The 115,343-nt window shown below is 66.8% G+C and carries 104 protein-coding genes and 3 pseudogenes (2 of these 107 only partly in view); 55 read left to right on the top strand and 52 right to left on the bottom strand.

Going from position 1 to position 115,343, the window contains the following annotated elements; translation table 11 throughout:
- Window positions 1-834: the 5' portion of a pirin family protein gene (locus tag MFM001_RS02475; RefSeq protein ID WP_116373169.1), read on the bottom strand. The gene continues 156 nt to the left of window position 1, outside the view; the window shows 834 of its 990 coding nt (coding positions 1-834); it begins with the start codon at window positions 832-834; its stop codon lies off the left edge, out of view.
- 113 nt (window positions 835-947) lie between these two features.
- Between MFM001_RS02475 and MFM001_RS02480 the strand changes: the two genes are divergently transcribed.
- From MFM001_RS02480 to MFM001_RS02490, 3 genes are read left to right on the top strand one after another with little or no spacing between them, the layout of a single operon-like run.
- The gene (locus MFM001_RS02480) at window positions 948-1,748 is read left to right on the top strand and encodes a type VII secretion target (RefSeq protein ID WP_116373171.1); all 801 of its coding nucleotides are present in this window, start codon (window positions 948-950) and stop codon (window positions 1,746-1,748) included.
- Window positions 1,749-1,794: 46 nt separating this feature from the next.
- Window positions 1,795-2,412, top strand: a complete 618-nt coding sequence (locus tag MFM001_RS02485; RefSeq protein ID WP_142760664.1) for a hypothetical protein — start codon at window positions 1,795-1,797, stop codon at window positions 2,410-2,412.
- A 12-nt stretch (window positions 2,413-2,424) separates the two neighbouring features.
- Entirely contained in the window at window positions 2,425-2,958 is a 534-nt protein-coding gene (locus tag MFM001_RS02490) for a WXG100 family type VII secretion target (protein WP_116373175.1), read from the top strand.
- 8 nt (window positions 2,959-2,966) lie between these two features.
- On the opposite strand, the gene MFM001_RS02495 is transcribed toward MFM001_RS02490, so the two are convergent.
- Window positions 2,967-4,346, bottom strand: a complete 1,380-nt coding sequence (locus tag MFM001_RS02495; RefSeq protein ID WP_116373177.1) for an acyl-CoA dehydrogenase family protein — start codon at window positions 4,344-4,346, stop codon at window positions 2,967-2,969.
- A gap of 71 nt (window positions 4,347-4,417) precedes the next feature.
- Entirely contained in the window at window positions 4,418-4,831 is a 414-nt protein-coding gene (locus MFM001_RS02500) for a WhiB family transcriptional regulator (protein WP_116373179.1), read from the bottom strand.
- A 145-nt stretch (window positions 4,832-4,976) separates the two neighbouring features.
- Between MFM001_RS02500 and MFM001_RS02505 the strand changes: the two genes are divergently transcribed.
- The 5 genes from MFM001_RS02505 to MFM001_RS02525 all read left to right on the top strand — a co-directional run bounded on the left by MFM001_RS02505 (window position 4,977) and on the right by MFM001_RS02525 (window position 8,409).
- Entirely contained in the window at window positions 4,977-5,732 is a 756-nt protein-coding gene (locus MFM001_RS02505) for a helix-turn-helix domain-containing protein (RefSeq protein ID WP_116373181.1), read from the top strand.
- A gap of 53 nt (window positions 5,733-5,785) precedes the next feature.
- Window positions 5,786-6,535, top strand: a complete 750-nt coding sequence (locus MFM001_RS02510) for a C40 family peptidase (protein ID WP_371685124.1) — start codon at window positions 5,786-5,788, stop codon at window positions 6,533-6,535.
- A gap of 62 nt (window positions 6,536-6,597) precedes the next feature.
- The gene (locus MFM001_RS02515; RefSeq protein ID WP_116373185.1) at window positions 6,598-7,764 is read left to right on the top strand and encodes a DUF4226 domain-containing protein; all 1,167 of its coding nucleotides are present in this window, start codon (window positions 6,598-6,600) and stop codon (window positions 7,762-7,764) included.
- Between the two features lie 13 nt (window positions 7,765-7,777).
- Window positions 7,778-8,095 (top strand): ESX-1 secretion-associated protein, encoded by a 318-nt coding sequence (locus tag MFM001_RS02520; protein WP_116373187.1) that lies wholly within the window; start codon window positions 7,778-7,780, stop codon window positions 8,093-8,095.
- A complete protein-coding gene (locus MFM001_RS02525; protein WP_116373189.1) occupies window positions 8,092-8,409 on the top strand; it encodes a DUF2694 family protein in 318 nt (105 codons plus the stop codon). The genes MFM001_RS02520 and MFM001_RS02525 overlap by 4 nt, the downstream gene beginning before the upstream one ends.
- Here MFM001_RS02525 and MFM001_RS02530 read toward each other — a convergent pair.
- A complete protein-coding gene (locus MFM001_RS02530) occupies window positions 8,362-8,544 on the bottom strand; it encodes a hypothetical protein (RefSeq protein ID WP_116373191.1) in 183 nt (60 codons plus the stop codon). The two genes, MFM001_RS02525 and MFM001_RS02530, sit on opposite strands and share 48 nt — an antisense overlap.
- Window positions 8,545-8,832: 288 nt before the next feature.
- On the opposite strand from MFM001_RS02530, the gene MFM001_RS02535 reads away from it, so the two are divergent.
- The 14 genes from MFM001_RS02535 to eccA all read left to right on the top strand — a co-directional run bounded on the left by MFM001_RS02535 (window position 8,833) and on the right by eccA (window position 26,057).
- On the top strand, window positions 8,833-9,780 hold the full coding sequence (locus tag MFM001_RS02535) for a DUF5631 domain-containing protein (RefSeq protein ID WP_371685056.1): 948 nt from the start codon (window positions 8,833-8,835) through the stop codon (window positions 9,778-9,780).
- A gap of 36 nt (window positions 9,781-9,816) precedes the next feature.
- On the top strand, window positions 9,817-10,134 hold the full coding sequence (locus MFM001_RS02540; RefSeq protein WP_116373195.1) for a DUF2710 family protein: 318 nt from the start codon (window positions 9,817-9,819) through the stop codon (window positions 10,132-10,134).
- A 260-nt stretch (window positions 10,135-10,394) separates the two neighbouring features.
- Complete coding sequence (locus MFM001_RS02545; RefSeq protein ID WP_160117986.1) at window positions 10,395-11,048, top strand: transglycosylase SLT domain-containing protein; 654 nt, start codon at window positions 10,395-10,397, stop codon at window positions 11,046-11,048.
- Window positions 11,049-11,050: 2 nt separating this feature from the next.
- Window positions 11,051-12,541 carry a type VII secretion protein EccB gene (eccB, locus tag MFM001_RS02550; protein WP_116373199.1) on the top strand — a complete coding sequence of 497 codons (1,491 nt, stop codon included), beginning with the start codon at window positions 11,051-11,053 and terminating at the stop codon, window positions 12,539-12,541.
- 2 nt (window positions 12,542-12,543) lie between these two features.
- On the top strand, window positions 12,544-16,617 hold the full coding sequence (eccCa, locus tag MFM001_RS02555; protein WP_116373201.1) for a type VII secretion protein EccCa: 4,074 nt from the start codon (window positions 12,544-12,546) through the stop codon (window positions 16,615-16,617).
- 12 nt (window positions 16,618-16,629) lie between these two features.
- Window positions 16,630-16,929: a PE family protein gene (locus MFM001_RS02560; protein ID WP_371685059.1), complete on the top strand. Its 300-nt coding sequence runs from the start codon at window positions 16,630-16,632 to the stop codon at window positions 16,927-16,929.
- An 8-nt stretch (window positions 16,930-16,937) separates the two neighbouring features.
- Window positions 16,938-18,119, top strand: coding sequence for a PPE domain-containing protein (locus MFM001_RS02565; protein ID WP_116373203.1), 1,182 nt, complete (start codon window positions 16,938-16,940; stop codon window positions 18,117-18,119).
- A gap of 189 nt (window positions 18,120-18,308) precedes the next feature.
- A complete protein-coding gene (locus tag MFM001_RS02570; RefSeq protein ID WP_192886823.1) occupies window positions 18,309-18,605 on the top strand; it encodes a type VII secretion protein EsxD in 297 nt (98 codons plus the stop codon).
- A gap of 21 nt (window positions 18,606-18,626) precedes the next feature.
- Window positions 18,627-18,917 carry a WXG100 family type VII secretion target gene (locus MFM001_RS02575; RefSeq protein ID WP_116373205.1) on the top strand — a complete coding sequence of 97 codons (291 nt, stop codon included), beginning with the start codon at window positions 18,627-18,629 and terminating at the stop codon, window positions 18,915-18,917.
- 59 nt (window positions 18,918-18,976) lie between these two features.
- Window positions 18,977-19,786 carry an ESX secretion-associated protein EspG gene (locus MFM001_RS02580; RefSeq protein WP_238158863.1) on the top strand — a complete coding sequence of 270 codons (810 nt, stop codon included), beginning with the start codon at window positions 18,977-18,979 and terminating at the stop codon, window positions 19,784-19,786.
- 4 nt (window positions 19,787-19,790) lie between these two features.
- Complete coding sequence (eccD, locus tag MFM001_RS02585; protein WP_116373209.1) at window positions 19,791-21,272, top strand: type VII secretion integral membrane protein EccD; 1,482 nt, start codon at window positions 19,791-19,793, stop codon at window positions 21,270-21,272.
- Window positions 21,269-22,777: a type VII secretion-associated serine protease mycosin gene (mycP, locus tag MFM001_RS02590; protein ID WP_116373211.1), complete on the top strand. Its 1,509-nt coding sequence runs from the start codon at window positions 21,269-21,271 to the stop codon at window positions 22,775-22,777. Before eccD ends, mycP begins: the two co-directional genes overlap by 4 nt.
- Window positions 22,774-24,282: a type VII secretion protein EccE gene (eccE, locus tag MFM001_RS02595; protein ID WP_116373213.1), complete on the top strand. Its 1,509-nt coding sequence runs from the start codon at window positions 22,774-22,776 to the stop codon at window positions 24,280-24,282. The genes mycP and eccE overlap by 4 nt, the downstream gene beginning before the upstream one ends.
- A gap of 8 nt (window positions 24,283-24,290) precedes the next feature.
- Window positions 24,291-26,057 (top strand): type VII secretion AAA-ATPase EccA, encoded by a 1,767-nt coding sequence (eccA, locus tag MFM001_RS02600; RefSeq protein ID WP_116373215.1) that lies wholly within the window; start codon window positions 24,291-24,293, stop codon window positions 26,055-26,057.
- 72 nt (window positions 26,058-26,129) lie between these two features.
- Here the strand turns inward: eccA and MFM001_RS02605 are convergent.
- A pseudogene (locus MFM001_RS02605) lies at window positions 26,130-26,380 on the bottom strand (deazaflavin-dependent nitroreductase); the annotation flags it as partial.
- Window positions 26,280-27,428 carry an ATPase gene (locus MFM001_RS02610; protein WP_116373217.1) on the bottom strand — a complete coding sequence of 383 codons (1,149 nt, stop codon included), beginning with the start codon at window positions 27,426-27,428 and terminating at the stop codon, window positions 26,280-26,282. The pseudogene MFM001_RS02605 and the gene MFM001_RS02610, both read right to left, overlap by 101 nt.
- 609 nt (window positions 27,429-28,037) lie before the next feature.
- Between MFM001_RS02610 and gltB the strand changes: the two genes are divergently transcribed.
- On the top strand, window positions 28,038-32,621 hold the full coding sequence (gltB, locus tag MFM001_RS02615; RefSeq protein WP_116373218.1) for a glutamate synthase large subunit: 4,584 nt from the start codon (window positions 28,038-28,040) through the stop codon (window positions 32,619-32,621).
- On the top strand, window positions 32,614-34,080 hold the full coding sequence (locus MFM001_RS02620) for a glutamate synthase subunit beta (RefSeq protein ID WP_116373219.1): 1,467 nt from the start codon (window positions 32,614-32,616) through the stop codon (window positions 34,078-34,080). The genes gltB and MFM001_RS02620 overlap by 8 nt, the downstream gene beginning before the upstream one ends.
- Before the next feature lie 373 nt (window positions 34,081-34,453).
- Here MFM001_RS02620 and MFM001_RS02625 read toward each other — a convergent pair whose 3' ends face one another.
- Entirely contained in the window at window positions 34,454-35,302 is an 849-nt protein-coding gene (locus MFM001_RS02625) for an LLM class F420-dependent oxidoreductase (protein WP_116373221.1), read from the bottom strand.
- Window positions 35,303-35,360: 58 nt separating this feature from the next.
- Between MFM001_RS02625 and MFM001_RS02630 the strand changes: the two genes are divergently transcribed.
- Both MFM001_RS02630 and MFM001_RS02635 read left to right on the top strand, forming a co-directional pair.
- On the top strand, window positions 35,361-35,795 hold the full coding sequence (locus tag MFM001_RS02630) for a hypothetical protein (RefSeq protein ID WP_116373223.1): 435 nt from the start codon (window positions 35,361-35,363) through the stop codon (window positions 35,793-35,795).
- Between the two features lie 15 nt (window positions 35,796-35,810).
- The gene (locus MFM001_RS02635) at window positions 35,811-36,821 is read left to right on the top strand and encodes a PHP domain-containing protein (protein WP_116373225.1); all 1,011 of its coding nucleotides are present in this window, start codon (window positions 35,811-35,813) and stop codon (window positions 36,819-36,821) included.
- On the opposite strand, the gene dinB is transcribed toward MFM001_RS02635, so the two are convergent.
- The 5 genes from dinB to MFM001_RS02660 all read right to left on the bottom strand — a co-directional run bounded on the left by dinB (window position 36,810) and on the right by MFM001_RS02660 (window position 41,449).
- Window positions 36,810-38,012 carry a DNA polymerase IV gene (dinB, locus tag MFM001_RS02640; RefSeq protein ID WP_116373227.1) on the bottom strand — a complete coding sequence of 401 codons (1,203 nt, stop codon included), beginning with the start codon at window positions 38,010-38,012 and terminating at the stop codon, window positions 36,810-36,812. The two genes, MFM001_RS02635 and dinB, sit on opposite strands and share 12 nt — an antisense overlap.
- Window positions 38,013-38,123: 111 nt before the next feature.
- Window positions 38,124-39,509, bottom strand: coding sequence for a hypothetical protein (locus MFM001_RS02645; protein WP_116373229.1), 1,386 nt, complete (start codon window positions 39,507-39,509; stop codon window positions 38,124-38,126).
- Window positions 39,510-39,608: 99 nt separating this feature from the next.
- Window positions 39,609-40,130, bottom strand: a complete 522-nt coding sequence (locus MFM001_RS24725; protein WP_238158865.1) for a hypothetical protein — start codon at window positions 40,128-40,130, stop codon at window positions 39,609-39,611.
- Between the two features lie 19 nt (window positions 40,131-40,149).
- Window positions 40,150-40,470: an ESX-1 secretion-associated protein gene (locus MFM001_RS02655; protein ID WP_116373231.1), complete on the bottom strand. Its 321-nt coding sequence runs from the start codon at window positions 40,468-40,470 to the stop codon at window positions 40,150-40,152.
- 28 nt (window positions 40,471-40,498) lie between these two features.
- Window positions 40,499-41,449: an EspA/EspE family type VII secretion system effector gene (locus MFM001_RS02660; protein ID WP_116373233.1), complete on the bottom strand. Its 951-nt coding sequence runs from the start codon at window positions 41,447-41,449 to the stop codon at window positions 40,499-40,501.
- A 229-nt stretch (window positions 41,450-41,678) separates the two neighbouring features.
- Between MFM001_RS02660 and MFM001_RS02665 the strand changes: the two genes are divergently transcribed.
- Complete coding sequence (locus MFM001_RS02665) at window positions 41,679-42,293, top strand: hypothetical protein (RefSeq protein ID WP_116373235.1); 615 nt, start codon at window positions 41,679-41,681, stop codon at window positions 42,291-42,293.
- A gap of 2 nt (window positions 42,294-42,295) precedes the next feature.
- Here the strand turns inward: MFM001_RS02665 and MFM001_RS02670 are convergent, their stop codons facing one another.
- A complete protein-coding gene (locus MFM001_RS02670) occupies window positions 42,296-42,934 on the bottom strand; it encodes a TetR/AcrR family transcriptional regulator (protein WP_116373237.1) in 639 nt (212 codons plus the stop codon).
- Between the two features lie 77 nt (window positions 42,935-43,011).
- Between MFM001_RS02670 and MFM001_RS02675 the strand changes: the two genes are divergently transcribed.
- On the top strand, window positions 43,012-44,481 hold the full coding sequence (locus tag MFM001_RS02675) for an NAD(P)/FAD-dependent oxidoreductase (protein WP_116373239.1): 1,470 nt from the start codon (window positions 43,012-43,014) through the stop codon (window positions 44,479-44,481).
- Here the strand turns inward: MFM001_RS02675 and rraA are convergent.
- The 10 genes from rraA to MFM001_RS24575 form a co-directional block, all read right to left on the bottom strand.
- Window positions 44,478-44,960: a ribonuclease E activity regulator RraA gene (gene rraA / locus MFM001_RS02680; protein WP_116373241.1), complete on the bottom strand. Its 483-nt coding sequence runs from the start codon at window positions 44,958-44,960 to the stop codon at window positions 44,478-44,480. The genes MFM001_RS02675 and rraA overlap by 4 nt on opposite strands.
- Window position 44,961: 1 nt before the next feature.
- Window positions 44,962-45,489, bottom strand: a complete 528-nt coding sequence (locus MFM001_RS02685; RefSeq protein ID WP_116373606.1) for a nucleoid-structuring protein H-NS — start codon at window positions 45,487-45,489, stop codon at window positions 44,962-44,964.
- A 73-nt stretch (window positions 45,490-45,562) separates the two neighbouring features.
- A complete protein-coding gene (locus MFM001_RS02690; RefSeq protein WP_116373243.1) occupies window positions 45,563-46,078 on the bottom strand; it encodes a copper resistance CopC family protein in 516 nt (171 codons plus the stop codon).
- Window positions 46,075-46,746, bottom strand: coding sequence for a YcnI family protein (locus MFM001_RS02695; RefSeq protein WP_371685068.1), 672 nt, complete (start codon window positions 46,744-46,746; stop codon window positions 46,075-46,077). Before MFM001_RS02695 ends, MFM001_RS02690 begins: the two co-directional genes overlap by 4 nt.
- A gap of 2 nt (window positions 46,747-46,748) precedes the next feature.
- Complete coding sequence (locus MFM001_RS02700) at window positions 46,749-47,405, bottom strand: DUF6474 family protein (RefSeq protein ID WP_116373247.1); 657 nt, start codon at window positions 47,403-47,405, stop codon at window positions 46,749-46,751.
- A gap of 101 nt (window positions 47,406-47,506) precedes the next feature.
- Complete coding sequence (locus MFM001_RS02705) at window positions 47,507-47,905, bottom strand: helix-turn-helix transcriptional regulator (protein WP_116373249.1); 399 nt, start codon at window positions 47,903-47,905, stop codon at window positions 47,507-47,509.
- 326 nt (window positions 47,906-48,231) lie between these two features.
- Window positions 48,232-48,930 (bottom strand): TMEM165/GDT1 family protein, encoded by a 699-nt coding sequence (locus MFM001_RS02710; RefSeq protein WP_116373251.1) that lies wholly within the window; start codon window positions 48,928-48,930, stop codon window positions 48,232-48,234.
- Between the two features lie 278 nt (window positions 48,931-49,208).
- Entirely contained in the window at window positions 49,209-49,745 is a 537-nt protein-coding gene (locus MFM001_RS02715; protein ID WP_116373253.1) for a peptidase, read from the bottom strand.
- A 162-nt stretch (window positions 49,746-49,907) separates the two neighbouring features.
- Window positions 49,908-50,531, bottom strand: a complete 624-nt coding sequence (locus MFM001_RS02720) for a superoxide dismutase (protein ID WP_116373255.1) — start codon at window positions 50,529-50,531, stop codon at window positions 49,908-49,910.
- Between the two features lie 157 nt (window positions 50,532-50,688).
- Entirely contained in the window at window positions 50,689-50,844 is a 156-nt protein-coding gene (locus tag MFM001_RS24575) for a hypothetical protein (RefSeq protein WP_192886824.1), read from the bottom strand.
- 382 nt (window positions 50,845-51,226) lie between these two features.
- On the opposite strand from MFM001_RS24575, the gene MFM001_RS02725 reads away from it, so the two are divergent.
- The 3 genes from MFM001_RS02725 (at window position 51,227) to MFM001_RS02735 (ending at window position 53,543) form a co-directional block, all read left to right on the top strand.
- A complete protein-coding gene (locus MFM001_RS02725; RefSeq protein WP_116373257.1) occupies window positions 51,227-51,571 on the top strand; it encodes a rhodanese-like domain-containing protein in 345 nt (114 codons plus the stop codon).
- A 117-nt stretch (window positions 51,572-51,688) separates the two neighbouring features.
- The gene (locus tag MFM001_RS02730) at window positions 51,689-52,714 is read left to right on the top strand and encodes a DUF4328 domain-containing protein (protein WP_116373259.1); all 1,026 of its coding nucleotides are present in this window, start codon (window positions 51,689-51,691) and stop codon (window positions 52,712-52,714) included.
- Window positions 52,715-52,718: 4 nt separating this feature from the next.
- Window positions 52,719-53,543 carry a glycerophosphodiester phosphodiesterase gene (locus MFM001_RS02735; protein WP_116373261.1) on the top strand — a complete coding sequence of 275 codons (825 nt, stop codon included), beginning with the start codon at window positions 52,719-52,721 and terminating at the stop codon, window positions 53,541-53,543.
- Between the two features lie 6 nt (window positions 53,544-53,549).
- On the opposite strand, the gene MFM001_RS02740 is transcribed toward MFM001_RS02735, so the two are convergent.
- The 3 genes from MFM001_RS02740 to MFM001_RS02750 are packed head-to-tail and all read right to left on the bottom strand — an operon-like array spanning window position 53,550 to window position 56,221.
- Entirely contained in the window at window positions 53,550-54,650 is a 1,101-nt protein-coding gene (locus MFM001_RS02740; protein WP_116373608.1) for an LCP family protein, read from the bottom strand.
- Window positions 54,650-55,411 carry a CPBP family intramembrane glutamic endopeptidase gene (locus MFM001_RS02745; protein ID WP_116373263.1) on the bottom strand — a complete coding sequence of 254 codons (762 nt, stop codon included), beginning with the start codon at window positions 55,409-55,411 and terminating at the stop codon, window positions 54,650-54,652. The genes MFM001_RS02740 and MFM001_RS02745 overlap by 1 nt, the downstream gene beginning before the upstream one ends.
- A gap of 30 nt (window positions 55,412-55,441) precedes the next feature.
- Window positions 55,442-56,221 (bottom strand): DUF2470 domain-containing protein, encoded by a 780-nt coding sequence (locus MFM001_RS02750; RefSeq protein WP_116373265.1) that lies wholly within the window; start codon window positions 56,219-56,221, stop codon window positions 55,442-55,444.
- Window positions 56,222-56,308: 87 nt separating this feature from the next.
- On the opposite strand from MFM001_RS02750, the gene pheA reads away from it, so the two are divergent.
- Window positions 56,309-57,232 (top strand): prephenate dehydratase, encoded by a 924-nt coding sequence (gene pheA, locus MFM001_RS02755; RefSeq protein WP_116373267.1) that lies wholly within the window; start codon window positions 56,309-56,311, stop codon window positions 57,230-57,232.
- Window positions 57,229-57,918 carry a histidine phosphatase family protein gene (locus MFM001_RS02760; RefSeq protein WP_116373269.1) on the top strand — a complete coding sequence of 230 codons (690 nt, stop codon included), beginning with the start codon at window positions 57,229-57,231 and terminating at the stop codon, window positions 57,916-57,918. The genes pheA and MFM001_RS02760 overlap by 4 nt, the downstream gene beginning before the upstream one ends.
- 3 nt (window positions 57,919-57,921) lie before the next feature.
- Here the strand turns inward: MFM001_RS02760 and MFM001_RS02765 are convergent, their stop codons facing one another.
- The 3 genes and pseudogenes from MFM001_RS02765 to MFM001_RS02775 all read right to left on the bottom strand — a co-directional run bounded on the left by MFM001_RS02765 (window position 57,922) and on the right by MFM001_RS02775 (window position 59,909).
- Window positions 57,922-58,113 (bottom strand): hypothetical protein, encoded by a 192-nt coding sequence (locus MFM001_RS02765; RefSeq protein WP_116373271.1) that lies wholly within the window; start codon window positions 58,111-58,113, stop codon window positions 57,922-57,924.
- Window positions 58,113-58,528, bottom strand: a pseudogene (locus MFM001_RS02770) (metallopeptidase family protein); the annotation flags it as partial. The pseudogene MFM001_RS02770 and the gene MFM001_RS02765, both read right to left, overlap by 1 nt.
- A gap of 4 nt (window positions 58,529-58,532) precedes the next feature.
- A complete protein-coding gene (locus MFM001_RS02775) occupies window positions 58,533-59,909 on the bottom strand; it encodes a septum formation family protein (RefSeq protein WP_116373275.1) in 1,377 nt (458 codons plus the stop codon).
- A gap of 98 nt (window positions 59,910-60,007) precedes the next feature.
- Here MFM001_RS02775 and serS point away from each other — a divergent pair, with 98 nt between their 5' ends.
- Window positions 60,008-61,267, top strand: a complete 1,260-nt coding sequence (gene serS / locus MFM001_RS02780; protein ID WP_116373277.1) for a serine--tRNA ligase — start codon at window positions 60,008-60,010, stop codon at window positions 61,265-61,267.
- Here the strand turns inward: serS and MFM001_RS02785 are convergent.
- Window positions 61,264-62,001: a helix-turn-helix transcriptional regulator gene (locus MFM001_RS02785; protein WP_116373279.1), complete on the bottom strand. Its 738-nt coding sequence runs from the start codon at window positions 61,999-62,001 to the stop codon at window positions 61,264-61,266. The two genes, serS and MFM001_RS02785, sit on opposite strands and share 4 nt — an antisense overlap.
- Before the next feature lie 55 nt (window positions 62,002-62,056).
- On the opposite strand from MFM001_RS02785, the gene MFM001_RS02790 reads away from it, so the two are divergent.
- Window positions 62,057-62,626: a class I SAM-dependent methyltransferase gene (locus MFM001_RS02790; RefSeq protein WP_116373281.1), complete on the top strand. Its 570-nt coding sequence runs from the start codon at window positions 62,057-62,059 to the stop codon at window positions 62,624-62,626.
- On the opposite strand, the gene MFM001_RS02795 is transcribed toward MFM001_RS02790, so the two are convergent.
- Complete coding sequence (locus MFM001_RS02795; RefSeq protein WP_116373283.1) at window positions 62,623-63,105, bottom strand: DUF2834 domain-containing protein; 483 nt, start codon at window positions 63,103-63,105, stop codon at window positions 62,623-62,625. The genes MFM001_RS02790 and MFM001_RS02795 overlap by 4 nt on opposite strands.
- 68 nt (window positions 63,106-63,173) lie before the next feature.
- Here MFM001_RS02795 and MFM001_RS02800 point away from each other — a divergent pair, with 68 nt between their 5' ends.
- Both MFM001_RS02800 and MFM001_RS02805 read left to right on the top strand, forming a co-directional pair.
- Complete coding sequence (locus MFM001_RS02800) at window positions 63,174-63,770, top strand: TetR/AcrR family transcriptional regulator (RefSeq protein ID WP_116373285.1); 597 nt, start codon at window positions 63,174-63,176, stop codon at window positions 63,768-63,770.
- 74 nt (window positions 63,771-63,844) lie between these two features.
- Complete coding sequence (locus MFM001_RS02805; protein ID WP_116373287.1) at window positions 63,845-65,401, top strand: NAD(P)/FAD-dependent oxidoreductase; 1,557 nt, start codon at window positions 63,845-63,847, stop codon at window positions 65,399-65,401.
- A 66-nt stretch (window positions 65,402-65,467) separates the two neighbouring features.
- Here the strand turns inward: MFM001_RS02805 and MFM001_RS02810 are convergent, their stop codons facing one another.
- On the bottom strand, window positions 65,468-65,806 hold the full coding sequence (locus MFM001_RS02810) for a hypothetical protein (protein ID WP_192886825.1): 339 nt from the start codon (window positions 65,804-65,806) through the stop codon (window positions 65,468-65,470).
- Window positions 65,803-67,353: an MBL fold metallo-hydrolase gene (locus MFM001_RS02815; RefSeq protein ID WP_116373291.1), complete on the bottom strand. Its 1,551-nt coding sequence runs from the start codon at window positions 67,351-67,353 to the stop codon at window positions 65,803-65,805. Before MFM001_RS02815 ends, MFM001_RS02810 begins: the two co-directional genes overlap by 4 nt.
- A gap of 157 nt (window positions 67,354-67,510) precedes the next feature.
- Here MFM001_RS02815 and MFM001_RS02820 point away from each other — a divergent pair, with 157 nt between their 5' ends.
- From MFM001_RS02820 to MFM001_RS02835, 4 genes and pseudogenes are all read left to right on the top strand, one after another.
- Complete coding sequence (locus MFM001_RS02820; RefSeq protein ID WP_116373293.1) at window positions 67,511-68,293, top strand: 1-acyl-sn-glycerol-3-phosphate acyltransferase; 783 nt, start codon at window positions 67,511-67,513, stop codon at window positions 68,291-68,293.
- A 4-nt stretch (window positions 68,294-68,297) separates the two neighbouring features.
- Window positions 68,298-68,738: pseudogene (locus MFM001_RS02825) on the top strand (lysophospholipid acyltransferase family protein); the annotation flags it as partial.
- On the top strand, window positions 68,737-69,489 hold the full coding sequence (locus MFM001_RS02830; RefSeq protein WP_116373295.1) for a 1-acyl-sn-glycerol-3-phosphate acyltransferase: 753 nt from the start codon (window positions 68,737-68,739) through the stop codon (window positions 69,487-69,489). The pseudogene MFM001_RS02825 and the gene MFM001_RS02830, both read left to right, overlap by 2 nt.
- Window positions 69,490-69,499: 10 nt before the next feature.
- Window positions 69,500-70,315 carry an HAD family hydrolase gene (locus MFM001_RS02835; RefSeq protein WP_116373297.1) on the top strand — a complete coding sequence of 272 codons (816 nt, stop codon included), beginning with the start codon at window positions 69,500-69,502 and terminating at the stop codon, window positions 70,313-70,315.
- 4 nt (window positions 70,316-70,319) lie between these two features.
- Here MFM001_RS02835 and MFM001_RS02840 read toward each other — a convergent pair whose 3' ends face one another.
- Window positions 70,320-71,930 (bottom strand): N-acetylmuramoyl-L-alanine amidase, encoded by a 1,611-nt coding sequence (locus tag MFM001_RS02840; protein WP_116373610.1) that lies wholly within the window; start codon window positions 71,928-71,930, stop codon window positions 70,320-70,322.
- Between the two features lie 161 nt (window positions 71,931-72,091).
- Window positions 72,092-73,024 carry a hypothetical protein gene (locus MFM001_RS02845; RefSeq protein WP_192886826.1) on the bottom strand — a complete coding sequence of 311 codons (933 nt, stop codon included), beginning with the start codon at window positions 73,022-73,024 and terminating at the stop codon, window positions 72,092-72,094.
- Window positions 73,025-73,281: 257 nt separating this feature from the next.
- Between MFM001_RS02845 and glf the strand changes: the two genes are divergently transcribed.
- The 11 genes from glf to MFM001_RS02905 all read left to right on the top strand — a co-directional run bounded on the left by glf (window position 73,282) and on the right by MFM001_RS02905 (window position 92,603).
- Window positions 73,282-74,487 carry a UDP-galactopyranose mutase gene (glf, locus tag MFM001_RS02850; RefSeq protein ID WP_116373611.1) on the top strand — a complete coding sequence of 402 codons (1,206 nt, stop codon included), beginning with the start codon at window positions 73,282-73,284 and terminating at the stop codon, window positions 74,485-74,487.
- Window positions 74,480-76,363, top strand: coding sequence for a glycosyltransferase (locus MFM001_RS02855; protein ID WP_116373301.1), 1,884 nt, complete (start codon window positions 74,480-74,482; stop codon window positions 76,361-76,363). The genes glf and MFM001_RS02855 overlap by 8 nt, the downstream gene beginning before the upstream one ends.
- Window positions 76,356-76,889: a phosphatase PAP2 family protein gene (locus MFM001_RS02860; protein WP_116373303.1), complete on the top strand. Its 534-nt coding sequence runs from the start codon at window positions 76,356-76,358 to the stop codon at window positions 76,887-76,889. The genes MFM001_RS02855 and MFM001_RS02860 overlap by 8 nt, the downstream gene beginning before the upstream one ends.
- A complete protein-coding gene (locus MFM001_RS02865) occupies window positions 76,882-77,796 on the top strand; it encodes a decaprenyl-phosphate phosphoribosyltransferase (protein ID WP_116373613.1) in 915 nt (304 codons plus the stop codon). Before MFM001_RS02860 ends, MFM001_RS02865 begins: the two co-directional genes overlap by 8 nt.
- A complete protein-coding gene (gene zomB, locus MFM001_RS02870) occupies window positions 77,783-79,759 on the top strand; it encodes a flagellar motor control protein ZomB (protein WP_304481764.1) in 1,977 nt (658 codons plus the stop codon). Before MFM001_RS02865 ends, zomB begins: the two co-directional genes overlap by 14 nt.
- Window positions 79,760-80,142: 383 nt before the next feature.
- Complete coding sequence (locus MFM001_RS02875) at window positions 80,143-81,318, top strand: esterase family protein (RefSeq protein ID WP_192886827.1); 1,176 nt, start codon at window positions 80,143-80,145, stop codon at window positions 81,316-81,318.
- Between the two features lie 202 nt (window positions 81,319-81,520).
- A complete protein-coding gene (locus MFM001_RS02885; protein WP_116373305.1) occupies window positions 81,521-82,402 on the top strand; it encodes an alpha/beta hydrolase-fold protein in 882 nt (293 codons plus the stop codon).
- 126 nt (window positions 82,403-82,528) lie between these two features.
- Complete coding sequence (locus MFM001_RS02890) at window positions 82,529-83,548, top strand: cutinase family protein (protein WP_116373307.1); 1,020 nt, start codon at window positions 82,529-82,531, stop codon at window positions 83,546-83,548.
- Between the two features lie 315 nt (window positions 83,549-83,863).
- Window positions 83,864-85,765, top strand: coding sequence for a long-chain-fatty-acid--AMP ligase FadD32 (gene fadD32, locus MFM001_RS02895; protein ID WP_116373309.1), 1,902 nt, complete (start codon window positions 83,864-83,866; stop codon window positions 85,763-85,765).
- Window positions 85,762-91,053 (top strand): polyketide synthase Pks13, encoded by a 5,292-nt coding sequence (gene pks13, locus MFM001_RS02900; RefSeq protein WP_116373311.1) that lies wholly within the window; start codon window positions 85,762-85,764, stop codon window positions 91,051-91,053. Before fadD32 ends, pks13 begins: the two co-directional genes overlap by 4 nt.
- Window positions 91,050-92,603, top strand: coding sequence for an acyl-CoA carboxylase subunit beta (locus MFM001_RS02905; RefSeq protein WP_116373313.1), 1,554 nt, complete (start codon window positions 91,050-91,052; stop codon window positions 92,601-92,603). Before pks13 ends, MFM001_RS02905 begins: the two co-directional genes overlap by 4 nt.
- Here the strand turns inward: MFM001_RS02905 and MFM001_RS02910 are convergent.
- The 4 genes from MFM001_RS02910 to MFM001_RS02920 all read right to left on the bottom strand — a co-directional run bounded on the left by MFM001_RS02910 (window position 92,600) and on the right by MFM001_RS02920 (window position 100,143).
- On the bottom strand, window positions 92,600-93,463 hold the full coding sequence (locus MFM001_RS02910) for an SGNH/GDSL hydrolase family protein (protein ID WP_142760665.1): 864 nt from the start codon (window positions 93,461-93,463) through the stop codon (window positions 92,600-92,602). The genes MFM001_RS02905 and MFM001_RS02910 overlap by 4 nt on opposite strands.
- Window positions 93,460-93,597 (bottom strand): hypothetical protein, encoded by a 138-nt coding sequence (locus MFM001_RS24435; RefSeq protein WP_160117987.1) that lies wholly within the window; start codon window positions 93,595-93,597, stop codon window positions 93,460-93,462. The genes MFM001_RS02910 and MFM001_RS24435 overlap by 4 nt, the downstream gene beginning before the upstream one ends.
- A 91-nt stretch (window positions 93,598-93,688) precedes the next feature.
- Window positions 93,689-96,871 carry an arabinosyltransferase domain-containing protein gene (locus tag MFM001_RS02915; RefSeq protein ID WP_192886828.1) on the bottom strand — a complete coding sequence of 1,061 codons (3,183 nt, stop codon included), beginning with the start codon at window positions 96,869-96,871 and terminating at the stop codon, window positions 93,689-93,691.
- Window positions 96,868-100,143: an arabinosyltransferase domain-containing protein gene (locus MFM001_RS02920; protein WP_116373318.1), complete on the bottom strand. Its 3,276-nt coding sequence runs from the start codon at window positions 100,141-100,143 to the stop codon at window positions 96,868-96,870. The genes MFM001_RS02915 and MFM001_RS02920 overlap by 4 nt, the downstream gene beginning before the upstream one ends.
- Before the next feature lie 74 nt (window positions 100,144-100,217).
- Between MFM001_RS02920 and MFM001_RS24295 the strand changes: the two genes are divergently transcribed.
- The 3 genes from MFM001_RS24295 to MFM001_RS02935 all read left to right on the top strand — a co-directional run bounded on the left by MFM001_RS24295 (window position 100,218) and on the right by MFM001_RS02935 (window position 102,221).
- A complete protein-coding gene (locus MFM001_RS24295; protein ID WP_142760666.1) occupies window positions 100,218-101,048 on the top strand; it encodes a hypothetical protein in 831 nt (276 codons plus the stop codon).
- A 97-nt stretch (window positions 101,049-101,145) separates the two neighbouring features.
- Entirely contained in the window at window positions 101,146-101,880 is a 735-nt protein-coding gene (locus MFM001_RS02930; protein WP_116373322.1) for an EspA/EspE family type VII secretion system effector, read from the top strand.
- A gap of 23 nt (window positions 101,881-101,903) precedes the next feature.
- Window positions 101,904-102,221, top strand: a complete 318-nt coding sequence (locus MFM001_RS02935; RefSeq protein ID WP_116373324.1) for an ESX-1 secretion-associated protein — start codon at window positions 101,904-101,906, stop codon at window positions 102,219-102,221.
- Between the two features lie 13 nt (window positions 102,222-102,234).
- Here MFM001_RS02935 and MFM001_RS02940 read toward each other — a convergent pair whose 3' ends face one another.
- From MFM001_RS02940 to MFM001_RS03000, 13 genes are all read right to left on the bottom strand, one after another.
- Window positions 102,235-102,462 carry a deoxyribodipyrimidine photolyase gene (locus tag MFM001_RS02940; protein WP_116373326.1) on the bottom strand — a complete coding sequence of 76 codons (228 nt, stop codon included), beginning with the start codon at window positions 102,460-102,462 and terminating at the stop codon, window positions 102,235-102,237.
- A gap of 30 nt (window positions 102,463-102,492) precedes the next feature.
- Window positions 102,493-102,771 (bottom strand): hypothetical protein, encoded by a 279-nt coding sequence (locus MFM001_RS02945; RefSeq protein WP_116373328.1) that lies wholly within the window; start codon window positions 102,769-102,771, stop codon window positions 102,493-102,495.
- The gene (gene glgX, locus MFM001_RS02950) at window positions 102,768-104,966 is read right to left on the bottom strand and encodes a glycogen debranching protein GlgX (protein ID WP_116373330.1); all 2,199 of its coding nucleotides are present in this window, start codon (window positions 104,964-104,966) and stop codon (window positions 102,768-102,770) included. The genes MFM001_RS02945 and glgX overlap by 4 nt, the downstream gene beginning before the upstream one ends.
- Before the next feature lie 107 nt (window positions 104,967-105,073).
- Complete coding sequence (locus MFM001_RS02955; RefSeq protein WP_238158867.1) at window positions 105,074-105,430, bottom strand: anti-sigma factor antagonist; 357 nt, start codon at window positions 105,428-105,430, stop codon at window positions 105,074-105,076.
- Between the two features lie 429 nt (window positions 105,431-105,859).
- Complete coding sequence (locus MFM001_RS02960) at window positions 105,860-109,078, bottom strand: arabinosyltransferase domain-containing protein (RefSeq protein ID WP_116373334.1); 3,219 nt, start codon at window positions 109,076-109,078, stop codon at window positions 105,860-105,862.
- Window positions 109,078-110,970 (bottom strand): galactan 5-O-arabinofuranosyltransferase, encoded by a 1,893-nt coding sequence (locus tag MFM001_RS02965; RefSeq protein WP_116373336.1) that lies wholly within the window; start codon window positions 110,968-110,970, stop codon window positions 109,078-109,080. Before MFM001_RS02965 ends, MFM001_RS02960 begins: the two co-directional genes overlap by 1 nt.
- A gap of 2 nt (window positions 110,971-110,972) precedes the next feature.
- Entirely contained in the window at window positions 110,973-111,737 is a 765-nt protein-coding gene (locus MFM001_RS02970) for a decaprenylphospho-beta-D-erythro-pentofuranosid-2-ulose 2-reductase (RefSeq protein ID WP_116373338.1), read from the bottom strand.
- Window positions 111,738-113,093, bottom strand: a complete 1,356-nt coding sequence (locus MFM001_RS02975) for an FAD-binding oxidoreductase (protein ID WP_116373340.1) — start codon at window positions 113,091-113,093, stop codon at window positions 111,738-111,740.
- Window positions 113,094-113,125: 32 nt separating this feature from the next.
- Complete coding sequence (locus tag MFM001_RS02980) at window positions 113,126-113,548, bottom strand: GtrA family protein (RefSeq protein WP_116373342.1); 423 nt, start codon at window positions 113,546-113,548, stop codon at window positions 113,126-113,128.
- Window positions 113,549-113,574: 26 nt separating this feature from the next.
- Window positions 113,575-114,060, bottom strand: coding sequence for a GreA/GreB family elongation factor (locus MFM001_RS02985; RefSeq protein ID WP_116373344.1), 486 nt, complete (start codon window positions 114,058-114,060; stop codon window positions 113,575-113,577).
- A gap of 108 nt (window positions 114,061-114,168) precedes the next feature.
- Window positions 114,169-114,363 carry a CsbD family protein gene (locus MFM001_RS02990; RefSeq protein WP_116373346.1) on the bottom strand — a complete coding sequence of 65 codons (195 nt, stop codon included), beginning with the start codon at window positions 114,361-114,363 and terminating at the stop codon, window positions 114,169-114,171.
- A gap of 97 nt (window positions 114,364-114,460) precedes the next feature.
- A complete protein-coding gene (locus tag MFM001_RS02995; protein ID WP_116373348.1) occupies window positions 114,461-115,291 on the bottom strand; it encodes an ABC transporter permease in 831 nt (276 codons plus the stop codon).
- Window positions 115,288-115,343 carry the 3' portion of a glycosyltransferase gene (locus MFM001_RS03000; RefSeq protein WP_116373350.1) on the bottom strand. 832 nt of this gene lie beyond the right edge of the window, so only the last 56 of its 888 coding nucleotides appear in the window; its start codon lies beyond the right edge, outside the window; its stop codon occupies window positions 115,288-115,290. The genes MFM001_RS02995 and MFM001_RS03000 overlap by 4 nt, the downstream gene beginning before the upstream one ends.

Here is a 115,343-nt window from a genome sequence, read left to right on the forward strand (position 1 = left end):
GTCGTGGCTGCGACCGACGAAGTTCCACCACATCACCAACGATTCGGTGAACGGGGCGCCACCCAACAACAGGGCGCGGGCGGGTCGGTCGCCGTCGTTGCGCAGCCGCAGCGACGAGCCGCCCGGGCCCTGATAGCCCACGTCGCCAATACCCAAACCCCTTCCGTGGATGCTGAGCGTGCCTTGATCGCACAGCACACCGTGTTCGAATGCCGGGTCGACGTCCAGCGTGACGTCTGCACCGGCGTCCAGGTCGAGTTGCGCTCCGAGCAGGGGAGTGAAGGTGTGTACCGGTGAGTGGCTGGCGGCCAGCCGGCCGAGGAAGACCCGCGCGACGCCGCCGCGCAGCGAAACAGGCTCGGGCACATAGTGGCTGAAGTCGCGGGCCGTGTCGCGGTGGGCGTCCGGCAGCGCCACCCACAGCTGCGCGCCGTGCAGCACCGGCGCCGCATCTCGGTTGACCGACACTTCGGAGTGGCAGATTCCCGCGCCTGCGGTCATCAAATTCAATTCGCCCGGCCGAACCAGCGCATGTACGCCCGCGCTGTCGCGGTGCTCGATTTCGCCGCTGAACAACCAGCTGACGGTCTGCAGCCTGGTGTGGGGATGCGGCGGTACAACCATGCCCGCGGAATGGCGCAGGTCATGCGGTCCATAGTGGTCGGCGAAGCACCATGCGCCGATCAGTGAGCGTTGCCGCTGCGGCAGCGTGCGCCGTACCCGGATCGCTCGCGGCCCACCCAGCGGCACGTCACGGGGATGCAACACCTCGATATCCGCTACTTGAGCAGTGGCACAGTCTATTTCAGCCGGCGAGGTCTCCAGGTTGCTCATCGTCTACCGTTCTGCGGCTGATAGGGCCGATACCGCGACACTACCCGCGGAACGCATTTGACCACTGAATTTGTGTCCGGCCGGAGCATCTGGGTGCCCTACGATTCATCGATATGGCGCAAAACTTGCGAGTCGATCCGGCGGTTCTGAGATCGGCCGCAACGGCGATCGCACAAGTCGGAAACGAGCTATCCGGAATGGCTTTGGGGGAGCCGCTGAGCGGCTTGGCCGGTGTCATGGGTGGTTTTCAATCCGGCGCCGTCATTCAGGAGTCCGGTACGGCGCTGGACAGCGCATCCAAACGGGTGGGCAGCGACTTATCGGAGCTTGCCGCCAAACTGCACACGGCGGCCGAGAAATACGAGCGGACCGACCACCAGCTGGGCAGTGAGCTGGATAAAGCCCTGCAGAATATAGACCGCAAGGATCATGAAGCGCCACCTCGGACGGCGCCCATCCCGCTCGACAAGGTGACGTACGAGCAGGGCAACTTCGCGACCGGGCCGGACGCCACTCGCGACTACATCAACCAGACGCTCGATCAACTCGGTATTACCGAGCCGGCGGCCCGGCAGCGCTGGATGGACGGCTATATGACCATGGCACTTCGCGAATCGAGCTACGACCCGAATGCGATCAACGATTGGGACATCAACTCCAAACCGCCGAATTCCACGTACAGCGTCGCCGACGGCTACGGGAATGGGTGTTCGCGGGGTCTTGTGCAATGTGTCCCTGGGACATTCGCGCAGTATCACCAGCCGGGTACCTCGAACGACATCTACGACCCGGTCGCCAACATCGCTGCATCGATGAATTACGTGATGGGGCACTACGGCGTTTCCCGTGATGCGTCCAACCTGGCTGCCCTGGTTCCGCAGGCCGATCCCAACGCCAACCCGGAGGGCTATTGAGATGCTGCGACGTGCAGCAGTGCTGGCGGCGGTTCTCATGATCGATATGACCTGGGTGACAGCCGCGGCCGCGACCACGGTTCCCGCCGCGGCCTGGATCAGCGCGAGCCAGCTGCCGATGGCTGACAGCCAGCATTGGCCGGATCTGGCCGGTATCGCAGAAGCGCCGGGCGACAACGCTTTTCAGACCGAGGCGCTGTGCCGGGCCGACGCTCCCGACAAGCGACTGGTGGACGCGGTGGGCGTCGATGCTGCGCGGGCGCGGGTGGACATGGGCCATGACGAATGGTCGTTGCAGCAGCAGATCGTTCATTACCCCGGCGACCCGTGGCGAATGGGGCAAACGGCGGATCAGTTGTTCACCTCGTTGCAGAACACTCTGACCAACTGCGGATCCACCGCGCCGGGCGCACAGGTGACGGTGACGACGCCGCGCTCACATTGCCCAAGCATCCAACGAGGCGGCTGTAGCGAAATGGCTGCCGTCGTCGACGTGCCGTCGACCCAGACCAGCGCGCATATCTATCTGGCGAGTGTCGGCAGTTCGGTCACCGAGTTGGCCGTCTGGTCGACGGGAAGCCCCGGTGTGGCGTGGTCGGCGCCCGGCGACGCGAACGTGTTCTCCACGATGAATCCGCAACTGTGCACAGTGTGGGAATGCTGACTAGGGGCGAAGATGTCGTTCCCGTTCACGATTGCCGAGGTCGAGAAGGCGAATTTTGACGCCTTGACGCAGGCCGCGGGCCGGGTGGGCTCGCATCTGCGGGCCGTGCAGGAACAGCTGAAGGCCGGACAAGAAGCCCTCGAGCGGCTCCGCGGCGGCTGGGAGGGGCAGGCATCAGACGCGGCCGTCGCCAAAGTCGGGCGCACGCTCGAGAAACAGCAGCGGATCATCGACGTGCTACAGCGGGTCCAAAAGACGTTGTCCGAGAGCGGATCCCAATTGTCGGCGGCGCGGGCCGGCATCCTGCGGGGCGTCGAGCAATCCGGGCAGCAGGGCTGGCAGGTGACCAAGGACGGCGGACTGTCGGTGCAGGAGGGCAAAGGCTTGGATCGGCTGGCCAAGATGAGCCCGGTGACGTCGATGAAACTGCAGCAGCTGGCCGCGACCAAGTCCCTGAACATCAAGCGGCAGTTGGCCGATATAGACAAATACGACCGGCAGCTCGCACAGCAGTTGCGCGAGGCGATCCGCGACTTGGAGGACTAGCGCTCTGTTCAGCGCGGCGGGCGCAGCACCTTCATCGCGATTCGCTTGACCGGCTCGGGAATCCGGTCCTGCACCGAGAGCGCGGCCTCGGCCGCCCGGGACCGCAGCGGCGCGCCGCGGCCGAACATCCGGTTCAGCGGTCCGCCGGACGGTTCGATCTCGAAATGCAGCGGTAGGGCGCCCTCCGAGGCACCCAGTGCCTGGGAGATGACGATCCGTTGGATTTCGCTGGTGCCCTCAAAGATGGTGTACAGCTTGGCATCTCGATACCACTTCTCCACTGGATGGTCGGTGATGTAACCCCAGCCGCCCATCGTCTGGATAGCCCGCTCGGTTGCCCGGACGGCGACTTCGCTGGCAGCCATTTTCGACATCGAGCCCTCGCCGCGGTCGAACGCAATGTTATTGGCCGCCATCCAGGAGGCCCGCCAGGTCAGCAGCCGGGCGGCATCGATCTGGGTGGCCAACTCCGCCAGCGGAAACGCGATGCCCTGATTGTCGATGATCGGGCCGCCGAATGCTTCGCGCTGGGTGGCGTAAGTGGTGGCGTATTCCAGTGCGGCGCGGGCGATGCCGATCGCCTGCGCGGCAACCATCGGCCGTGTCTGCTCGAAGGTCCCGAGTGTCGCCGAGCCCGACTTTTGCCCGCCGGCGACCACTTCGCGGGCCTTGGCCAGCTTGTGTTCCAGTTTCTCTTGCCCGCCAAGCAGATTGGCTTCGGGAACCCGGACTCCGTTGAAGCGCAACTCGGCGGTGTGCGACGCCCGGCAGCCCAGCTTGTCGAGTTTGCGCACCAACTCCAGCCCCGGTGTGCCGCCCGGGACGACGAAGAGCGCCTGGCCGCGGTGACCGAGTTCCTGGTCGACGACGGCGTTGACCACATGCACGTTGGCGATGCCGCCGTTGCCGATCCACATCTTGTGGCCGTCGATGATCCAGTCGCTGCCGTCGCGGCGGGCGGTAGTGCGCAGATTACGCACGTCGCTGCCGCCCTCGGGTTCGGAGATTGCCAGCGCGGCGAGTTTGAGGTCGCCGGGGGTTCCGAAACATTCCGGTGCCCACTCCAGCATCTGCTCGGGCGATGCGGCCTGACCGATCGCCGACAATGCCAACGCCGGCATGACGATCGCCAAACCGATTCCGGCGCAACCCCAGAAGAGTTCTTCCATGAACATCGGCAGTGAGAGCCCGGTCGGGTCGCCGATCAGGTCGCGGTAGAACAGCGGGCTGTAGAAGCCCTGCTGGGCAGCCTCTTCGAGCACCGGCCAGGGGAATTCCTGGCGCTGGTCGTACTCGAGCGCGACGGGACGGATCACCGATTCGGCGAACTCGTGGGTGCGCTTGGCCAGGTCGTGCTGAGCTGCCGTCGGTGTCAAGTCGAAGGTCATGAATGCGGCCCCTGCCGTCGCGTCGTCCGAACGGACTGTTGCCGGTTTGGCCGTCGATCAAACCCGACCGGTCAGGCGGCCGATTGCGGGCCGAGCGCGGTCGGCAGATGAAACACCGTGGTAGGCACCGGCATGGCGTCGTTCTCACGGCGCGCGAGCAGCGCGGCGTTTTCGGGTAGCTGCCTGGAGTTGATGTCGCCGGCGGCGATGCGGCGCAACGTGTTGTGGGCCTGGGCAAGTTGTTCACGCTTGCGGTACTGCCCGCCCGGGAGTTTCACGCCCGCCCACACGCCGTATTCCTCCTGGTGCTCGACGGCGTAATGGGCACATTTGCGCTGTTGAGCAAGTGGGCAGCGGCGCAGGCACAGCAGCCGCGCCTCGGTGGCCGACCGCTCATACGCGCGCGCCTTGGCGGCGCCGTCGCCGCCGTCGTCATCGGCGTAGCCGAACCATAATTCCGGATTGGCTGAACACGGGTACCCCATTCTGTCGTCCTCCCCCATGCGACTGAAACGTAGGCGGGAGCGTATACACGTTTACTAGTATCCCGCAAGGAAACGCGACGAACTCGTATATCCGCATGGTAGGCAGCGACGCTGTGTACTATCCGGATATGGCCGGAGCGCTACGGTGAGCCGCGAATCGGCGGGCGCGGCTATCCGAGCGCTCCGCGAGGCGCGAGACTGGTCGCTAGCCGATCTGGCGGCCGTCACCGGTGTCAGCATCATGGGGCTGAGCTATCTGGAGCGAGGCGCTCGTAAGCCGCACAAAAGCACCGTTCAGAAGGTAGAAAATGGTCTGGGTCTGCCGCCCGGCACCTACTCTCAGCTACTGACCGCCGCCGATCCGGAAGGCGAACTGGGCCGGTTGCTGGCTACCGCGCCGGCTGAGACGACGTCGACCCGCCCCGCCGCCGCGATCGTCGTGGACCGGCACAGCGACACGGAAGTCCTGGAGAGATACGCGGAAGCTCAGCTCGAGGCGCTCCACACGGTGATCGAGCGTTTACCTGCGAAGACATCAAACGAATATGAGACGTATATTCTGTCTGTGATCGGACAGTGCGCAAAGGCCGAACTGTTGGCCGCCAACTCCTGGCGGGTCGCGGTCAACGCCGACGCCGACTCGGCGGGCCGGATCATGGAGCACCTGCAGGCAATCGACGCCACCCGCAGAGCGCTCCTGGCGCGAATGCCGGTAAGCCTGAGCGCGCGATTCGACCAGGCGTGCGCGCAGTCGCCGCTGCCCGAGCCAGTCATCGCGGCACTACTCGGGGTCACCGGCGACGAGATGTGGGATATCCGGAACCGCGGCGTCATCCCCCCGGGAGCGCTTGCGCGCGTGCGGGCTTTCGTCGAGGTTGCCAGCGGCCAGGGAAACACGTGAGTCACGGCGAGCTGGAGGTACTGCGCCGCGCTCATGAACTGTTCGCAGGCAGCATCCCTCCGGTGAACATCACCGCGGTGGAGCCGGAAGTACCAGGCACTGTTCATGGAGCACTGCGATACCACCTCGCGCTAGATGACAGCCGAGAAGCTTTACGCTCGGCTGCTCGCACCGACGCCGCAGCGGCGGCCGTTATCACCGGGGCGCATCGAGACCACGTCGCCGCTCGTGGGCAGACCAAGAACGTGCTCGATGAGGCTCGCGCCGACACCGCCGTCGCACCGGATACCCCGATCGCACACCGCGAGGCCATCCGGCGTCGGGTGGCGCGGCTGCGCGCACAGCGCGTACATGTGGTGTCCGCCCGCGAGCGGGCGCACCGGCACCGGGCAGCGATGCGGCTGCTGCGTTACCGCGCATCACGACGCCGGGCCATCGGACTATCGCGGCTACCGTCACCCAACGGCCGCACTGGGATCGCGGTGCGCGCAGCACTGTCGCGGCTGGGCCGGCCCTATGTCTGGGGCGCAACCGGACCGGACCGGTTCGATTGTTCCGGGCTGATGCAATGGTCCTATGCGCAGGCTGGAATCCCGTTGAGCCGCACCACCTATCAGCAAATTCATGACGGGATCCCGGTGCCGCGTGGGCAAGTTCGTCCGGGTGACCTGGTGTTCCCGCATGCCGGGCACGTTCAGATGGCCATCGGAAACAACCTTGTCGTGGAAGCTCCCTACTCGGGTGCCACGGTTCGGATCAGCCCGCTGGGCAACAACGTGCAAATCAGGCGCCCACTGCCGTAGGCCGACCGAGGGTTGTTAGTCACTGAATTGTCGGTGGGTAGTGGCCTGGGTACCGTCGCCCTATGGAGGGGCCGCTCTTGCAACGTCAGCTCGGCGACGCCGCCGACGCCATACGGTGCGCTGAATCCCGTCTGGCCCACCAGAATTCGGCGGCAGCCCAGATCGACCTGCAAGTGGTCAGCGCGATATTGAATGCGCATTTGACGACGTTAGACGGCCGGGGTGCGCTCGACACGCTGCAGCACGAGGTTCAAGCGGCCGTGCGGACCCGAACCGATCTGGACACCCCGTCCGGAGCGCGCGACTTCCAACGCTTCCTCATCACCAAGCTCAGGGATATCCGCACGGTGGTGGCGGACACCGGCCTGGACGACACGTCGAAGTCAGCGCTGATGGCGGCGTGGACGTCGCTGTACGACGTCTCGAAGACGGGAGGCGGTGAGCAGAGCGATACCCGGCCAGATAGTCCAGCGCCGCCGCCGGACGACACGTCGTTTTTGTCGGACGACGAGACGGATCCCTACCTCGATTCGCTCCTGGCCGACGACCCCGGCCTCGTCCCCGCCGAAACGCCACCACAAAGTGCCGCCGCGCCGACGCCACCGGCGATGCCGGGCGTGCCGAATCTCGGCGGGGGAGGGATGCCCAGTTGGGGGATGCCGGGCGGGTTGCCGTTGCCCGCGATGCCGCCGGATATGGATCGGGAACGGCCGACCGAGCACGACGACGAGGTGCAGACGGAAGACCCACTGCCGCAAGAAGAACCAGCATCGAACGAGGGGACGGACAGTGGACCCGGCGACGATGCGGCGGCGTCGACAACCACGCAGGAGCCGCCGCCCGAAGGGCCGACCACAGTCACTCTTCCCAACGGTGAGAGTGTCACCGCGGCCAGCCCCCAGCTCGCCGCCGCGATCAAGGCCGCCGCCGGCGGCACCCCCATCCCGGATGCGTTCCGGCAGCAGGGAATCACGATTCCACCCCCCGGCACCGCGGTCGCCCAGCCGGTCGACCCGTCGCGCGTTGCGCCGGGGGATATCGGCATGTTCACCAATCGGCACGCTCTTGCGCTCGGCAACAGCAAGGCCCTTCTCAGCGGCCAGATCCAGCACATCTCCACCGTCAAAGGACCAAGTTTCCTCGGCTGGGAGCACCCGCCCGCGCCGGCAGGTGTCGCCGCATCGACCGAAGCGCCGGCACCCACCAGGCCAGCCGCGCCACCGAATTGAAAGAAGAAACCGGATGTCAGAAAGAATCCTTGTGGTGCCGGCGGAGCTGCGCGCCGCGGCCGACCAGCACCAACAGATGTCGGACTATCTGCGAACGATCCCGTCGTCACATCCCGCGATTCAAGACAGCCTCGACTCGCTGGGACCGATCTTCTGCGATCTGCGCGAGGCCGGACGTGAGCTGCTCGAGCAGCGGCGGCGCTGCTATCAACAGCAAGCCGACGACCACGCCGACATCGCGCACAAGCTGCGTACCGCGGCCGCCATGTGGGAACAGCACGAGGACGACGCCGCCCACGCCCTCGGCGACGTTGTTGACGACGCTCGATGAGCGACCCGAATCCCGATTTCGACACCGTTCACCCGAGTGGTCACATCCTGGTCCGCTCCTGCCGCGGCGGCTATTTGCACAGCCTCAAACTGAGCGACGCGGCAATGGACAGCGACGCCGAGGCGCTGGCCCACGGCATCTTGCTGGCCGCGAACGTGTCCTACCTCAAGGCGGCGCTGGAAGTGCGCAGTGAGATCGTGGCGGCCGGGCACACCCCATCTGCGGAAGTCCCCACCGTCCACGACCTCGACGTAGCGATCGAGAGGCTACGGGCGCACCGACTGCATCGCCCGGCCCGCTCCCGCCTCGCGTAGCCGTGTCGCGGAGGCGTCCACGCTGGGTGCGATATCGGTGGGAGGCTCGATGGGGTTGGCGCCGAACAACTCTCGCGCACGTACCAGCAGCAGCTGTACTTCGTCGAGTTGCTGCTGTAGCGCAGAATCAGCCATGGCCCTACGCTAGTCAGCTCGCACGATGCCCACAATTCACCGCTGCCCGCGCACCGGTACGCTTAGCCGGTGGCGATCTTCGGTCGGAACACGGCGCGTCAGCGCCTCCGGAGAGCGGCTCAGGAATCCCTCGCGATTCCGCCCTTCGGCTCCGAAGTTGGCTGCACCCCCTGGGTGGTGGGTGAGCTCTGGCCTGCTGAACTGTCCACAATTACGCCTGAAAATGCCTCCGTCGCAAGGTATCTGCGAGCCGAGCTGGATCGGATAGCCCGGTCAGCCAACGATCAGGTGCGCACGATCCGGCGATCGGGACCGACGGGGCCGGCCCAGCAAGCAGAAGAGGCGCGCGTCGTCAACGGTGCCCGGGCGTTTGCCGCCGAACGGGTCGAGGCAGCGCTGCGCCAACTGGGTAAGCAGCTAGAAGACCTTCCCACCGACAACCTGCCGCCGATCTCCCCCGGCCCCGGTGACGGACCAAGCGCCGAAGATACGCAGCGGCTTCCGATCATCACGGCGGCGCCGGAGCATCGGGCCGATGAGCAGCCGGAGGCTGCGATTCAGGACGCGGAGGCCGCCGCCGAACCTGAATCGGACCAGGAACGGCTGCATCGGCTGGTCGAGTTCATGGCCCGTCAAGAACCGGGCTTGCGCTGGGCAGCGGGAGACCGGGAGACCGGCATAACCGTTGTGGCTACGGACATTGCCGAAGGCTGGATACCTCCCGGTATCGCGGTGCCGCCCGACGTGCGGCTGCTGTCGCCGCAGCGTCGTACCGGGGACGCAGCGGCGCTACTCGGCCCCACGACGGTCTCGGTGACGTACGCTCCCGGCGATCCACTGGGTTGGTCGTTCGGCTGGGCAACCGAATTAGACCCCGCCGCGTATTCGGTGCGGGCACGGCGGTTGCCGCCCATCGACGATCTCGGCTGGCTGCTGGCCGGGGCCACGCATATGCGCGACGGATTGCCGCGGATGGTGCATACCCTGGCCAAGGCGGGCGCGGCGAGAACGCCGGTCCTTGAAACCGAAATAGATGAGCTACGCGCCCACCTGGAAACTGTGTGGCTGCAACTGGTGGCGCAGTACCCGGAGGTGGACCACGCGGTCCTGCTCAACTGCCTGCTATTGGCAGCCACCGAAGGCATCGCCACCGGAGACCGGTTGACGGCGAATTACCACTTCGCCTGGTATCAAGCTCTCAATACGCCACCGCCCAACAAGCGGGCCAGCCGGTGAATTGACGCTGATTGCGGTGGTGGAAATACTGCCACGATGTCGGGGGTGGGCAGTCGCGCGGAGTTGAGCGACAGCGGTCTGGTTGAAGCGGTTCTGCGGGATTTGAGCGAGGCGGCCGACCGGTGGGCCGCGGTGGTCGCCGAGGCGGAAACCGTCAGCTACAGCGTCGACTTGGGCGATCTTCATGTGGTGACCAATGCGGACGGCAGGCTGATCGAGTTGACGTTGCATCCGGACGTCATGACCCGTTACACCCATTTCGAGTTGGCCGATCGGTTGAACTTGGTCATTGCGGCGCTGCGCGCAGAGGCCGAAGCCGACAATCAGGCTCGATACGGCGGCAGTCTGCGATGACGCCGGATCCATTGACCCTACGGGCTTTTGAGCTGCTTGAGCGAGCCCACAGTCTTTACGGCGCCCGATCGTCCGCCGGACCGGTCGAGCTGTCGGGCCAGGGGAAGCAGCCCAACCTGTTCACCGAAACGGAGTACACGGCACCGGCGACCCGGCGCGCGAGAGAGGCGTTGCGCTATGCCGCATCGGCCGACACCGAATTGGCCACCGCGCTGGCCGGCGCCGGCGCGGACCGTATCCGCGGACGACACGCGAGCAGCATGATCCTGGCCGACGCGCATGGCGACCCGATGCCGGCCAGCGATACCGTCTTGGGTCGGCGGGAAGCCATGCGCCGCATGGCCGCTCGGTTACACAGGCAGCGTCATAGCATTCAGCGCTCGCGCCGACATTCGCGGCTGCTGGCCCGACGGCTCAGGCGGCTCGACTATGGACACCGGCGCCGCGGCGCGGGTCCATCCGGTGTGGGCCAGATCCCGCTCAGCGCGGTGGGATACGAACGACACCTTTACTCGAGCAAACGAAGCACGGAATACATCTGCGCCGCACTGGATCATCTCGGTATCACCGATCCGGTGGCCCGGCGCAATTGGCTCCACGGATACCAGACGCTGATAGCGCGGGAATCGGGAGGTCGGCCATCTGCGGTTGCCTCCGAGCCGGCCACAGAACCGGGGCCATTGCAAGCCGACGGCCACCGGCTGGGCTACGCACGCGGCATCACGCAGACGATCCCGACCACGTTCGCCCGCTACCACCAACCAGGCACGTCGAGCAGTATCTACGATCCGGTCGCCAATATTTGCGCGTCGATGAACTATGTGATGCACCGGTACGGCGTTAGAGCCAACGGCGACAACCTCATTGCGCTCGTGCAGCAAGCGGATGCGCGACGGCCGCCGAAAGGATATTGATCGTGCCGCTCAATTTGTCGAACCGCGACCAGAATTCGGGCCACCTGTTCTACAACCGGCGCCTGCGCGCCGCCATCACCCGATATTCGGTCCGGATGAAACACGACGACCGCAAACAACAGGCCGCCTTGGCATTGTCGGTGGTGTTCGCCCTGCTCGGCACAGGCTGGATGACGTTGCTGCACTTCATGAAGCCGGCGGGCCTGGTGGGGCAGTCGGCACTCATCGGAGACCGTGACAGCGGGGCGGTCTACGCAAAAATCGACGGTCGGCTCTATCCCGCCCTCAACCTGACCTCGGCGCGGCTGGCCGTGGGAAACGCCGGCGCTCCGACCTGGGTGAGGGCCAGCGAGATCGAGAAGTATCCGACGGGTCCTTTGATTGGCATCCCCGGCATACCCGACATCCTCACTGTCAGATCAGCGCAGACGTCGGCTTGGTCGGTGTGCGACACCGCGGCGGTCGGGGGCAGCGGGTCACCAGTGGTGACCTCGATCGCCGGAGATCTAGCCGGCTTGGCCGGCGCAGCGCCGATGAGACCCGACCAGGCCATCCTGGCGACCCATCACGACTCGACCTACGTGATCTGGGGCGGGCACCGGTCACGGATTGACCCTGCCGATCGATCGGTGACGTTCAACCTCGGCCTGGACCCGGGCGTAACGCGCCCGGTCGGCATCTCCAACGCTCTGTTCGACGCCATGCCGGCGACGGAACCGATTGTGGTGCCGCTGATTCCCGACGCGGGGACGCCGTCGAGATGGTTAGCCGACGCCACAGTCGGCAGCGTGCTGGAAACGCGGGACGCCCACGGCGCGGTCAGCGGCCTCTATGTGCTGCTGCCCGACGGCGTGCAGAAAATCAGCAGCTTTGCCGCCGATTTGCTGCGAACCGCGGATGCGCAGGGCGTCGTCGCACCCAAGCTGGTTTCGCCCGGAAAGCTGGTCAACATCCCAGCCATCGACCAACTCACTGTCGACTACTACCCGTCGGAGAAGCTGACTTTCGTCGACACCTCGGCTAACCCGGTCACGTGCCTTACCTGGTCGAAACAGCCCGGTGACCGTCAGGCCGGCATCGGGATCTTCAGCGGTCGACGCTTGCCGGTGCCGCTCGGCATGGACACGCACGTGGTCCCACTGGTGCGCGACGACCGTCGCCCCGACTCCGTGGAAGCAGACCAGACATTGGTGCTGCCGGGCGCAGCGAATCTTGTTGCGACAACCAGCGGTGTCGTCACGTCCGATACCCGCGAAAGCCTCTACTGGCTCTCACCGCAGGGTGTGCGGTACGGAATCCAGTGGGACAAAACAACCTTGCAGGCGCTTGCCCTGGATCCCCGCAACGCGCCGCAAGCGCCGTGGCCGATCGTGCGCACCTTTGCGGCCGGCCCGGCGATCAGTCGCGACAACGCGCTGGTGGCTCGCGACACCATTGGCGGTGGCGCCGTCGCGCCTGTTCCGGCAGCGAATCACCGCGTGGCGGAGAGCTAGCGATGTCGAAACGAGGTTTCGCGCCGGGTGCCCGGACACCACCGCCAATCATTCCGCCCACTCGGGTGGCGGTTGTTCCGCCCCTCGCGCTACCCGAGCATGAACCGCGAAACATCCTGCTGATGATCGCCCTGCCCGCTGTGTTGGTCGGGATTCTGGGAACGCTGGTGGTGATGTACACGTCTGGCGTCCGCTCCCTGCAGTCAGGGTTCTTCCCGATGATGGGGCTGGCCGGGTTCGGCGCTCTCATGATCAGCGGACGTTTCGGCCGCGGACGCCGGATCACGTGGGGTGAACAAGAAAAGCAGCGCCGCGTCTACTTGCGTCAACTCGACGAGCACCGCGACGAGGTGCAGCGCGCCGCGCAGGATCACCGACGCAGCCAACTGTTCGTGCATGCCGACCCGCAGCGGTTGAATACCGTGATCGGCGGCCCGCGGATGTGGGAGCGCAGGCCCGCCGACCCAGATTTTCTCGACGTCCGGCTGGGTATCGGGGTTCAGCAAACCGGTGACTCCGCGGTGTCCCTGCAATGGCCGGACGTCCCAATAGGCGAAGAACTCGAGCCCGTAACCGGCACCGCGCTAAGGGATTTCATCCTGGCACACAGCAAGATCCGTGGCATCGGGAAGGTGCTGAGCCTGCGGTCGAAGCCTGGCTTCAGTTTCATCGGTGATCCGAGCGAACTGCACGGCTTGATCCGTTCGGTCCTGTGCTCGCTCGCGGTTTACCACAGCCCCGACGATCTCAAATTCTTGGTCGTCACCCGCAGCCCGCAGCACTGGTCTTGGCTGGTGTGGCTGCCGCACAACCAGCACGACGAGATGTTCGACGCCTGTGGCCCGCGGCGTTTGGTGTTCGCCTCGCCGACCGAACTCGAGGACGCGCTTGATGCCGAGCTGCACTGCAAAGGCCGGGGGCCGTGGACGCCGCCAACCGGCTCCAGCCCGACGCTGACCCCGTCGCCCACGGCGATGCGACCGGGCCTGACCTTGGGCCCGCACTGGCTGATCGTCGACGATTCGGCCGGCACGCCCGAGTCATGGGAGGGCGTCACCGGCCAGAAGGGCATGGCCGGGATCACGGTGCTGCGGTTGGTGACCAGCCCAACAGTGGGGGTGGGCTTCACCGACGACGAGCGGTTTACCCTGCGCGACGGACAGCTCTGGTACCGCGACGCGTTCTACGCCGTCGCTGATGCGCTCACGGACAGCAGCGCCAACCGTTATGCGCGAAAGTTGGCGCGGTGGTCATTGTCCAGCTCCGGCGAATCGCGCGAAACCGACAGCCAGGGAAGCGAACTGCTGCGGGCGCTGGGCATCAGTGATCCGCGTCGACTCGACGTCGACCGGCTTTGGGCGGACAGCCGCGGCCGCGGTGACCCGAATTGGGCAATGGTGCCGGTCGGAGTGAAGCCGAGCGGCGGATTGCAGCACATCATCCTGCGCGCCAAGGATTTCGGCGGCTTCGGTTTCCATTCGGTGGTGATCGGCACATCCGGTTCCGGCAAGTCGGAGTACTTCTTGTCGCTGTGCAACGGGATAGCGCTGACGCATTCACCAGAAGCGTTCGTAGTGATTTTCGTCGACATGAAGTTCGAATCCGCCGCCCAAGACCTGCAGGGATTTCCTCATGTTGTCGGCTCCCTGTCCAATCTGGGAAAGGACGAGCGGCACCTCGCCGAGCGGATGCGCAAGGCCATCAACGGAGAAATCGCCAGACGTTACCGCCTCTTCAAGGATGCCGGCGCCCGCGACGCCAACGAGTACGAGGAGATGCGCCTAGCCGGTCGCGACCTGGAGCCTGTGCCGATTCTGCTCGTCATCATTGACGAGTACCTGGAATTGTTCGTTCACCATCCCAATTGGGTCGACCTGGTCATCCACATCGGACAAGAAGGCCGCGGCTGCAACGTGTTCTTCACGCTGGGCGGCCAGCGATTGGACTTATCGTCGCTGAGCAAAGTCAAGAGCAACATCGCTTTTCGGGTAGCACTGCGCGCCGAGACCGCCGAGGATTCCCGCGACGTGATCGGCAGCGATGCGGCGCTGCACCTGCCGTCGAAGGAGAACGGCTACGCACTGCTCAAGGTGGGTCCGCGGGACCTGGAGCAATTCCGCTGCTTCTACGTGTCAGCGCCGTTTGTGCTGCCCCGGAAAACCGACCGCATGAGCCGGACCGTCGATGTCAGCTTCTCCAAGCCCCGCCTACTCACCTGGGAGTACCAGCCGCTGAGCGCCGAGGACAGCGCCGCTCTCGTTTCCGACGAGCCGGAACAGGCGGATGAGTTTCTTTTCGACTCCGACGGGTTCCGGAAGAAGAAGCTCGTCGACGTTGTCCGCGAGTCGCTGATCTCTCACCCGGCGCGTCCACCGCACGAAATCTGGCTTGCCCCTTTGGACGTGAGCGAACCGATCGATGCGCTGGTGTCACGCTGGCGCGGGAAGCCGTGGACCGTCGACTACGGGCAGAACACGGGGCTGGTCGTGCCCGTCGGAGTGGTCGACATTCCCGAGGATCATGCCCAGCGAGTCCACGTGATCGACGCTGAGACGGACAACGTGATGGTGGTCGCCACGGCTCAGCGCGGGAAGTCGACGACTTTGATGACGCTGATCGTTTCCGCGGCGCTGATGTATCGGCCCGAACGGGTCACCTTCTTCTGCATCGGTGCGTCACTCTATCCGGTCGACGACGTCCCGCACGTGGCCTCGGTGGTGAGCCTGACTGACAGCGAAGGAGTTTCGCGCACGATAGCCGCCATCGAGGCACTGATCACTGGGCGAGAGGCGTCGTTCAAACACCACCAAATCGACATCTGCGAATTTCGTGAACGACGCTTCGGCGGCGGTGGCGTCGATGTCGGGGACAAATTCGGCGATGTGTTCCTTGTCGTCGACAATTTCGCGGACTTGTACGAGAAGGAGCCCGGCATCGGTGATCGTGTGATCGCCATCGCCCGACAGGGACTGTCCTATGGCGTGCACGTAATGAGCAGTGCCAACGCGTGGCTCGTCGGGCAGAAGCAAGGGCTGCTCAATGTGTCGAACGCGCGGATCCAGTTGCGACTCAGCAATCCCGAGGAGTCGCAGATGGGTACTAGTTTCGAGCAGCGCAAGGCCGCGCGAAATACTTTGGACCGTCCTGGGTTCGGGCTTACCAGGCACGGGCATGAGCTGCTGGTCGCAATGCCCGAGCTCGTCGGCGCCGACGGCTCACGAGTCGTCACCCGCGAGGTCGGACCCCGACTCGCCGCCCTGACCGGCGCACACAAACTGGAGAGCCTCGCTCGGCTGCCCGGGTCTACTCCGCTCCGTCAGGTGGTAGAGAGGTTCGCCGCCACAACTGAGGCCGCCGAGAATCTGAACGTCCCCTTCGCGATCGGTGAAAGCGCCCTGCAGCCGGTATGGCTGCCGACACGACGGTTGCCCAACCTGCTCGTGGTCGGTCGCCAACTATGCGGGAAAACCACGACTTTGGCCGCGATCGGCCAGGCGATCACCAGCCGGCTCGGACCGGCAGAGGCACAGATCACGATCATCGATCCAAAGACGTCGCTGATCGGCAAGATCCGCGGCCCGCACGTGCGTACCTACGCGTACACACCTGAACACATCGACGAGGTGATCGCGGAGCTGGCGCAGATCATGCGCGACCGCCTGCCGCCTCTCGGGCTGAGTCAAGACGAACTACTCAACAGGCGCGGCTGGAACGGTCCACATCACTTCGTTCTGATCGACGACGAGCAGGAGCTGCGGCCGCACGGCGAGATCGGAAAGCCCGCCGCCACTGCACCACTCTGGGGATTGATCGAGCGCGGGCGCGAAATCGGCCTGCATGTCATCGCCTCACGTCTGCCCGGCAACTGGGCAGGAGTGTCCGTGATGAATCCGTTCTTGCAGAAGATGACCGACTCGCGGGCACCCACGCTGTTCATGGATAACGATCCGGCCGTAGTGAAGGTGTTCGGCCGGATAAGTGCCCAGCAGCTGCCTCCGGGCCGCGGGTTGTTGGTGACGACCGACGGCGCCATCGAGGGAGTGCTGGTTGGCGCTCCTGAAACAGGTAATCAATGAAAAGGAGATATCGTGTTGCCACTCAACGTAATACCGGGCGCGGTGGGTGCATCAGCGGCGGCCGAGGCGGCTATCAGTGCCGAGTCGGCCGCCACTACGGCGACTGCTGCGGCCGCGCTGACGGCCGTAGCGCCGATGGCCGCGGATCAGGATTCGGTCGAATTCGCGGTTGCACTGAACGCGGCGGGTGCGGCGTACCTTGCGGCCGCTGCCGAGCACGTCGGCCAGCGTGCTGGCTATGCCGGTAGCCAAGCGCTCGCGTCGGGCACCTATGTCGCCACCGAGGCGATCCGTGCGACCAACCTGGCTTAGCCGAGACCATGCCCGACCCCAGGTGGACCGGCCCGCCGGAGGCCATCGCGGTCATCTTCGAGACCGGCTGCCCGGCCTCGGTGGTCGCAAATAATGCGGCATGGGCAGCCGAATCCGCGTGCCACGAAACGTCGGTAGGCCTTTCGGCGGTCAACATGGCGGCTACCGCCGCGTCGTGGCAAGGCATGGGTGCGAGCGCCTCGGCGGCGGCCGGACTGGGCCTCAACGCCGGGTTACAGTTGCTGGTCGGCTGGATCGCGGAAAAGATCGCGGTCACGCAAGCCGCCGTGGATGCTTTCACCAGCGCGCGGTCTGCCGTGATTCCGTCGGCGGTGTGTCAGGCCAATCGCGATGACTGGGCCAGCGCCAACGCCACGAACTTCTTCGGAATGCGGACACCGGAAATCGTGGCGCTGGACACCGAGTACTTCGGAGAACACTGGCCGCACAATTCGAGTGTGGGATGGGGGTATTCGGGTGCGCTGAGCGCCCTGGTGGCCGCGTTGACCGTCCCGCCGCCCGTCGCCCCGATGGGCGCGTCGCCGGCAGCGCCGGCAGCAGCGGGCGAAGCGGTCGCGCAAGCGGCCGCCCAAACCGGCATGAGCGATGCCATGCACGCTTCCAGCCAAGCAACGCAGACAGTAAGCGGGCCAGCTGACGCGACCGGCGAGTTTGGTTCGTTGACGCAACCGCTGCAGCAAGGCCTAACAAGTGCGGTGCAGCCGTTGACGTCGTTGGCGCAGTCACCGATGCAAGCGGCGCAAGGAGCCGCAAGCATGCCCCAGACCGTGATGCAATCGTTCAGCGGGATGTTCCCGGCGGCGTTCCCCGCGGCGCCCGAAGCCGTCGTCGAACCAACGGCTGCCGGAAATGGGACTGCAGGCGGGTTAGGAACCGGAACACCAAGCACCACCGGCGGTGTGGGCGCCTACCCGGGCGCCGGGTTGACCAGTTATACCCGTCCCACCAACGGTTTCGAGCCGCCTACCGGCGGGAGACCTGCGGGATTGCGCGCCGATACGCTCGGCGCCTTGCGTGAACTGCACGGCCCGACGACCTCGCCGGTGGCGGGCGGCGCACCGATGCCGCTTTCGGCCGGTGTGCCCGCACGGGAAGGGGGCGGGTCGGAAAAGAAAACGGTGACGCGTGCGCGCCTCTCTGCAGACGACGCGGAAGGCAAACCGACCTGAGGTGGCAAGAGTGCGGTTTGCTGCGATCCTGAAACCTACTAGCAATGTGCGTTGTATCGACGACTAACAGTTCGCCAGCGAGTGAAGTGACACTTCGTCGGACGCGCTTAGACTTCGAGCCAACCTCCGTTGCGGGGGGTTCCGGAGGGGATGAGAAATCTAGGAGTAGGCATGCCAAACGCTACCGTCGTGACACCGGAATTGCTGCGAAGCACCCAGCAAGCAATCGAATCGGCGTTGCAGTATGCAACCGCCGTGGCCAACGAATACTTGAGCGGTCACGAAAACGTCATCAACGTGTCGACCTGGCATGGTCAGGCGGGTTTCACGTCGCTGGCCACCGCAGGGCAAATCAACCACGATCTGCAGCAAACGGTGGCCGGCGGTCAACGCCTGGCCCACGGCCTGGGCCGGGCCGCTGTGCTTATGGAAAACCACGAAGCCGATGCCTCCCACGGCTTTACCGGTCTATTCGGCGCACGTTAACCAAGAAAAGGAATCAGGGCTATGTCAGACCAGATCACCTATAACTACGGAGCAGTAAGCGGCTTCGCATCAGACGTCGCCTCCCGGGCAGCTCAGCTAATGGAAATCCACGACGACATCCAGCACCGTACCCAGGCGCTGGCTGACTTCTTCCAAGGTGCCGGTGCCACAGCATTTTTCGACGCTCAGCATCAGATGCTGCACGGCCTGGAAAGTCTGATCCAAACCGTCAGCCAACACGGGCACGTTGTGAACAACACCGCCGAAAGCGCTCAGGCAACCGACCAAGCGATCAGCCAGGCTTTCATCTGAGACGCCGGCAGACGCGTGCTTCGTCGGGGGACACGGTGTTAACCACCACCATAGACGGCTTGTGGGCACTTCAGGTTCTCGCCGGTATAGAGGTAATCGCGCCGGAGCTGGGACTGCGGCCACATCTGCCCAGCATCGAGAACAGGCAGCTGGCGCTGGCTCATCCCGTGATCGCCGAGTTGCGGGAGCAGGGCGCCGTCGACGAGTCAGGGGAAGTCGATCCTCCTGTCGTGGAATGGCTTACGGTACTGTCGCGCCGGGACGCCGCACTGTTTGTCCAATGCCAACCACCGAGCGCGCCGACGTCGGCGAGGGCACTTCTGGCCAGATACGCCCATTGGTGGGTTGTGATGGAACGGTCTGCGGATCTGGTCCGGATTCGCGGTGCGGGAGCTGCCGTCACTGAGGACGCCGCGAACGCAGTGTTGGGTACCCAACTTGAGTGGCTATGCGGGGCGGCGGCACCGGCGCCGTTACGGCCGGTGACCACTGAGCTCGCAGCAATGCGCACCGCGGCTGTCTGCCCAAAGACGTTGCGCCGGTTCTTGCTTCAACAAGGCCTTGAAGCCGACCAGTTGCAGCTATTGATGTCGGCCGTCGACGCACGGCTTACCGTCCAGACGTCTGTGGTGGCGATCCAATCCGGGCTGGACACCGGCCGGCCCACCCGGGCGCACATCGAGGGTGGCGCGGTGACGGTCATCGACACTCCGGCCGGCCGGCTGGTTGCCGAGCAGGTGGCATCCGCCGGCAGAACCTGGATGATCATCTCGCCCGGAACGGCGAACAGCATTGCGTCGGCGGTGACCCGCATGGTCCGGCGCCTCCCCGCGCAAGACCAGTGGCATTCCTATCGAAAAGCCGTCTAGCCCAGTGGCCAAGGTTTCGTTTCCGGCACGCTGCGCGGTTGCGGTGGTGTGCGGCGAGCACCTGATTTCGCAGGTATACCCGGCGTCCGTGCCGATCGAGGTGTTCATCGACAGCGCCGTCGAGCTGCTCGCCGACGAGCTCAAACGTCGGGGCCAGCGCGCACTAACGACCGGCGTGGCCTATGAATTGCACAGAGCCGACGGCACCCGGCTGGACGGCCACAAAACCCTCGACGAACTCGGTATCGAAGACGGCGCCACTCTGGTGCTCGCCCCCAGTACGCGCGGCGAATCCTTTGAGCCGCACTACGAGTCGTTATCGACCGGGTTGGCGCGGATCGGCAAGAAATTGTTCGAGCCGGTCACGGCCAAGACCGCCTCCAACACCGCCGTAGTGATTGTCGCGATGGCAGCCGCGACAATTTTTGCCCTCGCTGTCCGGGTGCGGGCCAGCACCGCCTCCTTGGTGCCCAGCATTGTCACCGCAGTGTTCGGTCTGCTGGTTGCCGCCGGCGTGGTCGCCGCCTGGCTGTGGTGGCCACATCGCACCGACCTCGTCGACGGATTCGCATGGATCGCAATGCCGCTGCTGGCGGTGAGCTTCGCCGCAGCCGCGCCCGGGCCGGTCGGAGCCGCGCACCTTTTCATCGCAAGCCTCGGGCTCGCGGCGATGAGCTGGGGCATCGCCGCGGCGACGCGGCGTCATATCGCTGTGACGGCAACTGTGGTGACTCTGTGCGTGACGGGGGGAGCAGTCGCCGCGGTCCGGATGTGGCGACCCGTTCCCGCGCAGTGGCTCGGCATGTGCGCGCTTGTCGGGTTGCTGGCGGTGTTGACGCTGGCGCCGACGATTACGCTGTGGGCCGCCCGGATCCGGCCGCCGCATTTCGGGTCGATTACCGGGCGAGATTTGTTTCGTCGCAGCGACGGTCTGCCGGCAGACACTGTGTCACCCGTGGACACCGCAGGCGAGGAAGAGACGAACCTCGACTCCACGCCGACCGGGGCACAGATCACGGCTGCAGCGGTACGCGCCAACAGAGTACTCACCGGGGTTTGTGTGGGCGTGGCGGCGGCGCTTCCGGTAGGGGTGTGGGCAACGCTGATGCCGGGGCATGGCCGCAGCCTTGCGGCCGCGATCCTTGCCGGGCTGTTCGTCGTGATTTTCATCAGTCGTGGACGGGCATTCGCCGACAGACGGCAAGCCGTCGGGCTGGTGTGCGGCGCCGCGGCGGCAATGTGTGCCGGCGCCGTGAAATACGTTGTGCACCAACCCGCGCAAGCTATCGAACCGATGGTCTGGGCCACGCTCGCCCTGGCCGGCTTCGGCGGCGCAGGACTGGCTGCCGCGCTGCTGGTGCCGATCACCCGATTCACGCCGCTGGTCCGGATGGCGGCCGAATGGCTCGAACTGGCGGCGATCACCGCGGTCGTGCCGTTGGCCGCTTGGGTCGGCGGGTTGTTCACTTGGGTGCGCATGCGATGACGCGGCTGACGCGCCTGGTCTGGTCGGTGGCCACAGTGGTGATCCTGTTCGCGCTGCCCACAAACCTCACTGCGGCGCAGGCAATTCCGGCGCCGAGCGTCGACCCTGGCCGGGTACCGGCGGATGACAAGCCGGGCCCGGATCAGCCGATGCGACAAAGCAATGTGTGCGCCCGGCCGATAACCGTCTCCGACCCGAACGTGTCGGTCACCGCGCCCGGGTTCACCATGCTCAATGTCAGCAAGGCATGGCAGTACTCGACCGGCAACGGTGTGCCGGTGGCCGTGATCGACACCGGGATCAGTCCCACCCGCCGATTGCCCGTCGTCGCCGGCGGCGATTACATCATGGGCGGCGACGGGCTGCTCGACTGCGACGCACACGGCACCATCGTCGCCTCGGTGATAAGGGCTGCGCCCCAGGGAATTCCGATGCCCGCTCCGATGCCACCCGCCCCGGTGTATCCGGCACCGGCCGGAGAACCGGCCAACGGTCCGGGGGCGCCGGAGCCCGGCCAGCCGGAGGACCCCGAGGTGGCGGCGCTGCCGCAAGACACACCCGACGGTGTCGTCGGGGTTGCGCCGCATGCTGTGCTCATTTCTATCCGGCAATCCTCCCGGGCCTACGAGGCGGTCAACCCGCAGCCCGGCGACATCGATACCCGCAGAAAGGCCGGTACCGTCGCCACGCTCGCGAAGGCGATCGTGCATGCGGCCAACATGGGCGCCAAGGTGATCAACATCAGCGTGACATCGTGTGTGTCAGCGGCCGATCCCCTCGACCAGAGTGCTGTCGGGGCAGCAGTCTGGTACGCGGCCACTGTGAAAGACGCCGTCATCGTCGCCGCCGCGGGAAACGACGGCGAGGAGTCGTGTGCGCAAAATCCCGTCTTCGACCCGTTGGATCCGTCCGACCCGCGTGACTGGCACCAAGTCAAGACCGTGTCGTCGCCGTCCTGGTTCGCCGACTACGTGCTGGCGGTCGGCGCAGTGGATAACGCCGGCATGCCGATCGCTAAAAGCCTCGCCGGGCCGTGGGTAGCGGCCGCGGCGCCCGGTGTCGGAATCATGGGCCTCTCGCCGCAAACCGCCGGCGCGGTCAACGCATATCCCCCGAACCGACCGGGCGAACAAGCCATGCCGTTTTGGGGAACCAGTTTCTCAGCCGCCTACGTGAGCGGAGTTGCCGCACTTGTCCGTGCCAAATACCCGCAGCTGTCGGCCCATCAGGTCATCAACCGGATTGTGCAGACGGCGCATAACCCGCCGCGCGGCGTCGACAATCAGGTCGGCTACGGCGTGGTGGACCCGGTGGCAGCGCTGACGTTCGATGTGCCGCCGGGAGATCTGGTTGCGCCCGGAGCGCAGAGCCGGGTGATCGTGCCCGTCGCTCCGCCGCCAGCGCCAGACCACCGGGCCCGCGGCATGGCACTGGTATTCGCCGGCGCGGTACTGGCCGCCGTCATGTTGTCCGCGATCATCAAACGGGCTCGACGGGCACGATGAACGCGGCGACCACGCTGATCACCGCCGTCGGCGTCCCGCTCGGCGGCCTCACCGGATGGGCGGTGAGCGGATACTGGGGCACGGCAATCGGTTTGGCGCTGAGCGCTCTCGTCGGCGTGGGTCGGTGGCGCCGCCGGACCGTGTGGTCGTGGGTGACCCTGTGGCTTCGGCATCGCCGACCCATGCCGTGGATCGCACCCACGACAGTGGCCAACGACCGCACGGGCGGCGGCATTCGATACCAAGACGGCGTCGCGGTCGCCGCAGTGCAGGTGCTCGGGAAGTCGCACACACCAACGCTGCTCACCGCCTCGACGTCGGCATATACCGAGAACACGCTCGACGTCAGCGAGCTGCAGGCACAGCTGCGCCAGAGCCTGGGATTGACCATCGATTCGCTGAGCGTGGTCAGCGCTGGGGCGCGGCGTCGTGGTGGCGGCGACTATCCGCGGGTATACGACGCGGTGATCGGCACTGCTCCCTATGCCGGACGACGCGAAACCTGGATAGTCGTGCGCGTACGGGAGATGCCCAACGCCGAGGCACTGCGGTGGCGAAGGTCGCTCGGCACCGCGACCCTGGGGGCCGCACAGCGAATGAGCAACACCCTGCGCCAGAAGGGAATTCGAGCCAAGGTCGCGACCGCTACCGAAATTGTCGAACTGGAGCGACGACTCGGGCGGTCAGCGCTGGACTCGCGCACTCGGCGCTGGAGGACGGTGCGCAGTGACGTCGGCTGGATGACGACCTACTGCTATCGACCACGTGACATGAGTGCCGATATCCTGGCGCAGGTCTGGGCAACGCCCGCCGAGGGAATCATCCAGAACATCACGCTTTTCGGCGACGGGACTGCCACGATCACCGTCACGGTCCTCAGTGCGCAGCTGCCGAGGGCATCGCTCACTCCGACAGTCCGGAAGCTGCCCGGAGAGCAGCTGGCCGCTGTCGCGGCCAACCTGTGCGGTCCAAGACCGGACGTCCGTGGAGTGCGCCGGGGACAACTGCATCGCCCGTTCCTTGTCCCAATCGGGCCGACGGGTGTGCTGCTCGGAAAGGTGGCGGGTGGCAGCCGGATCGCCGTGCCGTTCGACGACCCGAGCGAATTCAGCCGCGTGCACATCGCAGCCGAGGACGACGTGGCGAAGCGGATCGTGATCCGGATGGCCGGGACCGGCGAGCGCATCACGGTACACACCCGAAACCTGCGGCGCTGGAACAGCGTGAGCATGCCTGACATCGCCGTGACAGACCAGCCGCGACCCGTCAGCGGCACCACGGTCAGTGTCGTCGACGGCAGTGTCGCACCCGCACCGCGACCGAGCACGCTGGTAACGCTAGGCGCGGCCGGTGAGCCCTACTGCGGCGCAGCCGACGTCCTAATCACCCAGACAGGCGCGGAGACCGTGGAGGTGCAAGCGGGCGGCCAGACGCACACGGTGGAGATCGAGTTGTTCCGCGGCGAAAACCGCTATGTGGCATCGCCACACGCGGTCCCGGCCTAGGCACCAGCATGTCGATTGTCGCGGCTCGCAAGCGGTTCGACCAGGCGATCGCATTGCTTGACAGTGACCAAGCGGAAGCTCAGATGTGGTTTCGGGAGGCGACTCAGCTTGATCCGTCGATGGCCGACGCGTGGCTGGGCCGGATCGCCACCGGCGACGAAACGTTGTCGACGCTGCAGGAACTCCACGCGTGCAGCGCTCGGTTGCACCGGGAAACCAACCGGCTCGGTCTCGAATTGGCGGCGCCGATCAAGGCCGGGCCGTATCTTTCGATTTCGGTGACCGACCCGCCACATGTCGGTCTTGCTCTGGCAAGCGCGCTCGTCGACGACAAGCAATACGCGAAAGCAGCCGCACTACTGGATGATTCATCGTTACTGGACGGATGGGAAAACCACCAATGGCACCAGCACGTCCGCGCGTATCTGATGTTCGCCGCGCAGCGGTGGCCCGACGTCATATCGGTCGCAGCAGCTAACTTGCCGCCGCAGGCCGTCATCATGACGGCCGTCAGCGCGGCAACCAATACACTGGCTGCTTACGCGGCAGCACATCTGGGACAGGCGCGAGTCGCCATCGACTGGACGAATCGCACTGAGCTGCGGCCGGACGAGTTCCCGCTGATCGCCGCAGATTTGGCGTATGTGCGTGGAATGGCCCACCGCCAGCTCGCCGACGAAAACGATGCGCGGAAATGGCTGTCCAAGGCGACCATCAACGGCGCGCTGATCGATTCGGCCAAGCATGCGCTGGCGGACCCTGCGTTGCAACTCGTGGTCACCGACGAGGAAACAATCGAGACCCGTACCGACAAATGGGACGTGGCCACCGAGCGGTCCGATCAGCAGCGCCACGAACAGGAGAACAAAGAGCGGCGTGAGGCAATGCTGGCCGAGGGTCGCGCATTGCTCGACAACCAGGTCGGGTTGACCGATGTCAAACGGGCAGTGGCCGAGCTCGAGGACCAAATCCAGGTGCGGGCCTTGCGGTTGGCGGCCGGTCTGCCGGTGGCCAACCAGACGAACCATGTTCTGCTGGTTGGCCCACCGGGGACAGGCAAAACCACCACCGCGGAGGCGCTGGGCAAGATCTATGCGGGGTTGGGCATCGTGGCGCATCCCGAGATCATCGAAGTGAAGCGAGCCGACTTCTGCGGCGAATACATCGGCGCGTCAGGCCCTAAGACCAACGAGTTGATCGACCGTTCCCTGGGCCGAATCCTTTTCATGGACGAGTTCTATTCCCTGGTGGAGCGTCATCAGGACGGCCGACCGGACATGATCGGGATGGAGGCGGTCAACCAGTTGCTCGTCGCGCTGGAGGCGCACCGGTTCGACTTCTGTTTCATCGGTGCGGGTTACGAGCAGGAGGTCGACGAGTTCCTCACCGTTAACCCGGGTTTGGCGGGCCGGTTCAACCGCAAGCTGCGGTTCGAGTCCTATACGCCCGATGAACTCGTCGACATCGCGGTGCGCTACGGCGCTCCGCGCGCCACCGTTATGGAACCCGCTGCCCGTGACGCCTTCAACGTCGCATGCACGACGCTGCAGGCCTACCGGGCGCCCGACGGAAGCCATGGCATCGACGTCATGCACAACGGCCGGTTCGCCCGCAATGTGATCGAACGGGCCGAACGACTGCGTGATTCACGAGTTGCCGCCCAGTACCGCGCCGACAGCGGCTCGGTGACGGTCGCAGACCTGGAAACGCTCCGCGCGCAGGACGTCACCGCGGCAGTGATCGAGGCATGTGCCGACAAGCATGTGGTGCTCTAGGGGCGCCGAGTGTGTGGGTTATGACTGCGAAAACGCGAAATCGCGTGCATAACCCCCACACTCGACGTCGGATTACACGGGGTCGAAGCGAAATACCGTCATCCGGTCGGCGAGTGCCTCGAATTCGTCGGGCGTGCCGTCGCGCACCAGCCCGGAGCGCTTCGCGAACCCGACACCGACCGGAACTTCCGTCGCGAATGCGCGCAGCACCCCCGAGGCCGGCTAGCGGACGCGACGTTCCCGCGCGCTCTCCGGCTCCGTCGCGAAAAACCCCGCGATTGCCGCAGCGATCTCCAAGAAGCTGCGCCGCGTCGCGGGAGCCATCTCGTGGCTGACGTCGATCACGCCGCCGGGCCGCAGGTGCGGGTCGAAGGGCACCTCGACCACCATCTGACCGCGGTCGAGGAACTGGCGGGCCAGCACTGAACGGGTGCGCTTGTCGGCGTGCCCGTCGGAGTCGTTGAGGACCACGATGCTGCGTCGCAGCAGAGTGGTCCGGCCGTGCGCCGACAGCCATTCCATGGTCTGCGCGGCGGCAGAGGCCCCATCGGCCCACGGCGAGGACACCACGATCAGCGCATCCAGGTCGCTCAGCGCCTCCTGCGTAACCGGCGCGTCCATCGTCGAACCGCAGTCCACGATCGAGATCGTGAAGTGCCGGTCCAGCCGCAGCGTGGCTTCGCGGTAGATCGCCGGATCGAGCACCCGCCGCGGTCCTGCCGGCGGCTCACCGGCCAGCACGTACAGACCGGCGGAGTTGCTGCCCACCCGGGCACTGACATCGGCGAAAGACTGAATGTTCTTGTCGGCGGTCAATTCCCAGTACGAGCCGCTGGATTGGGGGTCGATTCTGCTGCCGAGCCGGCCGAAGGCGGTATCCGCGTCGATCGCCACGATGCGGTCCTGGCGGCGCAGCTCGGCGAAGATCGAGCCGACGCTCGCGGCGACCGTGGTCTTGCCGACGCCGCCCTTGCCGAGCACGCCGACTTTGTAGTTGCCGTGCAGCACCGACTTGATGACCGCTTCGAACTCGGCCTCCCGGCGTTCCTGCGGCGACGGGCCGAGGTTGATCAGGCCGCGGGAGGCCTTCCACAGCATGCGTCGCCAGCCGCGGCCGGGGACCGGCCGGCGCGGCGGTGCGGCAGGCGGCGGCCCGACCTCGATGCCAGACCACCGATCCGGCTCGGGCATAAGTGCCGGTCGCCCGGGCGCGGGGTGCGGCGGCTGAAACGGCTGATACGGGCGAAGCGGCTGGGGCGGCTGGGGCATCACGCGGGGGGCTCGGGCCGGTGGGTGCGACGGGTGCGCCAAGGGTGCCTCGGGCGGCGCGGGCCGCAGACGGTCCCGCAAAAAATCGTCGCGATCGCTCATGAGCTCCCTAGCTCCATCCGGCAATTGCAGGCATGGAATCAGTATCAGTCACCGGCCAGCGTGAAAAGCCCCGGCGCCGCTGCGCCGACGTTGTGCAAACTCGCCGTCGGCGCAGCTCGCCGGTGGGTATCTGCGGTGGAGACCCCGGAGCAGCCGCCGCGACAGCAGCACTGCCACGAGTTATTGGTGAGTTTCGTCACCGGCCGGCCGGCCGCCTGCGACCTGGCCGGTTAAGTCACGATCAGGCCAGCGGCGATCACAGCAAATTAAACCGGCACGGTCGGTGCAAATACTCAGCGGCGCAATCGGACCCGGCAAAATTCGCTAGGGGCGATGGCGGCGTTGGCGCAGCATGCCCAACCGGCGGGTTACTATTGACCAAGTTGGCATGTCAGGCGGGTTTTGTCATATCGTTTTACGACTTGTCGAGACCGGGTAAACAGGGCCACCGTTCAGCGCTGCACGGACGTTCCCCTGTCCGGATCATCGCCACGTGGCGACCAGCATATCGACAAGACCGAAGGGGCCAGCCCGCATCCTGAAGGGCGCGGCGCCGACGGAGCCGCAAATGAATGCCGCGCAGAAAGTTTTCTGGAAGGTCAGGTGGGAATGGCGCCCAACCGCGTCGGGCTGTACAACCCCGCGTTCGAGCATGACTCGTGCGGGGTGGCCATGGTCGTCGACATGCATGGCCGCCGCAGCCGCGACATCGTGGACAAGGCGATCACCGCGTTGCTCAACCTCGAGCACCGCGGCGCCGCCGGTGCCGAGCCGCACAGCGGTGACGGGGCGGGCATCCTGATCCAGGTTCCCGACGAGTTCCTGCGCGCGATTGTCGACTTCGAGCTGCCACCAGCCGGCAGCTACGCCACCGGCATCGCGTTTTTGCCGCAGTCGTCCAAGGACGCCGCCGCGGCCTGCGCAGCCGTCGAGAAGATCGTGCAGTCGGAGGGTCTGGAGGTGCTCGGCTGGCGCGACGTGCCCACCGACGACTCGTCGCTGGGCGCACTGTCCCGCGACGCGATGCCTACCTTCCGTCAGCTGTTCATCGCCGGCGCCTCGGGCATGACCCTGGAGCGGCGCGCCTACGTGATCCGCAAGCGCGCCGAACACGAGCTGGGCACCAAAGGCCCCGGGCAGGACGGCCCCGGTCGTGAAACCGTTTATTTCCCAAGCCTTTCCGGTCAGACCTTTGTCTACAAGGGCATGCTGACCACCCCGCAGCTCAAGGCCTTCTACCTCGACCTGCAAGACGAGCGGCTGTCCAGCGCGCTGGGCATCGTGCACTCGCGGTTCTCCACCAACACCTTCCCGTCGTGGCCGCTGGCCCATCCGTTCCGCCGGATCGCCCACAACGGCGAGATCAACACCGTCACCGGCAACGAGAACTGGATGCGCGCCCGGGAGGCGCTGATCCGCACCGACGTGTTCGGCTCTTACGACGACGTCGACAAGCTGTTCCCGATCTGCACTCCGGGGGCCTCGGACACCGCGCGCTTCGACGAGGTGCTCGAACTGCTGCACCTCGGCGGTCGCAGCCTCGCGCACGCGGTGCTGATGATGATCCCCGAGGCGTGGGAGCGCCACGAGTCGATGGACCCGGCACGGCGGGCGTTCTACGCCTACCACTCGTCGCTGATGGAGCCGTGGGACGGCCCGGCGTCGATGACGTTCACCGACGGCACCATCGTGGGCGCGGTGCTGGACCGCAACGGCCTACGGCCATCGCGGATTTGGGTGACCGACGACGGCTTGGTCGTGATGGCCTCGGAGGCCGGGGTGCTCGACCTCGACCCGTCGAAGGTGGTGCGCCGGATGCGGCTGCAGCCCGGCCGGATGTTCCTGGTGGACACCGCGCAGGGCCGCATCGTCGACGACGAGGAGATCAAGGCCGAGCTGGCCGCCGAGCATCCGTATCAGGAATGGTTGGAGCGCGGTCTGATTCCGCTCGACGAGTTGCCACAAGGTAATTACGTGCGGATGCCGCACCACCGGGTTGTGTTGCGGCAGTTGGCTTTCGGTTACACCTACGAGGAGCTCAACCTGCTGGTGGCGCCGATGGTCCGCACCGGCGCCGAGCCGATCGGGTCGATGGGCACCGACACCCCGGTCGCGGTGCTGTCGTCGCGGCCGCGGATGCTGTTCGACTACTTCCACCAGTTGTTCGCGCAGGTGACCAACCCGCCGCTGGACGCCATCCGGGAAGAAGTGGTGACCAGCCTGCACGGCACGCTCGGGCCGGAGGGCGACCTGCTCAACCCGGACGAGAACTCCTGTCACCAGATCGTGTTGCCGCAGCCGATCCTGCGCAACCACGAGCTGGCCAAGCTGATCAACCTGGACCCCGACGTCGAGATCAATGGGCGCCGGCATGGCTTGCGGTCCAAGGTGATTCGCTGCCTGTACCCGGTTGCCGACGGCGGCGCAGGTCTGAAGGAAGCGCTTGACGAGGTGCGCGCACAGACGTCGGCGGCAATCGCCGACGGCGCGCGGATCATCATCTTGAGCGATCGCGAGTCCGACGAGACGATGGCGCCGATCCCGTCGCTGCTGGCCGTCTCTGCGGTGCATCACCACCTGGTGCGGGAACGCAGCCGCACCAAGGTTGGGCTGGTCGTCGAGTCCGGCGACGCCCGCGAGGTGCACCACATGGCCATGCTGGTTGGCTTCGGCGCGGCGGCCATCAACCCGTACATGGTGTTCGAATCGATCGCCGACATGCTCGACCGCGGCGTGATCACCGGGATCGACCGCGAGAAGGCGCTGCAGAACTACATCAAGGCCGCCGGCAAGGGCGTGCTGAAAGTGATGTCCAAGATGGGCATTTCGACGCTGGCGTCCTACACCGGCGCGCAACTGTTCCAGGCGGTGGGTGTCTCCGAAGACTTGCTCGACGAGTACTTCACCGGATTGACCTGCCCCACCGGCGGCATCACGCTCGACGACATCGCCACCGACGTCGCCGCTCGCCACGCGCTGGCGTTCCTGGACCGGCCCAACGAGCGGGCGCACCGCGAACTCGAGGTGGGCGGGGAATACCAGTGGCGCCGCGAGGGCGAGTACCACCTGTTCAACCCGGACACGGTGTTCAAGCTGCAGCACTCCACCCGCACCGGGCAGTACAAGATCTTCAAGGAATACACGAAGCTGGTCGACGACCAGAGCGAGCGGATGGCGTCGCTGCGCGGGCTGCTGAAGTTCCGCCAGGGGTTGCGCCCACCGGTCCCGCTGGACGAGGTGGAGCCGGCCAGCGAGATCGTCAAACGCTTTGCGACCGGCGCGATGAGCTACGGCTCGATCTCCGCTGAAGCGCATGAGACGCTGGCCATCGCGATGAACCGGTTGGGCGGCCGCTCCAACTGTGGTGAGGGCGGCGAGCACGTCAGCCGTTACGAGCGCGACCCCAACGGCGACTGGCGCCGCAGCGCGATCAAGCAGGTTGCCTCGGCCCGGTTCGGGGTGACGTCGCACTACCTGACCAACTGCACCGACATCCAGATCAAGATGGCCCAGGGCGCGAAACCCGGTGAGGGCGGCCAGCTTCCGGGCGGCAAGGTGTACCCGTGGATCGCCGAGGTGCGTCACTCCACCCCCGGGGTCGGTCTGATCTCGCCGCCGCCGCACCATGACATCTACTCGATCGAGGACCTGGCGCAGCTGATCCACGACCTGAAGAACGCCAACCCGGCGGCGCGGATCCACGTCAAGCTGGTCTCCGAGAACGGTGTCGGCACCGTGGCGGCCGGTGTTTCCAAAGCGCACGCCGACGTGGTGCTGATCTCCGGGCACGACGGCGGGACCGGCGCCACGCCGCTGACGTCGATGAAACACGCCGGCGCGCCATGGGAGCTTGGGCTGGCCGAGACCCAGCAGACGCTGCTGCTCAACGGGTTACGCGACCGGATCGTGGTTCAGGTCGACGGTCAGCTCAAGACCGGCCGCGACGTGATGATCGCCGCGCTGCTGGGTGCCGAGGAGTTCGGCTTTGCCACCGCGCCGCTGGTGGTGTCCGGCTGCATCATGATGCGGGTCTGCCACTTGGACACCTGCCCGGTCGGGGTGGCCACCCAGAATCCGGTGCTGCGGCAGCGGTTCACCGGCAAGCCGGAGTTCGTCGAGAACTTCTTCCTGTTCATCGCCGAAGAAGTGCGGGAATACATGGCGCAGCTCGGATTCCGCACGCTCAACGAGGCCGTCGGCCAGGTCGGTTCGCTGGACACCACGCTGGCGCGTGCGCATTGGAAGGCGCACAAGCTTGACCTGACGCCGGTGCTGCACGAGCCGGAATCGGCCTTCATGAACCAGGACCTGTACTGCAGCTCCAGCCAGGACCACGGCCTGGACAAGGCGCTGGACCAGCAGCTGATCGTGATGAGCCGCGAGGCGTTAGACGCCGGTTCACCCGTGCGTTTTTCTACTACGATCGCCAACGTCAACCGCACGGTCGGCACCATGCTCGGTCACGAGGTGACTAAAGCCTATGGCGGCCAAGGCCTCCCGGACGGCACCATCGACATCACGTTCGACGGGTCTGCCGGCAACAGCTTCGGCGCATTCGTGCCCAAGGGCATCACGCTGCGGGTGTACGGGGACGCCAACGACTACGTCGGCAAGGGCCTGTCCGGCGGCCGGATCGTGGTGCGCCCCTCCGACGATGCCCCGGCGAGCTATGTCGCCGAGGACAACATCATCGGCGGCAACGTGATCCTGTTCGGCGCCACCAGCGGTCAGGCGTTCCTGCGGGGAGTGGTCGGCGAACGTTTCGCCGTACGCAACTCGGGCGCCCACGCGGTGGTCGAGGGCGTGGGTGATCACGGCTGCGAGTACATGACCGGAGGCAAGGTCGTGATCCTCGGCCGCACCGGGCGCAACTTCGCGGCCGGGATGTCCGGCGGGGTGGCCTATGTGTACGACCCCGACACCGTGTTCCCTGAACACCTCAACACCGAGATGGTGGAGTTGGAGAGTCTCGACGAAGACGACCTGGAGTGGCTGCACGATATGATCCAGGCCCACGTCGACAACACCGATTCCACTGTCGGTCAGCGCATTCTGGCCGACTGGTCGACGCAGCAACGGTGCTTTGTCAAGGTGATGCCCCGCGACTACAAGCAGGTTCTCAAGGCGATTGCCGAGGCCGAGCGCAGCGGCACCGATGTCGACGAGGCGATCATGGCGGCAGCGCATGGCTGATCCGAAGGGCTTTCTGAAATACACCCACCGCGAGACGCCGAAACGTCGACCGGTGGAACTGCGGCTTCGTGACTGGAACGAGGTCTACGAAGACTTTCCGCACGAGACGTTGCAGCAGCAGGCGACCCGCTGCATGGACTGCGGAATTCCGTTCTGCCACAACGGTTGTCCGCTGGGCAACCTGATCCCGGAATGGAATGACCTGACCCGCACCGGTCGGTGGCGCGACGCGATAGAACGGCTGCACGCCACCAACAACTTTCCCGACTTCACCGGTCGGCTTTGTCCCGCCCCGTGCGAATCGTCGTGCGTGCTGGGCATCAACCAGGATCCGGTGACCATCAAGCAGATCGAGCTGGAGATCATCGACAACGCCTTCGACGAGGGCTGGGTAGTGCCGTTGCCACCGGATCGGTTGACCGGCAAGACGGTTGCGGTGGTGGGATCTGGCCCGGCCGGTCTGGCTGCCGCACAGCAACTCACTCGGGCCGGGCATGCCGTGACCGTGTTCGAGCGTGCTGACCGGATCGGTGGGCTGCTGCGTTACGGCATTCCCGAGTTCAAGATGGAAAAGCGCCATCTGAATCGCCGGCTGGACCAGATGCGGGCCGAGGGCACCGAGTTCCGCGCCGGGGTCAACGTCGGCGTCGACATCACCGCCGAGCAACTGCGTGCCGACTTCGACGCGGTGGTGCTGGCCGGCGGTGCGACCGCCTGGCGTGATCTGCCCATCCCGGGCCGCGAGCTCGACGGCATCCACCAGGCGATGGAATTCCTGCCCTGGGCCAACCGGGTGCAGGAAGGCGACGACGTGCTCGGCCCGGACGGCGAGCCGCCGATCACCGCCAAGGGCAAGAAAGTCGTCATCATCGGCGGCGGCGACACCGGTGCCGACTGTCTGGGAACCGTGCACCGTCAGGGCGCCGCCAGCGTGCACCAGTTCGAGATCATGCCGCGCCCGCCGGAGACCCGCGCCCCGTCGACGCCGTGGCCGATGTATGAGCTGATGTTCCGGGTGTCGTCGGCGCACGAAGAAGGCGGCGAGCGGGTGTTCTCGGTCAACACCGAGGAATTCGTCGGCCGCGACGGTCACGTCACCGCGCTCAAGGTGCATGAGGTGACCATGACCGACGGCAAGTTCGTCAAGGTCGAGGGCAGCGACTTCGAAATCGAAGCCGACCTGGTTTTGCTGGCGATGGGTTTTGTCGGGCCCGAGAAGTCCGGGCTGCTCACGGATCTCGGGGTCGAGTTCACTGAACGCGGCAACGTCGCGCGCGGCGATGACTACGAGACCTCCGTGCCGGGCGTCTACGTCGCCGGCGACATGGGGCGGGGCCAGTCGCTGATCGTGTGGGCGATTGCCGAGGGCCGCGCCGCGGCGGCGGCCGTGGACCGCTTCCTGATGGGCCAGACCGCGCTGCCGGCGCCGATCAAACCCACTGCGGCACCACAACGCTAGTCACTTCTGACTCAGCCGAAACATTTGATAAATTGCTCGGCGAGTCGTACTCTGTTTGCCAGACGTTAGGTGTCTAATAACCCGATATGGGCGCCACCGAGCGTGGCGCCTCGGTTTGGTTGACCGACCGCAGGAGTGATCACTGTGCATATCAACCCAGTGCCCCGGTCGCGGGTGGGGCGAATCGCCTGGTCATGGTTTCGGCACCCGGTTAAGAGCCGTGAATTCCCCGCCCGCCACGAACGTCTGGTGACCGCCGAAGAGCTCCTGCGGTTCGGCGTTTGATGGTCTCTCCTTAGTCGATCCAACGGCTCCGCAGGTTTGCTCTACTTAATCAAGCTGTTATCTGGCGTCGTCCGCCCTGTGACCGGGCTCACGTGGTCAACCCCGAATCGCGGATCGCCTCGGCCAGCGGTTCGAGCACGGCGGGGTCGTGCGGCGGAGTGATGTAGACGATCCCCAGATCCAGCCCCTCGGCGGCCAGCGCGGCGGCGTCGTCGACGACCTTCCGGTAATTGCGGTCCGGGTCCAGGCGCAGGTGTGCCGACAGCATGATTTCTTTCGGGTCGCGCCCGATGTCGGCGCAATGTGACGCGAGCACGTCGCGCTTGCGCGCGAACTCCTCGGGCGGGCCGCCGACGAAATTCCAGTGCTGGGCGTAGCGGGCGGTGATCCGCAGCGTGCGCTTCTCGCCGCTGCCGCCGATGCAGATCGGCGGGTGCGGGCGCTGCGGACCTTTGGGTTCGTTGCGGGCGGCTTTGAGCTGGTAGTACTTGCCTTGAAAATCGGTGCAGTCGGTGGTCAAAAGGCTGGTCAGCACCTCACAGGCCTCTTCGAACCTGTCGAAGCGTTCCTTGAGACTGCCCAGTTCGATGCCATAGGCGCCGGACTCCTCCTCGTTCCAGCCGGCGCCGATGCCCAGCTCCAGCCGGCCGTCGGAAATGATGTCGAGCGCGGCGGCCATGTTGGCCAGCACCGCGGGATGGCGGTAGTGGATGCCGGTGACCAGCGTGCCCAGCCGCAGCCGGGAGGTGGCCTGGGCGAGCGCGGTCAGCGTGGTCCAGCCCTCCAGGCAGGAGCCGGTGGAATCGCTGAAGATCGGGTAGAAGTGGTCGAAGGTCCAGCCGGACTCGTAGACGTCGATGTCGTCGGCCGCTTTCCAGACGGCCAACATCTGTGCCCAGGTGGTGTCTTGCGGTGAGGTCTTGAAGGCGAATCGCATTGTCTGAGCCTAGCCAGGCATCGAACTTGCCGCGCGCCCAACTAGACTCGGCCGGACCATGTGCTGCGACCTCGGTATCGACACCCGCATCACCTTGTTGGCGGCCGGACTGATCTTTCTGCTCGCGCTGGTTTTGGGGGTCTGGAAGTACCGGCAGATCATGGCGTCCGACGATCACCGGGCACATCCCTACGTCGACATCGCACATCGCGCGGCCCTGTTGTACTCGTTTGCCACCCTGCTGGCGGCAGTTTTCGTTGAGCTGAGCGCCTGGCCGAACTGGGTGAACCTGGTCGCGGCGATGGTGCTGGTGTTCTTCTTCGTCGGCGCGATCCTGAGCTACATCGTGCACGGGGCGCGACGGGATACCACCAACCAGTTCGAGCATGCCGATCGCGGATTGGTCGTGTCGATGGCCTTCTTGATCATCGGCGAGATCGGCGGCTTCGGCGTGCTGCTGGCCGGGTTCGTCGCCGGACAGCTCCTGACATAGCGGCACACTGGTGTCATGGATCCGGTAGCCGCGCTGCGAGAGATCGCCTACTACAAAGACCGGGCGCGCGAGGACCCGCGGCGTGTGATGGCCTACCGCAACGCCGCTGACATCGTCGAGGGCCTGAGTGAGGCCGAGCGGGAGCGTCACGGTCAAGCCAACAGCTGGCAGTCGCTACCGGGCATCGGACCGAAAACTGCGAAGGTGATCGACCAAGCCTGGTCGGGCCGCGAACCCGACTATCTCGTCGAATTACGCTCTGCCGCAGAGGATCTCGGCGGCGGTGATATCCGGGCGGCACTGCGCGGCGATCTGCATCTGCACTCGAACTGGTCGGACGGCTCGGCGCCAATCGACGAGATGATGGCCACCGCCTCGGCGCTGGGCCACGAGTACTGCGCGCTGACCGACCACTCGCCGCGGCTGACCATCGCCAACGGGCTGTCGCCGGAACGGCTTCGCCAGCAGCTCGACGTGATCGACGGCCTCCGTGAGCAGTTCGCGCCGATGCGCATCCTCACCGGGATCGAAGTCGACATCCTCGAGGACGGCGGCCTGGACCAGGAACCCGAACTGCTGGAACGTCTCGACATCGTCGTCGCCAGCGTGCATTCCAAGCTGTCGATGGATTCGGAGTCGATGACGCGCCGGATGGTGCGAGCAGTCAGCAACGAACACACCGACGTGCTGGGCCACTGCACCGGCCGGCTGGTCGCGGGCAATCGCGGCATCCGGCCGGAGTCCAAGTTCGACGCCGAAGCGGTCTTCACCGCCTGCCGAGATCACGGGACGGCGGTGGAGATTAACTCGCGGCCCGAGCGGCGTGATCCGCCGAGCCGCCTGCTGAACTTGGCGCTCGAACTCGGCTGCGAGTTCAGCATCGACACCGACGCACACGCCCCGGGCCAGCTCGACTTCCTCGGCTACGGTGCGCAGCGGGCCGTGGACGCCGGCGTTCCCGTCGACCGGATCGTCAACACCTGGCCGGTCGACGAGCTGCTGGCGTGGACGGGCTCAGTCCGGTAGGTGCGGCATCTCCAGGCCGGGATTGCGGCCAACCAGGACACCACGCGTCAGCGCGGCCTTGCCGTAGCGGTCACGCACCCGGTCGACCGCCGCGTCGATGGCCGGTGGCTGAGGGTCGGTGAACGGCAGCAGTAACTGCTCGGCGCCACTGCGGTCGATCTCCGCGACCGCGAACCCGACCAGGGTCAGTCCGCGCTCGGCGATCAGCGGCGCCGCCGACGCGACCAGCCGCCGTGCGGCGGCCAGGATGATCGCTGTCGACGACGTGGCCCACGGCAAGGTGTGTGACCGGCTGGCCCGGGTGAAGTCGTCGAACCGCAACCGCAACACTACCGTTCGGCCGGTGCGGCCGGCCTTGCGCATCCGGCCGGTGATCCGGTCGATCAGCGTGATGACGACGGCGTCGATCTCGGCCGCCGACATGCTGCTGCCGGCCCGGCCCAACGCCCGCTGGGCGCCGATCGATCGCCGGCGCACGGCGGTGCTCACGCGGCGGCGGTCGAGATTGCGGGACAGCGCATACAGCTGGTGACCCATCGCCCTGCCGACCAGCGCGCCCAGCATCGACTCGCTGAGCTCGGCGACGTCGGCGACGGTCTCGATGCCGTGGGCGCGCAGCTTCTCCGCGGTTACCGCGCCCACGCCCCACAACCGGCGCACCGGCAGCGGATGCAGGAAGGCGGGCTCGCGTTCGGGCGGCACCAGCAGCAACCCGTCGGGTTTGGCTTCGCGGCTGGCGACCTTCGCCAAGAACTTCGTCCGGGCGATGCCGACCGTGATCGGCAGCCCCACCCGCTCGCGCACGTCGTCGCGCAGCCGGGCCGCGATCTGGACCGGGGATCCCGAAACCCGGTGCAGCCCAGACACATCCAGAAACGCTTCGTCCACCGAGATCGGCTCCACCAGTGGAGTGGTGTCGCGGAAGACGTCGAACACCGCGTCGCTGGCCCGCATGTAGGCGCTCATCCGCGGCGGCACCACTACGGCGTGCGGACACAGCCGCCGCGCCTGTCCGCCGCCCATCGCGGTGCGCACACCGTAGGCCTTGGCCTCATAGCTGGCGGCCAGCACCACCCCGCCGCCGACGATGACCGGTCGGCCTCGCAGCGCGGGGTCGTCGCGCTGTTCGACGGACGCGTAGAAGGAGTCCAGGTCCGCATGCAGGATCGAGGCATCCGATCGCACGAACATATGTTCGCATGCGGAGGCGACAAATCAGCTGGGTTCGCCGCAGAGTGGCCGGCGGATCGGCAATCTGCTGGCCGCGACGGCGCCCGTAAAGGCACACGAGGATTGCATCGATCAGCCTGGCGCTACCAGAGATGCGAGTTCGGTTCCGTCGTCAGACAACTGCACGAGAGTGGTGTCGACTCGCCACACATCATGAAACGACCCGATCGGCGACCTGAGAGTCCAGAGAGCATCGCAGGTGGCGAGGTCATACGCTTCCACGACACGCCCGACGTTGGGGTTGCCATAACTTGCCACCGCCACGGCACCGTCGGTGCCGATGTAGTACGCGTGACCCAAATGGTAGTCACAAGCCTTTCCCGTTGCGCCAGTCCGCAGATTGTATTGTTGCCACCCCGGGCCGCCAGCGCTTCCGGCGGCTGCGACGAAAAGCGTCGTTCCGATCAGTCGAGCTTCGACGGGTTTCTCGCCGGACACTTCCAAAAGCTTGACGCCGTCAGGGGTGAATACCGCCCAGTGGTTGTGAAGCATCTCTACGAGCGGCAGGTCCGGCGCATGCGTATTGAGTTCGCCATCAATGCTTTTTGGGCTCATCCGCTTGCCGGTTTCATTGAAGAACTGGACCCGCCGCTCATGCTTTTCACGGACCGCGATGTCCGCGGCAAAGCCGCCCGGGTAGATAACGGTCGTCTGCTGCTCGGAGTTATCCGTCAACTCCGGTCGGATGACCGCGCCATCGCGCAGTGAAAAAACGACCTCCCCGTCAGATCCGCGGCCGCGCGTAGTCTGGCTGGCGAGCAGCAAGTTTTCAGTGTCCCGCGGGGAAGCATACCGTTGATCCACGTGGCCATTACCGGGCACGAACCAGGTGGTCTCAGCATGTGGCCCCACGCCATAGACACCTTGGCCTTCTGTTGAGGCGACGGTATAAGTGCCCACTTGGTAGACGTTAAGTCTCGGTGGAGTTGTTCGAAGATCGGTCGGACCGGTGTATGACACTCGGCCGCTCCGGGCGTCGACCACCCATGCGGTGATGTTCTTTATGTCTTTCCTGAGGCATAACACATTAGTTGGACCGTTGAGAAAGCACTTAGGTGCTCGCATCTCGGCCGATAACCGCACCGCAGGAAAAAGGCTGCGACCGTCGCGCACGTTGATACCGACCAGCCACCATTGCGGGTCAGGTGCTCCCGGACTGCTGGCCACGAAATAAGCATCCTTACCGAGGTTCCCGACGAACGGGTTCGATTCGAACGCGTCATCGTTGGTGGCGATCATGCTCCGGCCCGCGACATCAGGTGCCGACGCGGGCAGACCAAGGTCGGTGATACGCGTTCGCCAGCCCGGGATGGGCGGCACGCGCATCGAAGCCTCCAAAAAAGTCTGTGCCGGTGGTTGCCAAGCCGAGCGGGCGGCGGTGTCCTCGGCGCGCTTTCGCCACATGATCGTAAGCGTGCCCGCGACAATCACGATGGTGGTGATGGCGAGCGCCGTCACGACTATCGGCCATCGTCGACGCCGAGTCGGTGCCGGTGGGGATCCGGTATTCCAAGTCATAGTGAGAAGTTTCGCAGGAGGACGATCGGACGACGGCGCTCAGTTCGCTCGATGGCCGTGGTCCGCGTCGTAGTGCGCAGCGAAGAGCCTGGCCTGTTCGGCGTACACCGTGTCTGGGGACGGCAGGTGCAGTTCGTGCTCGAGAAAGCTGCGCATCGAGACTTCGTCGCGGCCCAGCTGGCGCCCAAAATGGGCGATCACCGCATGTAGTCCGGCCTGAGCTTGCTGGCGGGCAAGTATCGAGATGGCCGTGATCTCTTTGCCGAGTTCAGCTTCCGTCATTTCGGTCACTTGCGGTGATAGCTCGACCCTCACGACAGTACCGTCCATCATGGCCGTAGCCGACACCGTTCCGGCGGGATTAGTGGCGGTGAACAGGAAGGTCAGCTCCTGTTCGTCTCTTCCATACGACGATGCTGCATCCCACGGGTCATCGATGTCATCGTCGGCCTGCCTGGGAGGAAGATACGCGTCGAACGCATCGAGGGCGGACTCGTCGCCAACGCAACCTTCCTCGCTATCGTCCTCCCAAGGCGCGTCAAACGGGCGATTATCAGTCACGGCTCGTGTCCAGGAGTCTTCACATGTTTCGATCGAGCATCTTGCCCGCCATGTAATCGGTGCTGTTGTAGTTGTAAGCGGCCGTGGTGAGCTTCTCCGCCAACTCGGCCGATGCTTTGAACAAGGCGGCTCCCGCAGCTTTGCGACCCGTCTCAGCAGCCGAAAAGACCGCGCTGGTAGGTGCGCACACCAAGCCATGAGTCGTGAGGACCCGGGAAGCAGTGTCGCCGCCAGTCATTCGATTCGCGCCGGTGATCTTGGCTGCTGCGGTGTGCTGTCTTGCAGCGAGCTCGTTGATGTGGTCGGTGAGAACTCGAAGGTTCTCCTGCTGGTCTGTCATAGATTCCCTGTCCTGAGGCGGTTCATTCCTATGGGCGGGGCGCCGGCGTTGCCGGCGAACCATAGGGCGTAGCAGGTGGGTAGTTCACGGGGGGTCCTTCCGGTATGGGGACCTCGTATGGTCGATTCGGATCGGTACGCGAGGGACGGCCGCCGTCGCTAATGTCGTCTTTCTGTGGAACAAACACACTGCCAGGCTCAGCACTATCGCCTGGGCTTCCTGACGTGTCCTCGCGCGCTTTCTCGTATGCGTTGAGTTGTGAGCGCATGCGTAGCGCGTTCTCGGCCACGTTCTTGGTCAAGATCATCATGGTGGTGTTGGTAGTCGCCAGCGCCGTGGCCGCAGCAGCGGAATCCAAGGCGAACTTTGCGACCCTGAGTGGAGGAAATGCGTTCATCCATGCGGTCGACAAGCCGTAGTCGTAGAGTTTCTGTGACGCGTCGTCCAAGGTCTCTCGGGTTCGGCTTACCTGGCCTCCCTCGGTACCGAGGATCGCGGCCACTTGTTCGTCGGCGGCTTGTACGTTCGAGGTGTTGCGCCGGTGGACGTCGTTGGTTTTCTCGTACGCCTCTGACGCTTTTCCGTCCCACCTGTCCGCGTGTGGGTTGGCGTTGATAAGAGTTTCGACGGCCCCGTTCAAGTTCTTGGCCGACTCCTTGTAGCCCTTTCCGTCTTCTGGTTCACCAGACCCTGTCAGCGCTCTCTCGCCCTCAATCATCAGCTGTGCCGCGGCCAGAACCTCCGAGTCCGACAGCATGCCGAATGGGCTCTTCGCATAAAGGCTCGGCACCGGTCCGAGGTTCACACCGAGGCCCTCCAAGCCCTGGAGAACATCGCCTACATCGCCAAACAGGCTCCGGGTGTTCGTGACGGCGCCATGAACGTTGCCGGTGACGACATCGTGCACTAATCCGCCAGCATCCTTGACGCCGCTCCGTAGGCCGTTGAGAACCTTGAACGGATCCGGGAAAAAGCTCACGTGTTACTCCTGCCGTCGCGAAAAGCGTATCAATGCGCCAGGGCGGCTAACCGCACCAAATCAGCCGCTGAGCTGCCTCCGCGCAACGACGCGGGCACCCGGGACCAGCCTTGAGGTGGCTATTGTCAGCCGTGTGACGGGATTTGAAGGACCCATTTGGCGGCCTAGCAGCCGGGAGGCATATCCATTTAGCGGAAACGTACTCGTTCTGAAGTCGATTCCGTCACGAATGGATACCCGACTCGCCTGCCGGATCGAGAACGGCGAAGGACAGCCGGTCGGCATTGTTCAGACGGTGAGCACCGGCGGTTGGCAGCAGGTAGCCCAGTTCTTCGGAGCGGGGACGCTGGCCTCTTGGGAGTTTGAGATCCTTCGTGCGGACGGAGTGCCATACCTTCGCGTCAGTCGCCCTCTTCCAAGTGGATGGCGGCAATGGCCGCAGCGCTTCGAGGTACGCGACTCCAGCGGCCGGCATATCGGGAGCCTCGTGCAAAACGACAGCTGGCGATCGTTTAATCGAACTTTCGACTTGGAAGCTGCGCAGACGGTAATCGGCCACACAACATTCGACTACCAACGGATCGATGGCGCCCGCGGGGAGATTGCCGCACAGACTGTGACGATCCACGACAGCACCGGTCGAAGTGTCGCGCGGATTGCCCAGAGGCGGACTACTGCGTTCCTCTTCGGCAACGAGTTCTATGACTACACACTGACATTCGACTACGCGCCGCCCGAGCCGATGGGGACCCTATGCTTTGCCGTGACCCTCGCTGAGTACTTCTACCGTCGAACTGAGCACGGCGGCACCCTGCGGGGGTTTCCAGGAGTGTATTCCCCTTAGGCTCAGTCGGCTTGGCCGTAGATGCTGGTGACCCAGACGTGGACCAGCGTTTCGAGCAGCTGCTCGTCGGGCACCGACGGACGCTCGTGAGCGAACGACGTCAGCATCACCTTCTCGTTGAGCAGGTTGAGCGCCGCGGACAAATCCTGGGCCGGCAGCGTCACCGGCGCCGCGCCGCGGGAGCGTTCGGCTTCGATGACCACGGCGATATGGTCGACCCACTTCTGCATGAACTTCGACCACAGGTCGCCGATGTCTTTGTTGGTTCGTGCGGCGTCGGCGGCCAGCGACACCGCTCGATGCGACCCGAATGTCTCGACGAAGAGATTGATGCCGGTGCGCCACAACGTCTTGATGTCGGCCGGCGGGTTGGCGACCATACCCTCCAGCGCCGAATCGGCCTCGACAATCACACGCTCGAACAGCGTGAGCAGAACGGCGTCTTTCGACGGGAAATAGAAGTAGAACGTCGGGCGGGACAAGCCCGCGCCTTTGGCCAGGTCATCCACCGAGATCTCGCCCAGCGGACGCTCCGCCAGCAATCGTTCGGCGGTAGCCAGGATCGCGAGCTCGCGGTCGTCACCCGAGGGCCGGGTCGAACGCCGTCCGCGTGGTGCGCGCGCCGGGCTGGTGGTGGTCATACCTGCCACTTTACACGCCGTTGAGTAATTCGACAGTGTGTTGACTTAATCAACACCGTGTTGATACCGTCGGTTACATGACCGAACACCTTGACGTTGTCATCGTGGGCGCCGGCATCTCCGGCATCAGCGCGGCCTGGCACTTGCAGGACCGCTGCCCGACCAAGAGCTACGCGATCCTCGAACGCCGCGACGACCTCGGCGGCACCTGGGACCTGTTCAAGTACCCGGGCATCCGCTCCGACTCCGACATGTTCACCCTCGGCTTCCGGTTCAAGCCTTGGCGCTCGGCCCAGTCGATCGCCGACGGCGCCTCGATCAAGAGCTACATCAAGGAGGCCGCAGCGGAGAACGGTATTGACCGGCACATCCGCTACCGGCAGAAGGTAGTGGGGGCCGACTGGTCGGATGCCGAGAACCGCTGGACGCTGACCGTGGAACACGACGGCCAGCAGAGCACGATCAGCTGCTCGTTTCTGTTCTGCTGCAGCGGCTACTACAACTACGACGAGGGCTACTCGCCGAAGTTCGAAGGCGCCGACGACTTCGAGGGCACGATCGTGCACCCGCAGCACTGGCCGGAGGGTCTGGACTACGCGGGCAAGAAGGTCGTCGTGATCGGATCGGGCGCGACGGCGGTGACTCTCATTCCGGCACTGGTGAATTCGGGCGCCGGGCATGTGACCATGCTGCAGCGCTCACCGACCTACATCGGCTCGCTGCCGGCGGTCGACCCGTTCGCCGAGCGGGCCAACCGGCTGCTGCCGGCCAAGGCCGCGCACTTTGCCAACCGCTGGAAGGCGATCGCGTTCAGCACCGGGCAGTACCAGTTTTCGCGGCGGTTCCCGAACTCCATGCGCAAGACGCTGCTGACGATGGCCAAGCGTCGACTGCCCGAGGGCTACGACGTCGAGAAGCACTTCGGCCCGCGGTACAAGCCGTGGGACCAGCGGCTGTGCCTGGCGCCCAACGGCGATCTGTTCCGTACCATCCGGAAAGGCCAGGCCGACGTCGTCACCGACACCATCGACCGCTTCACCAAAAAGGGGATCAAGCTCAGCTCCGGCGTGGAGTTGGAAGCCGACATCATCGTCACCGCAACGGGTTTGAACCTGCAGCTGTTCGGCGGCGCGCAAATGCGGCGCAACGGTGTGCCGGTCGAGCTCAACGACACCATGGCCTACAAGGGCATGATGCTGACCGGCATGCCGAACATGGCGTTCACGATCGGCTACACCAATGCGTCCTGGACGCTCAAGGCCGACCTGGTGTCGGAGTTCGTCTGCCGGGTGCTCAACTACATGGATGCCCGCGGATTCGACACCGTGGTGCCGCAGCACCCCGGCGACTCAGTCGACGAACGCCCGCTGATGGACTTCACGCCCGGCTATGTGTTGCGGGCATTGGACTATCTGCCTAAGGCGGGGTCGCGCACTCCGTGGCGGCTCAAGCAGAACTACCTGCTGGACCTGCGGCTGATTCGGCGCGGCCGTGTCGACGACGAGGCGCTGAGCTTCAGCAAGCAGCAGGTGGCGGTCGCGGCTTAGGCCGCAGCGACGACGACGATGCCATCGTCGTCGCTGTAGGCGACGTCACCGGGCGCGAAGGTGACCCCGCCCAGCTCGACGGGGACATCCCGCTCGCCGGCGCCGGTCTTGCTGCTCTTCCGCGGATTGGTGCCCAGCGCCTTGATGCCGATGTCGATGCCGCGCAGCGTCGCCGAGTCGCGCACCGCGCCATGGACCACCAGCCCGGCCCACCCGTTGGAGCGCGCGAGCTCGGCGATGACGTCACCGACCAGCGCCGAGTGCAGCGAGCCCGCGCCGTCGATCACCAACACCCCGCCGTCGCCGGGCTCGGAGAGCACCGACTTCAACAGCGCGTTGTCCTCGAAGCAGCGCACGGTGCTGATCGGCCCGGCGAATTGCGCGCGGGCGCCGAACTGGCGGAATTGGACGTCACAGCTGCGGACGTCGGGCCCGATGTCGTCGACCAGGTCGGCGGTGGGCCGGAAAGTCACCGGCACGTCAGCTGCCGCGCCGACGTAGCTGGCGCACCAGCAGCAACGCCAGCAGACCGACCGCAATGGCCACCGCGAACGGCAGCGGCGAGCGACCGGCGGCCGAGAGTGCCGGCGCTGCGGCCACCGGGTTGTTGGCCGAGGCTACGGCTGACTTCGCCTGTGCGGCAGCCTCTTTGGCGCCAGCGGCGAGTTGGCCGTTGGTCTCGATCCGCGGCTGCTCGACCGGCTTGACGGCGGCCGGCTCGGCTTTCTTGGCGGGGGCCTTCTTCGCAGGCGCTTTCTTGGCGGGCGCCTTTTTGGCCGGTGATTTCTTGGCCGGCGGCTGCTGGGCCTTCTTCGCAGGCGCCTTTTTGGCGGGCGTCTTCTTGGCCGCCTTCTCGGGTGGCTTGTCCGCTGCTTTGTCCGCGGGGGCCGGCTCGGGCGGCGGCGGTGGTGCCTTGTCGGCGGGAGGTGCGGGCGGCGACGGCGGGGTAGGGCCCGCGCCCGGCGCGTCTTCTGGTGCGTTGTCCGGTTGATCCTGCGGGTCTGCCATGCGGCCGCTCCTTTGCAGTTCCTCGTCGCGTACACCGGTCGACACCAACGGTCGAACCCCATCATGCCAGGGGCTAGGACCGGTGCCGCACCGCCCACAGCGCGGCGCCGGCCACCAGCACCACCGCACCCAGCGCGAATGGCCACGCTGGGATGCCGCGGTCCGTGTCGTCCTCGGGCCGTGCAGCCGGGCCGGGCCTTCCGGTGCCCGCAACGCTGAGCCGAAACGACCAGGAACCCGTCACGACGTGGCCGTCTGCCGAGGTCACCCGGTAGTTCACCGTGTAGTCGCCGGCCGGGCCCAGCGGCCGCAGCGCGACGCTGACGACGGCGCCCTGCACCTGCGCGTCCCCGGACGACCACAGGTTGCCGTCCGGCCCGACGACCGTCATGGCCGCGAACGTGGTCTGCAGCCGCTCGTTGAACGTGGCGCTGACCCGCGCCGGGCCGGCGCTCAGGACGGCGTTCTCGGCCGGGTCGGCCGCCACCCGGGTGGCGTGAGCGGCGGCAGGTCCGGCGGTCAGCGTGACGACGGCGGCCAGCGCCGCCAGCAACACGCTCAGCGCAGCGGCGCGCGCCGCGCCGCTCATGTCCTTCGCCGGATCAGCGTCAGCGCGACGCCGAGGGCAGCGACCAGCAGCGCCGCGCCGCCCAGGAGCCGGGCCGTGTTGTCGGGCGTCGCCTTGTGCTGACCGGTCTGCGGCACTGCCTCGGTCAGCGGGCCGGGATGCGCGGGGTGGTGGTGTTGCGGTGACGCGGCCGGTCCCGCCGTCAGGGTCAGCCGGGGCGCCGGGTGCTCCGGCTCGCCGCCGCCGGGCATTGGCGGCTGGTCCCACTTGACCACCGACCCGTCCGCGTAGGTCTGGGTGGCGGGGAAGCTGACGGTGTCCGCGTCGGGCAGCTGTACCGATATCCGGAACAGCGCAAATTGATCCGCCGGGATACCGCCGCCCTGTGCGGCCGTCCATGTGACCGAGTGCACGGTGCCCGATGCGGTGTCCCGGTCGAGGCTGGCCGTCCAGCCCGGCATGGTCTCGGTGCTGGCCGACCCCACGTCCGGCAGTGCAACAGCGAGCGCGGTGGTCGCCGCGCCCGTCGGCGACTCGTTGGGTACCGAGAACGTGACGATGGCATGACCGCCGCGGACCGGGTTTTCGCTACTGGCATGCACATGCGCCGACGCCGGCGCGATGCCGAGCGTGGAGCCGCAGTAGAGCACGGCCGCTGCGGCGGCTGCGATCAGCGGGCGCGACGGCACGGTCAGGCCAGCCCGAGCCGGGCCATCAAGTCGGCCTCGACCTCGTCGAGCTGTTTGGAGATCGCGGCGTGCGCGGCCCGCCGCCGCTGGGCGGGCATGTTCTCGGCGGCGGTGATGGCCGCGGACAGGTCGGCGAGCCGATCGGACATGGCCGCCGCGAACTGCTTGGTCTCGGCGTCTTTGGGCTTTTTCTCCTGCACCGTCCGCAGCGATTGTTCGGCTCCGGCGATGCGGGCCGACAACCGCGCGCCGTGTCCGGAGAACTGACCGATCTGTGCCAGCGGAACGCCGAGTTGGTCGGCGCGGCGTTGGTCCATCAGCCCGCGGGCGGCGATCGCGGCCCGGTACACGAGGGGCACGACGATCGGTGCGAGCAGCCGTGAGATCGTCAGCACTCGGCGAATCCTGCTGGGGGACAACAGCTTGCCCTCCCGCGCCGCCTTGAGCTCGGCCTCGGCGACCTTGAGCGCGGACCGGTCACTGTCGCGCTGCGCCTTCAGCTGCGCCTTGAGCGCCTTGGTCTCGGCGCGCTGTGCGGCCTTGAACTTGCGCGCCTCGTTCTTGGCGGCCAGTTTGGCCTCCAGCTTGGCGCGGGCCTTGATCGCACGGGCCTCGGCACGACGCATTGCGCGGCTTTTTCGCTTGCGGAACAGGCCCATTCCCGGCCGCCTCCCCGGTTTCTCGTCGGCTGTCGCGATCCGTGATCGCTGGGCCAACCCTAACCGGAACGGGGCGTCGCTACGTCGTCAGGTCGGGACAGCTAGGCGTCGAGATGCTCTTTGCGGCGCAGCTCCTCGACGCGCTGCACGATGTCTTGTTGCGCCTCGGAGGATAATCCACTGGCGCCCAACGCAATTCGACGAACGTTCTCGTCGCGCATCGTGGCCAGCCAGGAAAGCTCCTTGTCGAGCTTTTCGTAATACTCGTCGTCGGTGAAGTAAGCCGGCTTGATGCGGAAGAAGTTCGCCAGGGCCGCCATGGTCGCCGCCGACGGATTGGTGCGGTTGCCTGAGCGCAGTTGTGACAGGTAGGGAGCAGACATCGTGATGCCCTCCGCCTTGAGCGCCGCGATCACCTCAGCGGACGTGTGCGGTCCTCGTCCGGGTGGGTACACCGTGTCGAACAGGCGGTTCAGGCGCGCAGCGAACGTCGTGCTCATCGATATGACCTCCACCAGGGTTGGTAGGACGAATGATTCTAGGCACGTATTTGCTGATCATGGTAGCGACACTTGTCGGATGAACCAAGTGCAAACCTGAGCCGAATTGACGCCGGGGGTCTGAGCCGCGGTCGGTAAGGCGCGGCGCGCGCGTTGTACAGCGGATTCTCATGTTGCACCAAGCGAATTGTGACGCGTCGCGTTGTTGTCGCAGCGGCCGGACGGGCGCGACAGCATTGTCGGGCGAACAGAGCTCGCGCCGGGCAACACGTCGGCTACGACGACGCGTCGAAAAGCAGCTTTGCTGTCGGAGGCGGCAACGCCGCTCAGGCGACGTCCGGGGAGGCCTCCGGGACGGGCGCGACAGCCGACCGGGAGCGCACGAAACGCACCGTCGCGACGATCGCCGCGACCAGTATCGTCGCCGCGGTCACCCCGATGGCCGCCCACCGCCAGCCCAGTGCGCCGTCGAACAGCAACCACATTCCGAAGACCAGGAACAGCAGGCTGGCCAATACGTGTAGCAGCCCTTCGGGCAGCCGCCGGTGTAGCAGGATCCCCGCCCCGATCGCCAGCCCGTCGGCGACGATCATCGCGACCGTGGTGCCGATCCACACGCCGGCCCAGTCGTGGTCGGCCGCCAGCGCGACGGTGGCCAGTGTGGTCTTGTCGCCGAGTTCTGCCAGCAGAAACGACGAGACCACGGCGAGCAGCGCGAATCGGGGCTCCCGGACTGGGCGCACACCGTCGTCGCCGCTGCTGGTGCCCTCGCGCCAGGTCCACACCGCGAAAACGAAGAACGCGATGGCCGCCGCGAAGGCCATCGGTTGGGCGGGCAGCGTCAACCCGAGGAAATGCCCGATGGCCACCGAAACACCATGTGCCACGCAGGCCGCGATGCCCACCCCGGTCAACACCACCCACCAGCGGTAGCGCAGTGCGTAGGTCATGGTGATGAGTTGAGAGCGGTCGCCGAGCTCGGCGAGGAAAACCACTCCGAAGCTCAGGAGTGCGGCTGCGAGCATGTGTGGCGACCTTTCGACGCGTCGTCGACGGAGCCACGCTCCGCCGAACATCGGGTCGAAGGTCTCGCCCACCGACCGATCGGCCGGTTCGCCAGCCGGGCTGTTCGCCAGTATGTCGACTCGACGATTGCGGGCTACTCCCCTTCGCTAATTGCCCAGGCTAGCGGTCGTCATCGATCGGCACCAGCGCGCGGGGCGAGTTCGGGTAGCCGTATTTCTCGATTCGCCAAGTGGCGGTTTGCGATTCGACCCACTGACAACCGAGACGTCGGAATGCGTTATGCGGCAAGCAGCATCGCCAGAATCGCCGTGTCGGGATGGCTGATGGGGTCGACGCCGACGCGGCTCACCATCGAGGTGACGGTCCCGTCGGCTTCGGCTTCCACCCACGCCGCCCGGTGTTCCAGTCCCAGATACGGCAAGCCGGGCAACAACACGCAACCCGACGCCGCCCCCGTGCATTCCGGCAACGAGGGCATGGTCTCCGACGGCGGATGCAACATCAACAGCGCCGGCGGTTGACGATCTGCGAAATAGCCTGGCTGGATTGCCGATTCGCCGACGACGGGTCCTTCTGCCAACACTAGGCCGACCGTGCCCGGCGGTGCCGGCGACTCCGGCAACTCCTCGCGAGCACCGAATACCGTTGTGGTGGAAAGCAATCCGGGCAGCGACGCGACCCTGACGGCAACCATCAGCAGCTGCGCCCACTCCTTCGTCGAATCAGGCCAGCGGCCGAAGATCACGAAGCCCTTCAGGACGCCGTGTGAATGGAACGGGGCGACCTCGACGGCCCTGCCTGACCCAGTTTCCATATGGCCCTCCGCGATACCTCATTCGCAACACCCCGGTGGGTCGATGAGCACAGCATGCGCTTGGCGATGAATACCCGCAAGCGGACACGGCCAACCGCGGCTGACCGACGCAAAAGGGGCGCCGCGCGAACTGCGCGACGCCCCCTGCCGAAGCCTGCCGGATCAGCCGAAAACCAGCCCCTTGGTCTTCGAGGTCGCGGCCTCGTAACGCGACTGCACGTCGGCCCAGTTGACGACGTTCCAGAACGCCTTGACGTAGTCCGCCTTGACGTTCTTGTACTGCAGGTAGAAGGCGTGCTCCCACATGTCGACCTGCAGCAGCGGAATGATGCCCAGCGGGACGTTGGCCTGCTGGTCGTAGAGCTGGAACGTCAGCAGCTTGTCGCCGAGGCTGTCGTAGCCGAGCACCGCCCAGCCCGACCCCTGCAACCCGTTGGCTGCGGCGCTGAACTGAGCCCGGAACTTGTCGAACGAGCCGAACGCGTCGTCGATGGCCGCGGCAAGCTCACCGGTCGGCTTGTCACCGCCGTTCGGCGACAGGTTCTTCCACCAGATCGAGTGGTTGACGTGACCGCCGAGGTGGAAAGCCAGGTTCTTCTCGTTCAAGAAGATCGCGGAGTGGTCGTCCTTCTCGCGTGCTTCCGCGAGTTTGGCCAGCGCATCGTTGGCACCCTTGACGTACGTGGCGTGATGTTTGCTGTGGTGAATTTCGTTGATCTGACCAGAGATGTGCGGCTCCAGCGCGCCGTAGTCCCAGTCCAAATCGGGCAAGGTGTAGTCAGCCACTCCGCTTCCTTCCTTCGATGATCGTTGCTGATCTGCTTCTGACGCTCACTCACAAGGTTTCCACCGGGCAATCAAGCCCAACATGATCAACCCTGCTCCATGACTGCGCGCACCGCAACAACGGGTGCACCCCAGTGCATACCCCGCGGGCGCGACTTCAGACCAACACGATGACGGCGAGGACCGCCAGCAAAACCAGGGCGATCAGACCGGCGCGCACGCCGGCGAGCAGGTAAGAACGGTTACAGGCAGGGGAACTGCCGTACCAATGCGACGACGTCGGCGACTGTGGTCCGACCGGTTGCGTCGTCATCGAATGACCCTGACCTGCACGTCCAACTCGCCTCCAGTGAGATGAGTCACAAATGAGTTTGGTGGTCGCGATCATAACGCCTTATGAACCGCCGGAGAAAATTGAACCGGCGTCAGCGCGCTGACCAGCGATTGCCGGGTGGCCCAACGGGATGCTTAGCGCGGCGATGGATTTCGCTCACGGCTTGGCAGGGTTGTCGATTGGCGCGCCCGTGATCGCCCTGTTATCCACAGCCGCCGCCCCGCCGGACCTATTGACTCCACGTCAAACATCGCCGGTTGCACCCTGGCGCTGTGGATAAGCCTGTGGAAACTGTGGATAGCCATTGGTAGCTGAGACGCGAATTCTGCAGTGCCGGCCGGCGCATGCCAAGATCGAGTCCATGCTCGGTGAACCGGTGGTTGCGCAAACGGACGTCGCCGCGTTGCCGGCCGAGTTCGGCTCGGCGGCGGTGTTGCTCGATGTGCGCGAGGACGACGAGTGGAAGCGCGGCCACGCCGCCGACGCCCGGCACATCCCGATGGCCGAAGTGCCGGCGCGCCTCGGCGAGATCGACCGCGACGCCGAGCTGTACGTCATTTGCCATGCCGGTGGCCGGTCCCTGCGGGTGGCGCAGTATTTGCAGCAAAACGGTTACCGGGCAATCAACGTCAGCGGCGGGATGCTGGCATGGGCGGGCGCCGGGCGCCTGGTGATCACCGACGACGGCGGCCCGGGCAGCGTCTGAGGACTGAGCTCCCGCTTCCGAGACGTTTTAAGCTGGTGCGGTGATCCGCGCCGGCGACGATTTGACACTGAGCGATGAGGTGGGGGCACCTCCCGCTTGTGGGGGAGAGCGGCGCTCATGATCCAAGCGTGCTCACAGTGCGGCACACGCTGGAATGTGCGCGACCGCCAGCGGGTGTGGTGCCCGCGCTGCCGCGGGACGCTGCTGCCGCCGTCCACCGAGGGGCAGGCGGTCGACCCGCGTTGGAGCGCTCGCAGCGCCGCGCCCACGACCGGCCGGCGGATGCCGCCGCGGCTGCCCCCGGGTTACCGGTGGATCGCCGTTCGGCCCGGCGCGCCGCCGCCACCGCGCCGTCGTCGTCGGCCCCTGGGGCCCACCCCCCGCTACGCGGTCATACCGCGGTGGGGACTGGCCGATCGCGTCGAACCGGGGGCGGCGACGCCGGCCGCGGCCGTGCCATCCGGCCCGCCAGCGGCACGGGTGCGCACCACGCTGTTCGCCAGCGTCGTGGTGTTGGGCATTGCGGCACTGGTGCATGTCGTGCGCTACCTGCTGCTGATCATCAACCGCGGCACCCTGCTCAACCCGTGGGTGGCGGGCGCCGCACTGTGGCTGGGCGTCTTGGCCAGCGCCGCCGCCATCGCGATGGTGATCACCTGTGCGGTGGTGCTGATCCGATGGCTGATCGCGCGTCGCGCCGCCGCGTTCGCGCATTACGGCCTGCCCGAGCCGCGTTCGCCGCGTGCACTGTGGGCCGGCTGCTTCATACCGCTGGTGAACCTGCTGTGGGCCCCGGTGTACGTCATCGAGTTGGCGGCCACGGAAGACGTTTTGCCGCGGCTGCGCAAACCCATCCTGGTGTGGTGGATCGTGTGGATCGTCAGCACGGCGGTGGCGCTCTTCGCTATCGCCACCAGCCGGGCGCAAGATGCCCAGGGCATCGCCGACAACACCGTGACGACGATATTTGCGTACCTGGTGGCCGCGGCCGCGGTGGCCGCCACCGGGCGGGTGTTCGAGGGCTTCGAGCGCAAACCGGTCGAACGGCCGGCCCACCGCTGGGTGGTGGTCGCCGACGATCGCGGCGACGCGCCGGGATCCGCTCCGGCTGTTGAGTCGGAGGGCGAGGAACCGGCAGCATAGGGATATGACGCGGGCCGACGAGGTGCTCGCCCGGCACCCACACGTGGTAGCCCATCGCGGCGCCTCGGCTGCTCGGCCGGAACATACCCTGGCCGCATACGATCTCGCGCTCAAGGAAGGCGCCGACGGCGTCGAATGCGATGTACGGCTCACGCGGGACGGCCACCTGGTCTGCGTGCACGACCGCCGGCTGGACCGCACGTCCACCGGAGCCGGTCTGGTCAGCACGATGACGCTGGCGGAGTTGCGTGAGCTGGAGTACGGGGCCTGGCACGACAGCTGGCGCCCCGACGGCGGTCATGGCGACAGCGGGCTGCTGACGCTCGACGCGCTGGTCGCGCTGGTGCTGGATTGGAACCGGCCGGTGAAGATCTTCATCGAAACCAAGCACCCGGTCCGCTACGGCGCGCTGGTCGAAAGCAAGGTGTTGGCGCTGCTGCAGCGGTTCCGGATCGCCACGCCCGCCTCCGCAGACCGCTCCCGCGCGGTGGTGATGTCGTTTTCGGCGGCGGCTGTGTGGCGCATCCGGCGCGCCGCGCCGCTGCTTCCCACGGTGCTGCTGGGCAAGGCCGCGCTGTATTTGGGCAGCAGCGCGGCCTCCGCCGTCGGGGCCACCGCGGTCGGGCCGTCGATTGCGACGCTGCGTGAGCATCCCGAGCTCGTCGACCGCGCCGCGGCCCAGGGCCGGGCGCTGTACTGCTGGAACGTCGACCACTACGACGACGTCAGGTTCTGCCGGGAAGTGGGCGTGGCATGGCTGGCCACCCGCCATCCCGGCCGCGTCAAGGCCTGGCTGCAGGACGGGCTGACCGGCGCAGGTCTCGACTAGACCTGCTTAGGGTCCGTCGAGATCCGCCGGCGGTACGGGTGCATCCGCGGCCAGCGCATCGAACAGGTGGGCCGCCGCGTCGTGATCCCACACCACGACCGAGCCGGAGTCGGAGCCGGTGAACTCGCCGATCGGCACCGTCAGCGTCGTCGTCGAGCCGCGCAGCGACCAGCCCAACCGCGCGAGATCCCAGACATGGTCGCCCGCATCAACGGTCAGGGCCTCGGTGGCGGCATGCGGCACCGAATACCAGCGCCACGGGTTGAGCCACACCCCCGGACTGACGGCACGGTGCAGCAACGCCGACATGACCCGGCGCTGGTTGACCATTCGGTCCAGGTCGGCGCGCGGGGTCGCCCGGGTGCGGACGAAACCGAGCGCGGTCGGCCCGTCGAGGCGTTGGCAACCGGCCGGCAGGCTGATTCCGGCCAGCGGATCGTCGATCGGCGTGGCCGGGCAGGCGGTGACTCCGCCGAGCGCGTCGACTAGGCCGGCGAAGCCGCTGAAGCCGACTTCGACGTAGTGGTCGAGGCGCAGCCCGGTGGCTTGCTCGACCGTCTGAGCCAGCAACGGCGCGCCGCCCATCGCGAACGCGGCGTTGATCTTGTCGCGGCCGTAGCCCGGGATCGGCACGTAGGAGTCGCGCGGAATCGACACCATCGTCGTCGGCGTCGCGGAGCCGATCGCCGGCACGTGGACCAGCAGGATCGTGTCGGTGCGACCGTTGCCGATGTCGCCGCCGGTGGCCAGCGCCTGCTGCTGCTCGACGGTGAGGCCTTGGCGGCTGTCCGATCCGACCAGCAGCCAGGTGGTGCCATGGCCGGAGGCCGGTCGGCCCGGATAGTCGGTCAGCACCGGCTGGCGGTGCAGGGCGGTGTCCATCCACAGCGCACCGCCGAGGACGCCGGCGCTGACCAGCAGCACCGCGATCAGCAGACTGGCCGAAATCACTTGGCCCCACGCGCGTTTGCGGCGCGGGCGTGGCGTAGCCGGTTGTGCGGGCGGCCGACGGACGGGCGGAGACGGCGGTGGCGGGGGCGCCGGCCGGCGATAGCCGGGATCGCGCCGCAGAACCGGTGGCGGCTCGCGTCGGCGGTCGGCCGCCATCAGTGCAACCACCCGAGGTGACTGCGCAACAGCGCGTAGCCGACGAACGCCACACTGTCGATGAGGCCGTGGGCGATCACCAGCGGCCACAGCCGGCCGCTGCGCTGCCAGACATAGCCGAACACCAGTCCCATCGCCAGGTTGCCCAGCCCCGCGCCGAAGCCCTGGTAGAGGTGGCAGGCGCCGCGCAGCAGGCTCGAGTACACCACCGCCGCCCCGGCCGATACGTCCAGCTGCCGCAGCCGGGTGATCAGGTAGCCGACGACAATGACCTCCTCGGCCCAGCCGTTGGCGAACGCGGCGGCCACCAGCATCGGGATCCGCCACCAGGTGTCGCTCAGACTCGACGGGATCACCGACGCGTTGAGGCCCAGCATCCGCGCCGCGACGTAGAGCCCCAGCCCGGGCAGCCCGATCAGCGCGGCCAGCCCGACGCCGCCGCCCAGATCAGCAGGCCAGGAAAAGCGCCCCAGCCCGATTGCCGCGGGGCGTAAACCGCTGCGCCACAACAGGTACAGCCCCAGCCCGCCCCACGCGATCAGCTGCACGACGAACGCCGCATTCAACCCGAGGTCGACCAGGTCGAAGTAGGACCGCCGCGGGTTGAGCGGAATCCGCTGGGCGCTCAGATTGCGCAGCACCGCGTCGGTGAGTTGCAGGACTGCGGTGACCGCGCTGACGCCGAAGGTGACGCCCAGGACGACGACGACCTCGATGCGCAGCGCGCGTCGCTGCACCAACTGATCCTCGGGCGCGGTCACCTCGACACGGTAACCGCACCCCGGCGGCGTCTAGCCCCGGCGCGCGCGCAGGCCGTTCACGAACGGGCAACCCATCAGCACCCGGATGGCCTGGCTGAGCCCCACCACGTCGTCCACCGGCTTACGGAACGGCAGCCGCACGTCGCGGTCGCCGTCGGCGGCTTCGATGCGCAGCCGCACGCCGTACCGGTCGATGCCCAGCGGCCGGACATCTCCGCGCCGCAGCCGGGCCGGGAGCCGCGAGGCCAGTCGCGCGACGACGTCGCGATGAGCGCTGTCGAGGTGGCGAATCCAGCACGACTCGAGCGCGCAGAACGGGTCCGGCCGGGCGTCCAGCAGGGCCGCGACGCCGACGGACTCGGCGCCGGTGGCGTCGGTCACCACCACCGAGTCGATCTCCAGGCGCAGCAGCGCGTAGCGGGCGTCGTCGTCGACGGGCGGGCTCGACGCCGCCGTGTGCACTTGCAGCAGCGCAGGATTCGCATCCTCGGTGGCGATCAGGTCGAGCATGGCGGGCACCGCGGGCATCGGCACCGGCTGGAGTCGCCCGCGGATCCACACCAGCGAGCGCACCGGCTCACGCAGCGGCAGCGGCGCGTAGTCGGCCAGTTCCAGCACGGCCTGCGCGCCGGGCGGCGCTGGTGCGTCGAGCGGCGCAGCGACGGCGAACGACCCGTCGCTGAGCAGGTGGTGCAGCGGCGTGGTGACCGGCTCGGCGCCCTCGATCGCCAGCAGCGCGCCGTTGGCCCGGAGGCAAGTGCTGCGGATCCGCTCAGCGGTTGTCGGCGCGGTGCAGGGGGCGAGGGTCATCGATCACCATCCTTCGAGTGAGGTAAGCCTAACTTAACTAGATCGCGGCGGACGGCGCAAGGCTCTGCACCGGATAGGGTTTTGGTCGTGGCTCGCATCGCGTATCTCGGTCCGGAGGGGACGTTCACCGAGGCGGCGTTGTTGCGGATGACCGACGCCGGCATGATTCCGCGGCGCGGCTCGGACGGCGTGGCACCGATCCCGACCGAGAGCACGCCCGCGGCTCTGGATGCCGTGCGCAAGGGCGAGGCCGACTACGCCTGCGTGCCGATCGAGAACTCGATCGACGGGTCGGTGATGCCGACGCTGGACAGCCTGGCGATGGGTTCGCCGCTGCAGGTGTTCGCCGAGATCACCTTGGACGTGGCGTTTTCCATCGTGGTCAAGCCCGGACGCAGCGTCGACGAGGTGCGCACGCTGGCCGCCTTCCCGGTCGCGGCCGCGCAGGTGCGGCAGTGGGTCGCGGCGAATCTGCCGGGCGTCGAGCTGCACCCGGCGAACTCCAACGCCGACGCCGCGCAGCAGGTCGCCGACGGCGTGGTGGACGCCGCGGTGAGCTCGCCGCTGGCCGCGGCCTACCGCGGGTTGGCGACGCTGGCCGACGGCGTCGTCGACGAAGCCAACGCCCGCACCCGCTTCGTGTTGGCCGGCCCGCCGGGGCCCCCGCCGGCCCGGACCGGCGCCGACCGCACGTCGGTGATCTTGCGGATCGACAACGCGCCGGGCGCGCTGGTGACCGCGCTGTCGGAAGTCGGGATCCGCGACATCGACCTCACCCGCATCGAATCGCGGCCCACCCGAACCGAGTTGGGCACCTACGTGTTCTTCCTGGACTGGGTGGGCCACATCGACGACGACGCGGTCGCCGAGGCACTCAAGGCGCTCTACCGTCGTTGTGCGGATGTGCGCTATCTGGGTTCCTGGCCGACGGGAGTGGCCGCCGGTGTGCCGCCGCCGCAGATCGACGAGGCGTCGCGCTGGCTGGCGCGGCTGCGGGAGCCGGAGCGATGAGCGGCCGCCTGGTGCTGGTGCGGCACGGTCAGTCCTACGGCAATGTCGACCGCCGGTTGGACACCCGCCCGCCCGGCACCGAGCTGACGCCATTAGGCCGCGACCAGGCCAGGGCGTTTGCCCGCAACGGGTTGCATCAGCCCGGCCTGCTGGTGCATTCGGTGGCCGTCCGGGCCGCTCAGACCGCCGCCGAGATCGGTGCGGAGGCCAAGCTGGCGGCCCGCGAGGTCGCCGGCATTCACGAGGTGCAGGTCGGCGAGCTGGAAGACCGCAGCGACGACGACGCCGTCGCCGAATTCAACGCCATCTACGAGCGCTGGCATAAAGGCGAGCTCGACGTGCCGCTGCCGGGTGGCGAGAGCGCCGAGCAGGTGCTGGACCGCTATGTGCCGGTGCTGACCGATCTGCGGATGCGCTACCTGGACGACGACGAATGGACCAGTGACATCGTCGTCGTCAGCCACGGCGCTGCCATCCGGCTGACCGCGGCGGTGCTGGCCGGGGTCGATGGCAGCTTCGTGGTGGACCACCACCTGGGCAACGCCGAGTCGGTGGTGCTGACGCCGGTCACCGACGGACGCTGGAGCTGCGTGCAGTGGGGCACGCTGACGCCGCCGTTCTACCCGGAGCCGGGAGCCACCCCGGTCGCTGACGCCGTGGAATCCGGCACCGACCCGATGGGCTGAGCCTCAGACCGCCAGCGCCGTGGCCTCGGTGCATCCGCAGCCGACCGCGTCGCAGTCCACGACGAAGACATGCGGCAGTAACTCCGGGCTGGTGCAGCCGTCCTCAGTGCACTCCGACCGGCGCAGCGAATGGCGGATGACGGTGCCGTGGCAGTGATCCAAGCCTGCCCGGCAGTCGCGGCAGCTTGTGTCCATGGCCCGTTCTTAGCACTCGGCGCCGACAGATCGGCGGTGCCGCGCCCGGCCGGCGCCGGTTAAATCAGGCCCAGCCCAATTCGTGCAGCCGGTCGTCGTCGATGCCGAAATGATGGGCGATTTCGTGGATCACGGTGATCTTCACCTCGTCGACTACCTCGTCGTCGGAGTCGCAGATGTCCAGCAATGCGTCGCGGTAGATCGTGATGGTGTCCGGCAGCGACCCGGCGTAGTTGGAGTCCCGCTCGGTGAGCGCGACACCTTCGTACAGCCCGAGCAGCTCGGCGTCCTCGGGATGGCGGTCGGAGACCAGCACGACGACGTTGTCCATCACTGCGGCCAGCTCGGGCGGAATGAGGTCCAGCGCGTCGGAGACCAGCTCGTCGAACCGCTGCGGATCCATCCGCACCGCCACCCGGCTAGCCTGCCGGCGGCGGGGGCGGTGGCGCCGGTGCTTCGGGCGGCGGTGCTGGCGGTGCCTCGGGGGCAGGCGGAGCCGCCGGAGGCGGAGCTGGTGCTTCGGGCGGCGGTGGCGGCGCGGCGGGTTGCTGGGGTGCGGGCGCTGCGGGCTGCTGCTGTTGCGGGGCCGGCGGGCCCGGCTGCTGCGGCAGATGTTCGTTGCCTTGCCGTTGTTGAGGGGTGCTGCTCGAGCCTCCCGAGGACCCAGCCGACGATCCCGCCGACGACGCGGCGCTGCCGCCGCTGGTTGCGGGCATCGGGATCGGCGGCAGGTTGAGCCGCTCCTCCGGAATGTCCGGCGGCGGCACCGGCGGCTGGCCGTTGATCAGCAGCGGCCCCTTGGCGCTGTTCAGCAGTGTGGCCCAACCGCCGTTGCCCAGGGTTGCCCCGATGCTGCAAGCGACCTCGCGGCTGCCGGCCGACCAACTCGGCAGCGACAGCGTGTTGTAGATCAGCGTCAGCGTGGTGCTGCGCAACTGGACGGGCGCCAGGTAGGCGTCGGTCAGCCGGGTGCAGGACTCCTTGATGAACGCGTCCTGCTCAGGGTCGGGCGGTAGCCCCTCGGGGAACTTGGCCATCAGGTTGACCGTGCCGGTGACCTCCATCGCATGCGGCACGACGCAGTCGACCGGGACGTCGGTGGGCTGGTTGGTCGACGGGTCGATGCCCAGGCAGGTGCCGTCGGGCCACACCCGCGACTGGTCGAGGTCGGCGACCTTGCCTTTGAACGCCTGTTGCTGGTTGCCGGCACCCGGGAGCTGCAGGCCGCACAGCATGCGGCGCTCACCGTGCTGCCGCCAGGCCTTGTCGCCGGACCACAGCATGCTGATGGTGAACTTGCTGCTCGGATCGAATTTGGTGCCGAGGTAGCGATGCACGGCCGATTCGCACTGCTCTTGGCTGATCTGCTCGATGCGCGCGGCCGACGGCGGCGCGGCGTCGGGCCCGTATTCCGAGCCGGGGAACGTCCGCATGTCGATCGACTCGGCGACTTCGAAGCGGTGCTCGTCCTTGCAGTCGACGATGGTGGCCGCCTCCGGCGTGCGCTCCGGCCACATCAGGCAGTCGCCGCGGCCGGCGTGGTTGAACGCGTCGTTGCCTTTCGCGCCGGTGCTGGGCACCGGGTCGATGTAGCCGGCCAGTCGGCCGCCGTCGCCGGAGATCGGAAGCGCAACGACGATTCCGGCGATCAGCAGACCGCCCAGCGCGGTCAGCAACAACGCGCGCCGCGTCGCCGTGGCATGCAAGGTGCGCAGCCACCCGACCCGCGCCAGCCGGGATACCGGCTGTTCGGCGGGTGAATCGTGCTGCTCGGGTGCGTCCAACATTGGCTCCATTCTGACAGGCCCGACACACCCCGTGACACTTGATGCAGATGTTGCTTACCGGCTACCGGAGATGTCCGGCGCCGCGAGCAAAAGTAGGGTCGTAGGCCGTGATCGACCTCAAGCTGCTGCGCGAAGACCCCGACGCCGTTCGCCGCTCCCAGCGGAGCCGCGGCGAGGACCCCGCACTGGTCGACACGCTGCTGGCCGCCGACGCCGCGCGGCGGGCGGCGATCTCCGCCGCGGATTCGCTGCGCGCGGAGCAGAAGGCGGCCAGCAAGAAGGTGGGTGCCGCGTCACCCGACGAGCGTCCGGCGCTGCTGGCGGAGGCCAAGGAGCTGGCGGAGCGGGTCAAAGCCGCCGAGGCAGAGCAGGCCGATGCCGAGGCGGCGTTCACCGCGGCGCACATGGCGATCTCCAACGTGATCATCGACGGGGTCCCCGCCGGCGGGGAAGACGACTACGCCGTCCTCGACGTCGTCGGCGAGCCGACTGCGATCGAAAACCCAAGGGACCACTTGGAACTCGGCGAATCGCTGGGCCTGATCGACATGGAACGCGGCGCCAAGGTGTCCGGGTCGCGGTTCTACTTCCTGACCGGCCGCGGCGCGCTGCTGCAGCTGGGCCTGCTGCAGCTCGCGGTGCGGCTGGCCGTCGACAATGGTTTCGTCCCGATGATCCCGCCGGTGCTGGTGCGTCCGGACGTCATGTCGGGCACCGGATTTCTCGGTGCGCACGCCGAGGAGGTGTATCACCTTGACGCCGACGACCTCTACCTTGTCGGCACCTCCGAGGTTCCGCTGGCGGGGTATCACTCCGACGAGATCCTCGACTTGTCCGGCGGACCGCTGCGCTACGCGGGCTGGTCGTCGTGCTTTCGCCGGGAAGCCGGCAGCCACGGCAAAGACACCCGCGGCATCATCCGCGTGCACCAGTTCGACAAGGTCGAGGGCTTCGTCTACTGCATGCCCGCCGACGCTGAGGCCGAGCATCAACGGCTGCTGGGCTGGCAGCGCGAGATGCTGGCCCGTATCGAGGTGCCGTATCGCGTGATCGACGTCGCCGCAGGGGATCTCGGCTCGTCGGCGGCCCGCAAATTCGACTGCGAGGCATGGATCCCCACGCAAGGCGCCTACCGCGAGCTGACCTCGACGTCGAACTGCACCACCTTCCAGGCTCGCCGGCTCGCGACGCGCTACCGGGACGAGAACGGCAAGCCGCAGATCGCCGCCACCCTCAACGGCACCCTGGCCACCACTCGCTGGCTGGTCGCCATCCTGGAAAACCACCAGCGGCCCGACGGCACTGTGCGGGTCCCCGAGGCGCTGGTGCCGTTCGTGGGCACCGAACTGCTCGAGCCTCTCGGCTAGATCGCTTTGCCGGGGGTATGCCCGAAGGCCCGCCGGTAGGTGTCGATGAAGGCGCTCGGTGTGGCCCAACCGCATTGCAGCGCAACAGAAGTGACGTTCTCGTGCTCGGCGAGCAACATCAGTGCGTGGTGCAGGCGCACCTGGGTGCGCCACTGCGGAAACGTCATGGCCAGCTCGTCGCGGAACAGGCGGCTCAGCGTGCGCTGGCCCACGCCGACCCGGTCGCCGATCTGCCGCAGTGTCAACGGCTCGCGCAGGCTGGCGGTGATCAGCGCGCACGCTTGCCGCAGCCGGTGGTCGACCGGAGTGGGAATCCACAGGGGCTCGCGGATGCTGGTGGTTTGCAGTTGGTCGTGCAGCACGGCCAGCATCCGGTGGTGCTCGTCGGTGTCGGTGCTGTCGGCCTGCGAACACGCGATGATCAACTCGCGCATCAGCGGGCTGACCGCCAGCACGGTCGGTGTGTCAGGTCCGCGGCGATAGCGGCGGGGATCCAGCGCGACGCCGTGAAAGTGCGTGTGGCCGTGGAACTTGTGCTCATGCCAGCAACCCGCCGGTATCCAGATGGCCCGATTGGCCGGGGTGATCCAGGTTCCCGCAGGGGTGGTCACCGAGACCGCGCCCGAGGACGGGTAGACGATCTGATGTTGCGGATGGCGGTGCCGTTCGATCCGCGCTCCCGGCGGCAGCGTCTGCGACGAGGTCACCAGCCCCTGGTGGCTGATTTCCGACATAACACGGCAGGATATCGGAAGCCCGCAATGTGCGCGTGCGCCTAGCGTTTCCGGTATGGCGATGAATCTCCTGCACCGGTACTGGTGCAGCTCGGTGGGTTGGGAAAAGTCGGTGGCCGATCAGCTGTTGCCGTGGGCGCTGCAGGGCGTCGAATTGGGCGCGCGCACTTTGGAAATCGGCCCCGGATACGGCGCGACGCTGCGGACCCTGCTGGACCGCGGGGCCTCGCTGACCGCGGTCGAGGTCGACGGCGCGATGGCCGATCGCCTGCAGCGCCGCTACGGCGAGCGGGCGCACATCGTCCACGCCAGCGGCACCAAAACCGGGCTGCCCGCAGATTATTTCACCTCGGTGGTGTGCTTCACGATGCTGCACCACGTGCCCAGCATCGCGTTGCAGGACCAGCTCTTAGCCGAGGCGTTCCGGGTGCTGCAGCCCGGTGGGGTGTTCGCCGGCAGCGACGGCGTGCCGTCATGGACGTTCCGCCTGCTCCACGTGGCCGACACCTACAACCCGATCGCGCCGCAGGACCTGCCGAGGCGGCTGCGCGCCGCCGGATTCACCGACGTCCATACCGACGTCAGCGGCGCCCGGCAAAAGTGGCGGGCCACCAAACCGGGCTAGGCCTGCACTGTCTCCCGCGACTGCGTCTGGCGGCGCTGCCGCTCGGTGGTGGCGAAGTAGAGCGCGAACGCGAACGCACAGCTGGTGAACAAGCTGGACACGAAGTACAGCCACGGCCGCCGCAGCCCGCGCCGGTAGCCGTCGACGATCGTAAACAGTGGCAGCAGAACGACATTGATGATTGTGTAGTCCTGGCTCGCCGAGCTCGCGGCGGGATTGGTGAACATCAACCGGATGTAGTCCGACCAACTGCCCGGCCCCCAAAGGGGATTGCCCGACCCGGTGGCGTACTCGCGCACGAACCGGATGTTGAAATACCAGCCGAGCGCGATCGATGCGACGCCGACGACGTAGTACGCGCATTCGAGCACCGAAAAGCGAGGCCCGTGGGGCGGCCGCGCGAAAACTTGCGGGTTAGACGCGACGATCCATCCGATCACCGTCAGTCCCAGGATTGCGTGGACCAGAAGCGAGACCATGGGGGCAGTCTCGGCATCGCCCGCAGTTTTGTCAAGATTGACAAAACACGACGAGGTACCGTACTGGCATGGCCAGACCCGCCCGGACGGCGCGCAGCGAGCGCACCCGCGAAGCCCTCATTCAGGCGGCGCAGGTGCGGTTCCTAGCCCAGGGCGTGGAGGACACGTCGGCCGAGCAGATCGCGGCGGACGCGGGGGTGTCGCTGCGGACGTTCTATCGGCACTTCACGTCCAAGCACGACTTGTTGTTTGCCGACTACACCGGATTGAAATGGTTTCGCGCCGCGCTGGACGCCCGGCCGGCCGACGAACCGATCATCGAGTCCGTCCAAACGGCTATCTTCTCGTTTCCCTATGACGTTGAGGCCGTGACCAAAGTCGCCGCGCTGCGGGGCGGCGAGCTCGACCCCGGCCGCATCGTCCGGCACATGCGAGAGGTCCAGGCCGACTTCGCGGATGCCATCCAGGCACAGCTGCACCGGCGTAGCTGTACCGCGGACAGAACGCCGGATACCCGGTTGCACGCCATGGTGACCGCGCGCTGCATCGCCGCCGCGGTGTTCGGCGCCATGGAGTTCTGGATGCTCGGCGACGATCGGTCGCTGGGCGAGCTGGCCCGGATGTGTCATGCGGCGCTGGAGTCGCTGCGAGCCGGCCTCGCCTAGCCGCGTTTCGTCATAATTGACAAAACTTTGGATCCGTGCCAGCCTGCGCAGCAGAGCGGGAAAGGGCGGAACGGATGACCGACTACGACGCAATCGTGATTGGTGCCGGACACAACGGCTTGGCCGCGGCGGTGATCCTGCAACGCGCCGGACTACGCACGGTGTGCCTGGAATCCAAGCTCTACGCCGGCGGCATGGCGTCGACGGTCGAGTTGTTCGACGGCTACCACTTCGAGATCGCCGGGTCGGTTCAGTTCCCGACGGCGCCGGCGGTCGCCGACGAGTTGGGACTGGGCAACCTGCCAACCGTCGATCTCGACGTGATGTCAGTGGCGGTGCGCGGGGTCGGCGACGATCCGCTGGTCCAGTACAGCGACCCGATCAAGCTGTTCACCCACCTGAACGAGGTGCACGGCGCCGACGCTGTGAACGGCATGGCGGGGCTGATGGCCTGGAGCCAGGCGCCCACCCGTGCGCTGGGCCGCTTCGACGCCGGCGCGCCGCCCAAGACGCTCGACGAGATGTATGCCTGTGCGACAAACGAATTCGAGCGATCAGCGATCAATGACATGCTGTTCGGTTCGGTTACCGACGTGCTGGACCGCTATCTGCCCGACCGTGAGAAACACGGCGCGCTGCGCGGCTCGATGACGGTGCTGGCCGTCAACACCCTGTACCGGGGACCGGCCACACCGGGCAGCGCGGCCGCGCTCGCCTTCGGCCTCGGCGTGCCTGACGGCGACACGATGCAGATGAAAAAACTGCGCGGCTGCATCGGCGCGCTCACGTCGCATCTGTGCAAGCAACTGGAAAGCGCAGGCGGCGAAGTCCGGCTGCGCACCAAGGTGGCCGAAATCCTTGTTGCCGACGGCAGGGTCAGCGGCGTGCGCACCGAGGCCGGCGACACGGTGACCGCCCCGGTAGTCATCTCCGCCATCGCGCCCGACCTCACGCTGAACGAGTTGGTCGACCCCGCCGCGCTGCCCGCCGATATCCGGGAACGCTACGGCCGCATCGACCACCGCGGCAGTTACCTGCAGATGCATTTCGCGCTGGACGACGCCCCGGCCTTCGCGGCGCCGTACCAAATGCTCGATGACCCGGCCATGCAGGCGTCGATCGGCTTGTTCTGCACGCCGGAGGAAGTCCAGCAGCAGTGGGAGGATTGCCGGCGCGGCATCGTCCCGGCCGACCCGACGGTGGTGTTGCAGATCCCGTCGCAGAACGACCCGGACCTGGCGCCCGACGGTAAGCACGCCGCGTCGGCGTTCGCGTTGTGGTTCCCGATCGAAGGCGGGGTGGACTACGGCCGGGCCAAGGTCGAGATGGGCCGGCGGGTGATCGACAAGATCACCAGGCTGGCACCGAATTTCGAACGCAGCATCATCCGGCACACCACCTTTACGCCCAAGCACATGGGCACAATGTTCGGCGCGCCCGGCGGCGACTACTGCCACGGGCTGCTGAACCCCGACCAGATCGGCCCCAACCGGCCCGGCCCGAAAGGGTTTCTCGGGCAGCCGATCCCGATCGAGGGGCTATATCTAGGTAGCGCGGGATGTCACGGCGGCCCGGGCATCACGTTCATCCCGGGCTATAACGCCGCCCACCAGGCGCTGGCGGACGCTTAGTTCACCGAATGTGGGATTAATGCACGCTTTTCACCAAACTACGTGACACAAGTCCACACTCGGCGATCAGTCGGCTAGCTCCAGCAGCTCGTCGAGCAGCGCGGTGAACTCGTCCGGGTGCGCCGGAGTGAACGCGGGACTGGGCCGGGTCCCCGGCACGTCGAGCGTGATCAACGTCGACTTGAGCGGCCGGCCCACGTCCAGCGGCAGCCAGCGACGGAAATCCGAGGTACCCCAGATCCGGAACCGATGCGTGAACAGTCCCAGCGGCTCAGCCTTGTAGCCGCGGACCGTGCTCAGCGCGATGACCTTCGACGTGCCCGACGGAAAATGATAGCGGCGCAAGGTGATTGCCTCCCGATCCAGCTGGACCAGGCCGTCGTCGTAGTGCTGCCGGGTGCTCACAGCCGCGAACACCGGAGCTCGTGGCCGCGCGCGGTCAGGCAGCGACCGTTCTCCAGGTTCCATTGCCAACCGTGCAGGTTGCAGGTCAGTGTGTTGCCCTCCACCACACCGAACTTCGACAAATCGGCCTTCAAATGCGGGCAGCGCCGCTGCATCTCCCAGCCGTCCAGAGTGATCGACGCGGTGTCGTCGTGGGTTTCGGCGAACCAGCCGTCGGCATAGGCGATGCGCTCGTCGGTCAGGCATTTGAAGAATGTGTACAGGTACTCGTTGTAGCCGCCGACCCGCCACGCCTTGAACCGGGTGGACAAGAAGATGGTGTTGACCCAGTCGGGTTCGTTGTCGCGCAGCACGGTGCGCACCAACTCCGGCGGGATCTCGAAGCCGTAGCGGAACTTCTCGTCGGGAACTCCTTCGCGCACAGTGCGTTTGGGAAAGTCGAGCACCACGGTTTGCGGTCCGATCCGCAGTTCGACGGGATAGCCGATACCGTCGCAGATTTCGTCGCTGGCCAGCATGATCGGCTCGAACGCCGCGCGCAGCGGTTCCAGCAGCGATTCCCCGGCGGCCGGTGCCCAGCGGCCCTTCTCCGCTGCCAGCACGGGGGTCATCCGGGCGGCGTAGTCGGCGATGTAGTCGGCTTTGCCGGTGGTGAAGATCGCCTCGACTTCCTCGCTGGGCAGCGGGTGGTGCAGCGAATTCAATTGTGTGCCAGAGAATTCCGCGGTCGAGCCGGGCATCATCAACAGACCGCGGTCGTGGCCGTGGACGCGCATCTGGTCGAGGAACACCATCTGGTCGGGGAAGATGTTGGCCGGATCGCCGTGGTCGTCGTTGAGGTGGCGCAACTCGGGATCCAAAAAGCACGGCGGGCCGGCGGACGGGATCACCCAGGTGGCGTCGACCTGGGCGATGTACTGACGCGCGCGGTCCATCTGGCGCTGCCGCTTCTGGGTGCCGAAGGCCTCCTTGGCCCGGGCCGGCATGTCGTAGACCATCGGGTACCAGATCGCGCCGGAGTACTGCAGCATGTGCACGTCGACGTGGCCGAACGCCGAATGCAGCACGTCGAGATCCACCGGCCGGGCGTCGTTCATGTTGAACGCCGTCGTCTCTCCGTCGGAGACCACCAGCGCCGAGTCGCCGATCGGTCCGTCGGCGGGTGCCCGTAAGGCGATGATCATGATGTCCAGCTCGCCCTTGGGACCCGTAAGCCGGTGCTTTACCGAATCCGTCGTCTCGAAGAACCGGTGAAAACCCAGCTTTGCCAACTCATCTCGCAAGTCCGGCACCGGATACTCCGGCAGCAGTACCACGGCGTCCTTGTTGACGTGCTGGGCGAGCAGCTTGGCGTCGAAGTGGTCCTTGTGCAGATGCGAGACGTAGAGATAGTCGCAATCACCGAACGCGTCCCAGTCCAGGCCGCTGTTGTCGGGAAACGGGAACCACGACGCGAAGTAGGCAGGGTTGACCCACGGGTCGCACAGAATGCTGCCCGCCCGGGTCTCGATCCGGAAGCCGGCGTGGCCGACGCTGGTGACCTGCATCGGGCAATAGCCTAACGGGACGACGCGTCTTCGCTGCTCCACAGCCGCCGGTCTCTACGCAGCAGGCGCCGGTAGGTCAGCCGCGGGAACGGTCACGGTCGAACATCTTTTTGCAGCAGTGGGTGCGCCGGCAACCGAAAATATTAGGGTTGACGGCGTGGAGCCGGTGTACGGGACTGTCATTCAGCTTGCTCGCCTGACGTGGCGATTGCAGGGTTTGCGGTTCACTGTCAGCGGGGTGGAGCACCTGCCGGAGACCGGCGGAGCCGTCATCGCGATCAACCACACCAGCTACTTCGACTTCACCTTCGCCGGGTTGCCCGCCTACAAGCAGGGTCTGGGCCGCAAGGTGCGGTTCATGGCCAAGCAAGAGGTGTTCGACCACAAGGTTTCCGGCCCGATCATGCGTGGCTGCCGGCACATTCCGGTGGACCGGGAAAGCGGCGCTGCCTCGTTCGAGGCGGCGGTGGCCGCGCTGAAGGCCGGTGAACTGGTCGGGGTGTACCCGGAGGCGACGATCAGCCGGAGCTTCGAGATCAAGGAGCTCAAGTCCGGCGCCGCCCGAATGGCCATCGCGGCCGGCGTGCCGATCATCCCGCACATCGTGTGGGGCGCCCAGCGGATCTGGACCAAGGACCACCCGAAGAAGCTTGCCCGCCCCAAGGTGCCCATCGCGGTGGCGGTCGGCGAGCCGATCCAGCCGACGCTGGCGGCACCGGATCTGACGGCGTTGCTGCACTCCCGGATGCAGCATTTGCTGGAGCGGGTGCAAGACGCGTACGGACCGCATCCGGCCGGCGAGTTCTGGGTTCCGCACCGGCTGGGCGGAGGCGCCCCGTCGCTGGCCGAGGCCGCCCGGCTGGACGCCGAAGAAGCCACCCGGCGCGCTGCCGCGAAGGCGGCGCGCCTCCGGCCGGGTTCGGAGGCGGCGCCGGAGTAGCTGTATGGAACCGGTATTCCGCGCGCTCGAGATCACCGCAAAAGCGGTCATCAAGGCCGTCGGCAGCCCGATCTCCTTTGCGGGACTGGAGAACATCCCGCGCAGCGGCGGAGCCGTCATCGCGATCAACCACACCAGCTACGTCGACTTTCTGCCCGCCGGTCTGGCCGTGCATCACCGGGGCCGCCGGATCCGCTACATGATCAAGGCCGAGATGCAGCAGGTGAAGGTGGTCGACTTCCTGATCCGGCACACCAAGACCATTCCGGTGAACCGCGCAGCCGGGCGGGACGCCTACGCGGTCGCGGTCCAGCGGCTACGCGAGGGCGAGGTGATCGGGGTCTATCCCGAGGCGACGATCAGCCGCAGCTTCGAGCTCAAGGAATTCAAGACCGGCGCCGCCCGGATGGCGCTGGAGGCGCAGGTGCCGATCGTGCCGCTGATTGGCAGAACCGTTCTTCCGCATGATGGAGATGGTCGTCCCGCCACTGGTCGCGGCGAACGGCACCAAGATCACCTACCAGGGCCTGCAGAACATTCCCGAACGCGGCGGCGCGTTGGTGGCGCTCAACCACACCAGCTACGTCGACTGGCTGCCGGCGTCGCTGGCCGCATACCAGCGGCGACGGCGGCTGCGGTTCATGATCAAGGCCGAGATGCAGGACGTGCGGGCGGTCAACTACGTGATCAAGCACGCCAAGCTCATTCCGGTGGACCGCAGCCACGGATCCGACGCCTACGCGGTGGCCGTACGCGAACTGAAGCGCGGCGAACTCGTCGGGCTGCACCCGGAGGCCACGATCAGCCGCAGCTTCGAGCTGCGGCCGTTCAAAACCGGGACGGCCCGGCTGGCACTGGAGGCGCAGGTGCCGGTCATTCCGATGATCGTCTGGGGCGCACAGCGGATCTGGCCCAAAGACCACCGGCCGCAGCTGTTTCGCAACAAGGTCCCGATCACTGTCGCGGCTGGCGCGCCGCTGCAACCACGGGGCAGCGCCGACGAACTCAACGCCCGGTTGCGCGAAACGATGAAGTCGATGCTGTACCGGGTGCAGGAGGAGTACCCGCATCCCGAAGGCGCCTACTGGGTGCCGCGCCGGCTGGGCGGCAGCGCGCCGACGCCCGACGAGTCCAAGGCGCTGCGGATCGCCGAACTGATGGAGCGGGCCCGCAAACAGGGCGTGAGCCGGCTGTGACGCCGCCTCCATGACGCTTCCCGCGCTCATCGCATGCGACGTGGACGGCACGCTGATCGACGACCGTGAGCGGATCAGCCCGCGCACCCGCCACGCCGTCAACGCTGCCGTGGAGGCAGGCGCAACATTCATCCTGGCCACTGGGCGCCCGCCGCGCTGGGTGCAGCCGGTGGTCGACGAACTCGGGTTCGCGCCGATGGCGGTGTGCGCCAACGGCGCCGTCATCTACGACGCGGCGACCGACCGCGTGGTGTCGGCGCACACGCTGGCCGTCGACACCCTCGCCCAGCTGGCCGAGATCGCGACACGCGCCATTCCGGGCGCCGGCCTGGCCGTCGAGCGCATCGGCCGCAGCGCGCACGACACCGCGACGCCGCAGTTCATCAGCTCACCAGGCTACGAGCACGCCTGGCTCAACCCGGACAACACCGAGGTGTCCATCGAAGACCTGCTCAGTGCGCCGGCGGTCAAGCTGCTGATCCGCAAGGCCGGGGCCAGCAGCGCCGACATGGCCGCCGAGCTGTCCAAGTACATCGGCATCGAGGGCGACATCACGTATTCGACCAACAACGGCTTGATCGAGATCGTGCCGCTGGGCTTCAGCAAGGCCACCGGCATCGACGAGATCGCCCGGCCGCTGGGCATCACCGACGACGACGTGGTCGCGTTCGGCGACATGCCCAACGACGTGCCGATGCTGTTGCGGGCCGGTCACGGTGTCGCGATGGGCAACGCGCATCCCGAGGCGGTGGCCGCGGCCAACGAAGTCACCGCGCCCAACACCGACGACGGGGTGGCGCGGGTGCTCGAACGCTGGTGGCTTTAGCGACCTAGGCGGCAGGGTGGACGGGCGAGAACCGCTCCAGCTGCACTGGCGGCCCGTCCGGCGCGGGCGGCGGTAGTTCCTGTGCGACGCCGTCGATCACGCGGGTGACGTGGCCGCTCTCCCGGTCGAAGTTCAGCGTGCCGTGCTGGAAGTTCTGCGTAATCCACTGCGGCTGCTGGATTTCCCCGCTGGTCGGCAGGCCGAGAGCGCCGCGCTCGTAGCCGAGTGAGGCCCAGGCCGCGTAGATCGCGCCGGTGACGGGTTCGGCGCCGGTCTCCGGTGACCAGTAGATGGCGCCCTTGTCGAAGGTGGCGTAGCGCGCCGAGCCGGCCGCGGTGGCCTCCGGTGAGGTCGGCACGCCCAGCGGACTCTTCATCCCGCCCATCGCCTGCCAACGGTCGTAGATCGCGCCGCCCTGCAGCGCCGCCGCCAAGTCTTCCGGGCCGGGCGGGTCGTTGAATCGGGCTGCGATGTCACGGATTTCGCTCATCAGCGCATACGCGACGTTGCCGGGGCACAGGGTGGCGCCGACGTCGCGGTGACTGAAAATGTTCGGCAGTGTCGGTGTGGCGCCGGCAGGGAAGTTGGTGTTGGGCCCGCCGGCCGAGGTCAGCGTCACCGTGCCGTGCGGGTCGACGTGGTCGATCCCCAGCCGCCAGCCGAGCAACCGGCCGACCGTGCGCAGCTGGATCGGGGTCGGCGGCTCGTCGTCGAAGTTTCCGATCATCGCCACACCCCAGGTGTCGCGGTTGAATCCGCCGGTGTGCGAACCCTCGACCGCTCGGCTGATCCCGCCGGCCCGGCCCTCGAACACCTGGCCGTACTTGTCGACGAGCGCGTTGTAGGCGATGTCGCACCAGCCCAGTGTCTGGGTGTGGTAGGCGTAGATGGACCGCACGATCGCGGCCGAATCCTGCGGCTCGTAGTCGTTGCTCTCCGCGGTGTGGTGAACCACCGCCGCGCGAACAGCGTTGTCGTACAAGGTGTTACCGCACCGTATCGACTCGTCGGCTCCCCATTGTGAGCGGCTGATGATGTTGGGCGGCTGACCCGGCGCGAGCACCGCCGACGGCGGCGTCCACTGGGTGTCGGCCGGTGCCTCCGGCGGGGAGATCAGCACCGCCGAAATGTTCTGCGGCAACGGATGTTCGACCGTCGCAGGCCGGTAGCCCAGCGCAGCCTGCGTGCGCTCGGGCGGCGCGGACGTCACCGGCGCGCCGGCGGGCCGGGTGACCGCGAACTGCACAGTCGTGGTCTTTCCGACGAATACCGGTTCGGTGCCGCGCGGAACAGTCGACGCTGTATCGGAGCCCTCGGTCTCGAGTGCCTCGGCGTCATGCCAGGGGCCCCAGGAGCCGTCGGCGCGCTTGGCGCGCACCCGTGCCGAGGTGCCGGTCAGGTCCCCACCGGTGAGCGCGACCATGGAAAACGGTGTGGGCTGGCTGATCTCGCGGATGGTTTCACCGCCGCCCAGGCCGACCAGCGGCCGCTGGGTCAGTTGGGTGTCGCCGGTCTTGGCCGGCTGATCCCGATGATCAGTGGCCGCCCAGGGCAGGATGACGACGGTCGCCGCGATGGCTGTGAACAACATCGTCGGCGGACGACGGCTGCGCAACACAAGGCGATGTTACTTATGTGGTCTATGTTGCTTATGGTGCGACACGGTACTACTGGGGACAAAGTTAAACCACCGGTAACGGCACCGCAGAGTTTCGGCGCTGGATCAACCAGCTCCCACTTCTGCGGTGCCGTTGGGTAGCAGGATCTACATACCGGTCAGGTGGCAGGTACCGCCGGCGCCGCCGCCGCGGCCGGTGCAGCGGCCCCCGCGGCGCCACCCTGAATCGCCTGGGTGATCGACGGCATCACCAGGCCCTTGAGCAGGTCGATCGCCTGGCTGGCGCCGAGCTGGTTGGCGGTGCCCATCAGGTCGCTGACGATCCCACCGCTACCGCCGGAGGTCGCCGGCGCGGCGCCCAGCGACGGGTCACCGAGGATCGGATAGGTGCCGCCCGCGCCTGGGTCCAACCCGATCGGGGTGCTGATCGGCACCTCGCCGGGGCTGTAGCCCGGGGTCATCGCGCCCGGGTTGATCAGCGACGGGTCGATACCCGCCGGGCTGGTCAGTCCCGGGGTAGTGCCGGCGGGGCTGGTCAGTCCCGGGGTAGCGCCGGCCGGGTTGGTCAGGCTGGGGTCCGTCAGGCCTGGGGTGGTCAAGCTCGGGTCGGTCAACCCCGGCGTCGTACCGGGCGTCGTCAGACCAGGCGTCGCACCCGGGGTCGCACCCGGAGTGGTCAGACCGGGCGTGGTAAGCCCCGGCGTCGCACCCGGCGTCGTCAAACCAGGCGTGGTGAGCCCCGGCGTGGCACCAGGCGTCGTCAGGCCCGGCGAGGTCAACCCTGGCGAAGTCAACCCTGGCGAAGTCAACCCGGGGCTGGTCAGACCCGGCGAAGCCGTCGCGCCACCCGCCAGGCTGGGCACCGGCGGCATGTTGATCCCGAACTGCGACAGCCCCTGAGTCAGGGCGGACATCAGCTCGTTGGGCAAGTCCGTCATCACCGCGGCCCGGACGAACTCGTGATGCTCGGGCGCTGCGGTCGCGTCGGCGGCCAACTGGCTGACAGTGACATAGGCAAACGGACTCGCGACCGCCAGAGCGGCGACTGCGCTCATGGCTGTCGAGAGCCTGCGTCGACGTCGGTTCGGCACGGAAGTCTCCTCAATCTGGGCTATACGGTCCTCGGTCGTCCTGCCTCTGCAGCACAGCAAGATGCCGACGTGATCGATGGTACTGGCGTGACTGCTGTGACTAGTGTGGCGATATTGAATCGTGAACGAATCGCGACATTCGTCACCTCATGGCCATGCATCCGCCACGCCTGACGCTGGTATCCGGTATCCGGGCACAGCCGACGGGGGTGCAACCGCCTCGCCAAACCGGCAGCGGCCGCGCGGTCGGATACCCTATGCAACCGATGACCGCACGTTTCGACCTTTTCGTCGTCGGCTCTGGATTTTTCGGCCTGACGATCGCTGAGCGCGTGGCCAGCCAGCTCGACAAGCGCGTCCTGGTCGTCGAGAAGCGCCCGCACATCGGCGGTAACGCCTACTCCGAGCCCGAGCCGCAGACCGGCATTGAGGTGCACAAATACGGTGCGCACCTGTTCCACACCTCCAACAAGCGGGTGTGGGACTACGTGCGGCAGTTCACCGAGTTCACCGGCTACCAGCATCGGGTGTTCGCGCTGCACGACGGGCAGGCCTACCCGATGCCGATGGGGCTGGGCATGGTCTCGCAATTCTTCGGCCGCTACTTCAGCCCGGACGAGGCACGCGCGCTGATCGCCGAGCAGTCCGCCGAGATCAAGACCGAGGACGCGCAGAACCTCGAGGAGAAGGCCATCTCGCTGATCGGCCGGCCGCTGTATGAGGCGTTCATCAAGAACTACACCGCCAAGCAGTGGCAGACCGATCCCAAGGAGCTGCCGGCGTCCACGATCACCCGCTTGCCGGTGCGCTACACCTTCGACAACCGCTACTTCAACGACACCTACGAGGGCCTGCCCGTCGACGGCTACACCGCGTGGCTGAAGAACATGGCCGCCGACGAGCGCATCGAGGTTCGCCTGGACACCGACTGGTTCGACGTGCGCGACGAACTCCGTGCCGCCAGCCCCCACGCGCCGGTCGTCTACACCGGGCCGCTGGACCGTTACTTCGACTACGCCGACGGCCACTTGGGTTGGCGCACACTGGATTTCGAGGTCGAGGTGTTGCCGACGGGCGACTTCCAGGGCACCCCGGTGATGAACTACAACGATCCGGATCCGGCGTACACCCGCATCCACGAGTTCCGGCATTTCCACCCCGAACGCGCCTACCCGACCGACAAGACCGTGATCATGCGCGAGTACTCGCGGTTCGCCAACGACGACGACGAGCCGTACTACCCGATCAACACCGAAGCCGACCGGGCCCTGTTGGCTGCCTATCGGACCCGGGCCAAAGCCGAGACCGAGTCGTCGAAGGTGTTGTTCGGCGGCCGGCTGGGCACTTATCAATATCTGGACATGCACATGGCCATCGCCAGCGCCCTGAACATGTACGACAACGTGCTCGCGCCGCACCTGCGCGAGGGCGTGCCGTTGACGAAAGCATCCGCGGATGAGTGAAACCGCTGCGAGCCTGCTGGCCCGCGTGATCCTGCCCCGCCCCGGCGAGCCGCTCGACGTCCGCAAGCTCTACTTGGAGGAGTCGACGACCAACGCCCGTCGTGCGCACGCGACAACCCGGACGTCGCTGCAGATCGGCGCCGAATCCGAGGTGTCGTTCGCGACCTATTTCAACGCGTTCCCGGCCAGCTACTGGCGGCGCTGGACGACGCTGACCTCGGTGGTGTTGCGCGCCGAATTGACCGGGGCGGGACGTGTCGACCTCTACCGCACCAAGGCCACCGGCGCGCGCATCTACATCGACGGCCGCAATTTCGCCGGCAGCGCTCAGGTCGTCGAATTAGAGGTTGGCCTAGCGCCTTTCGAAGACGGCGGGTGGATCTGGTTCGACATCACCACCGACAGCGACGTCACGCTGGACAGCGCGGGCTGGTATGCCCCGGTGCCGGCGCCGGGCGTCGCCAACATCGCGGTCGGTATCCCGACCTTCAACCGGCCCAGCGACTGTGTCAACGCGCTGCGCGACCTGACCTCGGATCCGTTGGTGGACGAGGTGATCGGTGCGGTGATCGTTCCCGACCAGGGCGCCACGAAAGTGCGCGACCACCCGAACTTCGCCGAAGCGGCTGCGCCGCTGGGTAACCGGCTGTCCATCCACGACCAGCCCAACCTGGGCGGTTCGGGCGGATACAGCCGGGTGATGTACGAGGCACTGAAAAACACCGACTGCCAACAGATCCTGTTCATGGACGACGACATCCGGATCGAGCCGGACTCGATTCTGCGGGTGCTGGCGCTGCATCGCTTCGCCAAGTGGCCGATGCTGGTCGGCGGTCAGATGCTCAACCTGCAGGAGCCGTCGCATCTGCACATCATGGGCGAGGTGGTGGACCGGTCGGTATTCATGTGGACCGCCGCGCCGCATGCCGAATACGACCACGACTTCGCCAAATTCCCGTTGAGCGACAACAACCCTCGCAGCAATCTGCTGCACCGTCGCATCGACGTCGACTTCAACGGCTGGTGGACCTGCATGATCCCGCGGCAGGTGGCCGAGGAGCTGGGCCAGCCGCTGCCGCTGTTCATCAAATGGGACGACGCCGACTACGGGCTGCGCGCCGCCGAGCGCGGCTACCCGACCGCGACGCTGCCCGGTGCCGCGATCTGGCACATGGCCTGGAGCGACAAGGACGACGCCATCGACTGGCAGGCCTATTTCCATCTGCGCAACCGGCTGGTGGTGGCCGCCATGCACTGGGACGGCGACATCATTGGGCTGCTGCGCAGTCATCTCAAGGCGACCCTGAAACACCTTGCCTGCCTTGAGTATTCGACTGTTGCGATTCAGAACAAGGCCATCGACGACTTCCTGGCCGGTCCGGAGCACATCTTCTCGATCCTGGAATCCGCGCTGCCCGAGGTGCACCGGATCCGCAAGCAATACCCCGACGCCGTCGTGTTGCCGGGGGCCGACCAGTTGCCCGCGCCCTCGCAGCGCAACCGGCAGATGAAACCGCCGGTCAACCCGCTGGCCATCGGCTACCGACTGGCCCGCGGGATCCTGCACAACGCGACCAAGGCCGATCCGGCGCATCACCAACGCCCCCAACTGAATGTGCCGACCCAGGACGCCCGCTGGTTCAAGCTATGCACGCTCGACGGCGCCACCGTCACCACCGCCGACGGTCGCGGGGTGGTGTATCGGCAGCGCGACCGGTCCAAGATGTTCTCGCTGCTGTACCAGTCGCTGCGCCGCCAGCGCCAACTGGCCAGCCGGTTCGACGAGATGCGCCGGATCTATCGCGAGGCGCTGCCGGTGCTCTCGAGCAAGCAGAAGTGGGAAACCGTCCTGCTGTCCTCAGAAGACAATGGCTGAAACTGCCGCGCCGCGTGGTGAACTGGCCGCGCTGGTGGCGATCCAATCCGCACTGTCCAACCGGCCGGGGATGCTGGCCGCGGCGCGGGGCTTGTCTTACTTCGGTGAGCACAGCCTCGGCTGGCTGGGGGTCTCGGCTCTGGGCGCGCTGCTGCAGCCGCAGCGCTGGCGGGCCTGGCTGCTGGTCGGGGCCGGGGCGTTCACCGCGCACGCGGCGGCGGTGCTGATCAAACGGCTGGCGCGGCGGGAACGGCCCCGTCATCCGGCCGTCGCGGTGAACGTCGGCACCCCGAGCCGGCTGAGCTTCCCGTCGGCGCATGCCACCTCGACCACGGCGGCGGCCATCCTGCTGGCGCGGGTCACCGGGACGCCGCTGCCGACCCTGCTGGTGCCGCCGATGGCGCTGTCGCGGATGCTGCTGGGGGTGCACTATCCCAGCGACGTGGCCGTCGGCGTGGGCGTGGGTGCGGCTGTCGCCGCCGTCGCGGTGCGGGTGGACAGCCAGATCGGAGGTGCCGATGAGTGAGGACGTGGTGCCGGTGACCGGACCTCCGGCAAACCTGATCGTCGGCATCGTCAAGGCGATCCGTCCCCGGCAATGGGTGAAAAACATACTGGTGCTGGCCGCGCCCTTGGCCGCTTGGGGCACCGACGTCCGCTACGACTACGTCGACGTACTGGGCAAGGAGGCCGTCGCGTTCCTGGTGTTCTGCCTGGCCGCTTCGTCGATTTACCTGATCAACGACGTGCGCGACGCCGAAGCCGATCGCGAGCACCCCACCAAGCGGTACCGGCCGATCGCCGCCGGCGTGGTGCCCGAGTGGCTGGCCTATGTCATTGCTGCGGTTCTCGGGGTGGCGTCGCTGGGCATCTCCTGGTGGCTGACCCCGAATCTGGCGGTGGTCATGGCCGTCTACATCGGCATGCAGTTGGCGTACTGCTTCGGCCTCAAACACCAAGCGGTGATCGACATCTGCATCCTTTCGTCCGCGTATTTGATTCGCGCGATCGCCGGGGGTGCGGCTGCCGATATCTATCTGTCGCAATGGTTTTTGCTGGGGATTGCATTCGCGTCGCTGTTCATGGGAGCCGGAAAGCGTTACGCGGAACTGCAATTGGCCGAGCGCACCGGCGCCAAGATCCGCAAATCGCTGGAAAGTTACACGGGCACCTATCTGCGCTTCGTCTGGACGATGTCGGCCACCGCGGTGGTGGTGTGCTACGGGCTGTGGGCGTTCGAGCGCGATCGCTACACCGGCACCTGGTTCGCGGTGTCGATGATCCCGTTCACGATCGCGATACTGCGGTACGCCGTCGACGTGGACGGCGGCCTGGCCGGCGAACCCGAAGACATCGCGTTGCGCGACCGGGTGCTGCAGCTGCTGTTTCTGGCATGGATAGGAACGCTCGGTGCTGCTGTTGCGTTCGGCTAACGCCCCAGCATCGTCCCGCCGGCCCGCGCCGGTATCCGTTGGGCGGGCGGCATTTCCGTACGACGTCACCGTGCGCGTCAGTCTGTGGGTCAGCGCCGCGGTGATCGCCATGTTGTTCGGCTGGGGTGCCTGGCAGCGGCGCTGGATCGCCGACGACGGCCTGATCGTGTTGCGCACCGTGCGAAACCTCTTGGCGGGCAACGGGCCGGTGTTCAACGCGGGCGAGCGGGTAGAGGCCAACACCTCGGTGGTGTGGACCTATCTGGTCTATGTGGGCAGCTGGCTGGCCGGGCCGATGCGCCTGGAGTATGTGGCGCTGGCGCTGGCGCTAATGCTCAGCGTGGCAGGCGTGGTGCTGCTGATGCTGGGAACCGGGCGGCTGTACGCGCCGAGCCTGCTGGGACGACGGGCGATCATGCTGCCGGCCGGCGCGCTGGTCTACATCGCCGTGCCGCCGGCGCGTGATTTCGCGACCTCCGGCCTTGAAAGCGGTTTGGTGCTGGCCTATCTCGGGCTGCTCTGGTGGATGATGGTCTGCTGGTCGCAGGCACTGCGGACACGTCCATCCGGCCGGGTGTTCATCGGTGCGCTGGCGTTTGTCGCGGGATGCAGCGTTCTGGTCCGCCCGGAGCTGGCCCTGATCGGCGGGCTGGCGCTGATCATGATGCTGGTCGCCGCGCGGGGCTGGCGGCAACGGCTGCTGATCGTGGTGGCCGGCGGGCTGCTTCCGGTGGGCTACGAAATCTTCCGAATGGGCTACTACGCGTTGCTGTTTCCCGGCACCGCGCTGGCCAAGGACGCCGCCGGTGACAAGTGGTCGCAGGGCCTGCTCTACCTGGCGAACTTCAACCGGCCTTACGCGTTATGGGTGCCGGTGGTGTTGCTGCTGGCCGCGGGGCTGGTGCTGATGACCACCCGGGCCCGGCCGTGGTGGATACGACACACCCCGCCTCGTGGCTACGGGCGGTGGGCCCGCACCGTGCAAAGCCCCGCGGCGGCGGTCGCTTTCATCATCGTCAGCGGGCTGCTGCAGGGGTTGTACTGGACCCGTCAGGGCGGCGACTTCATGCACGGCCGGGTCTTGCTGGTACCGCTGGTCTGTTTGCTGACACCGGTGGCCGTGGTTCCGGTGGTGTTTCCCGACGGCACGCGGTTTTCCCGGGAGACCGGCTACTGGTTGGCGGGCGCGGTCGCCGCGCTGTGGTTGGCGGTGGCGGGCTGGTCGCTGTGGGCGGCGAACTCGCCCGGCATGGGCGACGACGCCACCCGGGTCACCTACTCGGGGATCGTCGACGAGCGCCGGTTCTACGCGCAGGCCACCGGGCACGCTCATCCGCTCACTGCCGCCGACTATCTCGACTACCCGCGGATGCGCGCGGTGCTGGTGGCGCTCAACAACACCCCGGAGGGGGCACTGTTGCTGCCGTCGGGCAACTACAACCAGTGGGACCTGGTTCCAGTGATCCCGCCGAAGCAGCCGCCGGACCCGAACAAGCCTCAAAAGGGCCCGCACGCAGTGTTTTTCACCAACCTCGGCATGCTGGGGATGAACGTCGGCCTGGATATCAGGGTGCTCGACCAGATCGGATTGGCAAATCCGTTGGCCGCGCACACGGCCCGTCTGCAGCACGGCCGGATCGGACACGACAAAAACCTGTTCCCGGACTGGGTGATTGCCGACGGCCCGTGGGTGAAGTGGTATCCCGGTGTGCCGGGCTACCTCGACGACAAGTGGGTCGCCCAAGCCGAGGCGGCGCTGCAATGCCCGGCGACCCAGGCAGTGCTGAATTCGGTGCGCAGCCCGATGACACCGCACCGGTTCGTCTCGAACCTGCTGCATTCCTATGAGTTCACCAAGTACCGCATCGACCGGGTTCCGCTGTACGAGTTGATCCGGTGCGGCCTGGACATTCCCGAATCGACCGGCACGCCATACACCGGGCTGCCCGCGTCGGGACCGTAGCGTCGGCGCCGCAGTTAGGCGTCCGCCAAATAAATCGACGGAAAATTTTTCGCCGCGCCGCCGCGCGCACCGACGTCGTGACATCGCTGTGCTGACAGCAACATCGGATGAGACTGCTTACCGGCGAGAAACCAGTCGTGAGCATATTCACAGCCGGACCGGCTCACCGCCGATGATGCCCGTGCGCAGGGGTACAACAGCGAACGGTCACTGCCTGTCGAGGGGCTCTCGATGAGAGAGTTCGCACCAAGATGTGGTTGACTACACGGGCACTGGTGCGCCCAGCCCGGGGACGATGCAAACCGCAACGGAGCCGGGCCCGTGGACGCAGCGCACGCAGTCCGACCCGAAAGATTGGGCCAACAAAGGATGGGAAAGCACGGATGAAGCTTGTTGACAGGTTTCGTGGCGCGGCGAAGGGGATGCCGCGCCGCCTCGCGTTAGGCGCCGCCGCAGCGGCCCTGCTGCCGGGGCTGATCGGCGTCGTCGGGGAATCCGCGACCGCCGGGGCATTTTCCCGGCCAGGTCTGCCGGTCGAATACCTGCAGGTGCCGTCGGCGGCCATGGGCCGCGAGATCAAGGTGCAGTTCCAAAGCGGTGGCCCCAACTCGCCGGCCATCTACATGCTCGACGGTCTGCGTGCCCAGGACGACTTCAACGGCTGGGACATCAACACCCCCGCCTTCGAGTGGTACTACCAGTCGGGTCTGTCGATGGTGATGCCGGTCGGCGGCCAGTCCAGCTGGTACACCGACTGGTACAAGCCCGCCTGCGGCAAGGCCGGCTGCCAGACCTACAAGTGGGAGACCTTCTTGACCAGCGAGCTCCCGCAGTACCTGCAGGCCAACAAGCAGGTCAAGCCCAACGGCGGCGCCGCGGTCGGCCTGTCGATGGCCGGTGCGTCGGCGCTGAACCTGGCCAACTACCACCCGGACCAGTTCATCTACGCGGGCGCGATGTCCGGCCTGATGGACCCGTCGCAGGGGATGGGCCCGTCGCTGATCAACCTGGCGATGGGTGACGCCGGTGGCTACAAGGCCGCTGACATGTGGGGTCCGAAGGACGACCCGGCCTGGCAGCGCAACGACCCGCTGCTGAACGTCGGCAAGACCGTCGCCAACGGCACCCGCCTGTGGATCTACTGCGGTAACGGCAAGCCGTCCGAGCTCGGTGGCGACAACCTGCCCGCGAAGTTCCTCGAGGGCTTCGTGCGGACCAGCAACATCAAGTTCCAGGACGCCTACAACGCGGCCGGCGGTCACAACGCGGTGTTCAACTTCCCGGAGAGCGGCACGCACAGCTGGGAGTACTGGGGTCAGCAGCTGAACGCCATGAAGCCGGACCTGCAGCGGACGCTGGGCGCCACGCCCGGCGGTGGCGGCGAGGCCGCCCAGAGCAGCCCGGCTGCTGCCCAGAACAACCCGGCCAGCCAGACCACGCCGGCCACCCAGGGCAGCCAGGGCACCCCGGTCAGCCAGGGCACCCCGGCGGCGCCGGCCGCTCCGGCCAGCCCGGGTAGCCAGGGCACCCCGGCTGCCGCCCAAGGCGGGGGCCACTAGGTTGATGGTGGCGACCCGCTGCGCCCGGCTGCGCCGCGCTTGCGATCGCCACTAGGCCACAAGCACCAACGACTGGCGGCGGCGACCTTCTACAGGTCGCCGCCGTTAGTCGTTTCCACCCCTTCCGTCGCGTCCGGTGTGGTTCACTACGTTCCGGGGCGCGGGTGCGGGGGATGGCGAATCGATACCGAGTGAGGTGGACATGAGGGGCGTGTCGTTGCTGCTGCGGGTACTGTGCGCTGCCGTGCTGGCAGTCGGGTTAGGTGGCGTCAGCCGACCCGCCCACGCGGCCGGCTACGAGACCCTGATGGTGCCGTCGGCGGCGATGGGCCGCGACATCCCGGTGGCCTTCCTGGCCGGCGGTCCGCACGCGGTCTATCTACTCGACCCCTTCAACGCGGGCCCGGACGTCAGCAACTGGGTGACCGCGGGCAACGCGATGAACACACTGGCCGGTAAGGGCATCTCGGTGGCCGCGCCGGCGGGCGGCGCCTTCAGCATGTACACCAACTGGGAGCAGGACGGCAGCAAGCAGTGGGAGACGTTCCTGTCCAGTGAGCTGCCGGACTGGCTGGCCGCCAACAAAGGCCTGGCGCCCGGCGGCCACGCCGTCGTCGGCGCGTCGCAGGGCGGATACGGGGCCATGGCGCTGGCTTGCTTCCACCCGGATCGCTTCGGCTTCGCCGGTTCGCTGTCAGGCTTCCTGTACCCGTCGAACACCACCGAGAACGGCGCCATCACCGCCGGCATGGCGCAGTTCGGCGGCGTGGACACCCAAGGCATGTGGGGCGCAGCGCAATTGGGCCGGTGGAAGTGGCACGACCCGTACGTTCACGCCGGGATGCTGGCGGCCAACAACACCCGGGTCTGGGTGGTCAACCCCACCGGCGGCGCGAGCGACCCGGCGGCGATGATCGGCCAGGAGGCCGAGGCAACCGGCAGCGGCCATTTCTTCTACCAGCAGTACCGCAACGTCGGCGGCCACAACGGGCACTTCGAGTTCCCGGGCGGCGACAACGGCTGGGGATCGTGGGGCCCGGAGTTGGGCGCAATGTCCGGCGACATCGTCGGCGCCATCCGCTAGCGATCGCCCGCAGGGGACGGTGCCGGCAACCGGTACCGTGAAGCAGGGTTCGACGGGCGCTGCACGGCACATGATGTGCAAGGTGCGGCGTCGGCCGTCCCGTCGACAACTCTGCTAGCAGGAGACATGGCTAAAAAGGCTGCTAATTCCCAGCGCAAACGCCGCCGCATTCTGGCGTTGGTCGCGGCCGCCTCGGTCGCCATGGTCGTGGCGCTGGTCCTGGTGTTCGTGGTGGCATACCTGCGTCAGCCGGAAACTCCGCCCAGCGCGGTGCCGCCCAGCATCGTGCCGCCGACCAGCAGCTCGGCCCGCCCCCACAAACCGCGGCCGGCGTTCCAAGACGCCAGCTGCCCCGACGTGCAACTGCTGTCCGTGCCCGGCACGTGGGAGTCGTCGCTGCAGGACAACCCGCTCAACCCCGTCGACTTTCCGAAAGCGTTGCTGCTCAACGTGACCCGGCCGATCAGCGAGCAGTTCGACAGCAGTCGGGTCGAGACGTACACGGTTCCCTACACCGCGCAGTTCCACAATCCGCTGTCCGGCGACAACCAGATGTCTTACAACGCCAGTCGCGCCGAGGGCACCCAGGCCGCGGTCAAGGCGCTGACCGACATGAACACCAAGTGCCCGCTGACCAGCTACGTGCTGATCGGTTTCTCGCAGGGCGCGGTGATCGCCGGCGACATCGCCAGCGACATCGGCAACGGCCGCGGGCCGGTCGACGAGGACCTGGTACTCGGTGTGACGTTGATCGCCGACGGCCGCCGCCAAGAAGGCGTCGGTCAGGACATCGGTCCCAACCCGCCGGGACAGGGCGCCGAGATCACCCTGCATGAGGTGCCGGTGCTCTCGACCATGGGTTTGACGATGACCGGCAAGCGGCCCGGCGGGTTCGGCGACCTCAACAACCGGACCAACGAGATCTGCGGGCAGGGCGACCTGATCTGCGCCGCGCCGCAGGAAGCGTTCAGCATCACCAACCTGCCCACCACGCTCGACACCCTCGCCGGCGGCGCCGGGCAGCCGGTGCACGCGCTGTATGCCACCACCCAGTTCTGGAGTCTGGACGGTCAGTCGGCCACCGAGTGGACGCTGAATTGGGCCCGCGGCCTGATCGAGAACGCGCCGCATCCCAAGCACGGGTAACGGTCGTCCGGCGACGATGCGGCCGAGGAGGAGCCGGACAATAACGGTTCCGTCAAGCCGTCCGTTCTGATTTGGTCCGCGGCGCACCGGCCCTTAACATTAAGAAAAAAATAAGAACAGCTGTGGTTGGCCCGTCGGGTCGATGCAGTGCCGGTTTTCGCGCGCGCTTCTGTACGATCTGTGAGGTTTAGGGTTCGCGACGAACGGCGCAGGCGAAAGATCCGGCGTCCCGCCGACCGACCCGAGTCGGGCGCAGCCGTCGGCGGAGCTCTAGAGATTTGTCCTTCAGATATGTGGTGACAGGAGACAGTGGCAATGGCGTACCACAACCCGTTCGTCGTGAACGGAAAGATCAGGTTCCCGGAGAACGCCAACCTGGTCCGTCACGTCGAGCGGTGGGCGGCGGTGCGCGGCGACAAGCTCGCCTACCGATTCCTGGACTTCTCGACCGAGCGTGACGGCATCGCGCGCGACATTTCCTGGGCCGAGTTCGGGGCGCGCAACCGCGCGATCGGCGCCCGTCTGCAGCAGGTCACCCAGCCGGGCGACCGGGTCGCGATCCTGTGCCCGCAGAACCTCGACTACCTGACCGGGTTTTTCGGCATCCTCTACTCGGGGCGGATCGCGGTGCCGCTGTTCGACCCGAGCGAGCCCGGCCACGTCGGCCGCCTGCACGCGGTGCTCGACGACTGCAGCCCGACGGCGATCCTGACCACCAGCGACTCGGCTGAGGGCGTCCGCAAATTCTTCCGCAGCCGCCCCGCCAAGGAGCGGCCGCGCGTCATCGCCGTCGACGCGGTGCCCAACGAGGTCGCCGGCACGTGGGAAATGCCCGACGAGACCCCCGACACGATCGCCTACCTTCAATACACCTCTGGGTCGACCCGCACCCCGACCGGTGTGGAGATCACCGCGCTGAACCTGGCCCACAACGTGGTTCAGGTGCTGAACGCCTTCGAAGGCAAGGAAGGCGACCGCGGGGTCACCTGGCTGCCCTTCTTCCACGACATGGGCCTGATCGCGATCATGCTGTCGCCGGTGCTCGGCTACCACAACACCTTCATGACGCCGGCGGCGTTCGTGCGCCGGCCGATTCGCTGGATACGGGAGATGGCGCGCAAACCCGGTGAAACCGGTGAGGTCTACTCGGTGGCGCCGAACTTCGCCTACGAGCACGCGGCGGTGCGCGGGGTGCCCAGGGACGACGAGGAGCCGCTGGACCTGTCGAACGTCAAGGCGCTGCTCAACGGCAGTGAGCCGGTGTCGGTGGCGTCGATGCGCAAATTCCACGACTCGTTCCGTCCGTTCGGATTGCGCGACACCGTGATGAAGCCCTGCTACGGGCTGGCCGAGGCGACGCTGTTCGTCTCCATCACCCCGATGTCCGAGGGGCCGACGGTGATCCACGTCGACCGTGAGGCGCTGAACAACCACCGGTTCGTCGAGGTGGAGCCGGACGCGCCCAACGCGGTCACCCAGGTCTCCGCCGGCCTGATCGGTGTCGACGAGTGGGCGGTGATCGTCGACGTTGAGTCGGCCTCCGAACTGCCCGACGGCCAGATCGGCGAGATCTGGCTGCACGGCACGAACATGGGGATGGGTTACTGGAAGCGCGAGGAGGAGACGCAGGAGACCTTCAAGAACATCCTCAAGTCGCGGACCAGCCCGTCGCACGCCGAGGGCGCCCCCGACGACGGGCTGTGGGTACGCACCGGCGACTACGGCACCTATTACAAGGGCCACCTGTACATCACCGGCCGGGTCAAGGATCTCGTCATCATCGACGGCCGTAACCACTACCCGCAGGACCTGGAGTACTCGGCGCAGGAGGCCAGCCGCGCGCTGCGCACCGGATACGTGGCCGCGTTCTCGGTACCCGCCAACCAGCTGCCCCGCGAGGTGTTCGACAACCCGCACGCCGGGCTGAAGTACGACCCCGACGACACCTCCGAACAGCTGGTGATCGTCGCAGAGCGGGCGCCGGGCGCGCACAAGCTGGACTACCAGCCCATCGCCGACGACATCCGCGCGGCCATCGCCGTCCGGCACGGGGTGACCGTGCGCGACGTGCTGCTGGTGCAGGCCGGTTCGGTGCCCCGGACCTCCAGCGGCAAGATCGGCCGCCGCGCCTGCCGCACCGCCTACCTCGACGGCAGCCTGCGCAGCGGCACCGCTTCACCCAACGCCTTCCCCGATCAGGTGGACCCCGCCGTATGACTGAAACAGACACTGCCACTGAGTCCGTCAAGCCCGCCCGCACCGACATGACCGTCGCCGAGGTGCGGCAGTGGCTGCGTGATTGGGTCGCCAAAGCCACCGGGCGCTCGCCCGACGCGGTCGACGAGGCCACCCCGTTGGTGGAGCTGGGGTTGTCCTCGCGCGACGCCGTCGCGATGGCCGCCGACATCGAGGACCGCACCGGGGTGACGGTGTCGATCGCGGCCGCGTTCGAGCACCCGACGATCGAATCGTTGGCCACCTGGATCGTCGAGGGCGACCCGGAGGATCAGGCCGCCGAGGCGGACGACTTCGACTGGACGCGAAGCGGTCCCGTCGAACGGGTCGACATCGCCGTGGTGGGTTTGGCCACCCGCTTCCCCGGCGACATGAACACCCCGGACGAGACCTGGCAGGCGCTGCTGGAGGGTCGCGACGGGATCACCGATCTGCCCGAGGGGCGCTGGTCGGAGTTCATGGAAGAGCCGCGGATCGCCGACCGGGTCAACAAGGCCCGCACCCGCGGCGGCTACCTCAAGGACATCAAGGGCTTCGACTCGGAGTTCTTCGCGCTGTCCAAGACCGAGGCCGACAACATCGACCCGCAGCAGCGGATGGCGCTCGAGCTGACCTGGGAGGCGCTCGAGCATGCCCGCATCCCGGCGTCGAGCCTGCGCGGCGAGGCCGTCGGCGTCTACATCGGCACCTCGGTCGCCGACTACAGCTTCCTGGCGATGTCGGACCCCACCGTCGCGCACCCCTATGCGATCACCGGCACGGCGAGTTCGATTGTCGCCAACCGGGTTTCGTACTTCTACGACTTCCACGGCCCGTCGGTGGCGGTCGACACCGCCTGCTCGAGTTCGCTGGTCGCCACACACCAGGCGGTGCAGGCGCTGCGCAGCGGCGAGTGCGACGTGGCCGTCGCCGGCGGTGTCAACGCGCTGATCACCCCGGTGGTCACCCTCGGGTTCGACGAGATCGGCCAGGTGCTCGCACCCGACGGCCGGATCAAGTCGTTCTCGTCGGACGCCGACGGCTACACCCGCTCCGAGGGCGGCGGCATGCTGGTGCTCAAGCGGGTCGAGGACGCCCGCCGCGACGGCGACCAGATTCTGGCCGTGATCGCCGGCAGCGCGGTCAACCACGACGGCCGCTCCAACGGGCTCATCGCCCCCAACCCGGATGCGCAGGCCGACGTGCTGCGCCGGGCTTACAAGGACGCGGGCATCAACCCGCGCACCGTCGACTACATCGAAGCCCACGGCACCGGAACGGTTCTCGGCGACCCGATCGAGGCGCAGGCGCTGGGCCGCGTCGTCGGCCGCGGCCGGCCCGCCGACAAGCCGGCGCTGCTGGGCGCGATCAAGACCAACATCGGGCACCTGGAGTCGGCGGCCGGTGCGGCCAGCCTGGCCAAGATGGTGTTGGCGCTGCAGCACGACAAGCTGCCGCCGTCGATCAACTACGCGGGGCCCAACCCGTACATCGACTTCGACGCGGCGCATTTGAAAGTTCTTGACACCGTTGCCGATTGGCCGCGCTACAGCGGCTACGCGGTGGCCGGCGTGTCCAGCTTCGGGTTCGGCGGTGCCAACGCGCACGTGGTGCTGCGCGAGGTTCTGCCGCGCGACGTCGTCGAGCGCGAGCCGGAACCAGAGGCCGAGCCGGCTGAGGCACCCGCCGAGGAACAGCACACCGAGCATGCGCGGTTCGACGAGTACGGCGAGTTCGTCGAGACCAACGGCGCCGAGCCGGAGTACGAGCTTCCCGGCCTGACGGAGGAAGCCGAGCGGCTCAAAGAGGTTGCGCTACAAGAGCTTGCGGCATCCGAGCAGCAGGCCCCGCTAGTCCCGCTGGCCGTATCGGCGTTTTTGACGTCGCGCAAGAAGGCCGCCGCCGCCGAGCTGGCCGACTGGATGGAAAGCCCGGAGGGCCGGGCGTCGTCGCTGGAGTCGATCGGCCGGTCGCTGTCGCGCCGTAACCACGGCCGTTCCCGCGCAGTGGTTTTGGCGCGTGACCACGACGAGGCCATCAAGGGTTTGCGCGCGATCGCCGAGGGCAAGCAGCGGCCCAACGTGTTCTCCACCGACGGGCCGGTGACCAACGGCCCGGTGTGGGTGCTCGCCGGTTTCGGTGCGCAGCACCGCAAGATGGGCAAGAGCCTCTATCTGCGCGACCCGATCTTCGCCGAGTGGATCGACAAGCTCGACGCGCTGATCCAGGACGAGCGCGGCGTCTCGATCCTCGAGATGATCCTCGACGACGCGGTGGACTACACCGGCGACACCGTCGAATACCCCATCGAAGCCGTCCAATTGGTGATCTTCGCCATCCAGATCGCGCTGGGCGAGGTGCTCAAAGCGCACGGGGCCAAGCCCGCCGCGGTGATCGGCCAATCACTGGGCGAGCCGGGCGCCGCCTACTTCGCCGGCGGGCTCTCGCTGCGCGACACCGTCCGGATCATCGTCCCGCGCGCCCGGCTGATGGGCGAGGGCGAGGCGATGCTGTTCGGTGAGTACATCCGGCTGATGGCGCTGGTGGAGTACTCCGCCGAGGAGATCAAGACCGTCTTCGCCGACTTCCCCGACCTGGAGGTCTGCGTCTACGCCGCTCCGACCCAGACCGTGATCGGCGGCCCGCCCGAGCAGGTGGACGCGATCATCGCCCGCTGTGAGTCCGAGGGCAAGTTCGCCCGCAAGTTCCAGACCAAGGGCGCCAGCCACACCGCGCAGATGGACCCATTGCTCGGCGAGTTCACCGCCGAACTGCAGGGCATCCACCCGATGCCGCTGGCGTGCGGTTACTTCTCGACCGTGCATGAGGGCACCTACATCCGGCCCGGCGGCGAGCCGATCCACGACGTGGACTACTGGAAGAAGGGCCTTCGGCATTCGGTCTACTTCACCCAGGGTGTGCGCAACGCCGTCGACAGCGGGCACACCACGTTCCTGGAGCTGGCGCCCAACCCGGTGGCGCTGATGCAGGTGGGACTGACCACCGCTGCTGCCGGACTGCCTGACGCGCAACTGATTTCGACGCTGGCCCGCAAGGTCGACGAGGTCGACGCGATGACGACGGCGATGGCCCAGCTGTTCGTCCACGGCCACGACCTCGACATCCGCACGCTGTTCACCCGTGCCGGCGGCCCGGAGGACTACGCCAACATCCCGCCGACCCGGTTCCGCCGCAAGGAACACTGGCTCGACGCGCACTTCTCCGGCGACGCGTCGGTGATGATGCCGGGCAACCACGTGGCGCTGCCCGACGGCCGGCACGTGTGGGAGTACGCGCCGCGCGGAGCGACCGACCTGGCCGCTTTGGTGAAAGCCGCTGCGGCTGCGGTTATTCCGGATGCGCAGCTGACCGCGTCCGAGCAGCGGGCGGTGCCCGCCGAGAACGCCCGGTTGGTGACGACGCTGACCCGCCATCCCGGCGGGGCGGCGGTTCAGGTGCATGCGCGCATCGACGAGTCGTTCACGTTGGTGTACGACGCGCTGGTGTCCCGGGGCGGGCAGGCTGCGGTGTTGCCGACGGCGGTCGGCGCCGGAGCGGCAGTGGCCGCACCGGTGACCGCTGCGCCCACCAACGGCGCACCGACAGCCGAGGCCGCCGCCGCCGAACCGGATGCGGAGGTCCTGCACGACAGCCTGACCGCGCGCCAGGCCGGTGATTTACGCAAGTGGTCGCCGGATTCCGGTGAGACGGTTCACGACCGGCTGGCGACCATCGTGTCGATGGCGATGGGTTACGAGCCCGATGACCTGCCATGGGAGGTGCCGCTGATCGAGCTGGGGCTGGATTCGTTGATGGCGGTGCGGATCAAGAACCGCGTCGAGTACGACTTCGACCTGCCGCCGATCCAGTTGCAGGCCGTCCGCGACGCCAACCTCTACAACATCGAGGAGCTCATCAAGTACGCGATCGAGCATCGCGACGAGGTACAGCAGCTGCACGAGCACCAAAAGACGATGACGGCCGAGGAGATCGCCAAGGAGCAGGCGGCGTTGCTCTCGGGCGCCACGCCGTCCACGGTGACCGAGGCCGCCGATCCGCAAGCGGAGCCGGAAACCCAAGCGGCGCAGCCGGCTTCCGATGTACCGATCCCGCCTCCGCCGAGTGACCCCTCGGGTCCGTCGGCGCAGCCCAACTTGGCGGGCGCAGCGCAGGCGCTCAACCAGCAGGCCGTCGCCGAGGCGCTGGGTTCCGACGTGCCGCCGCGTGATGCCTCCGAGCGGGTCACGTTCGCCACGTGGGCGATCGTCACCGGCAAGTCGCCGGGCGGCATCTTCAACCCGTTGCCCAAGCTGGACGACGACGCGGCCGCCAAGATGGCCCAACGGCTTTCCGAGCGCGCCGAGGGTCCGATCAGCGCCGAGGACGTCAAGTCCGCGCAGACCATCGAAGAGCTGGCCACCACGGTGCGCGAGTACCTGGAGGCCGGCCAGATCGACGGGTTTGTGCGCATCCTTCGGCCCAGGCCCGAGGGTTCCAGCAAGGTCCCGGTGTTCGTGTTCCACGCCGCGGGCGGGTCGACGGTGGTCTACGAGCCGCTGCTCAAACGCCTGCCGGCCGACACCCCGATGTACGGATTCGAGCGTGTCGAGGGCACCATCGAGGAGCGGGCCGCGCAGTACGTGCCGAAACTCCTTGAACTGCAAGGCAATGGGCCCTTTGTGCTGGCCGGATGGTCGCTTGGCGGCGCGCTGGCCTACGCCTGCGCGATCGGGCTTAAGCAGCAGGGCTGCGACGTGCCGTTCGTCGGGCTGATCGACGCGGTCCGTCCGGGCGAGGAGATCCCGCAGACCAAGGAGGAGACCCGCAAGCGTTGGGAGCGCTACGCGCGCTTCGCCGAGCGGACCTTCAACGTGCAGATCCCCGAAATCCCTTACGAACAGCTGGAAGAACTCGACGACGAGGGCCAGGTCCGGTTCGTTCTCGAGGCCGTCAAAGCCAGTGGTGTGCAGATTCCCGGTGGCATCATCGAGCACCAGCGCACGTCGTATCTGGACCAACGGGCCATCGACACCGCCCAGATCCGGCCCTACGACGGACATGTCACGCTCTACATGGCCGACCGCTACCACGACGACGCGATCATGTTCGAGCCGCGCTACGCCACCCGTAAACCCGACGGCGGGTGGGGCCAGTATGTGTCGGACCTCGAGGTGGTGCCCGTCGGCGGCGAGCACATCCAGGTCATCGACGAGCCGATCATCGCGAAGGTCGGCGCGCATATGACGCAGGCGCTGGGCAGGATCGAAGCTGAGGAGAAGGCAGGCAAGTGACGACCAAGACGACCGCCGAGCTTCTGGCCGAACTCCGGGAAAAGCTGGAGCTGGCCAGGGAACCCGGCGATCCGAAGGCAATCGCCAGGCGAGACAAAAAGGGCATCCCGAGCGCCCGCTCCCGCGTCTATGACCTGGTCGACCCGGGCAGCTTCCTGGAGACCGGTGCGCTGGCCCGTACGCCGGGCGATCCCAACGCGCCTTACAGCGACGGCGTGGTCACCGGTCGCGCCATGATCAACGGCCGGCCGGTCGGGGTGTTCTCCACCGACCAGACGGTGTTCCAGGGCTCCGTTGGTGAGATGTTCGGCCGCAAGGTCGCCGACTTGATGGAGTGGTGCGCGATGGTGGCCTGTCCCATCATCGGCATCAACGATTCCGCCGGCGCCCGCATCCAGGACACCGCCACCTCACTGGCGTGGTACGCCGAGCTGGGCCGACGCCACGAGGCGCTGTCCGGGCTCGTGCCGCAGATATCCCTCATTTTTGGGAAATGTGCTGGGGGAGCGGTCTATTCGCCAATTCAGGACGACCTGTTGGTCGCGGTGCGTGACCAGGGCTACTTCTTCGTTACCGGGCCCGACGTGATCAAAGATGTCACCGGCGAGGAGGTCACCCTCGATGAGCTGGGCGGCGCCGACGCGCAGGCCCGCTACGGCAACATCCACCAGGTTGTCGAATCCGAGGCCGCCGCTTACCAGTACGTGCGTGACTTCCTGTCGTTTGTGCCGTCGAACTGCTTCGACAAGCCGCCGATCGTCAACCCGGGCCTGGAGCCGGAGATCACCCGGACCGACCTGGAACTCGACTCGATCGTGCCGGACAACGACAACACGGCCTACGACATGCACGAGATCCTGCTGCGGATCTTCGACGACGGCGACTTCCTCGACGTCGCTGCGCAGGCGGGGCAGGCAATCATCACCGGGTTCGCGCGCGTCGACGGACGCGCGGTCGGCGTGGTGGCCAACCAGCCCATGGTGCTGTCCGGATCGATCGACAACGAGGCCTCCGACAAAGCCGCGCGGTTCGTCCGGTTCTGCGACGCGTTCGACATCCCGTTGGTGTTCGTCGTCGACACTCCCGGCTTCTTGCCCGGAGCGGAGCAGGAGAAGAACGGAATCATCAAGCGCGGCGGTCGATTCCTGTACGCCGTCGTGGAGGCCGACGTGCCGAAGGTGACGATCACTGTCCGCAAGTCCTACGGCGGCGCGTACGCGGTGATGGGATCCAAGCAGCTGACCGCGGACTTCAACTTCGCCTGGCCCACCGCGCGCATCGCGGTGATCGGCGCCGAGGGAGCCGCGCAACTGTTGATGAAGCGATTCCCGGACCCCACGACTCCGGAGGCCCAAGCGATCAAGAAGGACTTCATCGAGGGCTACAACCTCAACATGGCCATCCCGTGGACCGCCGCCGAGCGTGGCTACATCGATGGAGTCATCGAACCGCACACCACCCGTCTGCTGCTGCGCAAGTCGCTGCATATCTTGCGCGACAAGCAGTTGCATAGGAGGGTCGGCCGCAAGCACGGCCTGATCCCGGTCTAGCGGCCAGTTAGCCAGTCAGCAAGCGCATTGCCGACGGCGGCGGCACCCATCGCGTTAGGGTGCAGCGGCGCAGCAGGATTGACGGCCACGTACCCCTCGACATAGCGTTGGTCGGGCGGCGCGCACATGTCGTGGCCGACGGACAGCGGCCGGGTGTCGAAGTAGTCGATTCCCTTGGCGGTCGCCAATTGCTTTTGCTGATCGTCCAGTTCGTTGATTTTCGACTCGAAGTAGTTGGCGTCCTTGGGCAGCACCGGCTCGTCGGGAAAGCAACCGCCGGGCCGGATGTAGGACAGGTACCCGACCAGGACGATGCGCGCGGCCGGCGCCTTGGCGCGGACGTCGTCGATCATCGCGCCCCAGACCGGCACCTGCGCGTTGATTGCCGCCGAGATGCTGTCCACGCCGTCGGTCACGAACCTGTCCACGCATGGCGGCGATTCCAGTGACGCGGCGCGGCAATGCGCTGCGTCGCCGGCCAACCCGACGTCGTTGCCGCCGATCGTGATCGTGATCAGAGTGGTGTCGGTACCGACCGCATCGAGTTGCCGCGGGACTGGGCCGCGGGCGGTCTGTTGTGCCCGACTGGTGATGTCGTCCGTCGTCGCGCCGCTGCAGGTGACATCGGTGAAACTCGCCGGCGAGATGCGCCGCGCAAGCACCGACGGGTAGTCGTTGGTCGATTTGTCACAGCCGAGCGGCGGCGCGGCGTCCGGCACACCCGGTGCCGCGGCGGCCGAGTCGCCCATCGCGACATAGCTCGACGACGGCCGCGCGGCAGTGGGCGAAGGCGGGCCGCAAGCGAGCACCCCCACGCTGAACAGGGACGCCAGTGCGACCAGTCGCCAGCCCGGTCTCACCGCTGCTTGTCGGAGTCGTCGGACTCCTGCTGCACCTTTTTGCCCGCCTCGGTGGACTCTTTGAGCTCTTGCTTGGCGTCCTTGGCCTCGTCGGCAATCTCGTCGACCGTTTCGTCGCCTTCTTCCGCACGCATGGCCTCCGGAATACCCACGATCGGCCGTCGCCAATCGCCCGCCGAACGTGGAGTTGTTGCACNNGTGCAACAACTCCACGTTCGAGGCCGGTCAGGGCTTGATACGGATCTGCCCGGGCGACCACCAGCCGGTCCGGGTCGCGGTGCCCAGGTCGAGCTGGGCCGGATGCGCGTTGACGATCGTGTCGAACTTACGCAGCGACCCCCAGTCGCGGCCCCAGTCCCGTGACAGGTAGGTGGCCATCACGTGCGCACGCAGCAGCACGTCGGTGATGCCAAGCAGGCCGCCGTTGACGCCGTCTTCCCAGGTGTCGGTGTCCTGCTTCTTGGCGGTGTAGTCCGGGGTGATCCGGAACTTCGGGATGTCGGTGACACCGTTGGCGTGCAGCATCGGCTGCTGGCACGGGAAGGCCAGCCCGACCGCCCAGTCCATCAGCACCGGCTGCGACGACCCGACGTACTCCTGCAGCGAGCGCAACTCCGGCACCCGCGGCGGGGTCACCGCGATCCAGTCCTCCGGCGTCAGCGACAGATCGTCGGCCACCACCCGGACCGCCACCGCGTCGGCCGGGATATCGGAGCGGGCGAACCGAAGGTTGCGCCATGCCTTGGGCTGTTCGCCGTACAGGTCGTAGGGCACCAGCCGCCCCGCCGGTGCCAGATCGGCCCGCGCGTACTCCAGCACGACCGTCTGCCCGTCGGTGTGTCCGTGTAGCACGCTGTTGCCGGCGATCTTGCCCGCGGCCGTCACGACCACCAGCGGATGCGCGTCGTCGCGCTTGGGCAGCTGATACCAGGCCGAGGTGAGCCGGCTCTCCTGCTGCGGGCCCGTCGTGTAACTGCCGGCCAGCGGAACCCGGGCGGGGTCAAGACCGTAGGGCAGCGGCACCGTCGAGCCGTTGATGCCCGGCGTCTTCAGCTTGGTCGGGGCATCCCAGTCGTAGTCGACGCCAGGCTGCGGCGGGCTGGCCATCCGAATCGCCTCGGCCACAGTGTGTTCCGGCACACCGCTCGAGGTGAAGCCGACAGGGGTCACTCCGCCTAATGGACCAAGCGAACCGTAGTCGCCGGGCAGTGCGGGCATGAAGCCGTCGTTGGCGTCGGGCTCGACCAGCACGTCGTCGGCCAGCCCGCAGCCGCCGGTGAAGGCCCGCAGGTTGGCCCAGCCGTTGGAGTAGGTGGGATATTGGCGCACGATCCCGGCGACCATCGACGCGACGAACACGCACACCATGAAGCCCGCCGCGATCGGCACCGGCGCGGCGGTCAGCGCGCGGCCCAGCCGGCCCTCCCCGCGGTCGCGGGGCGCGAAGTGCAACCAGGCGGCATACAGCGCGGTCAGCGCAAACAGCACGAAAAAGATTGTGCTGACCGTAATTCCGTCGATCTTGGGCATCGTGCTGTTGAACGGCACGCCGTAGCTCGACACGTACCACCAGCCGTTGGTGGTGGCGAAGCACAACGCCAGCAAGAAGAACACCGCCGCCACGAACCCCATCCGGTTGCGTGACCAGCGCAGCACCTTGGGAGAAACCAGCACCGTCGTCAGTGCCGCCATCGCCGCACCGACCGCGGCGAACAGCCCGAAGTGGTGCACCCACTTGGTGGGGGTGAACATCAGGAAGAACATGGTGCCGAAGATGACACCCATCAGGCGCCACGCCGGGCCGCGGGCCACACCCGGAACCCGCTTGCGGCGCAACATGATAAACAGCGCGGCGAGCAGACACAGGAATGTGATCAGGAAGCCGAACCGCCGCGACAGCGAGCCGTCGACAGTGGGCAGGATCAGGTAGTAGTAGCGCAGGTTCTCGGTGTACCAGGCCTGGCTAGGCCCGATCGCGCCGCGAATCCTGGTGGCCTCGAACACCGTTGACAACGTCTGGTCGGCGAACACCACCGGCAGGATCACGAAGCCGGCTGCCAGCAGCGGCGCCACCAACGGCCAGGTGCCGACCAGACGATGCCGTCGCACCAGGATCCGCAGGATCGGGCGACCACCGGCCACCAACGCGGCCACCGCGATCAGACCGGTGGGCTGAATCCCGAGCGTGAACGCGGCGGCGACGATCGCCAGCGCCGCGGGCGTCATCCGGCCCGAGTACATCGACCGCTCGATCAGCACATAGGTGATCAGCGACCCCACCGCGATGATGCCTTCGGGCCGCAGACCGTTGTTGAACGGCATCCACGCCGCCAGCAGCACCAGGCCCGCCGCCCACAGCGCGGCCCTGCTCGACGCCACCGCCGGCCCCAGTCGGGGCAGCACCTCGCGGGATAGCAGCAGCCAGCACACCAGCCCGGCGACCAAGTCCGGCAACCGAATCCAGATGCTCTGGTCGCTGACATGGGTCATCAGTGCCAGCAGGTTGTAGTACCAGCCGAACGGGTCCTCCGGGCTGCCGAACCAGCGGAAGTAGTTGGACATGTAGCCGGCGTGGTCGGCAACACGGGCCATGCCCAGGATGTAGCCGTCGTCCGAGGAGTTCGCCCCGATCACATGCCAGAGCAGGAAGACGAAGATCACCGTGGCGTCGGCCAAACTGAAACCGTGCCAGCGGCCGGGGATCAGCCGGCGCATCCGGCGGCCGTCCATCCGGTCCAGTCGCCACAGCGCGATCAGCGCGACGATGGTCGACGCGATCGCCAGCACGATCGCGGTCAGCTTCAAAACCGTTGGCTTGGTGGAGAATCGGGTGTCGATCGTCGCCGACATCCGCAGCTCGGGCGGCGCCGGACCGGTCAGGTCGGTGAACACCCCGACGATCTGCGGGCGCAAGTTGGGGTCAGGGAAGCCCTGCGGCTGTCCGGGCGGCCCGGGCAACCCGACGAAGGTGGCGAACGTGCCCTTGTGCGTCGAGGTGATCTCGATGCGCTGACAGTAGCCTGCCTGGCTGCGCGCGACGCTGGCGATCACCACGTTGCGGTCGGTGACGTCGACGCGCTGACTGCTGACGTTGACGAACAGGCCCTGCAGCGCGGCGTCCTTGCCCTGTTTGGGCGCGGTGCCCAGCACCAGCCCGCCCTTCGGGGGCATCGCGTTCACCACGGAGCACGGCACAGTCACCGTCACCGCGACCGGCGTCTGCGAAATCAGCGGCGCCGTAACGTTTGTGAACTGCCCCTGTTGCGGCCAATTCAGGGTCGCGGTGGTCTGCACGACGGGCAGGAGCGGCGTCGCGACCGACAGCACGAAGCCGATCAGCCCGGCGATCGCCGCCACCCAGCGCGCCACCTGTACGTCGCGGGCCGTGGAGTCCTGGGTCATCGTCATGGCAGTGCTCGAATCGGTCCTTGTCGGCTCCAGCCGTAGACGGTGACGGTGCCCTGCTCGATCGCGGCATTCGGCGCCTGGTCAGTCGGCACGAAGCGGTGGTAGGCCTCCACCGAGCCCCAGTCCCGGTACCAGTCGTCGCGCAGGTAGGTCGGGATCGTGGAGGTCCACAGCAGCGCGGTGGTGAACAGGAACGGCCCGCCGTCCTCGGCCGACTGCCACAGGTTCGACGACGCGGCCGTCTGTTTGTGGTCGGGAAGGATCCGGTAGTCCGGAAGTTCCGCCACGCCAAGGTGTTCGGAGAACGGCCGCTGGCAGGGGAAGTTCGCGGCGGTTGCGATGTCCATCAGCACCGGGGCCTGCGACCCGATCAGCTGCTGCAGGGTTTGCAGCACCGGAACCCGGGGCGGGGTGAACGCGAACCACTGCTCGGAGCTCAGGTTGGGGTCGTAGGCGACGATGCGTGCGGCGTTGGCCTCCGGCGGGGCCGTCGTCAACGGGAATCGCAGGTTGCGCCACGCCGGCTGCGGGCCGAGGTCGATCGGATACACCTGGCCCAAAGGTTGCGTGCTGCCGTCCGGCCGAGTGACGCCCCATTCCAGTTTCAGCTGTTGGCCGTAAGAGAAGTCGCCGTCCTCTTTGTAGGACCAGATCGCGCCGGCGGCGGAGACGACGACGAGCGGCCGGTCCGGGGTGCGCGGCGGAAGCTGGTACCACGCCGAGGTGGCGGTGGCGGCCAGGCTGTTCTCGCCGTAGCTGCCCATCACCGGAGTGCGGGCCGGGTCCAGGCCGAACGGCAGCGCCGCCCGCGAACCGTTCACCCCGACCGCGCCGTACCCGCCAGCGGTGCCGGCTGAGTCGCTGATCGCGGCATTCGGCTTGTTGGGGGAGGCGTCGGAGTTGACCAGGCCGGGCTTGGACACCACCGGATCCGACTGCAGGTCCTTGCCGACGCCGTTGGGGCTGAAGCCAATTGGATTGACGCCGCCCAGCGGACCCGCCGGCCCGTATTGTTGTCCCGGAAATGGTTGCAGCAGACCGGCATTGGTGTCCGGTTCGGCCAGCACGTCGTCGGCCATCGCGCAACTGGTATCCGACAGGCCGGATTTCAGCGCGGCGAGGTTGGCCTTGGCGGTGGTGTACATCGGATAGCGGACCGCGGCGGCTTTGGCCATCGAGCCCACTTCGGCCAGCACCATGATCGCCGCCACCACCAGCAGTGGGGTCGAGGCCAGGATGCGGTTGCGGCGGGTGGGCTGGATCTCGGTGTGCCCGGCGTAGTCCATCCGGAAGTGCTGCCAGGCCGCCAGCAGGCCGGTCGCGATCGACGCCGCCAGGAACATCGACGTCACCGGGTGACTCGCGATGACCGGCTGGATGTCGAACCACGGCACCCCGTAGTTGCCGACGTAGAACCAGCCGTTGATCCCCGACGTTGCCCAGGCCAGCACGAACAGCAGCCCGGTGATGTACAGGGTCAGGTTGCGGCGGCTGTGCAGGCCGACCCGGGCGAACGCGAACCCGGTGACCGCGCCCAGCGCGCCGGCCAGCCCGGCGAACGCGCCGAACTGCACCGCCCACTTCGTCGGCGTGAAGGTCAGGAGCAGGAGCCCCGCCGCGGTGGTGCCGATCAGCCGCCACACCGCGCCGCTGGCCAGGCCCGCCACCCGGCCGCGTCGCAGCAGCACGACCAGCGCGCCGAACAGACAGAAAAACAGCACCAGCCACGCGAAGCGCCGGGTCATCGACCCGTCGGCGTTGCTCTCCACCGTGACGAAGTAGTAGCGCAGCCACTCCTGGTACCACGCGATCGTCGGGCCCACTTTGTACTTGATGCGCGCCGACTCACCGACGGTGGCCAGCGTCTGCGACCGGAATACCACGACGGTGATCAGCGACAGCGATGCCGTCAACACCGCAAGCGGCGCCAGGAGCCCGTCGACCGGTCGGCGCGTCGCGATCATCCGGGCGATCGCCCGGGCGCCGGTGAGCAGCGCGGCCACGGCGATCAGCCCCTGCGGCGCCAGCGTCGCGGTCAGCATCGCGACGATGATCGCCAGCGCCGCGGGGACCAGCCGCCGGGTCGCGATCGCGCTCTCCACCAGCGACCAGGTGGCGATCACGCCCAGTGCGATCAGGGGCTCGGGCCGCAGGCCGTTGTTGAACGGCAGCCAGGCGGCCAAAAACACCGCGCCGGCGGTCCATACCGCGACACGGTTGGATGCCAAACCGCCCTTGCCCGGGCCGAGTCGGCGCAGCACGTATCGGCTGATGATCAGCCAGCAGACGATGCCGGCCAGGGTGGCGGGCAGCCGCATCCACACCCCGGCCGTGCTCACCGTGGCCAGGTGCGCCAAAACCGCCGGATACCAGTCGAACGGCGCCTCGGTGGTCCCGAAGAACCGGTAGTAGTTGGCCAGGTAGCCAGCCTGCCGGGAGACCCGGGCGATGGTGAGGTTGTAGCCGTCGTCGGAGGACGTGGCGCCGATGACGTGCCACAACAACAGGGCGCCGACGACGCCGATGTCGGCGAGCCAGGTGGCGATCCCCGCCCGCCAGAAATGCCGCCAGTTACGAGGGGCGCGACGGCCGGATTGCCGGTCCAGAACCCCCAGCGCGACGATCGCGGCGAGCACCGACAGTGCGCCCAGACCCATCACGGCCTTCTTCAGCATGGTCGGGGCGGTGATGAAGCGGGTGTCGATGTCGACGCGGACCGACAGCCCCGGTTGGGCGGGCACCTTGAGGTCGGTGAAGACGCCACCGACCTGCGGCTTCTTCTCGGGCGCCAGTTTGCCGGCCGCGCCGGGGATCCCGACGAAGTCGGCGTTTGCTCCGCCGGCGTCGCCCCAGAGATGCAGGACGCTGCAGGCGCCGGCGGCGATGGCGGCGCGGGGCGCTACCGCGGCCACCGTGTCGCGGAACGCGACGACGACGGTGTCCTTGTTGGCGCGGACGAACAGCCCGTTCTTGCCGGTCTCGAACCCGTCGGACGGCAGCGTCGAGAGCACCAGACCGCCGGCGGCGGGCAGGGTGGCGATCGCCGGGCAGGGAATGGAGATGTCGAGCGCCCGTGGCGCGCCGGATACCAGTGGCGCGGTGATGTCGGTGACGTGGCCGTCTTTGGTGCCCTGCGGCCAGAGAATCGTCGCGGTGGTCTGCTTGACCGGAAGCAACGGGACGATGCCGCAGAGAAGTACCCCCGCAATTCCCGCGACGACGGCGATGAGCCGCGCGATCCGCTGCGTCGATCGCTCGTCGTCGTGGGGCACGAGGGTCGATCGTAGGCGACCGTCCGGCGATGATGCTGCCCGGAGCGGCGGATTACCGGCGATAAACTCCGAACGTGACCGACCCGCACGCGAGTCATGTTTCGCCGGCCGACCAAGCGAACGACAGAGCCAGGCAGAACCGAATACTAAGAAGGCTTGCTCTTTCTTTGTTGGGCGGCGGCACAGCTTTGTGTGCGGGTGGGGCACTCATCGCTGGGCTTCACGGCAAATACCTGCTCGCCGGACTGCTTGTGGGCTTGGCGGTCTTTTGGCTCATCCCGTTTTTTCAGTGGCTGTACATGGCAAGGTTCGTACCTCGCGGAACGGCGGACCCGACGGGAACCACACTCCGCCCCGATCGCCGCTTCGACATCCTTGCCGCTGTGTTGCTGGTGGTCGGAGCCGTCGTCTGGGGATCTTGGGCTGTTCTGGGGTACTTGGGTGTATTGCTTGTCGGCGTCCCTGAAGAAATACGACGGGTGTATCTCTCCATTTCCGCTGCCACCGCGGTGGTGTGCGCCGTTTTTGTGTGGTTGACCATCAAACGCCGCGGCGGAGGCTACCTGCAACTGTCCCCGCGGGGATTCGTGTTCGCGCAGGGCCTTTGGGCGCAGAAGGGTGAGTGGTCGGACGTCACCGAAGTCAGCGATGTGTCTCCGGTGCGGTCGTACGGTCGGGGTCCGTTCAAACTCACTTTCGCCCATGCGTACGCGTTGTGCCCCATCACCATGGCGATGGCTAACGGTAGAACTCCGTCGGTGAAGCAGGCAGGTTGGTACGCCACCGATGGCGACGCACTCCGCGAGCTGGTGCGATTCTATTGGCGTCACCCGGAGTACCGGGTGGAGTTGACCGACGACCGGGGTCTGCGGCGGTTGCAGGAGGCCCGTTTTGAGCTTGGTTGAATCCCAGGTGGCTTCGCGCGAATTTCGTGTGCAGTACCCATTCCACAGCTTGCTAGCCTGAGCGATAACCGCGTTAGCGTCTGACGATGGGATTGGCGTGGGCGACCTCAGAGATATCTACGAGAGTTTCAACTTTTGGAAGGGTCTCGTCTACGACCACCCACAAGGCGTCAAGAAAGACACCGCGTGGTCGCTGACAGGAATCGGTGCTGACTTCGTCGGTTTCACCCACACTATCGGCCTGCAGATCGGCGAAAAGCTGGAGGCCGCAATCCCGGAAGCCGCAGCGCTGCCCGTCATCCAGGGCGGTCTGTTGGCCATGATGGCAATGGCCAACACGCTCGGTTTCGGTGACCCGGAGACCGGGAACGGATTCGCCGAGGGCGCCAATGCGTTCAACCGCATCGGCGAAACGCTGGGATCTACCCATCCACCGGACAGCTGGGAGGGGTCCGCGTCGGAAACATACGGCGAGCGAAACAAAGAGCAGCAGCAGCGCGCGGCCGAGATGGCGGAAAACGACAAGACGGTGAAGGAAGTCCTTCATCGTGAGGCCGAGCAGGTCGAGAAAACACGGGAAACACTAGACCACAACGCGACCGCGCTGACACTGTCCATCATCCCGGCGTTACTGGCACTCGCCATCCCGGTGGGCGGCGAAGTCGCTTCGATGGCCGTCCAAGTCGCTGCCGTCGCCGGAACAATTCCTCCCTGCGTTAAGGCGGTCACGCAGATGACTTCCGACGCTGCACACAATGCAACGTTGATCCGGCGGGCCGGGGCCGGATACGACCGCATCGCGTCCGACGCGCATCCGACGGGCGCTGCGTAGTTCACCGCAGAAAGGAATTACAAATGGGCGGCGAATTACAGGTCACTCCAGAGGATCTGCGCAAACTGTCGAGTCAGCACCGCCAAGTCGCCAGCGACGTCGCCTCGGCCGATATGGCGACCCGGGGTACCGGCATGAATGTCGGCAGCTCGCATGGTTTGGTTTGCTCGCTGACCAGTGCGGCGGTGTTGGCCGCCGAACTGTCCCGCACCAAGGCGGCCAAGGGCATGCAAGCGGTATCGCATGACCTTGCCGGGAAACTGGATTCAGCCGCTTCCCGCTACGACGTCACCGACCGGCAAGAAGGAAGCGACCTCGACAGGCAGATGCATCCGGGCTAGTGCCGCCGCGCCGTCACTTCTTGCTGGGAATGACGATGACAACGATCAGCGTGATGATGCTGAAAAACAGCCCCAGGATGCCCCATCCGAACGGGTTGCGACCCTTCATGCCGGCGATCAGCGCGCACACGATCGCGGCGATGATGCTTCCGATGGCGACGAAAATCGCCTTGATGCCGCGAAGGATGATGCCCGCGGCTTGGGGGTCGGCCTGAGCGGCAAGCACCAGCGAGTGCAACATGCGAACCTTCTTTCAAAGATGCTCGGCTGATCAGCCGTGCGGCGCCTCGGAGATCTTGCTGTCCTGCTTGCCGACCGTTTGGCAGTAGGTCGTCACAGACAGGCGCGTCGTCGAGATCTGGAGTTCGCCGGGCTCAGATCCGTTCTTGTCCTTGAGCATCTTGCTGATCTCTTCGTTCTGCTTCTTCTCGTCCTGACTGGTGAAGTCCTTGCATTTGGTGTCGCCACCGGTGTTCACGACTTCAGAGGCGGAGCATCCACTGAACAACAATATGGTTACCGCGATCGCGGCGCATGCAACGGGTTTCATCGTTGACCTTCCTGTGGTGGGCGTTGATTGGAAGCACCTGTGCCATCGGGTGTTTGGGCCGCTTGCAGCACCACCATCGCACGGGACTGCACGGGCACGGTGCTGCCGCTTTCCCGCGGTTTGTCGTCGTCGAGATCGGCCGTCGCGGTGTCGAGCACGATCTGCCACGCCGGGCTGAACTCCTGTGGAGGCAGCATGAAATCGATCGGCTCATGGTGGGCGTTGAAACACAGGAAAAACGAGTCGTCGCTCACCCGCTCGCCGCGGGCATCGCGGTCGGGAATCCCTAACCCGTTGAGGTACACGGCGATCGCCTTACCGAAACCGGCGTCCCAGTCGTCGTCGCTCATTTCCGATCCGTCTGGCTTGAACCAGGAGATGTCCGGCAGGCCTTCCGCGCCGCGGCGGCGCACCGGCCGCCCGTCGAAGAAGCGGCGCCGGCGGAAGATCGGGTGCGCGGCACGCAGCGCCGACACCGATGCCGTGAAGTCGATGAGTTCAGCGTCTGCTTTGTCCCACTGGATCCACGTCGTCTCGTTGTCCTGGCAGAAGCCGTTGTTGTTGCCGTCTTGCGAGCGGCCCAGTTCGTCGCCGTGGCAGATCATCGGAACGCCTTGGGACAACAGCAGCGTGGCCAGAAAATTACGTTGCTGACGTGACCGCAGTGCGTTGATTTCGGAGTCGTCTGTCGGTCCCTCGACCCCGCAGTTCCACGACCTGTTGTGCGATTCGCCGTCCCGGTTGTCCTCGCCGTTGGCCTCGTTGTGTTTTTCGTTGTAAGACACCAGGTCTCGTAGCGTGAACCCGTCGTGGGCGGTGACGAAGTTGATCGACGCCACCGGCCGGCGCGCGGTGCGCTCGTAGAGGTCCGCCGACCCGGTCAGCCGAGAGGCGTATTCGCCCAGGGTGGCGGACTCCCCGCGCCAGTAGTCGCGCACGGTGTCGCGATACTTGCCGTTCCATTCGGTCCACTGCGGCGGGAAGTTTCCGACTTGGTATCCGCCGGGACCGACGTCCCACGGTTCGGCGATCAGCTTGACCTGGCTGACGGTCGGATCCTGTTGCACCAGCTCGAAAAAGGTGGACAGCCGGTCGACGTCGTAGAACTCCCGGGCGAGCGTCGACGCCAGGTCGAAGCGGAACCCGTCGACGTGCATCTCGGTTACCCAATACCGCAACGAGTCCATGATCAGTTGCAAGCAGTGCGGGTGGCGGACGTTGAGGCTGTTACCGCAGCCGGTGTAGTCCATGTAGTAACGCGGATCGTCGTCGACGAGTCGGTAGTAGGCGGCGTTGTCGAGTCCGCGCATGCAGATCGTGGGTCCCAAATGGTTGCCCTCGGCGGTGTGGTTGTAGACCACGTCCAGGATGACCTCGATGCCGGCTTCGTGCAGTGTGCGCACCATGGTCTTGAACTCGTTCACCTGGCTGCCGGGGCTGCCACCCGAGCCGTACTTGAAGTCCGGGGCGAAGAACCCAATGCTGTTGTAGCCCCAGTAGTTCGACAACCCCTTGTCGAGCAGCGTCGAATCATTGGCGAAGTGGTGCACCGGCATCAGCTCGATCGCGGTGATGCCCAATTTCTGCAGGTGCTCGATGATGACCGGATGCGCGATACCGGCGTACTTTCCCCGCAGCGGCGCCGGGAGGTCGGGATGGCTTTGCGTCAGGCCCTTCACGTGCGCCTCGTAGATGACGGTGTCCGCGTAGGCGTGTCGGGGTGGGCGGTCGGCGTCCCAGTCGAAAAACGGGTTGATCACCACCGATTTCGGCATGTGCGCCGCCGAATCCTCGTCGTTGCGGCTGTCCGGGTCGCCGAACGTGTAACCGAACAACGACTGATCCCACTCGAAATTGCCGTCGATGGCGCGGGCGTAGGGATCCAGCAGCAACTTGTTGGGGTTGCACCGATGGCCGGCAGCCGGATCGTAGGGGCCGTGCACGCGGTATCCGTACCGCTGGCCGGGCGCAACGTCGGGCAGAAAGGCGTGCCAGACGAACCCGTCGACTTCGATCAGCGGTACCCGCGTCTCCTCGCCGTCGTCGGCGAAAAGACAGAGCTCCACGGATTCCGCCGCCTCGCTGAAGATCGCGAAGTTGGTACCTGAGCCGTCATACGTCGCACCCAAGGGGTACGCGTCCCCGGGCCAGCGTCGGACCGCCACGTCGACTGCCGAGTCGGTCATCTCGCTCATCGCTGACTCCCGAGTGAGCCCAGCCGCATCAATCGATCTCCCGTCCTTGCGCGTTGCCACCACAGCCGGGACCGAATACCCCGCTGGACCGAGCGCAAACCGGGCCGCTACAGGACTTCGCCGGTGAGCTGCGACAGCGCCGCCTCGAGCGTCGTCTCGACGGGCAGCAACTGGCCTAATCCGCAGGCAGCCACGGCTCGCGCAGTCTCCGGCCGGGTACTGACCAGGCACAGCCGCACCCCACGGTGCTTACACCGCTCTGCCTCGCTGGCCAACATTGCATAGGCGCTGGCGCCGATGAAGTCGAGGTCACGGACGTCGACCACAAATGGCCCCGGCGGGACAGCGGCATCCGCCATGCTGGTCAGCAGGTGCTCCCACTCTGGCTCATTGCTGGCGTCCACCTCGCCGCCAACGCAGACAATTACGGCCGAGCCGTTACGCTCGGCGGTCGCTCGCAGCATGCGTTGTGTGCCCGCTAATGGCGTGGTTTGCCATGCGATCAACGCATCCGGAAAACGAGAACTCTCAGTATCGGGGCCCATGGTGCCTTCTTGGTAGTGCGGGTCATGATCAATGCCCGTCCTACACATCTGAAGACAGGACCAAGGTTTCTTACTAGCTGAGGTCCGGATAACCAACGACAGTCTAAAGGGACGGGGCCCCAAAAAAGCAAGGGATTGAATCGATTCTTCGCCAAACCCGGGTTTGGCGCATCCGGCGAACTGGGAAAGCCACCTAGTGGTGGAGGGGTGATTGGTTGCGTCTTGCCCTCGTACACCAGGCGATATACGGAGTGCAACCCCGGACGTTCAGATATGCAGCGTCCGGTCTGGTATCGCCGCCCTGGCCGGCTCGCGCGAAAGAGGCCGTCGCGCAGTGCAACACGACGGTCAGGTCTTGCGTAGCGGTGCGGGACTCCACAGCCCGCTGCGGGTGGCCGAGCCCAGATCCAGGCGGGCCGGCGTCGCATCCGGGTAGTACGGGGTCAGCTGCTGCAGCGCGCCCCAGTCACGCGACCAGTCGTCCTTCAGATAGGTCGGCACGGTTGTCGCGCGGTCCAGCAACTCAGTGACGCCCAGCGGCCCGCCGCCGTTGTTGTCCATCACCGGCGAGTTGGCTTCGGCGCCGAACCGGTCCGGCAGGATCCGCCACTTCGGCGCCTCGATGACGCCGTTTTGATGACCGAACGGTCGCTGGCAGGGAAACGCCAGCCCGACCAGCCAGTCCAGCAGTACCGGATCGGTCGAGCCAACCACCTGCTGCAGCGTGCGCAGCCGCGGAATCCGTGGCGGTGTCAAGGCGATCCAGTGCTGCGGCGCCAGGTCGTCGTCGGTGGCCACCACCCGCACCTGGGTGGCGCTGTCCGGCAGCGCCGCCAGTGGCGCCCTAAGGTTGCGCCACGCCGGCGCAGCCCCGACGTCGGCGAATCCCATTGAGCCGGCGGGCTTTCCGTCATCGCCGGCCCATTGCACCTGCACTTCGCCGGGGTCGAATCGGCCCGCCGCCGACACGACCAGCAGTGGCCCGGCTTCGTCACGAGGCGGCAGCCGATACCACGCCGACCGCAGCAGCGCCGGCACCTGTACGCCCGAACGCCAGCTGCCGAGCACCGGGGTGCGGGCCGAGTCGAGGTTGTAGGGCAGTCGTGCCCGTGAGCCGTTGATGCCCGGTGCGGCCGTCGTCCCACCTTCGGTGCCGGCCTCGCTGCTGGTGACCATCCCGTCGTCGTTGACGAAGCTGCGGTCGCCGGGCCGTTCCATCACCGGGTCGGCCGACACGTCGGCGGGAATGCCGTTGGGGTCGAAGCCTTCTGCGAAGGCGGCGCCCAGTGACTCGTTGAGCGGCGCCCCGATCGGCGTCAGCATGCCTGCGTTCGGGTCCTGCTCGACGAGCACGTCCTCGGCCATCCCGCAGGTCTTGCCGGTCAACGCCTGCAGATTCGAACGGCCCACCGACCATGCAGGGTATTGGTCGGTCATCCCCAGCGTCAGCGACAGTACCTCGAAGAAGACCAGGAACCAGGCGGCAATGCCCAACGGGGACTGCATGATTCGCGGCATCGCGCGTCCCGAGTCGCCGTTGTTGACGAAGTGGAACCACGCCGCGGCAAGCAGCACCACGACGGTCAGTCCCAGTAGCACGGTAGTGAAGCCGAATCGCCACTCCGGGAACGCATTCGACCACGGCACACCGAAATTCGAGACGTACCACCAGCCGTTGACGCTGGCGAACGACAGCGCCACCACGAACAGCACCAGCGCGGCGAACATGGTGCGGTTGCGCCGGGAGCGCATCGCTGCTGCCGTCACCGCGACGGCGGCGAGCGCTCCCAGCGAGCCGGCCAGCCCGGCGAACACCCCGAAATGGTGGGTCCACTTGGTGGGAGTGAACATCATCGCGATGAACGAGATGATCGTGATGCCGATGATGCGCCGGCTGGGACCCGCGGCGGTGCCCGGAATTCGCCCCTTGCGCAACGACATTGCCACCGACACCGCCAGCGCGACCAGCAACGCCAACACCGCGAAGCGGCGGGCCACCGACCCGTCGGGGCTGGCCATGAACAGCCGCTCGTAGCGGATGTGCTCGTCGAACCAGGAGAGGCTCGGTCCGACAACGGATTTGAGCATGTTCGCCTGGATCTCGCCCGCGAACGTCTGGTCCCGGAAGATCAGGATCACGGTGACGCTCACCGCGGCCAGGATCGGGGCAACCAGCGGCAGCACGCCGAAGCGTTTGGTGCGGCGGTGCAGGATCGTGCGCAGCGGCCCGATCGCCACCAGCAGCGCGCCGATCGACGCGATACCGGTCGGCCCGGAGAACAGCGTCAGCGCGCCGATGATGCAGGCGACCGCCACCGGCAGCAGCCGGCTGGTGGCCACCGCCCGCTCCACCGAGCACCAGGTGAGCAGGATGCCCAACGCGATGATCGGCTCCGGCCGCAGCCCGTTGTTCAGCGGCAGCCAGAACGCCAGGAACACGCCGGCGGCCGTCCACGCTGCGGTGCGGCTGTGCTTGACGGCATCCCCGAGCCGGGGGATGACTTCGCGGCTGATCACCCACCAGCAGGCCAGCGCCATCAGCAAGGTGGGCAGCCGCATCCAGATGCTGGCGGTGGTGACGTGCGCCCACAGCGCCAGAAGGTCGTAGTACCAACCGAACGGCGCCTCCGGCGTGCCGAACCATCGGTAGTAGTTCGCCATGTATCCGGCATGCTCGGACACCCGGGCCATGGTCAGGATGTAGCCGTCGTCGGCGGTGTTGGCCCCGACGAAATGCCACCACACCAGCACCGCGGTGACCAGCGCGTCGAGCCCGCTGATCGACCACCAGCGCGGCGGGAGGAACCGGCGGTGCTGGGTGGAGTCGGAGGTGTCCAGGATGTGCAGCGCAACCAGCGCGGCGATGGTCAACGCGACGCCGAGGATCATCGCGCCCAGCTTCAGCCAGGTCGGGGCGCTGCTGTAGCGGGTGTCGATCGTCGCCGACAGCTGCAGGCCGGGCGGCGCCGGCCCGGACAGGTCGGTGAAGACGCCGACGATCTGCGGCCGGAAGTCGTAGCCGCCGCGTTCGCCGCGCAGCGGCTCACCCGGGTGCTCGGCGTTGGGTCCTTGGCGTAGCCCGACGAATTCGCCGGTGACCTTGTCGGCGTGCGCGGTGAAGGTCAGCTTCTGGCAGGCGGGGCTCAGCACCTGGCTCAGCGGCGCCACCACCACCGGTGTGTTGCGCACGATGACCAGCAGGTCGTCGTTGACCCGCTCGATCAACAGGCCGCGGTCGACGGCTTTCGGGGCCTGCTTGGGCACGGTGGACAACAGCACCGTCTTGGTTTTGGTCAGCTCCGCCGCGGCCTGGCACGGAATGGTGATGTTCAAATCGGTGGCCACGTAGCCGATCAGCGGTGCTTCGACGCTGGCCAGCACACCGTTTTGCGGCCAGTTCAGTTCGGCGGTGGTCTGTTTGACCGGCAGAAAAGGGGTGGCGATCGCCAACAGCGTGCCGAGCAGACCGGCGACGACGGCGACGACGCGGGCGGCCCGATAGTTTGCTCCCGTGTCGCTCACGGGGCTAGATGCTAGTTGCCCGGTCTGGGCGGTTTCGGTGGCCATCAGCGCGCGGTCCGGACGGCCAGCACGAAGGGGCCGATGTCTTTGACGGTGAAGCGCGGGTCGGCGAACAGGGCGGCTTTGAAGTCCACCGTGTAGCGACGCACGTTGGGCTGGTTGGGGTAGACGTCTTCGGCCAGCCGCAGCGTGTAGGTGTCGTTCGCGCCTTTGCGCATCAGAAAGACGGTCGGCGGCTGCCAGGGCAGGGTGTCCAGAGCGTGGACGAACTGGTCGGCCGCTTTGAGCTTCGACCACGCCTTGATTGCCGCGGCTCGCTTGTCGAACTGCGCCAGCGGGTTGGCGTAGTGCGACGTCAACCCCTGGAAGCCCCAGTACGGGTAGTAGGACAGGAAGCTGTAATCGGCTGTGAGCACGACGGTTTCGTCGCGCGGCTGACCGGTGAGCTGGGTGATGGTGGCGTCGATGGCGGGATAGTACTTCTCGGCGCTGGGCGGACGGCGATCGCCGCGGTGGCCGTGGCCGTCGGTGTCGGTGTAGGCGATGGTGATGTCTGCGCGCAGCACGCCGGGAATGTCCTGACTGAAGCCGATCGCCCCGGCCAGCCCGAGGGCGACTGCCACCGGCACGACGGCGCGGCTGCGTCCGGCCAGCGCGCGGGTGCCCTCGATGAAGCCGAACGCCCCGGCGGCGGCCAGCAGCACGGTCAGCGTCGGCTGCAGCCGGAACGACAGCAGCGTGGTCCTGGCCAGCGTGGTGAGCATCGACAGCAGCGACCACAAATAGACGGCGACGACGCCGATCGCCAGGGCGCCGGCCCGCGTCGACGTGCGGGCCCGCACCACGAGCCACAGCGTGCCCAGCATGCACAGCGCGCCCAGCAGGGTGAACTGCAGCATCGGGAAGGTCAGCTCGGCGCCGTCGGCCGGCAGGTAGTGGAAGGCGCTGCCGGTGTTGCTGACCGGGTCACGCGCGACGCGCAGCGCGAACGGCAGCCAGGTGGTCGCCCCGATGGCGGCGGCGATGACGGCGATGACGGCCAGCCGGATCAGCGGGTCGATACGCCGCCGGGAGGCCGCCACCAATACCGCCATCAGGGTCACGGTGAACGCGCTGAACACAAATAGCAACGTGTAGAAGGTGGCGGTGAAGCCGAGGAAGATCCCGGCGCCGACCACGGCCGCCCACCCGTGCGCGAGTGTGCGGCCAGCCGCACCGTCGACCTCGGCCGTGCGGCCAGCCGCACGTTCGGCGGCCCGCAAGCCCGACCACGTCAGGACCAGCACCGGCGGCAGCAGCACCGTGATCATCGCCGAGTACGGCTCGGGGGAGCTGTAGGCCAGCGTCACCGCGGCGGTGGCGGCGGTGACGATCAGCGCGTACTCGAAGCGGATCATCCGCCACCACAACACCAGCGCCACCGCCACCGCGATCGTGATCGACGTGATCGCCCACGGCTTGTACATCTCCCAGGCCGGTGTTCCGGTCAGCGCGGCGACGCGTCCACCGATCCAGAACCAGCCCGGCGGGTAGAACGGCGGCAGGCCTTTGTAGGTCATGTCGGCCAGCGCCGAGCTGTCGGCGAGCCGGGTCAGGTATTCGGTGCGGAACTGTTGGTCGACCGAAATGCCGTGCAGGTAGAGCTTGGTGGCGCCCAGCGGCATACCCAGCGTCACCACCGAAAACGCCGACACGAAGACCAGCCCGCCCAGCTGTGCCAGCCAGCGCGCTGTGCCGCGCCGCCAAAGCCAGCCTGCGCCAACCAGTCCGGCGAGGCAGCCGACCTGGCCCACTGTGGTCAGCGCGTGCAGTTGGTTCGACGACGGGTAGGCCGGCCAGTTCACGCTGGCGATGGCTCGCAGCGAGATCACCGCGACCGCAACGGCCACCGCGGCAGCGAGCAGCATCTGGCCGATGGTGGCCAGCGCGTTCCGCATGCTCAGATGGGTAGCTTGCGGAAGATGGGCCGCGGAATGTGTCGCAACACCATCATCACATAGCGGAATGCTCCTGGCGCCCAAACTAATTCCTTACCTTTCGCGGATGCGGTGACCGCGAGGTTGGCGACGTATTCTTTGTCGACGGTCAATGGCGCTTCTTTGATGTGGGCGCTCATCCGGGTCCGCACCTGGCCGGGCCGGATGACCAGCACCCGAACGCCGTACTCGCGCAACGCTTCACCGAGGCCGAGGTAGAAGCCGTCCAGTCCGGCCTTGGTGGAGCCGTAGACGAAGTTGGAGCGCCGGACCCGTTCGCCGGCCACCGTGCTCATCGCGATGATCTGGCCGAAGCCCTGGGCGCGCATCTTCTCGCCGAGCAGCACGCCCACCGAAACCGCTGCGGTGTAGTTGACTTCGGCGATCTGCACGGCCTTGCGCTGGTTCTGCCAGAGTTCTTCGGCGTCACCGAGCAGCCCGAACGCGACGATCGCGACGTCGACGTCGCCGTCGGCGAAGGCCTGCTCGATCACCTTGGGGTGACTGTCGGTGTCGACCGCGTCGAAGTCGATCACCTCGACCGCCTTGGCGCCGGCGGACTTCATCTGCGCGACCGCGTCGTCGCGACCGGGGTCGTCTGGCATGCAGGCCAACACAATTCGGGCGTGTGCGTTCTGCAGGTAGCGCTCGCAGATCGCCAGGCCGATTTCGGACGTTCCCCCGAGCAGCAGGATGGTCTGCGGATTACCTACGGCGTCAAAGACCATCTACAGCAGCTCCAAACGTCGGGCCATGTCGGATACGAACACTCCGGTCGGATCGACCTTGCGGCGCACCGCAATCCACTCGTCGATGCGCGGATACATGGCATGGAACATCTCCGCGGTCGTGCGGGAATCCTTCGCGGTGTACAGCCGGCCGCCGAATTCCAGGACGCGGCGGTCGAGTTCGTTGAGGAACTCATTGAGGCCAGGCTTGATCTGGAAGTCGACGCAGACGTTCCAACCAGGAATCGGGAAGCTCAGCGGTGCTTGGTTACCCGGCCCGAACAGCTTGAAGACGTTGAGCCACGAGTAGTGACCCGAGCGCTGGATGTCGTACATGATGCCCTTGAATTCCTCGACCGCTTCGACGGGCACGACGAACTGGTACTGCCCGAAACCAGCCGGGCCGTAAGCCCGGTTCCACTCGGCGACCATGTCCAGCGGATGGTAGAACTGCGTGAGGTTCTGTGCCTTGCCGCGATAGGTTCCGGACTTGCGGTACCAGAGTTCGGTCAGCGTGCCGAAGATCGGCTTGTTCGCCAAGCCGTTGGGAAAGATATCGGGCATCGTAAAATATTGCGGCGCATCGAATTTGAGCGGGTTTTTCTGCAGCTTCTTCGGCAGCTGCTCAACGGTGGCCAGCGACCCCCGCGAGATCACCGCGCGACCCAACTTCGGTGGTGCGCTGATCGCATCGAACCAGGCAGACGAATAGGTGTAGTTGGCCTCGCTGCCGTCGCTGTGGAAAGCGATGGTCTCGTCGAGGCCGGCAGTGACGTCGCCGTCGGCGATGAAATATGCCGTCTCGGTGGGGGTCATCTCGATGGTGGCACGCAGCACGACGCCGGTCAGCCCGTTGCCGCCCACGGTTGCCCAGAACAACTCGGCGTCGTCGCCGTCGGGCGTCAGGCGGCGAATGGTGCCGTCGGCCATCAGCAGATCCATGGACCGGACATGCTGGCCGAAGCTGCCCGCGCTGTGGTGGTTCTTGCCATGGATGTCGCAGGCGATCGCGCCGCCGACGGTGACCTGCCGGGTGCCCGGCAGCACCGGCACCCACAGCCCGAACGGCAGGGCGGCTTTCATCAACTGGTCCAGGTTGACCCCGGCGTCGACGTCGACCAGGTGGGTGTCCGCGTCCATCGAATGGATGCGGTTGAGCACCGTCATGTCGATGACCAGCCCGCCGCCGTTTTGCGCGTTGTCGCCGTAGGAGCGGCCGAGCCCGCGGGCGATCACGCCGCGGTCGCCCGCGTTGGCCACCGCCTTGGCGATCTCGTCCGTGTCGCGGGTGGAAAGCACTGTGGCTACCGAGGGAGCGGTGCGGCCCCAGCCTGTGAGCCGTTTGGTCGTCAACATCGTCAAAGAGGGTACCGCCTGGGCGGGCGGCGTCAGCGCAGCCGGAAGATCACTGAGCGCTGCACGATGAAATTGATCACGGTGGCCGTACCCTGCGCGATCACGAAGGCGACCGGCCTCGCCCACGGGTGCTCGTGGTACTCGAACAGCTCCAGGCACACATGGTTGAGCCCGACCTGCGCGGTGAAGGTGATTCCGTAGAGCACCATAACTGCGACGAATCGGGCGGTGCTCGGCTCTGCCTGGAACGTCCAGCGGCGGTTGATCAGGTAGGCGGTGATGGTGCCGGCAACGAAGCTGGTCGCCTTGGCGGCATCGATCTGCACGTGCGCCACCAAATCGAGAAGCGTGTAGAGCCCATAGTCGACGATCGCGGACAGCCCGCCGGTGACGACGAACCGCCACACCTGCGTGGTCAGACTCAGGTGCGCGCGCGGCGGGGCGATCTCGGCCATCGCGGGGAGTCTACGGCCCGGGTGGGCTACGTCGGGTATTTGACGTCGAGCAGCTCGACCTGGCTTTCGCCGGCCGGTGTCGTGTACGTGACCTTGTCTCCCGGCTTGCGGCCGGACAGCGCCATGCCCAGCGGGCTGCCCGCCGTCAGCGTCTCGGCTTCCCGGCCGACGGGGGTTTCTTCGACGACGGAGATCACGTGCATGGTCACCACCGAACCGTCGTCGAACCGCACGGTCACCTCGGTGCCGCCGGGCAGCGCGCCCGTTCCGTTTTGCGGCGACGGCCCGGTCCGCAGCAGCCGGTCGAGTTCGATGATCCGCTCGTCGAGGCCGGCGAGCTCGTCGGCGCGCTGGATGGCGTCGGCGGCGTCGGCGTGGTCGCTGACGCTGCCGCGGTCGTTTCTGACTTCGACCTCGAGGCGTTCGCGCCGTTCCCGGAGCCGGTCCAACTCCGCGGTAATGCGTTCGCGCGACTCATCGGAAAGCCCCGTGGATTCGACTTCCTCGCTCACCCTTCGCACCTGTCCTCAGGGCGCAGCGGCGATTGCGAGCCCGGAGCGCCTCGATTGTTGTTTGGTCCGATTATTCCTACAGCGAATCGGCGTGGTGGCGTTTCGCGGTCAAGAGAGACGATGGCCGCGGCGTCCGCGAAACACGTCCTTGATCCTCTCGCCGGCGCTCCTCAGCTCCGATTTGCCTCGATCGGCTATGCCCCGATTTTCCAGCCTGCGGTTACCGGTCACACGGCCGATGTTTTCCTTCGCCTTGCCGCGAAGCTCCTGCAGCCTGTTCCTGGCCTTGTCGGTGGCACCCATGGTCAGCCCTCCGTCCGTCGTGTCAATCGGATACCCGCAGGCGGGTCCACTCAACCGCCGCCCAGAACCGCAGCCCTGGCAGCGATCTCGCGACGCGTTACACCCAGTACGGCACGCGTGCGCGGTACTGCCGCATGGCGAACGCCGCGAAAATCCAACCCACGACCGTCAGCACCAGCACCACCGCCCAGTGCCGGAGCTCCTGATGGGCGCCCAGCAGCGGGGCGCGCACGATGTCGAGGTAGTGCAGCAGCGGGTTGAGCTCGACGATCTGGCCCCACCGTCCCGCGCCCTGCTGCCGCAGCGTGTCGTCGTTCCAGATGATCGGCGTCATGAAGAACAGCAGCTGCACGACGGAGAACAGCAGCGGGCCGATGTCGCGGTAGCGCGTCGCCAGGATGCCGAAACACAGTGACACCCATACCGCGTTGAGCACGATCAGCCCCAGCGCGGGAATCACCGACAGGTCGGCCCACGACCACGGTTTGGGATAGATGATCGCGATCACGACGTAGATGACGATGTTGTGCGCGAACAGGATTACCTGCCGCCACACCAGCCGGTAGACGTGCAGACTCAGCGGCGCCGGCAACTGCTTGATCAGGCCCTCGTTGGCGACGAACACGTCGGCGCCTTCCATGATCGCGGCGTTGATCAGGTTCCAGACGATCAGCCCGAGCGTGACGTAGGGCAGGTGCACCGCCAACTCGAGATGAAACAGCTTGGAATACAAGCCGCCCATCGCGACGGCGGTGGTGCCGGTCGCGATCGTGATCCAGAACGGCCCGAGCACCGAGCGGCGATACCGCTGCTTGATGTCCTGCCAGCCCAGGTGCAGCCACAGCTCGCGACGAGCGAACCCGTCAACCAGATCCCGCCAGGCCCGGGTTAGCGTCTTGGATTGCGCCGCGACATCCGTGATTGTCATGGCCTGCCGAACCTTTCTCGACGGCCCAAGCGCCGCAACCGAATCCACTCCG

Origin of the sequence: Mycobacterium sp. MFM001 (assembly GCF_003402475.1) — a bacterium.
GTDB lineage: Bacteria > Actinomycetota > Actinomycetes > Mycobacteriales > Mycobacteriaceae > Mycobacterium.

What these genes read in the sequence shown, in the direction of transcription:
- MFM001_RS02575 (WP_116373205.1), top strand. Translation starts at nt 18,627, where the DNA reads ATGTCAGACCAGATCACCTATAACTACGGAGCAGTAAGCGGCTTCGCA.
- eccA (WP_116373215.1), top strand. Translation starts at nt 24,291, where the DNA reads ATGTCGATTGTCGCGGCTCGCAAGCGGTTCGACCAGGCGATCGCATTG.
- MFM001_RS02725 (WP_116373257.1), top strand. Translation starts at nt 51,227, where the DNA reads ATGCTCGGTGAACCGGTGGTTGCGCAAACGGACGTCGCCGCGTTGCCG.
- MFM001_RS02740 (WP_116373608.1), bottom strand. Translation starts at nt 54,650, where the DNA reads ATGGCGGCCGACCGCCGACGCGAGCCGCCACCGGTTCTGCGGCGCGAT.
- MFM001_RS02750 (WP_116373265.1), bottom strand. Translation starts at nt 56,221, where the DNA reads ATGACCCTCGCCCCCTGCACCGCGCCGACAACCGCTGAGCGGATCCGC.
- MFM001_RS02610 (WP_116373217.1), bottom strand. Translation starts at nt 27,428, where the DNA reads ATGAGCGATCGCGACGATTTTTTGCGGGACCGTCTGCGGCCCGCGCCG.
- MFM001_RS02735 (WP_116373261.1), top strand. Translation starts at nt 52,719, where the DNA reads ATGACGCGGGCCGACGAGGTGCTCGCCCGGCACCCACACGTGGTAGCC.
- MFM001_RS02965 (WP_116373336.1), bottom strand. Translation starts at nt 110,970, where the DNA reads ATGCGGAACGCGCTGGCCACCATCGGCCAGATGCTGCTCGCTGCCGCG.
- MFM001_RS02885 (WP_116373305.1), top strand. Translation starts at nt 81,521, where the DNA reads ATGAGGGGCGTGTCGTTGCTGCTGCGGGTACTGTGCGCTGCCGTGCTG.
- MFM001_RS02935 (WP_116373324.1), top strand. Translation starts at nt 101,904, where the DNA reads ATGGGCGGCGAATTACAGGTCACTCCAGAGGATCTGCGCAAACTGTCG.
- MFM001_RS02915 (WP_192886828.1), bottom strand. Translation starts at nt 96,871, where the DNA reads ATGACGATGACCCAGGACTCCACGGCCCGCGACGTACAGGTGGCGCGC.
- MFM001_RS02665 (WP_116373235.1), top strand. Translation starts at nt 41,679, where the DNA reads ATGGATACCCGACTCGCCTGCCGGATCGAGAACGGCGAAGGACAGCCG.
- MFM001_RS02995 (WP_116373348.1), bottom strand. Translation starts at nt 115,291, where the DNA reads ATGACAATCACGGATGTCGCGGCGCAATCCAAGACGCTAACCCGGGCC.
- MFM001_RS02855 (WP_116373301.1), top strand. Translation starts at nt 74,480, where the DNA reads ATGAGTGAAACCGCTGCGAGCCTGCTGGCCCGCGTGATCCTGCCCCGC.
- MFM001_RS02955 (WP_238158867.1), bottom strand. Translation starts at nt 105,430, where the DNA reads ATGCTGCGAGCGACCGCCGAGCGTAACGGCTCGGCCGTAATTGTCTGC.
- MFM001_RS02710 (WP_116373251.1), bottom strand. Translation starts at nt 48,930, where the DNA reads ATGCTCGCAGCCGCACTCCTGAGCTTCGGAGTGGTTTTCCTCGCCGAG.
- MFM001_RS02860 (WP_116373303.1), top strand. Translation starts at nt 76,356, where the DNA reads ATGGCTGAAACTGCCGCGCCGCGTGGTGAACTGGCCGCGCTGGTGGCG.
- MFM001_RS02675 (WP_116373239.1), top strand. Translation starts at nt 43,012, where the DNA reads ATGACCGAACACCTTGACGTTGTCATCGTGGGCGCCGGCATCTCCGGC.
- MFM001_RS02795 (WP_116373283.1), bottom strand. Translation starts at nt 63,105, where the DNA reads ATGGTCTCGCTTCTGGTCCACGCAATCCTGGGACTGACGGTGATCGGA.
- MFM001_RS02635 (WP_116373225.1), top strand. Translation starts at nt 35,811, where the DNA reads ATGGATCCGGTAGCCGCGCTGCGAGAGATCGCCTACTACAAAGACCGG.
- MFM001_RS02975 (WP_116373340.1), bottom strand. Translation starts at nt 113,093, where the DNA reads ATGTTGACGACCAAACGGCTCACAGGCTGGGGCCGCACCGCTCCCTCG.
- fadD32 (WP_116373309.1), top strand. Translation starts at nt 83,864, where the DNA reads ATGGCGTACCACAACCCGTTCGTCGTGAACGGAAAGATCAGGTTCCCG.
- MFM001_RS02670 (WP_116373237.1), bottom strand. Translation starts at nt 42,934, where the DNA reads ATGACCACCACCAGCCCGGCGCGCGCACCACGCGGACGGCGTTCGACC.
- MFM001_RS02775 (WP_116373275.1), bottom strand. Translation starts at nt 59,909, where the DNA reads ATGGAGCCAATGTTGGACGCACCCGAGCAGCACGATTCACCCGCCGAA.
- MFM001_RS02875 (WP_192886827.1), top strand. Translation starts at nt 80,143, where the DNA reads ATGAAGCTTGTTGACAGGTTTCGTGGCGCGGCGAAGGGGATGCCGCGC.
- pks13 (WP_116373311.1), top strand. Translation starts at nt 85,762, where the DNA reads ATGACTGAAACAGACACTGCCACTGAGTCCGTCAAGCCCGCCCGCACC.
- MFM001_RS02890 (WP_116373307.1), top strand. Translation starts at nt 82,529, where the DNA reads ATGGCTAAAAAGGCTGCTAATTCCCAGCGCAAACGCCGCCGCATTCTG.
- MFM001_RS24435 (WP_160117987.1), bottom strand. Translation starts at nt 93,597, where the DNA reads ATGCGTGCGGAAGAAGGCGACGAAACGGTCGACGAGATTGCCGACGAG.
- MFM001_RS02620 (WP_116373219.1), top strand. Translation starts at nt 32,614, where the DNA reads ATGGCTGATCCGAAGGGCTTTCTGAAATACACCCACCGCGAGACGCCG.
- MFM001_RS02495 (WP_116373177.1), bottom strand. Translation starts at nt 4,346, where the DNA reads ATGACCTTCGACTTGACACCGACGGCAGCTCAGCACGACCTGGCCAAG.
- MFM001_RS02805 (WP_116373287.1), top strand. Translation starts at nt 63,845, where the DNA reads ATGACCGACTACGACGCAATCGTGATTGGTGCCGGACACAACGGCTTG.
- glf (WP_116373611.1), top strand. Translation starts at nt 73,282, where the DNA reads ATGCAACCGATGACCGCACGTTTCGACCTTTTCGTCGTCGGCTCTGGA.
- MFM001_RS02540 (WP_116373195.1), top strand. Translation starts at nt 9,817, where the DNA reads ATGTCGGGGGTGGGCAGTCGCGCGGAGTTGAGCGACAGCGGTCTGGTT.
- MFM001_RS02790 (WP_116373281.1), top strand. Translation starts at nt 62,057, where the DNA reads ATGGCGATGAATCTCCTGCACCGGTACTGGTGCAGCTCGGTGGGTTGG.
- MFM001_RS02705 (WP_116373249.1), bottom strand. Translation starts at nt 47,905, where the DNA reads ATGAGCACGACGTTCGCTGCGCGCCTGAACCGCCTGTTCGACACGGTG.
- MFM001_RS02815 (WP_116373291.1), bottom strand. Translation starts at nt 67,353, where the DNA reads ATGCAGGTCACCAGCGTCGGCCACGCCGGCTTCCGGATCGAGACCCGG.
- MFM001_RS02960 (WP_116373334.1), bottom strand. Translation starts at nt 109,078, where the DNA reads ATGGCCACCGAAACCGCCCAGACCGGGCAACTAGCATCTAGCCCCGTG.
- MFM001_RS02835 (WP_116373297.1), top strand. Translation starts at nt 69,500, where the DNA reads ATGACGCTTCCCGCGCTCATCGCATGCGACGTGGACGGCACGCTGATC.
- MFM001_RS02970 (WP_116373338.1), bottom strand. Translation starts at nt 111,737, where the DNA reads ATGGTCTTTGACGCCGTAGGTAATCCGCAGACCATCCTGCTGCTCGGG.
- MFM001_RS02800 (WP_116373285.1), top strand. Translation starts at nt 63,174, where the DNA reads ATGGCCAGACCCGCCCGGACGGCGCGCAGCGAGCGCACCCGCGAAGCC.
- MFM001_RS02945 (WP_116373328.1), bottom strand. Translation starts at nt 102,771, where the DNA reads ATGAAACCCGTTGCATGCGCCGCGATCGCGGTAACCATATTGTTGTTC.
- eccE (WP_116373213.1), top strand. Translation starts at nt 22,774, where the DNA reads ATGAACGCGGCGACCACGCTGATCACCGCCGTCGGCGTCCCGCTCGGC.
- MFM001_RS02545 (WP_160117986.1), top strand. Translation starts at nt 10,395, where the DNA reads ATGATCCTGGCCGACGCGCATGGCGACCCGATGCCGGCCAGCGATACC.
- MFM001_RS02940 (WP_116373326.1), bottom strand. Translation starts at nt 102,462, where the DNA reads ATGTTGCACTCGCTGGTGCTTGCCGCTCAGGCCGACCCCCAAGCCGCG.
- MFM001_RS02655 (WP_116373231.1), bottom strand. Translation starts at nt 40,470, where the DNA reads ATGACAGACCAGCAGGAGAACCTTCGAGTTCTCACCGACCACATCAAC.
- MFM001_RS02765 (WP_116373271.1), bottom strand. Translation starts at nt 58,113, where the DNA reads ATGGACACAAGCTGCCGCGACTGCCGGGCAGGCTTGGATCACTGCCAC.
- MFM001_RS02515 (WP_116373185.1), top strand. Translation starts at nt 6,598, where the DNA reads ATGGAGGGGCCGCTCTTGCAACGTCAGCTCGGCGACGCCGCCGACGCC.
- MFM001_RS24575 (WP_192886824.1), bottom strand. Translation starts at nt 50,844, where the DNA reads ATGACGACGCAACCGGTCGGACCACAGTCGCCGACGTCGTCGCATTGG.
- MFM001_RS02785 (WP_116373279.1), bottom strand. Translation starts at nt 62,001, where the DNA reads ATGTCGGAAATCAGCCACCAGGGGCTGGTGACCTCGTCGCAGACGCTG.
- MFM001_RS02480 (WP_116373171.1), top strand. Translation starts at nt 948, where the DNA reads ATGGCGCAAAACTTGCGAGTCGATCCGGCGGTTCTGAGATCGGCCGCA.
- MFM001_RS02630 (WP_116373223.1), top strand. Translation starts at nt 35,361, where the DNA reads ATGTGCTGCGACCTCGGTATCGACACCCGCATCACCTTGTTGGCGGCC.
- MFM001_RS02980 (WP_116373342.1), bottom strand. Translation starts at nt 113,548, where the DNA reads ATGGCCGAGATCGCCCCGCCGCGCGCGCACCTGAGTCTGACCACGCAG.
- eccCa (WP_116373201.1), top strand. Translation starts at nt 12,544, where the DNA reads ATGTCGAAACGAGGTTTCGCGCCGGGTGCCCGGACACCACCGCCAATC.
- MFM001_RS02700 (WP_116373247.1), bottom strand. Translation starts at nt 47,405, where the DNA reads ATGGGCCTGTTCCGCAAGCGAAAAAGCCGCGCAATGCGTCGTGCCGAG.
- MFM001_RS02730 (WP_116373259.1), top strand. Translation starts at nt 51,689, where the DNA reads ATGATCCAAGCGTGCTCACAGTGCGGCACACGCTGGAATGTGCGCGAC.
- MFM001_RS02990 (WP_116373346.1), bottom strand. Translation starts at nt 114,363, where the DNA reads ATGGGTGCCACCGACAAGGCCAGGAACAGGCTGCAGGAGCTTCGCGGC.
- MFM001_RS02485 (WP_142760664.1), top strand. Translation starts at nt 1,795, where the DNA reads ATGACCTGGGTGACAGCCGCGGCCGCGACCACGGTTCCCGCCGCGGCC.
- mycP (WP_116373211.1), top strand. Translation starts at nt 21,269, where the DNA reads ATGACGCGGCTGACGCGCCTGGTCTGGTCGGTGGCCACAGTGGTGATC.
- MFM001_RS02525 (WP_116373189.1), top strand. Translation starts at nt 8,092, where the DNA reads ATGAGCGACCCGAATCCCGATTTCGACACCGTTCACCCGAGTGGTCAC.
- dinB (WP_116373227.1), bottom strand. Translation starts at nt 38,012, where the DNA reads ATGTTCGTGCGATCGGATGCCTCGATCCTGCATGCGGACCTGGACTCC.
- MFM001_RS02865 (WP_116373613.1), top strand. Translation starts at nt 76,882, where the DNA reads ATGAGTGAGGACGTGGTGCCGGTGACCGGACCTCCGGCAAACCTGATC.
- MFM001_RS02565 (WP_116373203.1), top strand. Translation starts at nt 16,938, where the DNA reads ATGCCCGACCCCAGGTGGACCGGCCCGCCGGAGGCCATCGCGGTCATC.
- MFM001_RS02520 (WP_116373187.1), top strand. Translation starts at nt 7,778, where the DNA reads ATGTCAGAAAGAATCCTTGTGGTGCCGGCGGAGCTGCGCGCCGCGGCC.
- MFM001_RS02500 (WP_116373179.1), bottom strand. Translation starts at nt 4,831, where the DNA reads ATGGGGTACCCGTGTTCAGCCAATCCGGAATTATGGTTCGGCTACGCC.
- gltB (WP_116373218.1), top strand. Translation starts at nt 28,038, where the DNA reads ATGGCGCCCAACCGCGTCGGGCTGTACAACCCCGCGTTCGAGCATGAC.
- MFM001_RS02760 (WP_116373269.1), top strand. Translation starts at nt 57,229, where the DNA reads ATGAGCGGCCGCCTGGTGCTGGTGCGGCACGGTCAGTCCTACGGCAAT.
- MFM001_RS02690 (WP_116373243.1), bottom strand. Translation starts at nt 46,078, where the DNA reads ATGAGCGGCGCGGCGCGCGCCGCTGCGCTGAGCGTGTTGCTGGCGGCG.
- MFM001_RS02715 (WP_116373253.1), bottom strand. Translation starts at nt 49,745, where the DNA reads ATGGAAACTGGGTCAGGCAGGGCCGTCGAGGTCGCCCCGTTCCATTCA.
- MFM001_RS02490 (WP_116373175.1), top strand. Translation starts at nt 2,425, where the DNA reads ATGTCGTTCCCGTTCACGATTGCCGAGGTCGAGAAGGCGAATTTTGAC.
- MFM001_RS02625 (WP_116373221.1), bottom strand. Translation starts at nt 35,302, where the DNA reads ATGCGATTCGCCTTCAAGACCTCACCGCAAGACACCACCTGGGCACAG.
- glgX (WP_116373330.1), bottom strand. Translation starts at nt 104,966, where the DNA reads ATGAGCGAGATGACCGACTCGGCAGTCGACGTGGCGGTCCGACGCTGG.
- MFM001_RS02685 (WP_116373606.1), bottom strand. Translation starts at nt 45,489, where the DNA reads ATGGCAGACCCGCAGGATCAACCGGACAACGCACCAGAAGACGCGCCG.
- MFM001_RS02530 (WP_116373191.1), bottom strand. Translation starts at nt 8,544, where the DNA reads ATGGCTGATTCTGCGCTACAGCAGCAACTCGACGAAGTACAGCTGCTG.